Origin of the sequence: Streptomyces sp. NPDC079020 (assembly GCF_044542225.1) — a bacterium.
Classification (GTDB): Bacteria; Actinomycetota; Actinomycetes; order Streptomycetales; family Streptomycetaceae; genus Streptomyces.
This window is the reverse complement of sequence record NZ_JBITUB010000002.1, coordinates 115,344-230,686: the sequence shown is the minus strand read 5'-3', so window position 1 is coordinate 230,686 and position 115,343 is coordinate 115,344. Positions and strand designations below refer to the sequence as shown.

General features: G+C 71.5%; 92 protein-coding genes and 2 pseudogenes (1 of these 94 only partly in view). 50 read left to right on the top strand and 44 right to left on the bottom strand.

The genetic code is table 11. From position 1 onward, the window contains the following. The 3 genes from ACIGJO_RS04995 to ACIGJO_RS04985 all read left to right on the top strand — a co-directional run. Window positions 1–160 carry the 3' portion of a 3-hydroxyacyl-CoA dehydrogenase family protein gene (locus tag ACIGJO_RS04995; RefSeq protein ID WP_399952212.1) on the top strand. The gene continues 689 nt to the left of window position 1, outside the view, so the window shows 160 of its 849 coding nt (coding positions 690–849); its start codon lies beyond the left edge, outside the window; it ends in the stop codon at window positions 158–160. A 225-nt stretch (window positions 161–385) separates the two neighbouring features. Then, the gene (locus ACIGJO_RS04990) at window positions 386–709 is read left to right on the top strand and encodes an STAS domain-containing protein (RefSeq protein ID WP_030117666.1); all 324 of its coding nucleotides are present in this window, start codon (window positions 386–388) and stop codon (window positions 707–709) included. Between the two features lie 212 nt (window positions 710–921). Continuing rightward, window positions 922–3,504, top strand: coding sequence for an ATP-binding protein (locus ACIGJO_RS04985; protein WP_399952209.1), 2,583 nt, complete (start codon window positions 922–924; stop codon window positions 3,502–3,504). Between the two features lie 105 nt (window positions 3,505–3,609). Here ACIGJO_RS04985 and nucS read toward each other — a convergent pair whose 3' ends face one another. Further along, complete coding sequence (gene nucS, locus ACIGJO_RS04980) at window positions 3,610–4,281, bottom strand: endonuclease NucS (protein ID WP_073727256.1); 672 nt, start codon at window positions 4,279–4,281, stop codon at window positions 3,610–3,612. 261 nt (window positions 4,282–4,542) lie between these two features. Between nucS and ACIGJO_RS04975 the strand changes: the two genes are divergently transcribed. Continuing rightward, entirely contained in the window at window positions 4,543–4,935 is a 393-nt protein-coding gene (locus tag ACIGJO_RS04975; RefSeq protein ID WP_148020754.1) for an SCO5389 family protein, read from the top strand. Between the two features lie 228 nt (window positions 4,936–5,163). Here the strand turns inward: ACIGJO_RS04975 and ACIGJO_RS04970 are convergent, their stop codons facing one another. Then, a complete protein-coding gene (locus ACIGJO_RS04970) occupies window positions 5,164–6,204 on the bottom strand; it encodes an LLM class flavin-dependent oxidoreductase (protein ID WP_399952206.1) in 1,041 nt (346 codons plus the stop codon). A gap of 252 nt (window positions 6,205–6,456) precedes the next feature. On the opposite strand from ACIGJO_RS04970, the gene ACIGJO_RS04965 reads away from it, so the two are divergent. Beyond that, window positions 6,457–6,786, top strand: a complete 330-nt coding sequence (locus ACIGJO_RS04965; protein WP_399952203.1) for an ATP/GTP-binding protein — start codon at window positions 6,457–6,459, stop codon at window positions 6,784–6,786. Window positions 6,787–6,847: 61 nt separating this feature from the next. On the opposite strand, the gene ACIGJO_RS04960 is transcribed toward ACIGJO_RS04965, so the two are convergent. The 7 genes from ACIGJO_RS04960 to mce all read right to left on the bottom strand — a co-directional run bounded on the left by ACIGJO_RS04960 (window position 6,848) and on the right by mce (window position 16,584). Next, the gene (locus ACIGJO_RS04960) at window positions 6,848–7,705 is read right to left on the bottom strand and encodes an ABC transporter permease subunit (protein WP_399952200.1); all 858 of its coding nucleotides are present in this window, start codon (window positions 7,703–7,705) and stop codon (window positions 6,848–6,850) included. Next, a complete protein-coding gene (locus ACIGJO_RS04955; RefSeq protein ID WP_399952197.1) occupies window positions 7,702–8,931 on the bottom strand; it encodes an ATP-binding cassette domain-containing protein in 1,230 nt (409 codons plus the stop codon). Before ACIGJO_RS04955 ends, ACIGJO_RS04960 begins: the two co-directional genes overlap by 4 nt. A 158-nt stretch (window positions 8,932–9,089) precedes the next feature. Further along, a complete protein-coding gene (locus tag ACIGJO_RS04950; protein WP_399952195.1) occupies window positions 9,090–9,869 on the bottom strand; it encodes an ABC transporter permease subunit in 780 nt (259 codons plus the stop codon). 5 nt (window positions 9,870–9,874) lie between these two features. Then, window positions 9,875–10,879, bottom strand: a complete 1,005-nt coding sequence (locus tag ACIGJO_RS04945; RefSeq protein ID WP_399952192.1) for an ATP-binding cassette domain-containing protein — start codon at window positions 10,877–10,879, stop codon at window positions 9,875–9,877. An 86-nt stretch (window positions 10,880–10,965) separates the two neighbouring features. Next, window positions 10,966–11,904, bottom strand: a complete 939-nt coding sequence (locus ACIGJO_RS04940) for a cellulose-binding protein (RefSeq protein WP_399952189.1) — start codon at window positions 11,902–11,904, stop codon at window positions 10,966–10,968. A 184-nt stretch (window positions 11,905–12,088) separates the two neighbouring features. Further along, a complete protein-coding gene (scy, locus tag ACIGJO_RS04935; protein ID WP_399952186.1) occupies window positions 12,089–15,952 on the bottom strand; it encodes a polarized growth protein Scy in 3,864 nt (1,287 codons plus the stop codon). 203 nt (window positions 15,953–16,155) lie between these two features. Continuing rightward, on the bottom strand, window positions 16,156–16,584 hold the full coding sequence (gene mce / locus ACIGJO_RS04930; protein WP_266923927.1) for a methylmalonyl-CoA epimerase: 429 nt from the start codon (window positions 16,582–16,584) through the stop codon (window positions 16,156–16,158). Window positions 16,585–16,718: 134 nt separating this feature from the next. On the opposite strand from mce, the gene ACIGJO_RS04925 reads away from it, so the two are divergent. The 4 genes from ACIGJO_RS04925 to ACIGJO_RS04910 all read left to right on the top strand — a co-directional run bounded on the left by ACIGJO_RS04925 (window position 16,719) and on the right by ACIGJO_RS04910 (window position 23,981). Continuing rightward, window positions 16,719–17,921: an acetyl-CoA C-acetyltransferase gene (locus ACIGJO_RS04925; protein WP_399952182.1), complete on the top strand. Its 1,203-nt coding sequence runs from the start codon at window positions 16,719–16,721 to the stop codon at window positions 17,919–17,921. Window positions 17,922–17,998: 77 nt separating this feature from the next. Beyond that, window positions 17,999–18,958, top strand: a complete 960-nt coding sequence (gene meaB, locus ACIGJO_RS04920; protein ID WP_399952179.1) for a methylmalonyl Co-A mutase-associated GTPase MeaB — start codon at window positions 17,999–18,001, stop codon at window positions 18,956–18,958. Window positions 18,959–19,185: 227 nt separating this feature from the next. Beyond that, window positions 19,186–21,711: a PQQ-binding-like beta-propeller repeat protein gene (locus ACIGJO_RS04915; protein ID WP_399952177.1), complete on the top strand. Its 2,526-nt coding sequence runs from the start codon at window positions 19,186–19,188 to the stop codon at window positions 21,709–21,711. Next, complete coding sequence (locus ACIGJO_RS04910) at window positions 21,708–23,981, top strand: protein kinase (RefSeq protein WP_399952175.1); 2,274 nt, start codon at window positions 21,708–21,710, stop codon at window positions 23,979–23,981. The genes ACIGJO_RS04915 and ACIGJO_RS04910 overlap by 4 nt, the downstream gene beginning before the upstream one ends. Window positions 23,982–24,021: 40 nt before the next feature. Here the strand turns inward: ACIGJO_RS04910 and ACIGJO_RS04905 are convergent, their stop codons facing one another. Then, window positions 24,022–24,702, bottom strand: a complete 681-nt coding sequence (locus ACIGJO_RS04905) for a PepSY domain-containing protein (RefSeq protein ID WP_399952172.1) — start codon at window positions 24,700–24,702, stop codon at window positions 24,022–24,024. Between the two features lie 117 nt (window positions 24,703–24,819). Between ACIGJO_RS04905 and ACIGJO_RS04900 the strand changes: the two genes are divergently transcribed. Further along, window positions 24,820–25,482, top strand: coding sequence for a response regulator transcription factor (locus ACIGJO_RS04900; protein WP_399952169.1), 663 nt, complete (start codon window positions 24,820–24,822; stop codon window positions 25,480–25,482). After that, complete coding sequence (locus ACIGJO_RS04895; RefSeq protein WP_399952166.1) at window positions 25,479–26,939, top strand: ATP-binding protein; 1,461 nt, start codon at window positions 25,479–25,481, stop codon at window positions 26,937–26,939. The genes ACIGJO_RS04900 and ACIGJO_RS04895 overlap by 4 nt, the downstream gene beginning before the upstream one ends. A gap of 147 nt (window positions 26,940–27,086) precedes the next feature. Here the strand turns inward: ACIGJO_RS04895 and ACIGJO_RS04890 are convergent, their stop codons facing one another. From ACIGJO_RS04890 to ACIGJO_RS04875, 4 genes are all read right to left on the bottom strand, one after another. Next, entirely contained in the window at window positions 27,087–27,563 is a 477-nt protein-coding gene (locus tag ACIGJO_RS04890) for a MarR family winged helix-turn-helix transcriptional regulator (RefSeq protein WP_266923942.1), read from the bottom strand. Between the two features lie 149 nt (window positions 27,564–27,712). Beyond that, window positions 27,713–28,495, bottom strand: coding sequence for an AIM24 family protein (locus tag ACIGJO_RS04885; protein WP_399952163.1), 783 nt, complete (start codon window positions 28,493–28,495; stop codon window positions 27,713–27,715). After that, window positions 28,492–29,142, bottom strand: a complete 651-nt coding sequence (locus ACIGJO_RS04880) for an AIM24 family protein (protein WP_399952161.1) — start codon at window positions 29,140–29,142, stop codon at window positions 28,492–28,494. The genes ACIGJO_RS04885 and ACIGJO_RS04880 overlap by 4 nt, the downstream gene beginning before the upstream one ends. Beyond that, on the bottom strand, window positions 29,142–29,774 hold the full coding sequence (locus tag ACIGJO_RS04875) for an AIM24 family protein (protein ID WP_399953197.1): 633 nt from the start codon (window positions 29,772–29,774) through the stop codon (window positions 29,142–29,144). The genes ACIGJO_RS04880 and ACIGJO_RS04875 overlap by 1 nt, the downstream gene beginning before the upstream one ends. 234 nt (window positions 29,775–30,008) lie before the next feature. On the opposite strand from ACIGJO_RS04875, the gene ACIGJO_RS04870 reads away from it, so the two are divergent. Then, on the top strand, window positions 30,009–30,359 hold the full coding sequence (locus tag ACIGJO_RS04870) for a DUF3817 domain-containing protein (RefSeq protein ID WP_266923948.1): 351 nt from the start codon (window positions 30,009–30,011) through the stop codon (window positions 30,357–30,359). After that, on the top strand, window positions 30,356–30,649 hold the full coding sequence (locus tag ACIGJO_RS04865) for an MTH1187 family thiamine-binding protein (protein ID WP_018492224.1): 294 nt from the start codon (window positions 30,356–30,358) through the stop codon (window positions 30,647–30,649). The genes ACIGJO_RS04870 and ACIGJO_RS04865 overlap by 4 nt, the downstream gene beginning before the upstream one ends. Window positions 30,650–30,786: 137 nt before the next feature. Here ACIGJO_RS04865 and ACIGJO_RS04860 read toward each other — a convergent pair whose 3' ends face one another. After that, on the bottom strand, window positions 30,787–31,770 hold the full coding sequence (locus ACIGJO_RS04860; RefSeq protein WP_399952157.1) for a DUF5937 family protein: 984 nt from the start codon (window positions 31,768–31,770) through the stop codon (window positions 30,787–30,789). Between the two features lie 75 nt (window positions 31,771–31,845). Here ACIGJO_RS04860 and ACIGJO_RS04855 point away from each other — a divergent pair, with 75 nt between their 5' ends. The 4 genes from ACIGJO_RS04855 (at window position 31,846) to ACIGJO_RS04840 (ending at window position 36,020) form a co-directional block, all read left to right on the top strand. Continuing rightward, window positions 31,846–33,285, top strand: coding sequence for an MFS transporter (locus ACIGJO_RS04855; RefSeq protein WP_399952154.1), 1,440 nt, complete (start codon window positions 31,846–31,848; stop codon window positions 33,283–33,285). A gap of 10 nt (window positions 33,286–33,295) precedes the next feature. Further along, window positions 33,296–33,805: a MarR family winged helix-turn-helix transcriptional regulator gene (locus ACIGJO_RS04850; RefSeq protein ID WP_399952151.1), complete on the top strand. Its 510-nt coding sequence runs from the start codon at window positions 33,296–33,298 to the stop codon at window positions 33,803–33,805. 64 nt (window positions 33,806–33,869) lie between these two features. Next, complete coding sequence (locus tag ACIGJO_RS04845; RefSeq protein WP_399952149.1) at window positions 33,870–34,202, top strand: DUF3817 domain-containing protein; 333 nt, start codon at window positions 33,870–33,872, stop codon at window positions 34,200–34,202. A 117-nt stretch (window positions 34,203–34,319) separates the two neighbouring features. Beyond that, a complete protein-coding gene (locus tag ACIGJO_RS04840; RefSeq protein ID WP_399952146.1) occupies window positions 34,320–36,020 on the top strand; it encodes a methylmalonyl-CoA mutase in 1,701 nt (566 codons plus the stop codon). 135 nt (window positions 36,021–36,155) lie between these two features. Here the strand turns inward: ACIGJO_RS04840 and ACIGJO_RS04835 are convergent, their stop codons facing one another. Beyond that, complete coding sequence (locus tag ACIGJO_RS04835; protein WP_399952143.1) at window positions 36,156–36,785, bottom strand: TetR/AcrR family transcriptional regulator; 630 nt, start codon at window positions 36,783–36,785, stop codon at window positions 36,156–36,158. Window positions 36,786–37,165: 380 nt separating this feature from the next. Here ACIGJO_RS04835 and ACIGJO_RS04830 point away from each other — a divergent pair, with 380 nt between their 5' ends. From ACIGJO_RS04830 to ACIGJO_RS04815, 4 genes are all read left to right on the top strand, one after another. Then, window positions 37,166–38,140, top strand: coding sequence for a tetratricopeptide repeat protein (locus tag ACIGJO_RS04830; RefSeq protein ID WP_399952140.1), 975 nt, complete (start codon window positions 37,166–37,168; stop codon window positions 38,138–38,140). A gap of 599 nt (window positions 38,141–38,739) precedes the next feature. Then, window positions 38,740–39,393 (top strand): DUF6230 family protein, encoded by a 654-nt coding sequence (locus tag ACIGJO_RS04825; protein ID WP_399952137.1) that lies wholly within the window; start codon window positions 38,740–38,742, stop codon window positions 39,391–39,393. A 94-nt stretch (window positions 39,394–39,487) separates the two neighbouring features. Next, window positions 39,488–40,045, top strand: a complete 558-nt coding sequence (locus ACIGJO_RS04820; protein WP_399952134.1) for a DUF6114 domain-containing protein — start codon at window positions 39,488–39,490, stop codon at window positions 40,043–40,045. Next, entirely contained in the window at window positions 40,035–41,339 is a 1,305-nt protein-coding gene (locus ACIGJO_RS04815; protein WP_399952131.1) for a hypothetical protein, read from the top strand. The genes ACIGJO_RS04820 and ACIGJO_RS04815 overlap by 11 nt, the downstream gene beginning before the upstream one ends. A gap of 96 nt (window positions 41,340–41,435) precedes the next feature. On the opposite strand, the gene pyk is transcribed toward ACIGJO_RS04815, so the two are convergent. The 3 genes from pyk to pta form a co-directional block, all read right to left on the bottom strand. Continuing rightward, window positions 41,436–42,866: a pyruvate kinase gene (pyk, locus tag ACIGJO_RS04810; RefSeq protein WP_399952128.1), complete on the bottom strand. Its 1,431-nt coding sequence runs from the start codon at window positions 42,864–42,866 to the stop codon at window positions 41,436–41,438. A gap of 74 nt (window positions 42,867–42,940) precedes the next feature. Further along, the gene (locus ACIGJO_RS04805) at window positions 42,941–44,215 is read right to left on the bottom strand and encodes an acetate kinase (protein ID WP_399952125.1); all 1,275 of its coding nucleotides are present in this window, start codon (window positions 44,213–44,215) and stop codon (window positions 42,941–42,943) included. 5 nt (window positions 44,216–44,220) lie between these two features. Continuing rightward, window positions 44,221–46,293: a phosphate acetyltransferase gene (gene pta, locus ACIGJO_RS04800; protein WP_399952121.1), complete on the bottom strand. Its 2,073-nt coding sequence runs from the start codon at window positions 46,291–46,293 to the stop codon at window positions 44,221–44,223. A 367-nt stretch (window positions 46,294–46,660) separates the two neighbouring features. On the opposite strand from pta, the gene ACIGJO_RS04795 reads away from it, so the two are divergent. Together ACIGJO_RS04795 and ACIGJO_RS04790 are read left to right on the top strand one after the other, a co-directional pair. Continuing rightward, window positions 46,661–47,686 (top strand): ATP-dependent 6-phosphofructokinase, encoded by a 1,026-nt coding sequence (locus ACIGJO_RS04795; protein ID WP_329945973.1) that lies wholly within the window; start codon window positions 46,661–46,663, stop codon window positions 47,684–47,686. 241 nt (window positions 47,687–47,927) lie between these two features. Beyond that, window positions 47,928–49,091: a helix-turn-helix domain-containing protein gene (locus ACIGJO_RS04790; protein WP_399952118.1), complete on the top strand. Its 1,164-nt coding sequence runs from the start codon at window positions 47,928–47,930 to the stop codon at window positions 49,089–49,091. A 101-nt stretch (window positions 49,092–49,192) separates the two neighbouring features. Here ACIGJO_RS04790 and ACIGJO_RS04785 read toward each other — a convergent pair whose 3' ends face one another. From ACIGJO_RS04785 to ACIGJO_RS04760, 6 genes are all read right to left on the bottom strand, one after another. Then, entirely contained in the window at window positions 49,193–49,834 is a 642-nt protein-coding gene (locus ACIGJO_RS04785) for an XRE family transcriptional regulator (RefSeq protein ID WP_399953194.1), read from the bottom strand. Window positions 49,835–50,080: 246 nt separating this feature from the next. Beyond that, on the bottom strand, window positions 50,081–50,908 hold the full coding sequence (locus tag ACIGJO_RS04780; protein ID WP_399952116.1) for a carbohydrate ABC transporter permease: 828 nt from the start codon (window positions 50,906–50,908) through the stop codon (window positions 50,081–50,083). Next, on the bottom strand, window positions 50,908–51,753 hold the full coding sequence (locus ACIGJO_RS04775) for a carbohydrate ABC transporter permease (protein ID WP_399952113.1): 846 nt from the start codon (window positions 51,751–51,753) through the stop codon (window positions 50,908–50,910). Before ACIGJO_RS04775 ends, ACIGJO_RS04780 begins: the two co-directional genes overlap by 1 nt. Window positions 51,754–52,004: 251 nt before the next feature. Next, a complete protein-coding gene (locus ACIGJO_RS04770; RefSeq protein ID WP_399952111.1) occupies window positions 52,005–53,366 on the bottom strand; it encodes an ABC transporter substrate-binding protein in 1,362 nt (453 codons plus the stop codon). 110 nt (window positions 53,367–53,476) lie between these two features. After that, window positions 53,477–54,151 carry a response regulator gene (locus tag ACIGJO_RS04765; RefSeq protein ID WP_399952109.1) on the bottom strand — a complete coding sequence of 225 codons (675 nt, stop codon included), beginning with the start codon at window positions 54,149–54,151 and terminating at the stop codon, window positions 53,477–53,479. Beyond that, the gene (locus tag ACIGJO_RS04760) at window positions 54,148–56,154 is read right to left on the bottom strand and encodes an ATP-binding protein (protein ID WP_399952107.1); all 2,007 of its coding nucleotides are present in this window, start codon (window positions 56,152–56,154) and stop codon (window positions 54,148–54,150) included. The genes ACIGJO_RS04765 and ACIGJO_RS04760 overlap by 4 nt, the downstream gene beginning before the upstream one ends. A 158-nt stretch (window positions 56,155–56,312) precedes the next feature. Between ACIGJO_RS04760 and ACIGJO_RS04755 the strand changes: the two genes are divergently transcribed. From ACIGJO_RS04755 to trxA, 4 genes are all read left to right on the top strand, one after another. Continuing rightward, a complete protein-coding gene (locus ACIGJO_RS04755; protein WP_399952105.1) occupies window positions 56,313–57,674 on the top strand; it encodes a cation:dicarboxylate symporter family transporter in 1,362 nt (453 codons plus the stop codon). Window positions 57,675–57,813: 139 nt separating this feature from the next. After that, a complete protein-coding gene (locus tag ACIGJO_RS04750) occupies window positions 57,814–59,097 on the top strand; it encodes a peptidase (RefSeq protein WP_399952103.1) in 1,284 nt (427 codons plus the stop codon). 136 nt (window positions 59,098–59,233) lie between these two features. Beyond that, window positions 59,234–59,638: a MerR family transcriptional regulator gene (locus ACIGJO_RS04745; protein ID WP_399952101.1), complete on the top strand. Its 405-nt coding sequence runs from the start codon at window positions 59,234–59,236 to the stop codon at window positions 59,636–59,638. A gap of 3 nt (window positions 59,639–59,641) precedes the next feature. After that, a complete protein-coding gene (trxA, locus tag ACIGJO_RS04740; protein WP_399952099.1) occupies window positions 59,642–59,989 on the top strand; it encodes a thioredoxin in 348 nt (115 codons plus the stop codon). 203 nt (window positions 59,990–60,192) lie between these two features. Here the strand turns inward: trxA and glgB are convergent, their stop codons facing one another. The 4 genes from glgB to ACIGJO_RS04720 form a co-directional block, all read right to left on the bottom strand. After that, a complete protein-coding gene (gene glgB, locus ACIGJO_RS04735) occupies window positions 60,193–62,640 on the bottom strand; it encodes a 1,4-alpha-glucan branching enzyme (protein ID WP_399952097.1) in 2,448 nt (815 codons plus the stop codon). Window positions 62,641–62,701: 61 nt separating this feature from the next. Then, entirely contained in the window at window positions 62,702–64,147 is a 1,446-nt protein-coding gene (locus ACIGJO_RS04730; protein WP_399952095.1) for a maltokinase, read from the bottom strand. A gap of 217 nt (window positions 64,148–64,364) precedes the next feature. Continuing rightward, window positions 64,365–66,071 carry a maltose alpha-D-glucosyltransferase gene (gene treS, locus ACIGJO_RS04725; protein WP_399952093.1) on the bottom strand — a complete coding sequence of 569 codons (1,707 nt, stop codon included), beginning with the start codon at window positions 66,069–66,071 and terminating at the stop codon, window positions 64,365–64,367. After that, the gene (locus ACIGJO_RS04720) at window positions 66,068–68,110 is read right to left on the bottom strand and encodes an alpha-1,4-glucan--maltose-1-phosphate maltosyltransferase (protein ID WP_399952091.1); all 2,043 of its coding nucleotides are present in this window, start codon (window positions 68,108–68,110) and stop codon (window positions 66,068–66,070) included. Before ACIGJO_RS04720 ends, treS begins: the two co-directional genes overlap by 4 nt. Before the next feature lie 778 nt (window positions 68,111–68,888). Here ACIGJO_RS04720 and glgP point away from each other — a divergent pair. Both glgP and ACIGJO_RS04710 read left to right on the top strand, forming a co-directional pair. After that, complete coding sequence (gene glgP / locus ACIGJO_RS04715) at window positions 68,889–71,555, top strand: alpha-glucan family phosphorylase (protein WP_399952089.1); 2,667 nt, start codon at window positions 68,889–68,891, stop codon at window positions 71,553–71,555. Between the two features lie 192 nt (window positions 71,556–71,747). Further along, window positions 71,748–72,248: pseudogene (locus ACIGJO_RS04710) on the top strand (hypothetical protein); the annotation flags it as partial. Window positions 72,249–72,372: 124 nt separating this feature from the next. Here the strand turns inward: ACIGJO_RS04710 and ACIGJO_RS04705 are convergent. The 3 genes from ACIGJO_RS04705 to ACIGJO_RS04695 form a co-directional block, all read right to left on the bottom strand. Beyond that, entirely contained in the window at window positions 72,373–74,406 is a 2,034-nt protein-coding gene (locus tag ACIGJO_RS04705) for a M4 family metallopeptidase (RefSeq protein WP_399952087.1), read from the bottom strand. Between the two features lie 493 nt (window positions 74,407–74,899). Further along, on the bottom strand, window positions 74,900–76,852 hold the full coding sequence (locus ACIGJO_RS04700; protein WP_399952084.1) for an ABC transporter ATP-binding protein: 1,953 nt from the start codon (window positions 76,850–76,852) through the stop codon (window positions 74,900–74,902). Further along, entirely contained in the window at window positions 76,849–78,753 is a 1,905-nt protein-coding gene (locus ACIGJO_RS04695) for an ABC transporter ATP-binding protein (RefSeq protein ID WP_399952082.1), read from the bottom strand. The genes ACIGJO_RS04700 and ACIGJO_RS04695 overlap by 4 nt, the downstream gene beginning before the upstream one ends. A 160-nt stretch (window positions 78,754–78,913) precedes the next feature. Here ACIGJO_RS04695 and ACIGJO_RS04690 point away from each other — a divergent pair, with 160 nt between their 5' ends. The 11 genes from ACIGJO_RS04690 to ACIGJO_RS04640 all read left to right on the top strand — a co-directional run bounded on the left by ACIGJO_RS04690 (window position 78,914) and on the right by ACIGJO_RS04640 (window position 90,179). Then, entirely contained in the window at window positions 78,914–79,831 is a 918-nt protein-coding gene (locus tag ACIGJO_RS04690; protein WP_399952080.1) for an ABC transporter ATP-binding protein, read from the top strand. Between the two features lies 1 nt (window position 79,832). Next, complete coding sequence (locus ACIGJO_RS04685) at window positions 79,833–80,645, top strand: ABC transporter permease (RefSeq protein ID WP_399952078.1); 813 nt, start codon at window positions 79,833–79,835, stop codon at window positions 80,643–80,645. Window positions 80,646–80,680: 35 nt separating this feature from the next. Beyond that, on the top strand, window positions 80,681–81,970 hold the full coding sequence (locus tag ACIGJO_RS04680) for a sensor histidine kinase (RefSeq protein WP_399952076.1): 1,290 nt from the start codon (window positions 80,681–80,683) through the stop codon (window positions 81,968–81,970). A gap of 23 nt (window positions 81,971–81,993) precedes the next feature. Then, complete coding sequence (locus ACIGJO_RS04675; protein WP_399952074.1) at window positions 81,994–82,644, top strand: response regulator; 651 nt, start codon at window positions 81,994–81,996, stop codon at window positions 82,642–82,644. Window positions 82,645–83,089: 445 nt separating this feature from the next. Beyond that, complete coding sequence (locus ACIGJO_RS04670) at window positions 83,090–84,316, top strand: Ig-like domain-containing protein (protein WP_399952072.1); 1,227 nt, start codon at window positions 83,090–83,092, stop codon at window positions 84,314–84,316. A gap of 243 nt (window positions 84,317–84,559) precedes the next feature. Continuing rightward, window positions 84,560–85,810 (top strand): Ig-like domain-containing protein, encoded by a 1,251-nt coding sequence (locus ACIGJO_RS04665; RefSeq protein ID WP_399952070.1) that lies wholly within the window; start codon window positions 84,560–84,562, stop codon window positions 85,808–85,810. An 89-nt stretch (window positions 85,811–85,899) separates the two neighbouring features. Beyond that, window positions 85,900–86,667: an enoyl-CoA hydratase/isomerase family protein gene (locus ACIGJO_RS04660; protein ID WP_399952067.1), complete on the top strand. Its 768-nt coding sequence runs from the start codon at window positions 85,900–85,902 to the stop codon at window positions 86,665–86,667. Window positions 86,668–86,917: 250 nt separating this feature from the next. Continuing rightward, a complete protein-coding gene (locus ACIGJO_RS04655) occupies window positions 86,918–87,433 on the top strand; it encodes an ATP-binding protein (protein WP_399952064.1) in 516 nt (171 codons plus the stop codon). Window positions 87,434–87,777: 344 nt separating this feature from the next. After that, window positions 87,778–88,626, top strand: a complete 849-nt coding sequence (locus tag ACIGJO_RS04650; RefSeq protein ID WP_399952061.1) for a polysaccharide deacetylase family protein — start codon at window positions 87,778–87,780, stop codon at window positions 88,624–88,626. Next, the gene (locus tag ACIGJO_RS04645) at window positions 88,626–89,858 is read left to right on the top strand and encodes a beta-propeller fold lactonase family protein (protein ID WP_399952058.1); all 1,233 of its coding nucleotides are present in this window, start codon (window positions 88,626–88,628) and stop codon (window positions 89,856–89,858) included. Before ACIGJO_RS04650 ends, ACIGJO_RS04645 begins: the two co-directional genes overlap by 1 nt. A 105-nt stretch (window positions 89,859–89,963) precedes the next feature. Further along, complete coding sequence (locus tag ACIGJO_RS04640; protein WP_399952055.1) at window positions 89,964–90,179, top strand: EF-hand domain-containing protein; 216 nt, start codon at window positions 89,964–89,966, stop codon at window positions 90,177–90,179. Window positions 90,180–90,264: 85 nt separating this feature from the next. Here the strand turns inward: ACIGJO_RS04640 and ACIGJO_RS04635 are convergent, their stop codons facing one another. Further along, window positions 90,265–91,725, bottom strand: coding sequence for a carboxylesterase/lipase family protein (locus ACIGJO_RS04635; RefSeq protein ID WP_399952052.1), 1,461 nt, complete (start codon window positions 91,723–91,725; stop codon window positions 90,265–90,267). Between the two features lie 157 nt (window positions 91,726–91,882). Continuing rightward, window positions 91,883–93,376, bottom strand: coding sequence for a long-chain fatty acid--CoA ligase (locus ACIGJO_RS04630; RefSeq protein WP_399952050.1), 1,494 nt, complete (start codon window positions 93,374–93,376; stop codon window positions 91,883–91,885). Window positions 93,377–93,539: 163 nt separating this feature from the next. Here ACIGJO_RS04630 and ACIGJO_RS04625 point away from each other — a divergent pair, with 163 nt between their 5' ends. Then, window positions 93,540–94,913 (top strand): PucR family transcriptional regulator, encoded by a 1,374-nt coding sequence (locus tag ACIGJO_RS04625; protein WP_399952048.1) that lies wholly within the window; start codon window positions 93,540–93,542, stop codon window positions 94,911–94,913. Here the strand turns inward: ACIGJO_RS04625 and ACIGJO_RS04620 are convergent. Further along, complete coding sequence (locus ACIGJO_RS04620) at window positions 94,901–97,222, bottom strand: N-acetylmuramoyl-L-alanine amidase (RefSeq protein ID WP_399952045.1); 2,322 nt, start codon at window positions 97,220–97,222, stop codon at window positions 94,901–94,903. The genes ACIGJO_RS04625 and ACIGJO_RS04620 overlap by 13 nt on opposite strands. Window positions 97,223–97,495: 273 nt before the next feature. Continuing rightward, window positions 97,496–98,473, bottom strand: coding sequence for a terpene synthase family protein (locus tag ACIGJO_RS04615; protein ID WP_399952042.1), 978 nt, complete (start codon window positions 98,471–98,473; stop codon window positions 97,496–97,498). Window positions 98,474–99,107: 634 nt separating this feature from the next. Between ACIGJO_RS04615 and ACIGJO_RS04610 the strand changes: the two genes are divergently transcribed. Further along, window positions 99,108–100,217: a 3-deoxy-7-phosphoheptulonate synthase gene (locus ACIGJO_RS04610; protein ID WP_399952039.1), complete on the top strand. Its 1,110-nt coding sequence runs from the start codon at window positions 99,108–99,110 to the stop codon at window positions 100,215–100,217. A 201-nt stretch (window positions 100,218–100,418) separates the two neighbouring features. Here ACIGJO_RS04610 and ACIGJO_RS04605 read toward each other — a convergent pair whose 3' ends face one another. After that, window positions 100,419–101,633 carry a cytochrome P450 gene (locus ACIGJO_RS04605; protein WP_399952037.1) on the bottom strand — a complete coding sequence of 405 codons (1,215 nt, stop codon included), beginning with the start codon at window positions 101,631–101,633 and terminating at the stop codon, window positions 100,419–100,421. 583 nt (window positions 101,634–102,216) lie between these two features. On the opposite strand from ACIGJO_RS04605, the gene ACIGJO_RS04600 reads away from it, so the two are divergent. The 6 genes and pseudogenes from ACIGJO_RS04600 to ACIGJO_RS04575 all read left to right on the top strand — a co-directional run. Next, window positions 102,217–102,933 (top strand): hypothetical protein, encoded by a 717-nt coding sequence (locus ACIGJO_RS04600; protein WP_399952034.1) that lies wholly within the window; start codon window positions 102,217–102,219, stop codon window positions 102,931–102,933. A gap of 36 nt (window positions 102,934–102,969) precedes the next feature. Next, window positions 102,970–104,640 carry an MDR family MFS transporter gene (locus tag ACIGJO_RS04595; RefSeq protein ID WP_399952031.1) on the top strand — a complete coding sequence of 557 codons (1,671 nt, stop codon included), beginning with the start codon at window positions 102,970–102,972 and terminating at the stop codon, window positions 104,638–104,640. Window positions 104,641–104,998: 358 nt separating this feature from the next. Then, window positions 104,999–105,352, top strand: a complete 354-nt coding sequence (locus ACIGJO_RS04590) for a hypothetical protein (RefSeq protein ID WP_399952028.1) — start codon at window positions 104,999–105,001, stop codon at window positions 105,350–105,352. A gap of 126 nt (window positions 105,353–105,478) precedes the next feature. Continuing rightward, window positions 105,479–105,751: a hypothetical protein gene (locus ACIGJO_RS04585; RefSeq protein ID WP_399952025.1), complete on the top strand. Its 273-nt coding sequence runs from the start codon at window positions 105,479–105,481 to the stop codon at window positions 105,749–105,751. Window positions 105,752–105,830: 79 nt separating this feature from the next. Then, window positions 105,831–106,181: an MBL fold metallo-hydrolase gene (locus ACIGJO_RS04580; RefSeq protein WP_399952022.1), complete on the top strand. Its 351-nt coding sequence runs from the start codon at window positions 105,831–105,833 to the stop codon at window positions 106,179–106,181. A gap of 12 nt (window positions 106,182–106,193) precedes the next feature. Further along, a pseudogene (locus ACIGJO_RS04575) lies at window positions 106,194–106,319 on the top strand (MBL fold metallo-hydrolase); the annotation flags it as partial. Between the two features lie 428 nt (window positions 106,320–106,747). Here the strand turns inward: ACIGJO_RS04575 and ACIGJO_RS04570 are convergent. Further along, complete coding sequence (locus ACIGJO_RS04570; RefSeq protein WP_399953265.1) at window positions 106,748–106,870, bottom strand: hypothetical protein; 123 nt, start codon at window positions 106,868–106,870, stop codon at window positions 106,748–106,750. Window positions 106,871–107,351: 481 nt separating this feature from the next. On the opposite strand from ACIGJO_RS04570, the gene ACIGJO_RS04565 reads away from it, so the two are divergent. Both ACIGJO_RS04565 and ACIGJO_RS04560 read left to right on the top strand, forming a co-directional pair. Next, on the top strand, window positions 107,352–107,762 hold the full coding sequence (locus ACIGJO_RS04565) for a hypothetical protein (RefSeq protein WP_399952019.1): 411 nt from the start codon (window positions 107,352–107,354) through the stop codon (window positions 107,760–107,762). Beyond that, the gene (locus tag ACIGJO_RS04560; protein WP_399952017.1) at window positions 107,759–109,915 is read left to right on the top strand and encodes a tetratricopeptide repeat protein; all 2,157 of its coding nucleotides are present in this window, start codon (window positions 107,759–107,761) and stop codon (window positions 109,913–109,915) included. Before ACIGJO_RS04565 ends, ACIGJO_RS04560 begins: the two co-directional genes overlap by 4 nt. Before the next feature lie 22 nt (window positions 109,916–109,937). Here the strand turns inward: ACIGJO_RS04560 and ACIGJO_RS04555 are convergent, their stop codons facing one another. The 6 genes from ACIGJO_RS04555 to gcvH form a co-directional block, all read right to left on the bottom strand. Next, window positions 109,938–110,789 carry a methionyl-tRNA formyltransferase gene (locus ACIGJO_RS04555; protein ID WP_399952014.1) on the bottom strand — a complete coding sequence of 284 codons (852 nt, stop codon included), beginning with the start codon at window positions 110,787–110,789 and terminating at the stop codon, window positions 109,938–109,940. 91 nt (window positions 110,790–110,880) lie between these two features. Next, window positions 110,881–111,498: a DUF6879 family protein gene (locus ACIGJO_RS04550; RefSeq protein WP_399952011.1), complete on the bottom strand. Its 618-nt coding sequence runs from the start codon at window positions 111,496–111,498 to the stop codon at window positions 110,881–110,883. Continuing rightward, complete coding sequence (locus tag ACIGJO_RS04545) at window positions 111,491–111,760, bottom strand: hypothetical protein (protein ID WP_399953191.1); 270 nt, start codon at window positions 111,758–111,760, stop codon at window positions 111,491–111,493. Before ACIGJO_RS04545 ends, ACIGJO_RS04550 begins: the two co-directional genes overlap by 8 nt. A gap of 349 nt (window positions 111,761–112,109) precedes the next feature. Then, the gene (locus tag ACIGJO_RS04540; protein ID WP_399952008.1) at window positions 112,110–113,495 is read right to left on the bottom strand and encodes an L-serine ammonia-lyase; all 1,386 of its coding nucleotides are present in this window, start codon (window positions 113,493–113,495) and stop codon (window positions 112,110–112,112) included. A gap of 154 nt (window positions 113,496–113,649) precedes the next feature. Further along, entirely contained in the window at window positions 113,650–114,909 is a 1,260-nt protein-coding gene (gene glyA / locus ACIGJO_RS04535; RefSeq protein ID WP_399952005.1) for a serine hydroxymethyltransferase, read from the bottom strand. An 18-nt stretch (window positions 114,910–114,927) separates the two neighbouring features. Then, window positions 114,928–115,305: a glycine cleavage system protein GcvH gene (gene gcvH, locus ACIGJO_RS04530; protein ID WP_399952002.1), complete on the bottom strand. Its 378-nt coding sequence runs from the start codon at window positions 115,303–115,305 to the stop codon at window positions 114,928–114,930. Window positions 115,306–115,343 lie beyond the last annotated feature (38 nt).

Genomic DNA, 115,343 nt, shown 5'->3' with positions numbered 1-115,343 from the left:
CACCGCCGACCTGACCGGCGTCGACATCCTGCTGCACGCCACCGGCAACATCTACACCGAGTCGCAGGACGAGAAGTTCGCCGCCCCGGAGCTGATGCGCCGGATGGTCGATGCAGGTGACATCGGCCGCAAGAGCGGGCAGGGCTTCTACACCTACTGACCGTTTTCCGCCCCCGGCCGCCTGATCCGCCGTCAGTCGGGCCGGGGGAGCGGGGAGTCACCTCCCGGCTGCGGTCGGATCTCCGCGGACCGGTATCACCCCTCGGGGTGAATTCGGTATCGGTTCGCTTACAGACGGCAACTTCCCTGTCGTTGTTGCAGTCAGTTGTGGCAGAGACAGAACAGACAGACCTACCTTGCTACGGAGCAATCCCGGGGAGCGCATATGCACATCAGGGGCGACCACGCCGAGCTGGTCGTCGGGGGCCGCCTTGACGTCCGAAGCGCGGCGGACGCCCGTACGGTCCTGCACTCGGCCGTCGACGACGGAGTCGGCGACCTGGTGCTGGACCTGACCGAGCTGGATTCCTGGGACGCCACCGGACTCGGCGTCATCATGGGCGCGCACCGCCGGGCCGGCCGGGCCGGACGGCGTCTGGTGCTGCGCGGCGTACCGCCGCAGATGCAGCGACTGCTGGTGGCCACCCGGCTGCACCGCATTCTGGCCATCGAGGGCGGAATCGCCGCAGACTCCCTGCCGCGTGTGTAGAGGTACCCCAGGGCAGAAGGCGCGCAATCATTGACGGAACGTGACGTCCGGGGCGGCGCGGCACCCCGCCGGTTCGCCGGCACCGTGCGAAGGTCTAGGGTTCGGCCGTCCGCCGATTGACGGAACCCATGGGCGGACACCGGACCAGAAGCGACAGCGGGGCGTGCGGCCGGAGGGACAAACCGCGCGCGACGCGTCTGGGGGACTTGGCGATGGACCCGACGGACCCGACACACCAGGGACCGGAAGAGCACGGGCATGACCGTGGCCGGACCGGGGAGGACGCGGGACACCGAGGGCGGCCCCGCGATCCGCTGCCACCGGCATTGGCACCGGCCCCGCACACGTCCCACCCCACCTCGCGCCACACCCCGCAGACGCCCGCGCAGACCCGGGTGGTCCAGCTCGTCTCGGGCGACCTGCTGCTCACGGTCAACCCGGTCGACGGCAGCGAGGTCGAGCCCTGCCCGCCCGGAGAGCACCCCGCCGCGCCGGTCCGCCGCACCGCCCGCCAGCGCGCCGACCGCGAGCGCGCCATCGCCCCGCCCGTCCCACCGGGCCCGCCCGGCCCGCAGCTGCCGCTGCTGGAGCGGCAGGAGGAACGCGAGCGACTGGTACGCCTGCTGTCGCGCGGCAGGTCCGTACGTCTCACCGGCCCGGCCGGCTCGGGCCGCTCGGCCCTCCTGAGCGCCGTCGCCGCCGACTGCGCGGAGCTGGCCCCCGACGGCGTCGTACGCCTCTGCGGTCACAAGCGCACCACCACGGACCTGCTGTACGGGCTCTTCGACGCGGTGCATCTGGCTCCGCACCACCGTCCGGACCGCCAGGAACTCCTCGGGTTCGTGCGCGGCATCGGTGCCGTCGTCGTCGTGGACGACCTGGAATTCGGCGGCGCCGCGCTGGAGGAACTGCTCGACGCCACCCCGGAGTGCGCCTTCCTGTTCGGCGCCACCCCCGAGGTCCCGGCCCCCGCCGCCGATACGCACCTCGAAGAGGTCGCCCTCACCGGGCTCGGCCGCGGTGCCTCCCTGGACCTGCTGGAGCGGGTCGTCGAACGGCCGCTCACCGACGAGGAGACCAACTGGGCGGGCGACCTCTGGTTCGAGTCCGAGGGCCTGCCGCTGCGCTTCGTCCAGGCGGGCGCGCTGCTGCGCGACCGCGACGGGTCGCCCGCCGACCCCGCGGCCCCCTCCGCGTGGCCACGCCCCGACGACGCGTCCGCCCCGGCTCCGGCACCGCTGCCGAGCCTCGGCGAGGGTGCGGCACCCGCCGTGCTGCTGGCCTCCCGGCTGAGCGGGGCGGCCCGGGACACCCTGCGCTTCGCCGTCGCTCTCGGCGGCGAGGTGCCGCACCAGGCACATCTGCCCGCGCTCGTGGGCGACACCCACGCCGACGCCGCCCTCGGTGAGCTCGCCGGGTGCGGGCTGCTCTCCCCGGCGGGCCCCCGCTACCGGCTGGCCGCCGGGGTCCTCGCCCAGCTGGAGGCGGGCGGCTACGGCGAGGACGCCGCCGCCCACGCCCGCAGCGCCGCCCAGCACTACGCCTGGTGGGCGGGGCACCCCTCGGTGACCGCCGAGCGGGCCGTCACCGAGGCCGACGCCGTCATCGCCGCGATGGCCCGCCTGGTGCCGGGCGACGGGGCGGGACAGGCCGGCGCCGCCGTCCTGCTGGCCCGCAGCGCCTCTCCCGCCTTCGCGGCGGGGATGCACTGGGGAGCCTGGGAGCGAGTCCTCAGGATCGGTCAGGAGGCCGCCAGGATCGCCGGTGAGGTCGCCGAAGAGGCATACTTCCACCACGAGTTGGGCGTCCTCGCGCTCTGCGCCGGAAATCTGGACCGGGCCAGGGCCGAGCTGGAGACGTCGATCGGCATGCGCGGTGCGCTCGCCGACAAGTCCGGGGCGGTGGCCGGACGCCGCGCACTCGCGCTGGTGGCGGACCGCTCCGGCGGCCTCACCCCCGTGGGCAGGACCCTGACGGGCGACGAGGTGCCGGCCGTGCGGCAGGAGGAGCCGGACACACCGGCCGCCGGCATCCCCGTGCTGCCGCTGTTCCCGCAGCAGACACAGGCGCCCGCGACGCAGGTGACCCGGCAGGTCCCGGCGCCCGCGCCCGGTGCCCGAACCGGACGCTCCCTGCGCCGGGGGATCCTGGGCGGAGCACGGCGCAACCTCGTCGCGGTGGGGGCCGGGACCCTGCTGGCCGCCGTGCTCGGCACCGTGGTGACGCTCGGCGCGACATCCGGCAAGGACGAGCCGGCGGGCCGTGACGCCACCACCGAGCAGTCGTCGAACGAGGACGAAGCCGGGGGCGGACTCCCCACGGACGAACCGGCGGACGGCACGGAACCGGCGGACGGGATGCCGGCCGGCAGCGGATCCATGTCCCCGGGCCCGTCGGATCCGGCCACCGCGAGCAGCAGCGGCACCCCGTCGCCCGGGGCGTCCGGACCGGGCGGGACGCCGTCCACGGACGGGCCCGCCGACGGGCAGCCGACCGAGACGCCGACGACCGGCCCGTCCCCGTCGGGGAAGCCGACGGACGGGCCGACCACGCCCCCGACGACGCCGCCGACCACACCGCCCACCACGCCCCCGACGACGCCGCCCACCGACCCGCCGACGGATCCGCCCACCGACCCGCCGACCGACCCGGACACCTCCATGTCGGCGGGCGGCCCGACGACGGCCGGCGTCCTGGACACGGAGCGGGACGCGGTGCCGGACATGGAGCGGGACGGAATGCCGGCCACGGAGCGGGACGGGGCACCGGACGGGGAGCCGGGCGCACCCCTGTAGCCCCGGCCGGATCCGGGAAAAGCCATGGCCGGACGGACCCGTTGAACGGGTCCGTCCGGCCATGGACGCCGGCCCGGGGGCCGGTACGGAGTCAGGCTGCCGGGGTCAGAACAGCCGCAGTTTGTCGTCCTCGATGCCGCGCATCGCGTCGTAGTCCAGGACCACGCAGCCGATGCCGCGGTCCGTCGCCAGGACACGGGCCTGGGGCTTGATCTCCTGGGCGGCGAAGACGCCCCGCACCGGTGCGAGATGGGGGTCGCGGTTCAGCAGCTCCAGGTAGCGGGTCAGCTGCTCCACGCCGTCGATGTCGCCGCGGCGCTTGAGCTCCACGGCCACCGTCGCGCCGTCCGCGTCCCGGCACAGGATGTCGACGGGACCGATCGCGGTGGGGTACTCACGGCGGATCAGGGTGTGTCCCTCGCCCAGGATCTCGATCCGGTCGGCGAGCAGTTCCTGGAGGTGTGCCTCCACCCCGTCCTTGATGAGACCCGGGTCGACGCCCAGCTCGTGGGACGAGTCATGGAGGATTTCCTCCATGGTGATGATGAGTTTCTCGCCCGCTTTGTTCACCACGGTCCAGACGCCTTCGCTGTCGTCGGCGCCCTCCTTGAGGGTGCACGGCGGCGACATCCAGTTGAGGGGTTTGTACGCCCGGTCGTCGGCGTGGATCGACACGCTGCCGTCCGCCTTCACCAGGATCAGACGCGGGGCGGAGGGCAGGTGGGCTGTGAGCCGGCCCGCATAGTCGACGGAGCAACGGGCGATGACGAGACGCATGGTCGGAACGCTACTCGACGACCGGGGCTCCACGCGATTCACCGCCTTCGCACCCGTCGCCGCTCTTGACATCCGCGAGCGGGCTTGCCCCTCTATGTGCCTCTTGGTTATTGGCCGGTTGTGTTCCCAATCTCCTGGTGCGGCCCGGACCGCGCGCTTACCGTGTAATCAGGAGGTCGCCGTCCGTGAACGCTGCGTCGCCGTCCTCCTTCCATGCCCGTAAGGCCCCGGCCTTCCGTCGGGGTCGCGAGAGGAGAACCCATGTCGCTCGACGTCTCACCGGCGCTGTTGGAACAGGCCGAGCGAGGCGAGGTCGACGAAGCCGACTTCGTCGACTGCGTCCGGACCTCCCTGCCCTACGCATGGGAGATGATCAGCTCTCTGGTGGCCCAGCTGAAGGTCGACGGCGGACAGTTCGCCGACAACCAGACGCCGCCGCCGAACGAGCAGGCACGTGGTCAGCTGCTGCGTGCGCTCGCGAGTGATGCGATACGCGGCGCGCTTCAGCGGCACTTCGGGGTGCGTCTGGCATTCCAGAACTGCCACCGGGTCGCGGTGTTCCCGCTGGATGCCTCGGTTGACGACCGGCTGGCCAAATTCACCTCGGTGAGGGGCCAGTTGCTCAACCAGTCGCCCGAACTACGGGACTGCTGAACGCTTCCGCTGCCGTCCCGGGCCGCGGGAGGTGCAACTGGCTCCGGGGCGGCAGCTCCCGTACCACCAGCACCACCAGCACTACCGGCACCACCAGCACCACCAGCACCATCAGACCCTCAGCACCACGAGTACCTCAGCACTCTCAGCACCCACCAGCACCTCAGCACCACCGAACGCTCACCGCACCGACCAGCACATGCCACTCTCGTGTCCGTCATGTGCCCCTCATGCCAGCAGCGGCAGCACCTCGGTGCCCAGCCGCCGTACGTTCTCCTCGGTCGCCGCGAGGTCGCCCGACCCCTCGACGAGGAGCGCGAAGCGCGTGATGCCGGTCCGTTCGGCCGTCTCCGCGAGCCGGTCGGCCGCCGCCCCGGGCGGACCCACCGGGTGCAGCCCGCAGAGCAGCTCCGTGTACGCGACGGGGTCCCGCATCACGCGGTGCCTGTCGTCGACCGTCACATGGGCGCCGAGCCCCTGACGCAGCCAGCCGGGCATGGCCTTCACCAGCGTCTCCGTGGCATCGACGGGATCGTCGGCGATCTGGGCCACCCCGGCGGACACATGGCCCGTCCCCGCCACGACGTCCGGCGGATGACCGGCCTCCCGGGCGGCCGTGCGCCACAGGGCGACCATCTCCGTCTTCTCCTCGTCGCCGCAGTGCATGCCGAGCAGCATCGGAAGCGCCTTCCGCGCGGCCAGCCGTACGCTCTTCGGCGAGGTGCACGCGACGATCACCTCGGGCCCCGGCGAGCCCCCCGGACCCTCGGCCGGCAGCTCGTCGGCCCGGGGCACCACCGCCACCTCGCGGAAGCCGAACCGCTCCCCGCGCCCCGCCACGCGCGGCTCCCGCAGCCAGTCGAGCAGCAGCTCCAGCGATTCGGGGAAGCCCCGCTCGTACGCCTCCAGGCCGCCTCCGAACACCTCCAGGTCCACCCACGGGCCGCCCCGGCCCACTCCGAGCGTGAAGCGCCCGCCGCTGGTGAGGTGCAGCAGGGCGGCCTGTTCGCCGAGCGCCACCGGATGGTGGTTGGGCAGCACGCTCACCGCCGTGCCCACGCGGATCCTGCGGGTGCGGCCGAGCAGCAGCGCGGCCAGGGTGACGGCGGACGGGCATACCCCGTACGGCACGAAATGATGTTCCGCCAGCCAGACGGAATCGAGTCCGGACTCCTCCGCGACCTCGGTGGACCGGACAGCCCGGTGCAGGGCTTCCCCCTGCCCCTGTCCCGGAAACTGGGCTGCCAGTACGAACGTTCCCACGCGCATCGCTATTGCCTCCTTGCGGCCCGACGCGGTTCTCCCCTGTCGGCAACAACGTCCGACACGTGCCAAAGGCACGGTCCACGCAGAAGTTGTTGCGATTTTCCGCTAACTCACCCCGTTGCCGGACGTCGCCGCGCGCCGTGCCCGGCGTCTGCCCGGCGCCGACGGCTCGCAAGGGTGTCCGCGCGCCCACCGGGGATCACGGGACACCCTTTAGGCTGGACGGACCTGTCCGTTCAGCCCGTGAGGTGTCCCGTGTCCCCGCGCCGCAACCGCCCCCGAGGCGGCGAGAGTCCCACCGACAGCGCGAGCACGCCGGGGACGCGGTACGGCGGGGGCGGGGGCGGCGAGAGCTGGCAGGGCGAGGAGTGGTCGGTGCGCCCGGTGAGCGGTGCGAGCGCGCAGGGCAAGCGGTACCGCTGCCCCGGCTGCGACCAGGAGATCCCGTCCGGGGTCCCGCACCTCGTCGCCTGGCCCGAGTTCGGCGGCATCGAGGACCGCAGGCACTGGCACAAGGCCTGCTGGAACGCGAAGGACCGCCGCACCACACGGGTGCAGCGGTCCAGGAACGCTCCTCGCTACTGAACGGGCACGCTCCTCGCCACCGAAACACGGGCGCCGGCGCGGCCGGGCCCGGTCCGCGGCGTCAGACGTCGCGCCGGTCGAGCGAGACGAAGGCCCCGGCCAGGGCCACGGCCGCCGCGCCCATGATGATCCACAGCGGTTCCCAGCCGGAGGGTCCCGAGTTGCTGATCGCGGAGCCGTAGAGCGCCCCGAGCTGGTTGGGGATCGAGTACTCGAACAGGGCGCGCTGGAGGCCGGCCAGGCTCTCCGAGAACATGAACATCGCCAGCACGAGCGGCAGCAGCACCAACGCGATCATGATCGTGATGGCTCCCGCGGAGTGCCGGATGATCGCGCCGAGTCCCAGCGAGAGCAGTCCGAGCGTCGCGATGTAGAGCCCCACGCCCACGGTGGCGCGCAGCCAGTCGGTGCCCGAGCCGGCCGCGCCGTCCAGGATCGCCGTCTGGAGTCCGGCGACGACCGTGGCCATGACCGCGGTGATGACGAACGTCAGCAGGAAGAAGACGGTCGCCTTCGCGGTCAGCACCCGTCCCCGGCTCGGGCAGGCGGTCAGCGTCGTGCGGATCATTCCGGTGCCGTACTCGGAGGAGATGGTCAGCACGCCGAGGGTGATCACGCAGATGGAGCCGAGGAGCACCCCGAAGAAGCCGAGGCTGAGCACCGGCTCGTTGCTCAGGTTCGCGTCGGTCGCCGCGACGGCGAACGCGGACAGCAGCCCGATCGCGAGCATGAGCACGATCATCACGCCGAGCGTCCACATGGTGGAGCGCACGGAACGGATCTTCGTCCACTCGGAGGTGATGGCGTCGCCGAGGGTGGGCGCCCGGACCGGGATGGGCGAGGCGTAACCGCCGCCCGGGGCGGGCCAGACCCCCTGCGGCTGCTGCTGGGGGGCCTGCGGGGTGGCCGGCGTCGTCATCGGGGGTCCTCGCTGGTCGTGGGCCCGGTCGGGGCTTCGGTGGATACGGGCGCGGGCCCGGCGGGTGCGGGCGGCGCCACGGGCGGCACCGGGGGCGCGGGCACCGGACCCGCCGGGGCGCCGGACGCGTACGGGTTCTGGCCGGGCGGCGGCGGGGCGTACCAGCCCTGCTGCGGCGCCTCGGGCACCTGCGGGTGCCCCGGGCCGGGCTGGGCCCCGTAACCGGCCCCGTAGCCCGGCTGGGCCCCGTGGACGGCGTCGTGAGGTCCCTGGCCCGGCAGCGGAATCTGAAGACCCGCCTTGGCGTCCACCGTCGACCGGTAGTCCACGGCGCTCTGCGTCATCCGCATGTACGCCTCCTCCAGCGAGGCCTGGTGCGGCGAGAGCTCCCACAGCCGGACGTCCGAGGCATGCGCCAGATCGCTGATCCGGGGCAGCTGGAGACCCGTGACCCGCAGGGCCCCGTCCGGCTCCGGCAGGACCTGGCCGCCCGCCTCGGTGAGCGTGGCGGTCAGCTTCTCGCGCTGCTCGGGCACGTTCTCCGGGACCCGTACCCGGGCGAAGTCGGCGGAGTTCGCGGAGATGAAGTCGGTGACGCTCATGTCGGCGAGCAGCTGGCCGCGCCCGATCACGATCAGATGGTCGGCGGTGAGGGCCATCTCGCTCATCAGATGGCTGGAGACGAAGACCGTGCGCCCCTCGGCGGCCAGCATCTTCATCAGATTGCGGACCCAGAGGATGCCCTCGGGGTCGAGGCCGTTGACCGGCTCGTCGAAGAGCAGCACCTGCGGGTCGCCCAGGAGCGCCGCCGCGATGCCCAGCCGCTGTCCCATACCGAGCGAGAAGCCGCTGGAACGCCGCTTGGCCACGTCCTGGAGCCCGACGACACCGAGCACCTCGTCGACCCGGGCGGCCGGGATGCCGGCCAGCTGCGCCAGCGAGAGCAGGTGATTGCGTGCACTGCGCCCGCCGTGCACCGCCTTCGCGTCCAGGAGCGCGCCCACCTGGCGCGGCGCGTTCGGCAGATCGCGGAAGGCGTGGCCGCCGATCGTCACACGGCCCGAGGTCGGCCGGTCGAGGCCGAGCATCATCCGCATGGTGGTGGACTTGCCCGACCCATTGGGACCGAGGAACCCGGTGACGGCCCCCGGCCGCACCTGGAACGAAAGGTTGTACACGGCCGTCTTCGCGCCGTAGCGCTTGGTCAGGCCGACTGCCTCGATCATTCTCCAGCCCCATCGACTTATCTGTCGTCGGGGCACGGGCTGCCTGGCCGCACGCCCCCGTAAGAGTTAGGAGGATAACCAGGGCTTGACGGTTCCAGCCAAGTTCTGACCCCGAAGGGGCCATTCCAGGATCGCTTCCGAGCCGTTCTTGACGGTCCTTATGCGTCCCGTTTCTTCAGCAACACGTACCCGCCGAGCACCGCCGCCACCACCCACGCGATCATGATTCCGAGTCCGCCCCAGGGGCCGTACGGCGCCGGATCGCTGTTCATCGCGTCCGGGAGCACCTGCATGATCTTGGAGCCCGCCTGATCGGGGAAGTAGCGGGCCACACTCTTGGCACCCGGCACCGCCGACAGGATCTGCGAGACGAGGAAGAAGAACGGCATCAGGATGCCGAGCGACAGCATGGAGCTGCGCAGCATCGCCGCCACTCCCATGGAGAAGATCGCGATCAGCCCCATGTAGATGCCGCCGCCGAAGACCGCCCGCAGTACGTTGTCCGCGCCGATGTCCGTGCGGTGGTCGCCGAGCAGGGCCTGGCCCAGGAAGAACGAGATGAAACCGGTCGCGAGTCCGACGGCCAGGGCCAGGACCCCGGCCACCGCGATCTTGCTGAAGAGGAACGTGCCGCGCTGGGGCACCGCCGCCAGCGAGGTGCGGATCATGCCGGAGCTGTATTCCGTGCCGACCACCAGCACGCCGAAGACGACCATCGCGAGCTGGCCGAGGATCATGCCCGAGAAGCTGACGAAGGTCGGGTCGAAGGTGGCGCGCTCCACATCGGAGAGATTGTCGAACTGGGCGTTCATCACCGCGCAGAGCGCCGCGCCCATCGCGACCGTGACGCCGAACGCGCAGATCAGCGTCCAGGTGGTCGAGGAGACCGTGCGGATCTTGGTCCATTCCGCATTCAGGACCGCGGGTACCGATGCCATCGTCGTCACGCCCCCCTGCCGTCGCGGGAAGCGCCCTGGCCGCCCCGCTGGTTCCAATGCTCGCCCCAGCCCGCACCCACCGGAGGCGGCGGCGCCCCGTCCCGTTCGGAGTGCGCGTGGTACTCCACGGAGCCCGCGGTCATCTGCATGAACGCTTCCTCCAGCGAGGCCCGCTGGGAACTCAGCTCGTGCAGGACGATCTGATGGCGTGCGGCGAGCTCACCGAGTGCCTCGCTGGTGGCGCCGTCGATCTCCAGGGTGCCGTTCCCCGACTCGACCGCGACGAAGCCCTCCGCGTGCAGCACGTCCCGCAGGCGCTCCTGCTGCGGGGAGCGCAGCCGTACATAACTGCGCGAGTTCTCGTGGATGAAGTCGGCCATCGAGGTGTCGGCGAGCAGCCGGCCCTGGCCGATCACGATCAAATGGTCGGCGGTCAACGCCATTTCGCTCATCAGATGCGAGGAGACGAAGATCGTCCGGCCCTCGGACGCGAGAGACTTCATCAGATTGCGGATCCAGTGAATACCCTCCGGGTCCAGACCGTTGACGGGTTCGTCGAACATCAGGATCTCGGGATCACCGAGCAGTGCGGACGCGATACCGAGCCGCTGGCCCATACCGAGGGAGAAGCCCTTGGACTTCTTCCTCGCGACCGCGCTCAGCCCGACCGTGTCGAGAACCTCCGCGACCCGGCTCTCGGGGATGCGATTGCTCTGCGCGAGACACAGCAGATTGTTGTACGCGCTGCGACCGCCGTGCATCGACTTGGCGTCGAGCAGCGCTCCGATGTACTTCAGCGGTTCTTCCAGCTCGCGGTAGTGCTTGCCGTCGATGCGCACCGATCCGCTGGTGGGGTTGTCGAGATCGAGCATCATCCGCATCGTCGTGGACTTGCCCGCCCCGTTCGGGCCCAGGAAGCCGGTCACCATCCCCGGTCGGACCTGGCAGGACAACTGGTCGACGGCGACCTTGTCGCCGAATCGCTTGGTGAGTCCGTCGAGCTCGATCATGCGATCACGCTAGAACGGCCGCGCGCCCGGCGCCACCACAAGGGCGGAACCGGGCGCGCAACGGGGTGCGGCTGCCGTACCTGGGGTCAGCGGCCCTGCTGAGCCGGCACACCACGGGTGGCAGGCTCGTCGTCCACCGGGGAACCGGCGGCGGCCACCGCGGCACCCGTCAGCGTCGCCAGCATCTCGCGGACGTTGGTCAGCTGCGCGTTGATCGAGTCGCGGCGGTTGGTGAGCGCCGCCAGCTCGCGCTCCGATTCGCTGCGGATCCGGTCGGCCTTGGCGTTCGCGTCGGCCACGATGTCCTCGGCCTGGCGCTGCGCGGTCTCCACCGTCTGACGGGCCCGGCGCTCGGCGTCCGTACGGAGCTTCTCGGCCTCCAGACGGAGCTGCTCGGCGCGGTGCTCGATCTCGGCCAGACGCTTCTCGGCCTTGGCCTGACGGGACGCGAGGTCGCGCTCCGACTGCTCGCGGCGCTTGGCGAGGTTCGTCTCGAAGTCCGCCGCCGCCTGGGCCGCCTTGGCGCGGGTCTCCTCGAAGAGGGCGTCCGCCTCCTCGCGCTTGGACTGGGCGTCCTTCTGCGCCTCGGTGCGCAGCGTGGTCGCCTCGCCCTTGGCCTTCTCGACGATGCGAACGCCCTCGTCCTCGGCCTTCGCCTTGCGCTCGGCGGCGAACGACTCGGCGTCGTTGCGCACCTGCTGGGCGGCCGACTCGGCCAGCTCGCGGTGCTGCTCGGCGGCGCGGCGGGCCTCCTCACGCAGGTCCTTCGCCTCCTCCTCGGCGAGGCGGAGAATCTTCTCGACGCGCGCACCGAGCCCGGCGTACGACGGCTCGGCGTCGCTGACCTGGGCCTGGGCGTTCTGCGTTTCGAGGTGGAGCTCCTCGATGCGCTTTTCCAGAGAGGTGATTCGGGCCAGAGCACTGTCACGGTCGGCGACGAGCTTGGTGATGCGGTCGTCCACCTGACCGCGGTCGTAGCCACGTCGCACGAGCTCGAAGCCGAAGGGAGAGGAAGGGTCGCTCATGGGTTTCCTGTCGAATGAGACCGGTGAGGTGATAGGGGGAATCCTAGGGGCCTAAGCGGCGTGTCAGCGTGCAGATGCCGGTTTGATCTGGAGAATGACACCCCTTTTGAGTGGCTGACCCCCGGAGCGCTTGCCGCTCCAAGGATTGAATGTCCATGACGAAACACGGGACATGACGGACCGGCTACCCCTCGGAGGACTTGCCGCCGGACCGGCTGCCCGCCGACGCCGTGGCCTTGGCGCCTCCCGGGGAGCCGCCGTTGGCCGGCTTCCCGCCCCCTGCCGGAGCCTCGAAGGACTCCAACGCTTCGAGTACGTCCTGCACACGGGAGATCTCCGTATTGATGTCCGCGCGCCTGCGCACCAGCACGTCCAGCTCCCGCCGGCCCTCGTCGACCATCTGCTTCGACTCCGACTCGGCGTCGGCGCGCAGCTTCTCGGCCTGGCGGACCAGCTCGGACTTCTTGGCCTCGGCCTCCTTCAGGAGCGACTCGGCACGCTTCACCGCGGCGATCCGGACCTTGCTGGCCTCCGAATCGGCGTCCGCCAGCAGCTCCTTGGCCTTCGACTCGGCCTCGTCGCGCTGTTCGGTCGCCGCCTTCATCAGGTTGTCGACGCGCTCGCCGGCGGTCTTCATCTGCTCCGAGGTCTCCCGGCGGGCCCGCTCGTGCAGCTCCTCGATCTCGCTCTCCAGCCGGGTCCGCAGCTCCTCGGCCCGGTCCCGGATCGCGGTGGCGTCGCGCCGCGCGCCGACCAGCAGTTCGTCCGCGTCCGTACGCGCCCGCTCCACCAGGGTGTTGCCCTCGACCGTCGCCTCGGAGGTGATCCGCACGGCCTCCTTGCGGGCCACGCCGACCATCGTGTCGGCCTGCGCCTCGGCCTCGGTGGCGGAACGGAGTGCTTCCTCCTGGGCCTTGCCCACGAGCTGGTCGGCCTGCTCGGCCGCGTCCGCGCGCCGCTTCGCCGCGGCCTCGCGCGCCTCGTCGAGCACCCGGTCCGCCTCCTGGCGGGCCTCGGCGCGCATCTGCTCGGCCGCCGACTCCGCCTCGGCGCGCAGCTGTGCGGACTCCTCGCGGGTACGGGCCGCGTGCTCCTGCGCCGCGCCGACGGTCTCCGTCGCCTCCGCGCGCAGCCGTTCCGCCTCGTCGGCGGCCTCCTCGACGAGCCGGTCGGCCTTGGCGGCCGCTTCCGTGCGGCGCCGTTCGGCCTCGGCGGTGGCCTCGCCGACGAGCTGGTTGCCCGCGTCGGTGGCCTCGGTGCGGATCCGCTCGCTCTCGGCCGTCGACTCGCCGATGAGCCGGTCGGACTGGGCCGCCGCCTCCGAACGGATGCGGTTGGCGTCCTGACGGGCCTCGGCACGGGCGCGCGAGGCGTCCTGCTCGGCGGAGGCGAGCGCGTCGGACGCCTCGGTACGGACCCGCTGGCTGTACTCCGAGGTGTCGGCGCGCAGCCGCTCCGACTCGGCGATCGCCTCGGAGACCGTACGCTCGGCCAGCGTCTTCGCGGCCTCGGACTCCTCGGCCGCCACCCGGCGTACGCGATTGGCGTCCTCGGTGGCCCGCTCGCGCTCGGCGTAGGCGTCCGCGCGGACGCGGTCCGCCTCCTCCTGCGCCTCGGTCCTGGTCCGGTCCGCGGAGTGCTCGGCGGTGGAGCGCAGCCCGGCGATCTCCTCCTCGGCCTGCTCCTGGAGACCGGCGACGGAGTCCCGTACCTGCTGGGCCGTCTGCTCGGCCGCGGCGACCAGCTCGGTCGCCCGGGAGTCCGCCTCCGCGGCGAGCCGCTGGGCCTCGGCCTGGGCCTCCTCGACCCGCTTGCGGGCGGAGGCGAGCAGTTCCTCGCTCTGCTCGCGGGCCCGGACGCGCTCCTGCTCGGCCTCGGTGCGGGCCGCTCCCAGGGTCTCCTCGGCCTCCCGGCGACGCCGGTTGGCCTCCTCCTGGGCGGCCGACAGCGCCTCGGCGGCCTCGGCGGCGACCCGCTCCGCGGCAGCGGCGGCCTCGGCCCGCACCCGGTCGGCGCTCTCCTGCGCCTCGGACTTGAGCCGCTCCGCCTCCGCCGCCGCCTCGCCGCGCAGCCGTACGGCGACGTTCTCGCCCTCCGCACGGGCCTGTGAGGCGTCGGCCGCGGCCTCGTCACGCAGCCGCTCGGACTCCGTCTCGGCCTGCTCCTGGAGCGTACGCAGCCGCTCGGCGGCCTCGGTGCGCAGCCGCTCGGACTCCTCGTTCGTCTCGCGGCGGACGCGCTCCGCCTCGGTACGGGCCTCGCTCAGCGCCTCCTCGGCGGTGGCGAGCCGGGCCTCGGCCTCGGTGCGCAGCCGGGCCAGCTCCTCGGCGGCCTCGGCCTGCCGGGCGGCGACCGCGCGCCCGGTCTCCGCCCGCAGCTCCGACGCCGCCTGTTCGGCCGCCGCGGTGAGGGACTCGGCCTGCTCCTCGGCCTCGGACCGGAGCTTGTCCGCCTCGGCCCGGGTGCGCTCCAGCGTCTCCTCGGCCTGCTTGCGCAGGGTCGCGGCGCGCTCGGCCGCCTCGGTGCGGACCCGCTCGCTCTCGGTGCCCGCGGAGGTCCGCAGCTCATCGGCGTCCGACCTGGCCTTGGTCAGCAGCTCCTCGGCGGTGCGGGCACCCTCCTCCAGCTGCTGGACGGCCTCCCGGCGGGCCTCGCCGCGGATCCGCTCGCCCTCGGCGACGGCCTCGGAGCGCAGCTGCTCCGCCTCGCCGCGCAGCCTGCGGGCCTCCTCCTGGAGCTCGACCGTCTTGGCCCGGTACTCCTTGGTGTCGTCCTTGGCCGCGCCCTTGAGCTGGTCGGCCTGTTCGGCGGCCTCGCCGCGCAGCCGGTCGGCCTCGGCCTCGGCCTCGCGGCGGATCCGGTCGGCCTCCTCGCTCGCCGCTCCGGTGGTGGACTTCGCGTCCTCGGACGCCTTCGTCAGCACCTCCTCGGCGGTCCGGGCCGCCTTGGCGAGCTGGGCCGCGGTGTCCTCGGCGGCCGTGGTGCGCGCCTTCTCGGACGCCTCGGCGACCATCCGCTCGGCCTCGGCGCGGGCGTCGGCGAGGGCCTGCTCGGCCTCCTCCTTGAGCGCCTCGGCGCTCTTGGTGGCCTCACCGACCAGCCGGGCGATCTCGGACTTGGCCGTACGGGTGCGCTGCTCGTTCTGCGACTCGGCTCCGGCCAGCCGCTTGACCGCGGCCTCCTTCGCCTCGGAGAGGATCTTCTCGGCCTCCAGCCGGGCTTCGCGCAGCTGGGTCCCGGCCTCCTGGAGACGCTGTTCGGCCGTCCGGTTCAACTCGGCGGTCTGCTGCCTGGTCTGCTCGGTCTCGGCGGTCGTCGAGGTGCGCAGCTGCTCGGCGTGGCCGGCGGTCTCCTGCGCCTGCGCCGAGGCCGTGGTCACCAGACGCTCGGCCTCCCTGCGGGCGCGCAGCAGGAGCGTCTCGGCCTCGGACCGGGCCGACTCGGACTCCGCGCCGAGGCGCCGGCGGGTCTCGTCGGCGAGCCGGGTCGCCTCGTTGCGCGCCGCCGTCAGGGCCTGCTCGGCCTCGGCGCGGGACTCGTCGAGGAGACGGCGGGCCTGGGACTCGGTGCGGGCCCGGAGCTGCTCGGCCCAGGCGACGTTCTCGTTGACGTGGGACTCGACGGTCTGGCGGCGTTCGGCCAGCTCCTGGTCGAGCCGCTGCCTGCGCTGGACGGCTTCCGTGTGCAACTCGGCCTGGAGTCTGGCCTGGTGCTCGGCGTGTTCCTGAAGGATCCGCTGGGTCTGCGCGCGGGCGTCACGGAGCTCCCGCTCGGCGTCGCTGCGCAGCTGGTCCGCCTGGACCTGGGCGTTGCGGAGCATCTGCTCGGCCTGGTAGCCGAGATCCGCGCTGTCGTACGCGGGACGGGTCGCGAGATTGCGCCGGGCCTCGTGCAGCTTGGCACGCAAGACCTCGACCTGGTAACCGAGGTCCTCGGCGTGCTGGACGGCCTTCTCCCGGTCGGTCTTCAGCCGGTCCATCTCGGCTTCGAACCGCGAGAGATGGTCGTCTTCAGCTCGGTGGCTCTCCTGGCGTTCGTAGCCCCGCACTGCGCGGTCCCATCCTTCCCCGAGCTCTCAACGTCGTTCGAGCAGGGGAGACCCCAACCCTGGTCGCAACGCTCCAAACGAGCACCGTTCGCCGGCGAACGGTCCCCCGGGGAATGGTGACAGACAAACGAAGGAGACGCGGCGCGGCCCCGACCCGGCCCCGGCCCGGAACCGCCCACTCTACCGGCCCAGGTATGAGGAGGTCAGTGCTCCGTCCGGGACGTGACCAGTTCGGTGAGCACCCCGTGGCAGTCCTTCGGGTGCAGAAACGTGATCCGGGACCCCATCGACCCCGTCCTGGGCTCGTCGTACAGCACCCTGACACCCTTCTCGCGGATGTCCGCGGCGTCCTGGTCCACGTCCGCGGTCCCGAAGGCGATGTGGTGGACGCCCTCCCCGTTCTTCGCCAGCCACTTGCCCACGGCCGAGTCCTCCCGGGTCGGCTCCAGCAGCTGGAGGTAGGAGGCTCCGCCGTCCGAGGTCCCGTTGATCCGGAGCATGGCCTCCCGGACGCCCTGCTCCTCGTTGATCTCGGAGTGGTACACCTCGAACCCGTACGTGGCCCGGTAGAACTCCACCGTCGTGTCCAGGTCGAAGCAGGCGATCCCGATGTGGTCGATTCGCGTCAGCATGGAACCAGTGCAGCGCCCCGGACATGGTTACGCAACGTGCGCGCCATCACACCCGTTGCCGGATGACGGGCGGGGTACCGCTCAGTACATTCGAGTAAACCCTCGTTCACATACAACCCCAAGGGGCCGTGCCCATGTCAGGAACGACCGGTACCACCACCTCAGTGATCGTCGCGGGCGCCCGCACGCCCATGGGCCGACTCCTCGGCTCCCTGAAGAGCTTCTCCGGGGCCGACCTCGGCGGCATCGCCATCAAGGCCGCGCTGGACCGGGCCGGCATCGGCGGCGACCAGGTCGAGTACGTGATCATGGGTCAGGTGCTCCAGGCCGGTGCGGGGCAGATCCCGGCCCGCCAGGCCGCGGTCAAGGCCGGCATCCCGATGAGCGTCCCCGCGCTCACCGTCAACAAGGTGTGCCTGTCCGGGCTCGACGCCATCGCGCTGGCCGACCAGCTCATCCGCGCCGGGGAGTTCGACGTCGTCGTCGCCGGCGGCCAGGAGTCGATGACCAACGCCCCGCACCTGCTGCCGAAGTCCCGCGAGGGCTACAAGTACGGCGCGATCGAGATGCTCGACTCCATGGCGTACGACGGTCTGACCGACGCCTACGAGAACATCCCGATGGGCGAGTCCACCGAGAAGCACAACACCCGCCTCGGCCTGGACCGTGTCGCCCAGGACGAGATCGGCGCCCAGTCCCACCAGCGGGCCGCCGCCGCCCAGAAGAACGGCATCTTCGAGGCCGAGATCACCCCCGTCGAGATCCCGCAGCGCAAGGGCGACCCCGTCCTGTTCGCCAAGGACGAGGGCATCCGCGCCGAGACGACCGTCGAGTCCCTCGCCCGGCTGCGCCCCGCCTTCGCCAAGGACGGCACCATCACCGCGGGCACCTCCTCGCAGATCTCCGACGGCGCCGCCGCGGTCGTCGTCATGAGCCGGGCCAAGGCCGAGGAGCTGGGCCTGGACTGGATCGCCGAGATCGGCGCCCACGGCAATGTGGCGGGCCCGGACAACTCGCTCCAGTCGCAGCCCTCCAACGCCATCCGGCACGCGCTGAAGAAGGACGGCCTGACCGTCGAGGACCTCGACCTGATCGAGATCAACGAGGCGTTCGCGGCCGTCGCCGTCCAGTCGATGAAGGACCTCGGGGTCACCTCGGACAAGGTCAACGTCAACGGCGGCGCCATCGCGCTCGGTCACCCCATCGGGATGTCCGGCGCCCGCGTGGTGCTGCACCTGGCCCTGGAGCTGAAGCGGCGCGGCGGCGGCACCGGCGCGGCGGCGCTGTGCGGCGGCGGCGGTCAGGGCGACGCGCTGATCATCCGCGTTCCCCGGTAGATCCCGGCGTATCCCGATGGGGACGCCTTCCGGCAAGGAACACTCCTAACCCCGAGAACGAAGTGAACGGAGCGGTGATGGTGGACGTCCCCACCCTGGTCGAGCAGGCGCGCCAGGGCAGGCCGCGGGCGGTGGCCCGGCTGATCTCGCTGGTGGAGGGGGCGTCGCCGCAGCTTCGGGAGGTGATGGCGGCGCTGGCCCCGCTCGCGGGCCGGGCCTACGTCGTCGGGCTCACCGGTTCGCCGGGCGTGGGCAAGTCCACCTCGACCTCGGCGCTGGTCTCCGCCTACCGCCGGGCGGGCAAGCGGGTGGGGGTACTGGCCGTCGACCCGTCCTCGCCGTTCTCCGGGGGCGCGCTCCTGGGCGACCGGGTCCGGATGTCGGACCACGCCTCCGACCCGGGCGTCTACATCCGCTCCATGGCCACCCGCGGCCACCTGGGCGGCCTGGCCTGGTCGGCACCGCAGGCGATCCGGGTGCTGGACGCGGCGGGCTGCGACGTGATCCTCGTCGAGACGGTGGGCGTGGGCCAGTCGGAGGTGGAGATCGCCTCCCAGGCCGACACCTCGGTCGTGCTCCTCGCCCCGGGCATGGGCGACGGCATCCAGGCGGCGAAGGCCGGAATCCTGGAGATCGGTGATGTGTACGTCGTCAACAAGGCCGACCGGGACGGGGCGGACGCCACCGCCCGCGAGCTCAACCACATGCTGGGCCTCGGGGAGGCGCGGGGCCCCGGCGACTGGCGGCCGCCGATCATCAAGACGGTCGCCGCCCGCGGCGAGGGCATCGACGAGGTCGTCGAGGCCCTGGAGAAGCACCGGGCATGGATGGACGAACACGGCGTACTGACCGCGCGGCGCACCGCGCGGGCGGCCCGCGAGGTCGAGACCATCGCCGTCACCGCCCTGCGCGAACGGATCGCCGACCTGCACGGCGACCGGCGCCTGGACGCCCTCGCGGACAGGATCGTGGCGGGCCGCCTCGACCCGTACGCGGCGGCCGACGAACTGGTGGCGGGACTCACCGGCGCGTCCTGACGGCTCCCCGGGGCGGCGTGCGGACCGCCCCGGGAACCGCCGGGCGGCCCGCCCCCGTCCGGACCGGCAACGGTGAAACGTGATTGACGGGCCGTCAGTCCCGGGGCGGGGCGTGCCGTTCGCCGTGGCGGGGAAGCCTGCCGGTCGGACGGCGCGCGTGGCAGGATGCCACGGGACGCGCGCGGGGCCGCGAGCGCCAGCCGTGCGCACCAGGGGGGAAGCGACGCATGCCGGGGCCGCTGCGGGAGGACTCGCCGAGACGGATCGGGCCGTACGCGATACGGGCCAGACTCGGCGCGGGAGGCATGGGCGAGGTCTATCTCGGGGTACGCGACGAGGAGACCGGCGAAGCAGCCCGCGGGACGGACGCGCCGGGCGGTGCCGAACCCGTCGCCGTCAAGACCGTCCGCCGCGACGTGGCCGGTGACCCCGGCTTCCGTACCCGCTTCCGCCGCGAGATCACCCTCGCCCGCTCCGTCACCGGCCCCCATCTCGCCCCGCTGCTCGACGGCGACGCCGACGCGGAGGTGCCCTGGCTGGCCACCGGCTATGTGGCGGGCCCGACCCTGTCGGCCGCGGTGCGCCGCGCGGGGGCGCTCGGCGAGGAAGAGGTGCGGATGCTCGGCGCCGGGCTCGCCCGCGCGCTGGCGGCCGTGCACGCGGCGGGCGTGGTGCACCGCGATGTGAAGCCGGGCAATGTGATGCTCGCGGCGGACGGTCCGCGGCTCATCGACTTCGGGATCGCCCGGGACACCGGCGCCACGGCGCTCACCACCACCAGCCGCATGGTCGGCAGCCCCGCCTTCATGTCTCCGGAACATGTCGCCGGCGGCGGACGCGTCACGTTCGCGTCCGACATCTTCTGCCTCGCCTCCGTGCTCTGCTACGCCGCCACCGGACGCGATCCCTTCGGTGACGGGCCCGTGGCCGCGGTGCTCTACCGGATCAAGTACGTCGAGGCCGACCTCGACGGCGTACCGCCCGCCCTGCGCGGCGTGCTCGCGGACTGTCTCGTCGCCGGGCCGGAGGACCGCCCCACCGCCGCCCGGCTCGCCGCGCGCCTCGCCCCGGACGCGGCCGTGGGCTGGCCCGGACCGGTGGCGGAGCACATCGCCGAGTACCAACGCGAACTGGCCGGGCTCCGGGCGCTGGACGGGCCCCTGCTCCCGCCGTACACACCGACGCGGGCCGCCACCGGCAGCAGGACGCCCGCCGATCAACTGCCCACCCAGGGACCGGGACTGCCCCGGGACCGGAGCGCGGACCAGGACCAGGACCCGCGGCAGCCCCCCGGCCCGGCCGCCTCCCGGACCCCGCTGCCCTCCTGGGGCCGGTACGCGCGCGCCGCGGTCGTCGCACTGGTCCTGGCCGGCGCCGTCACCGGCGGGCTGCTGGCGCTGCGCGACGGGGAGCCGGGCGGGAGCGGCGGACCGGAGGGCTCCGGAGGCGGACCCGCCCAGGTGCTCGCCGGGATCGACGCCCAGGGCGGTCCCGACGGCTCCGGCACCGTCCCCTACGGCCGTGAGGTCCGCCCCACCGGCTGGAAGCCGTGGCGGAGCAAGCTCTCCGCCGCCCCGCTGGGCTGCGCGGCGGGCCGCCACGCCGTGGTCTGCCGCCGCACCGACGGATCGTACGAGGCGCTGTCGGCCGCCGACGGGAAGAAGCTGTGGGACTACGCGTCCGAGGAGGAGGGCAACGCACCGGGCGCCCGGGTCGCCCCGACCGGACAGTTCTTCATGCCCGGCGGCTCCACGAGGCCGGCCATCCACGGCGACACCGTCTTCCTGGCCACCGGGAACCGGCTGCTCGCGCTGGACTCCCGTACGGGCGAGACCCGTTGGGAGAGCCGGGCCGGTGGGGCGTACTGGCTGGACAGCACTCCGGTGGTGGCGGACGGGCTGGTGTTCGCCGACATCGGCGACACCCCGTACGGCGCGCAGGTCGCCGCCTTCGACATCCGTACCGGCGAGGAGAAGTGGCGCAAGCCCCTCGTCGGCGACGACATCTCCAAGGCGGAGTGGTACGACTACTGGCCGCTGGCCACCGAGGACGGGGTGCTCTACATCCTCGGCCAGGGCGGGGTGCGTGCGCTGCGGACGAAGGACGGCGAGGAACTGGGCCGGGCCACCGACGAGAACGCGTCCCGGTGCCGGGACGCGCTCGTGCGGCCGCCGCTCGTCTACTGCTCGGTCTACACCCACACCATGGACGAGGAGGGCATCGCGGCGTACCGGCTCCGGGCACCCTCGCTCAAACTGACCGGAGAGGTTCCCGTCACGCCCGGACTGGTCACCGACGCCCGGCTGGGGGCTGTCGACGACGACGTCATGGTCCTGCTGCGCGGCAGCGTGCCCTGGGAGGACGACGGGACCGCGCCGGAGATCGTCGTGGCCCCGCGCGACGGCGGCACCCCGCTCGGCCGCTACCCCCTGGACAAGGACGCGGGCAACGGCCGGCGTAATCCGGTCTCCACCCCGGTGATCGTCGCCGGCACCCTCGTCTGGGCGGACACCACCACGCTCTACAGCGTCCCGCTGAACGGCGCCTCCACGCCGGGCAAGCCGCGCAGGACCCCGCTCAAGGGCGCACCCGGCCCCTCGGTCCCGCCCGAGTACGACGAGCTCGACTGGGGCGTCCAGTTCGACCAGGAGCTGCTGCCCCCGGAGATCCTGCCGGTCGGCGGTGCCGTGTACGTCCTGTACGACCAGGGCACCGCCCTGTCCGTCCCGCTGCCGGGACCGGCCGCGTCGTGATCGAACCGCTCGCCCCCGGCGCACGTACCCGGGTCGGCCCGTACCGGCTGCTCGGCCTGCTCGGCGCGGGCGGGATGGGCGAGGTGTTCCTCGCCCGGCCCGGCACACAGGCGACCGCGCCGGGTGACGATCCGCTCGCCGGGCTCGTCGCGCTGAAGACCGTGCGCGAAGGGCTCGACCTCGACGACGGGTTCCGGGTCCGCTTCCGCCGGGAGATCGCGGCCGCCGGCGCCGTCCGCAGCCCGCACTCGGCCGCGCTGGTCGGCGGGGACGCGACCGGGGCGCTGCCCTGGCTCGCCACCGAGTACGTCCCCGGCCCCTCGCTCGCCGAGGCCGTCTTCCGTACCGGGCCGCTGCCCGAACCGGTGGTACGCGCGGTGGGTTCGGGTCTGGCCCGCGCACTGGCCGACATGCACGGGGTACGGGTGCTGCACCGCGACCTGAAGCCCGGCAATGTGCTGCTCGCCGCCGACGGGCCCAAGGTCATCGACTTCGGGATCGCGCAGGCCTTCGAGGCCACGCAGCTGACCCGGACCGGTGTGGTGGTCGGCACTCCCGGCTACATCTCGCCCGAGCACGTCAACGGTTCGCAGGCGCTGGTGCCGGCCTCGGACGTGTTCTGCCTGGGCGCCGTGCTCGCGTACGCCGCGTCGGGGCGCGGCCCGTACGACGACCCGGACGTGGCCGCCGTCATCTTCCGCATCGCCCATGGGGAGCCCGAACTCGGCGGTGTGCCGGAGCGGTTGCGCCCGGTGATCGAACGCTGCCTGAGCCCGCGGGCCGAGGACCGGCCGACCCCGCAGGAGCTGGCGTGGCTGCTGCGGCCGGGGGAGTACCCGGACCCGTTCCCGTGGCACGACGCGGTGCGCGGGACGTTCGCCGCGCACGCGGCGGAGGCGCGCGAGTGCGCGCGCTCGGCCGCCGCGGAGCCCCCGCCCGCCGCGACGCCCGTCCCCGTAGCGCCCGTTGTCCTGCCGCCCGCGCCACTCGCGCCGTCCGTCCCCGCCGATGCGGCGCGGCCCCGGCGGCGCGGGCTGTGGACCGCGGTGGCCGTCGTCGCCGTGACGCTGTGCGCGGTGCTCGGTGCCGTCCTGCTGCCGGGGCTGCTGGACGGCGGGAAGAAGGGGAACGGAGCCGGTGGCGGCGGCCGGCCCGGGGCGTCCGCCGCCTCGCCGTCCGCCCGGCCGGACTCCGCCACGGTCGTGCCGGGCGCGGACGCGGGCCGGACCGACGACTTCGGGGAGCGGGGCGCCGACCGCGCGGTCCGGCCCGCGGGCTGGAAGCCGTGGACCGCGCGGAAGGGCACCGGCGAGTACGGCTGTGCGCTGTCCGGGGCCACGCTGGTCTGTTCCGGTGAGCGCGGGGTGACCGCGCTGGACGCGGCGACCGGTGCCCAGCGGTGGAACGTCCCTGAGAAGACCCCGGTGGTGGCGGGCACGGCCGGCCGCTCGATCGCGGCGGTCGCCGACGGCACGGTGTACGCCTTCCTGCCGGAGGCGCTGGTCGGCCTCCGTCTCACCGACGGCAGGGAGGTGTGGCGCAGACCGATGCGGAAGGGCTACCTGGGCACCGGGTCCGTGTACGCGGACGGGGTGGTCCACTATGTCTCGCAGATCCGGGGCGGCTCCACGGGCCGGCTGGTCGCGCAGCAGGTGACGGGCACGGAACGGCCGGAGAAGTGGAGCGTGGAGTACCACGATTTCCAGTTCACCCTGCTGGCCGCCGAGGGACGGGTGGTGGCGGTCGGGTCGGACATCGAGGTCTTCGACGCGGACACCGGCGAGCGGCGGCCGGGGGTCGTCCAGGGCGATCTCCCGTGCGGTGAAGCCGTGCTGCGGAAGGCCGAGCTGCTCTGTCCGGGCGAGGACGGCATCACCGTGATCGACATGGCCGCTCCCGCCCGGCGCAGGACCCTGGCCCCGTCGATGACCGACGTGTACAAACCCGCCGTCTCCCGGGACGGCACGGTCGTGGTCTCCGCGCCGGGGGAGACGCGTGCGTTCCGCCTCTCCGACGGCGAGGAGCTCTGGCAGCACGTCTCCGACATGGCGCTCGCGGGCCGTACGTCGGTCTCGGGCGACACGGCCCTCGTCACCGACGGGTATGTGGTGGACGGCTTCGAGCTGGCGGGCAGCGGCAGCATCGGGACGGCGCAGCGCAAGGTCCTGAACGGCCCGCGCGGTGACGGTTCCCGCCTCATCGCCTCGGGGGACGTGCTGTACCTGTCCTTCGACAACGACGGGACGGTCCTGTCCGGCTTCACGCCCTGAACCCCGGACGGCCGGGGTCCGGGGCGTTCCGGGCGTCCGGTCAGCTGTCGTCGCGGTCGTCCCTGTCGTCCCCGCGGCCGTCGTCGCCGTCGTCGTCCCGGTCCACCGTGACCTTGCCGCTCTTCGCGTCGACGTGCAGCTCGTGGTGCCTGCCGTCCTTGCCGGTGATGTCGATGTCCCAGCGCAGGACCCCGCCCCGGCCGTTGTCGTCATCGTCGTCGTCCAGCTCGACGGAGGTCACGCTGCCCGGCGCGGTCCTCAGCGCGGACTGGACCGCGGAGTCCAGCGGGACGGAGGCCGACCGGGGCGCGTGCCGGTCGCGGTCGTCGTTGTCGTCGTCGCGGTCGGTGAGCACCGTGCTGTTGCGGGCGTCGACGGTCACGTCGTGCCAGACCTTGTCGGCGCCGAACACATCCAGCTCCCAGACGTCGCGGTCGTCCTCGTCACCGTCGTCGTCCAGCTCGGCCTCGGTCACCGTGCCGGGGACGCTCTTCAGCGCGGCGGCGATCGCCTCGTCCAGGGAGACCCGGCGCTCGTCCTGCGGCGCGGCCTGGGCGCCGTCCTCCCCGGTGGTGATCGTCTTCGGAGCCGTACCGCCGCTCGTGCCCGTGCTCCCGCTGCCGCGGCCGTTGTCGTCGTCCGCGAAGGCCATGGTGGCGGCCGCTCCGCCGCCGATGAGCACGGCCGCGGTGACGGCGGCGATGGTGATGTTGCGCTTCATGAGGTTCCTCCCCGAGGGATGGGCCGGTTCGACGTGACCCACACTGCCGGGGCGATGCTGAACGCAGCCTGAAGCTACCTGAAGCCGTCTTCAGCTCCGGTTTGCGACCCTGTGCACATGCGCCTGTTGATCGTGGAGGACGAGAAGCGACTCGCGGTGTCCCTGGCCGGGGGACTGACCGCCGAGGGCTTTGCCGTGGATGTCGTGCACGACGGCCTCGAAGGCCTGCACCGGGCGGCCGAAGGTGTGTACGACCTCGTCGTCCTCGACATCATGCTGCCCGGCATGAACGGCTACCGGGTCTGCGCGGCCCTGCGCGCCGCGGGCCACGATGTGCCGATCCTGATGCTCACGGCGAAGGACGGGGAGTACGACGAGGCGGAAGGGCTGGACACCGGCGCCGACGACTACCTGACCAAGCCGTTCAGCTACGTCGTGCTGGTCGCCCGGGTCCGCGCGCTGCTGCGCCGCCGGGGCACCGGCGGCGCCTCGCCCGTGCTGACCGTCGGCGCCCTGCGGATGGACACCGCCGCCCGGCGGGTGCACCGGGGGCAGGACGAGATCGCGCTGACCGCCAAGGAGTTCGCCGTACTGGAGCAGCTGGCGCTGCGGGCGGGCCAGGTGGTGAGCAAGGCGGACATCCTGGAGCACGTCTGGGACTTCGCCTACGACGGCGACCCGAACATCGTCGAGGTCTACATCAGCGCCCTGCGGCGCAAGCTCGGCGCCGCGTCCATCCGTACGGTGCGCGGCGCCGGCTACCGGCTGGAGACGCTGTGAGATCCGTACGGGCCAGGGCCGCGCTCGGCGCCACCCTGGTCGTCGCCCTCGCGCTGATCGGCGCCGGGCTCGCCGTCCTCATGGTGCTGCGCGCCAACCTGACCGACCAGGCGGGCCTCCAGGCGGAGGTGACCGCCCGCGAGGTGGCCGGGCAGCTCGCCCTCGGCACGGCGTACGACGCGCTGGACCTGGAGGACGAGGAGGACCACCCGGTCCAGGTGACCGACGAGGACGGCCGGGTGGTGGCCGTCTCCAAGGACCTGGAGGCGATCTCGGGGACGGGCACCGACGTCGTCCGCCCGGCACCCTCGGGCCCGGCCGGCACTTCCGGCGATGACGACGACGATGACGGCGGCGAGGACGGGGACGACGACAGCGGCCGCCCGGCCCGCGGCGAGGTGTCCTCCGACGACCCCGACTTCAGCAACGGCACCGCCACCGTCGACGGCCACGCCGCCGACTACCGCTTCGCCGCCGTCGAGGCGACCACCTCCGCCGGGGTGACCCTGACCGTGCACGCGGGCGCCCCGCTCGCGACCGAACAGGAGGCCGTGGGCACCGTGCGCGGCGCCATGCTGACGGGCCTGCCCGTGCTGCTGGTCGTCGTCGCCGGGGTGACCTGGCTGGTGACCCGCAGGGCGCTGCGGCCGGTCGAGGGCATCCGCCGGGAGCTGGCCGCGATCACCGCGTCCGAGGACCTCGGCCGCCGGGTGCCGGAGCCCGACTCCCGCGACGAGATCGCCCGGCTGGCCCGGACGACCAACGAGACCCTGACCGTGCTGGAGACGTCCGTGGACCGGCAGCGGCGCTTCGTCGCGGACGCCTCGCACGAGCTGCGCAGCCCGATCGCCTCGCTGCGCACCCAGCTGGAGGTGGGCGCCGCCCACCCGGAGCTGCTGGATGTGCCGGGCGCGGTCGCGGACACCGTACGGCTCCAGGTCCTGGCGGCGGATCTGCTGCTGCTGGCCCGGCTGGACGCGGGGGAGAAGCCGGGGCGCACACCGCTGGACCTGGGCGCGCTGGTGCGCGAGGAGGTCTCCCAGCGCGTCGGCGACCGGATCCCGGTGACGGTCTCGGTGCCGGAGGAGGGCGCGTACGGGGTGATCGGTTCGCGCGGTCAGCTGGCGCGGGTGATCGGCAACCTGCTGGACAACGCCGAGCGCCACGCACAGGGGCTGGTCGCCGTCTCGGTGAGCGGTGCCGGCGCGGGTGCGGGTGGCGGGGTGAGCGTCGAGGTGCGTGACGACGGGGCGGGTGTCCCGGAGGACGAGCGGGAGCGGATCTTCGAGCGGTTCGTGCGTCTCGACGACGCCCGCAGCAGGGACGACGGCGGGGCGGGTCTCGGCCTCGCCATCGCCCGGGACGTCGCGGCCCGCCACGGCGGAACACTGACGGTGCACCGGGCGGCGGAGGGCGGCGCGCTCTTCCGGCTGCGGCTGCCCGCCGCTGGTTCGTGACGTGGTCCCCTGCGGCGGGACCCGTGACGAGGTCGCGCGGAGAGGTCCCCGCGACGAGGTGCCCCGCGACGAGGTGCCCCGCGGCGAGGTCCCCCGCGGCGACGGTGCGTATGCCGCCCTGCCCCGCCGCCCCGCCCCGTCCGGGTGCTACGCCTTTCCGCGCCGTCCGCGCAGATGCTCCGCGACCGGTGCCAGCGCCGCGTGGAGGTCCGCCAGGGCCTCGGGGGACAGCAGGTCCATGAAGTGCTTGCGCACCGAGGCCACATGGTGCGGCGCGACCTTCTGCATGGTCTCGGCGCCGAGCGCGGTCAGTACGGCGTACAGCCCGCGGCGGTCCGACTCGCAGTTCGTGCGGCGGACCAGACCCGCGGTTTCCATGCGGGTGATCTGGTGCGAGAGCCGGCTCTTGGACTGCAGCGTGGCCGCGGCGAGATCACTCATCCGCATGCGCTGGTCCTCCGACTCGGAGAGATTGACCAGGATCTCGTAATCGTTGTTGGTCAGGCCGAACGGCTGGAGATCCTTCTCCAGCTGATGCATCAGCAGCCTGCTGACGTCCAGGTGAGTGCGCCAGGCGCACTGCTCCGCGTCGTTCAGCCAGCGCGTGGCCGTCTCGGTCTCCATATATGGATTCTACCTAAGAAGTTGAAAGCCGGACGAAAATAAGGGATGTGATGCCCGGCACCGCCGGGCATCAGGGCCGGGACCGTACCCGGAGGCCGTGTCCGGGCGCCGGTCGCAGTCGTTCGACGTCACACTCCGCAGACTACCGCTCACAAACCGAAGCGCCGCTGGAGGTCCCCCAGCTGGCCGGGCAGACGGGGGGTGGACCCGGGTTGACCGGAGCCACCCGGACCACCCGCGCCACCGGGCACCCCCGCCTGCTGCGGAGCCGCCCCCACGGCCCGCTCGGGCATCAGCGCCTCGGTCGACTGGAGCAGTACCGTGCCCGCCCCGACGAACTCGAACTGGTGCTCCTCGCCCGACGCGCCGCCGATTCCGGTCAGTGACCGCAGCCCGCCCATGATCCCCGACATATAGCCGTGGTCGTAGTGGTGGCAGGGCGAGGGGCAGTCGGCCCAGCCCACCAGTGCCTGCGGATCGACCCGCAGCGGCGGCTCCATGAAGACCACCGGGCCGTTGGACGCCGCCACGAACTTCCCCGTACCGATCAGGGTCACGAAGCCCGGCACGATCGACTGCTTCAGCGCCAGCGTCGGCTGGTAGGCCAGCAGATTGCCGGAGCGGATCGTCAGGTTGCCGTTCTCCAGGTCGTAGGAGTTCACATCGAAGGCCCGGTCCGCGAGCAGCATCTTCCCGCTGCCCTCGGCCACCACCCAGTCGCTCGCGTGCAGGGGGGAGTGGAAGCTCGTACGGATCAGCCGCTCGAAGCGGCCGTGCCCGATTCCGTTGAACTCGATCCGCCCGTAGTAGGCGATCATCTTCCCCTTCTGGAGGAACCACTGACTCCCTTTGAGTTCCACACAGAAGGTGTACGCGTTGACGTTGTCGTCCGACGGCAGCGTCATCGGGTCGAGGACCACGGGCGTGCTCACAGTTTCTCCTCCGACGCCTGGACGTACACCGCGCCACTGCCGCTGAGCTCCAGCTGGAACGCCTCGCCGGAGCCGCGCCCCACCATGTCGCGCCAGCCGAGCGCGGTGGAGAGCTTGTTCCGCACGTCCCCGTGGTGGGCGACGTAGGCCTGTGGATCCACATGCACCTCCCGGCCCGGCACGATCGGCAGCTCGATCACCCCGCCGTGCGCCATCACCGCGACCGCGCCGTGTCCCTTCAGCGTGGTGGTGAACAGCCCCTGCCCGGTGACCTGGCCGCGCACCATGCCCATCACCCCGCCCTGCGAACCCATGAACATCGTGCCCTGGTCGAGGGTGCCGTCGAAGGCGAGCAGCCGGTCGGCCTCCACGTACAGGGTGTCCCCCTCCAGGCTGATCACCTGGATGTGATGGCCGCCGTGGCCGAACATCACGGTGCCGTTGCCCTCGACCGTCATCAGGGGGGTCGCCTCGCCGGCCACCCGGCGGCCGATCATCGAGGAGATCCCGCCGCGGCCGCCCTGGAGGTTCGGGGTGAACGAGACCTCGCCCCGGTAGGCGAGCATCGCGCCCCGCTGGCTGTACAGCTTCCGGCCGGGAACCACCGTGGCCTCGACCATCTTCGAGTTGATCTCACGGAACGGCATCAGACATCGCCCCCGACGGTGTTCCGCTCGCTCGGCTGTACGTAGACGAGTCCGTCGCCCTCGAAGCGGATCTGGAACGCCTCGCCGGAGCCCTCGCCCATCAGCGTGCGGAAGTTCACCCCGGACTGGAGGTGCTGCTGGAGGCTGCCCTGATGGGCGATGTAGGCGCCCGGGTCGACCATGAGCGGGTACTGCGGTGTCACCCGCAGCAGGACGGCCGAGCCGTCCGACACGATCGCCGCCTGGCCGGTGCCCTCCACCGTGGTGGTGAACAGTCCGGTGCCGCTCGCCCCGCCGCGCAGCCCGGTGAAGGTGGTCCCGGTGCGCAGTCCGGCATCGGTGGCGAGCAGATTGCTCGCCTCGACGTACAGCTTGTCGCCGTGCAGCGAGACCAGGCTGATCTCGCTCGCCCGGTCGGCGAAGTAGCAGGTGCCCTGCCCCTTCACCTCCATCACGGTCATCTGCTCGCCGGTCAGCCGCCGGGTGACCATGCCCCGGACGCCCTCACCGCCGCCGGACATCTTCTTGAACGCCATCCGGCCGTCGTACGCGACCATCGAGCCGTTCTTCGCCTTGACGGCATCGCCCGTCAGATCGACGGCGAGCGTCTTGCTCCCCTGGAGCCGGAACATTGCCACGGTCCGAAGGTAGCCGCAGGGGCGGCGGACGGACCAGTGCCCCGGATCGCGAACCGCCCCTGAAAGGACCCTGATGTGCGGCGACGGGTGATCCGGACGCGGGGCGGCGGGTGACCTGGCACACGGACGGGCCCCCGGGGCCGGGAACGCGGGGCGGCGATGCCACAATGGGCAACGCTTGTGCCTGCGTTCACAAGCCGTCACGACCCTCCCACCGAAGGTGCCCCCGTGGACATCAAGACCGCTACCGCCCTGCACCGGCTGCGCCTCATCTCGATTCCCGAGGCGCTGTCCTTCCCGGCCCTGATCCTCTTCGGCTCCATCCTCAGCCGCGTCTCGGACATCGACTTCCTGATGATGCCGCTCGGCATCCTGCACGGTGTGCTCTTCGTGATCTACGCCGTGCTGCTGCTCGACGTATGGGCCAAGACCAAGTGGCCGCTGAAGCGCGTCGCCCTGTTCTTCGTGCTGTCGCTGCTCCCGTTCGGCGGGCTCTACGGCGACAAGCTCCTCAAGCGGTACGAGGCCGACGGCGCCATCGCCGCCCGCGCCCGCCGCGAAGGGGTGGTCAGCGCGTGATCGTCGCCTTCTCGGTCTCCCCGCTGGGCGTCGGCGAGGACGTCGGTGAGTACGTCGCCGATGCCGTACGGGTCGTCCGCGAGTCCGGACTGCCCAATCGCACGGACGCCATGTTCACCTCCGTCGAAGGTGAGTGGGACGAAGTCATGGACGTCGTCAAGCGGGCCGTCGCCGCCGTCGAGGCCCGTGCCGGACGCGTCTCCCTGGTGCTGAAGGCCGACATCCGCCCGGGTGTCACCGACGGTCTGACCTCCAAGGTGGAGACGGTCGAGCGCTATCTGGCGCCCTGACGCCCGCCCCCGGAGCAGCCCTCCGCGTTCACCCGACGAGCCCCCGGTGCCACACGGCCGGGGGCTTCGCGCGTCATGCGCCCACCGCCGCGCGCTCACTGTCATGCGGTCTCCGCCGCCCGCTCACCATCACCCGCTCAGGCCGACGCCGCCAGCGCGATCCCGAGCGGGGTGCGCTCGTAGAGCACCTGGTGCCCGTACCGCCGCGAGACCAGCAGCCCCGCCCCGCGCAGCACCGACAGATGCGCCGATACGGAGGAGGGGGCCAGCGCGAGGCGGTGGGCCAGCGCGGTCGTCCCGGCCGGCTCGTCCAGCGCGCACAGCACCTCGGCCCGCGCGCGGCCCAGCAGCCGGGCGAGGGCGTCGGGCGTCCGGTCGCCGGCCTCGCTCCACAGCCCGCCGATCCCGCGCGCCGGATAGATCACCGCCGGCAGCCAGGGCTCCTCGTACCCCCCGACCACCTCCGGCCAGACGAAGGCGCTCGGCATCAGGACGAGCCCCTGCCCGCCGAGGACCCGGGCGTGGTGCCCCCGGGTCCCGACGATGGTGAGCGTGGACTTCGTCCAGCGCAGCTGCGGACTCACCTCGCTCAGCAGCCGCTCGAAGCCGACCTCCGCCAGACGCCGCGAGTGGTAGGCGATATCGGCCTCCAGCAGGGCGCGCAGCCGCGGCCAGTGCGGCTCGACCAGGGTCCGCCACGCCCGCTCCAGCAGATCGGCCAGCTCCTGGACGGTCCGTGCGGGATCGGCCAGCATCCGCTGCCCGGCGGCCGAGGCCAGGCCGCCGGGCCGGTCCGCCAGGGCCAGCGCCATGTCCGCCCGCGCGACCTCCGGATCGACCGACCGGACCCCCGCGATCTCCTCCTCGAACGAGGCGAGGGGGCCGAGCGGCGGTGGGCAGATGAAGTCCGGGTTGTGGCCGCCGTCCGGCATGAGCCGCCACAGCGGTGAGAGGTCCAGTGCCGCGGCCTCCTCGCGGATCCGCCGCAGCCACGGCAGGTGGTAACCGTGGCGGTAGGCGCGGTCCAGGGTGCGCACCGCCTCCTGGGTCTCCCAGAGCGGCGAGAGCGCGAAGCGGCAGCGCACCAGATCCGCCTCGTCGAAGTGCAGCTGGAAGGGCATACCGGGGCCTCGCGAAGATTCGGTGTCAGCCGAAAGTCTAACGACGGCCGCCGCCGCCGGGACAGGCTCGCCCCCATGCCGAGCGATACCGACACCCCGGCGGGCACACCCCGCGACCAGCCCGCCCCCGAGGTACCGCCCACGGCTGCGCCCCCGGAGCGCGCCGCCCACTCCGACCCGGGCCCCGCGGCGCCGCTCCGGGAGGCCCCCGGTCCGGCCCCCGCCCTTCCCGCCGCCGCCCCCGGCCCCGGTCCCACCGCCCCGGCACCCGGACGCGGCTACCGGTCCGTGTTCGCCGTGCGGGAGTTCCGGGCCGTCTTCGCCGCACACCTCCTCTCGCTCCTCGGCGTCACCGTCAGCGAGCTCGCCCTCACCGTGCTCGTCTACAACCTCACCGGCTCGCCCCTGCTCAGCGCCCTCACCTTCGCGCTCGGCTTTCTCCCGTACCTCGTGGGCGGCACCCTCTTCGCCGGGGTCGCCGACCGCTACCCGGCCCGCCGGGTCCTCGTCACCTGCGACCTGATCTGCGCCGCCTGCGTCGCCGTGATGGTCCTGCCCGGCACTCCCGTGGCAGGGCTGCTGGCCCTGCGCTGTCTGGTCGCCGCGGTGGCGCCCGTGTTCACCGGGACCCGGATGGCCGCCCTCACCGACGTCCTCGGCGACGGGGACCTCTTCGTGCTGGGCCGCTCGCTGCTGCGGATCGTCTCGCAGAGCGCGGCCCTCATCGGCTTCGGCGCGGGCGGACTCCTGCTCGCCGTGGTGTCCCCGCGCGGGGCGATCACGATCACCGTCGGTACGTTCCTCTGTTCGGCGCTGCTGCTCCGCTTCGGCACCCGCCACCGGCCCGCCCGGAGCGGCGGGGGCGGCGCGCTGCTCAAGGAGTCGCTGGCCGGGGCCCGTACCGTGCTCGGCGACCGCAGGATCCGGGCACTGATGCTGCTCTTCTGGGTGCCCGCCCTGTTCGTCGTCGCCCCGGAGGCCCTCGCCGCCCCGTACGCGGACGCGATCGGCGCGGGACCGGCCGCCCTCGGACTGATGATGTGCGCGATGGCGGTCGGACACATCGGGGCCGAGCTGTACGTGGGGGCCGCGCTCGGCCCCCGTACCCGGTCCAGGATCGTGCTGCCGGCCGCCGCGGCCGGGCTGCTGCCGCTGCTCGTGTACGCGGTCCGCCCCGGCATGGTCCTGACCGTGGCGGCCCTCGCGCTGGCCGGGGCGGGCTCGGCGTACATCATCGGGCTCGACCAGTGGTTCGTCGACGCCGTCCCGCCGGAACTGCGCGGCCGGGCCATGACCCTGCTCACCGCCGGCCTGATGACGGGCCAGGGCATCGGCATGGCACTGGCAGGGCTGGCCGCCGAGTTCTTCCCCGTGCACCAGGTGGTGACCGGGGCCGGGATCATCGGCACCGTGTGCACGCTCCTGCTGGTCGCCGAGGTCCGCGCAACCGCCCCCGCACCGGTCCCCGGTACCGAAGGGCGAGACACTGCTGACCGGCATATGACCAGTCGGTAAGGTCGGTGCCGTGCCGAAGCCGCTCAGCCTTCCCTTCGATCCCATCGCCCGTGCCGAAGAGCTCTGGCACCAGCGCTGGGGACCCATGCCCGCGATGGGGGCGATCACCTCGATCATGCGGGCCCAGCAGATCCTGCTCGCCGAGGTCGACGCGGTCGTCAGGCCGTACGGGCTGACCTTCGCCCGGTACGAGGCGCTGGTGCTGCTCACCTTCTCCAAGGCGGGCGAGCTGCCGATGTCCAAGATCGGCGAGCGGCTGATGGTGCACCCCACCTCCGTGACCAACACCGTGGACCGGCTGGTGAAGTCCGGGCTGGTCGGCAAGCGCCCCAACCCGAACGACGGGCGGGGCACCCTCGCCTCCATCACCCCCAAGGGCCGTGAGGTGGTCGAGAAGGCCACCCGGGACCTGGTGGCGATGGACTTCGGACTCGGGGCCTACGACTCCGAGGAGTGCGCCGAGATCTTCGCCATGCTGCGCCCGTTGCGGGTCGCCGCACACGATTTCGAGGAGCAGTAGTCCAGGCGCGCTGCGGGACGGGGCGCTGCAAGATCGCCCCGGCGGTCCGGCTACGCTCGATGCCATGAAACGCAGCGTGCTGACCCGCTATCGGGTGATGGCATACGTCACCGCCGTCATGTTGTTGATCCTCTGCTTGTGCATGGTCTTCAAGTACGGATTCGACACCGGTGAGGGCGTCACCCTCGTGGTCTCGCAGATCCATGGCGTGCTCTACATCATCTACCTGATCTTCGCCTTCGATCTCGGCTCCAAGGCGAAGTGGCCGGTCGGAAAACTGCTCTGGGTGCTGGTCTCCGGCACGATCCCGACGGCGGCGTTCTTCGTGGAACGCAACGTCGTCCGCGAGGTCGAGCCGCTGATCACGGACAGCTCCCCGGTGACCGCGAAGGCCTGACCGGCGCCCGTCACCGGCACCGGCCCGCACCACCCGCACCACCCCGGACCGCCCTGTGCGAAAGCACCGGGCGGTTTGCCATCGACATTTACTAGGACGTCCTAGTAAATTCGAGGTATGGACGCTGACGCGATCGAGGAAGGCCGCCGCCGCTGGCAGGCCCGTTACGACAAGGCCCGCAAGCGCGACGCGGACTTCACCACCCTCTCCGGGGACCCGGTGGAGCCCGTGTACGGGCCCCGTCCCGGTGACACGTACGAGGGATTCGAGCGGATCGGCTGGCCCGGCGAGTACCCCTTCACCCGGGGACTCCACCCGACCGGCTACCGGGGCCGCACCTGGACCATCCGCCAGTTCGCCGGCTTCGGCAACGCCGAGCAGACCAATGAGCGCTACAAGACGATCCTGGCCAACGGCGGCGGCGGACTCAGCGTCGCCTTCGACATGCCGACGCTCATGGGCCGCGACTCCGACGACCCCCGCGCGCTCGGCGAGGTCGGGCACTGCGGCGTCGCCATCGACTCCGCCGCCGACATGGAGGTCCTCTTCAAGGACATCCCGCTCGGCGATGTCACCACCTCGATGACGATCAGCGGCCCCGCCGTCCCCGTCTTCTGCATGTACCTGGTCGCCGCCGAGCGCCAGGGCGTCGACCCGGGTGTGCTCAACGGCACGCTCCAGACCGACATCTTCAAGGAGTACATCGCGCAGAAGGAGTGGCTCTTCCAGCCCGAGCCCCATCTGCGCCTCATCGGCGACCTGATGGAGCACTGCGCCCGCGACATCCCCGCCTACAAGCCGCTCTCCGTCTCCGGCTACCACATCCGCGAGGCCGGGGCGACGGCCGCGCAGGAGCTGGCGTACACCCTGGCCGACGGCTTCGGATACGTGGAGCTCGGCCTCTCCCGCGGGCTCGACGTCGACACCTTCGCCCCCGGGCTCTCCTTCTTCTTCGACGCGCACCTCGACTTCTTCGAGGAGATCGCCAAGTTCCGTGCCGCGCGCCGGATCTGGGCCCGCTGGATGAAGGAGACGTACGGCGCGAAGACCGACAAGGCGCAGTGGCTGCGCTTCCACACCCAGACGGCCGGGGTCTCCCTCACCGCCCAGCAGCCGTACAACAACGTCGTGCGCACCGCCGTCGAGGCGCTCTCCGCCGTCCTCGGCGGCACCAACTCGCTGCACACCAACGCCCTCGACGAGACCCTCGCCCTCCCCTCCGAGCAGGCGGCCGAGATCGCCCTGCGCACCCAGCAGGTGCTGATGGAGGAGACCGGCGTCGCCAATGTCGCCGACCCGCTGGGCGGTTCCTGGTACGTCGAGCAGCTCACCGACCGGATCGAGGCCGACGCCGAGAAGATCTTCGACCGGATCAAGGAGCGCGGCACCCGGGCCCACCCGGACGGACAGCACCCGATCGGGCCGATCACCTCCGGCATCCTGCGCGGCATCGAGGACGGCTGGTTCACCGGGGAGATCGCCGAGTCCGCCTTCCAGTACCAGCAGTCGCTGGAGAAGGGCGACAAGCGGGTCGTCGGCGTCAACGTCCACCACGGCTCCGTCACCGGCGACCTGGAGATCCTCCGCGTCAGCCACGAGGTCGAGCGCGAGCAGGTGCGCCAGCTCGGCGGCCGCAAGGGCGCCCGCGACGACGCGGCGGTGAGCGCCGCGCTGGACGCGATGCTGGCCGCCGCCCGTGACGGCTCGAACATGATCGCGCCGATGCTGGACGCCGTACGCGCCGAGGCGACGCTCGGCGAGATCTGCGGGGTCCTGCGCGAGGAGTGGGGCACCTACACGGAGCCGCCGGGCTTCTGAGACCGCCGGCCGTCGTACGGGGGCGGGGCCGGGCCGTCCGGGACCGCCCCCGCCCCGCGTGTGTCACCGCCCCGCGTGCGCCCCTGCCCTGCGTGTGTCACCGCCCCGCGTGCGCCCCCGCGCCAGGCCCGGCCGCTACCAGGTCTGAGCGCCGGCCAGTCCCAGCAGCAGCAGCGAGGTGAAGCTGTCCGCCCACTCGGCGTCCACCGGCTCGGCGCTCACCAGCGTCCGGTGCACCACGGCGCCCGCGATCACGTCGAAGATCAGGTCCGCGTTGCGGGCGGCGGAGGCGGCGTCGTTCTCGTAACTCAGCTCGCCGCGCGCCTGTGCGCGCTCCCGCCCGAGGATCACGAGCCGCTTCTGCCGGTCGACGATCGTCGATCTGATGCGCTCGCGCAGCAGCTCGTCCCGGGTCGACTCGGCTACCACCGCCATCAGCGCGGTCCTGGTCTCGGGCCGCTCCAGCAGCGCCGCGAACTGGAGCACCACGCCCCGCACATCGGCCGCGAGGCTGCCCCGGTCCGGGAGTTCCAGCTCGTCGAAGAGGACCGCCACCGCGTCCACGACCAGTTCGTTCTTGCCCGCCCAGCGCCGGTAGAGGGTCGTCTTGGCGACCCCCGCCCGGCTCGCCACATCACCCATCGTCAGTTTCGACCAGCCGAGGTCGACCAGGGACTCGCGTGTCGCCTCAAGGATCGCGGCATCGGCCGCGGTACTGCGCGGGCGTCCTGTTCGTGGGGGTTCGGGGTCGCCGTGGCTGAGCATGCGGTGACCATACCGGTGAGTAGGGGAAAGGGGCCGGGCCCGGTACCCGTGAGACAGATCACCGATACCTCCTGTCCGGGAGGGGCACCCGGCAGTTACGCTACGGGTCGTAGCGTAAGGAAGGCGGTCCCGCCGTCCGCGCGCCACGAACGAGCGACAGCCACAGGCACCGGGTGGGGACCCGGCCGCCGCACCGGGCCTTTCAGGGGCCCACCGGGTCTTCAGGGGCCCAACCGGGCCCGACAAGGCCCGACCGGGGTCTTCTCTGGGCCCCGGGCACCGCGTCCGTCCGTCCGCCCCGCACTCCGGCCGGGGCGGCCGAGCGGACCGGTTCACGTATCGCTTTCCGGAACGGTGTGCTCAGGGGGGAGGATGTACGTATGCAGCCTAGGAACATGTCCATGAGCGGCGTCGTCGACCTCGCCGCTGTCAAGGCGGCCGGCGAGGCCAAGGTGAAGGCGGAGCAGGCCCGCGCGGAGGCCGCCCGCAAGGGGGGCACCGGCGCCGTGGCGCCCGCGGCCCTGGTGATCGATGTCGATGAGGCCGGCTTCGAAAGCGATGTCCTCCAGCGTTCGGCCGAGGTCCCGGTCGTCATCGACTTCTGGGCCGAGTGGTGTGAGCCGTGCAAACAGCTGGGTCCGCTCCTGGAGCGCCTGGCCGTCGAGTACAACGGCCGCTTCCTGCTGGCCAAGGTCGACGTCGACGCCAACCAGATGCTGATGCAGCAGTTCGGGATCCAGGGCATCCCCGCGGTCTTCGCCGTGGTCGCCGGGCAGGCCCTCCCGCTCTTCCAGGGCGCGGCCCCCGAGGCCCAGATCCGCGAGACCCTGGACCAGCTGATCCAGGTCGGCGAGGAGCGGTTCGGTCTCACCGGGATCGCCGTCGACCCGAACGCGGCCGAGGCCGGCGAGGGGGAGCCGGCCGAGGCGCCCGTGGGGCCGTACGACGCGCTGCTGGAGGCGGCCGCGCAGGCGCTGGACGCCAATGACTTCGGCGGCGCGGTCCAGGCGTACAAGAACGTCCTCGTCGACGACCCGGGCAACCCGGAGGCCAAGCTCGGCCTCGCGCAGGCCGAACTGCTGGCCCGCGTCCAGGACATGGACCCGCAGCAGGTGCGCAAGGACGCCGCCGACGACCCGTCCGACGTGGCGGCCCAGATCGCCGCCGCGGACCTGGATCTGGTCGGCGGCCATGTCGAGGACGCCTTCGGCCGGCTCGTCGAGGCGGTCCGCCGGAACTTCGGCGACGACCGGGACGCGGCGCGGGTGCGGCTGCTGGAGCTCTTCGAGGTGATCGGCCCGGAGGACCCGCGGGTCAGCACCGCGCGGACCGCGCTGGCGCGGGTCTTGTTCTGATGTGACAACACGGCCGCGGTACCCGTCGGGTACCGCGGCCTTTTTCGCTCCCGGACGATAAGAGACGCCTCCGCTTTACCAAATCTTGATAAAAGTACGTGCTGTTACTCGCAGTAAATCGGACTCAGTGTTCTGTCCGGTTCGGTACCCGATTCCCACCATTCATTCGCCCCTTTCGTGACACCCTGTGTGGCCGCGCGATGGCCATGGGTCGCGCCTCGGCCATCGGGCCGTTACCAGCCAGTAACGAACCCCCTTGTGCCCCGGCCGCGAATGCACCACGATCGGCCACGCTCGGTCCAATACCTGCGTCCCGGTCTCCAGCCGGTGATGGAGGGCCTGTTGGGTCCCCACCGGGTCGGCCGGCGGCTGTGACGCCGGCTGCGGACAGGGGGGTTCCTGCTGACCGGCAGGGCCTGTCCGACCGGCCGCGCGGAACGCGCGGCCAGTGGTTGTCGCTCGGGGGTGATCGCCGGTGAATCGGATGCGGTACGCGCCTCCGGTACGGGCGCTCTCCTTCCCGAGGACGTAGCACTTCTCCCATCCCAGGACGGGCACGATGCTCATCCGGAGATGTACGTCCGAGAAGGAGGAAATTTATGAGTTCCCAGGTTCGTGGTGGGACGAGATGGAAGCGTTTCGCTCTGGTCATGGTGCCGAGCGTCGTCGCGACCGCGGCTGTGGGTGTCGGCCTCGCGCAGGGCGCGCTCGCCGCGTCGTTCAGCGTGTCCGGCCAGAGCTTCAAGGTCAGTACGGACAGGCTCGTCGGTGAGAACTTCGTCCAGTACGGCAGCGTCGCTGTCGGCAAGGACCTCGAGGGCAAGGCGGCGGCGCACCCCGTCGCGGTGTCGGGCTTCAGCAAGGCCACGATCACCAACATGTGTCAGTCGGTGGTCACGCCGAACCTGCCCTTCGGTCTCGGCAGCGTCAGCCTGGAGCTGAACGCCGGTACGAACCCGAAGAAGCCGGTCAAGGCGACCAACCTGTATCTCGACATCTCGCAGCTCGACGCTGACGCGTACTTCGAGAAGATCGACATCGGGGTGGCGGCGGGTTCCCTCAAGGACCCGAACAACCCGGAGAGCATCGGCATCCAGCCCGGTACTCAGGCCAACCCCAACGGCTTCGCGCAGCGGGCCGACAAGGCTGTCCTGACCGGTGTCGAGCAGACGGCCTGGGCGACCACGGCCGGCACCTTCAAGCTCAGCAACCTGAGCCTGAAGCTGCACAAGGGCGTCAAGGAGTGCTTCTAGCACTCGCCCGGGTGGCCGGAACGCTCCCTGCGGGCCTCCGGCCGCCCACCCTTTCTCTTCTCACAGCAGTACCGGTTCCAGGGAGCTGTTTTCCATGAGCCCCGAGTCCACAGGGCAGAACGAGCACTACCTCACCGTCTTCCGGCGGGGATTCCGTACCTGGCGGGGTAACCGGCCGTTCTGGGCGGGTCTGTTCACCATGGTGGGCGGTGTACCCATCGCCTACTTCCCGTACGCCAACATGCACCTCGGCAATATGACGCTGGCGATGTCCACCACCGCCGGCGCCGGATCCCTCATCATCGGGATCCTGCTGATCACGCTGGGCATGACGATGTGGTTCCACCACATCGTCCGGGTGTTCGCCGGCGTCGCCGCGATCCTGCTGGCGCTGATCTCCATACCGGTCGCCAACATCGGCGGATTCCTGATCGGTTTCCTCTTCTCCCTGCTGGGCGGAGCGCTGTCCATCTCCTGGGCTCCCGGCGAGCCGGCGAAGGACGGGGACGCACCCGGCAAGGACGCCGCCGCGAGCGGGGCGTTCGAGGCGCAGCGGCAGGAGGAAGCCTTCCACGGCGCGGCCGTTCCCCAGCAGCAGGGCGGGTACGACACATCGGCCGAGGCCGATGGCGGGAGGCATCATGCGGGGTGACGACGGACAGCGGACCGACTCCGCCACGGGCGGGGAACTCCGCGAGCGAAGAGGACCGCGTCACGCGGCCCCCAAGAAGTCGCTGCTGACCAAACTGCACATGCCCAGCGGCAAGAAGGCGTTCGCGCTCGCCGCGATGCCCACGGCGGTCTTCGTCGGCATGGGCCTGACGCCCAAGCTGGCACTGGCCGACGACCACACGGACATCCCGTTCGCCCCCGGCCCGTGCGTGACCCGGTCCGACGAGCCGAGCGAGTCCGAGTCGCCGAAGGCCACGCCGTCCCCGTCGGCCACGTCCACGGACGGGGCGGGCAAGGGCGAGGAGCCGGGCGAGGAGCCGGGCGAGGAGCCGGGCAAGGACGGCACCACGGCCCCGAAGCCCTCGGCCAGTTCACCGGCGGACGGGAGCCCGGCGGGCGACACGGCGAAGGAGAAGTCCGCCGCGACCGCCGCCCCGACACCGACGCCGACCCCCACCAGGTCGAAGAACCCGCTCGACCCGCTCGGTGTCGGCGACGCTCTCCGGGACCTCTTCGACGGCCCGGACGAGGAGACGGCGAGCCCGTCCCCGAGCGCCACCACCGAGGCCCCGAAGCCGTCGGAGTCCGCCACCGGGAAGCCCGCCGACCCGGCCGGGGACCAGGTGAAGGACGGGGCGAAGGGCACGGCCGACAAGACCGCGGACGCCATCCGTGACGCGGCGGACCGGGCGGGCAAGGACGTCGAGGAACTCGACGAGGACGTCAAGGGACTCGACCCCAAGAAGGACGAGGACATCCCGGACGGCGCCAAGCCGCGCTTCCCGTGCCCCACCGCCGACCCCGACGCGCTCGCCGCGGCCGACCTGGAGCAGGGCCTGCCGCTGCTCCCGACCGACCCGTGGATCCTGGAATCGTCGCTCCTCACGCTCAACGGCCTCGACTACAAGGGCATCGTCGAGGTGCGGAAGGCGGACGGCAGCATCAAGAAGGTGCTGAAGTTCACCGCGAGCTCGATCGACATCAAGGACCTCCACCAGCTGACGACCGGCCCGGTGCCCGGCACCACGGGCCACGTCAAGTCCCGTCCGGGGTCCACGTCGACGATCCGCGACGGCACGGTGACGATGTACACGGAGGAGCTGAAGGGCAACCTCTTCGGCCTCATCCCGATCACGTTCAACCCGCAGACCCCGCCGCCGCTGAACGTCCCCTTCGCCTTCTTCACCAAGGTGAAGGTGGTTCAGGCCGGCCAGTTCGGCGGCTCGCTCACGGTGCCGGGTCTGGAGAACTTCTACACCGGCGGCAACGGCTGACACCCCACCGGACCGTACGGGAGCCGCGCGACGGCTGTGGCCCGCACCCCTGGACGACGGGGTGCGGGCCACAGCCGGCTGTCACGCGGACAGGGATCAGTCGCGCTCGCCGCCGCCCAGGTGGTGGACCCGGACCATGTTGGTGGTGCCGGGGATGCCGGGGGGCGAGCCGGCCGTGATGACCATCGTGTCGCCGTCGTTGTAGCGGTTCAGCTTCAGCATCTCCGCGTCGACCAGCTCGACCATGGCGTCGGTGTTGTCCACGTGCGGCACGACATGGGCCTCGACGCCCCAGCTCAGCGAGAGCTGGTTGCGGGTGGACTCGTCCGTGGTGAAGGCCAGGATCGGCTGCGCGACGCGGTAGCGCGAGAGACGGCGGGCCGTGTCACCGGACTTGGTGAAGGCGACCAGGGCCTTGCCGTCCAGGAAGTCCGCGATCTCGCACGCCGCGCGGGCCACCGAACCGCCCTGGGTACGGGGCTTCTTGCCCGGGACCAGCGGCTGGAGGCCCTTGGACAGCAGCTCCTCCTCGGCGGCGACGACGATCTTCGACATCGTCTTCACCGTCTCGATGGGGTACGCGCCGACGGACGACTCCGCGGAGAGCATGACCGCGTCCGCGCCGTCCAGGATGGCGTTGGCGACGTCGGACGCCTCGGCGCGGGTCGGCCGCGAGTTGGTGATCATCGACTCCATCATCTGGGTCGCCACGATCACCGGCTTGGCGTTGCGGCGGCACAGCTCGACGAGGCGCTTCTGCACCATCGGGACCTTTTCGAGCGGATACTCGACGGCCAGGTCACCGCGGGCCACCATCACACCGTCGAACGCCATGACGACGCCCTCCATGTGCTCGACGGCCTGCGGCTTCTCCACCTTGGCGATGACGGGGACCCGGCGGCCCTCCTCGTCCATCACCTTGTGGACGTCCTTGACGTCCTCGGCGTCCCGCACGAAGGAGAGCGCCACCAGGTCGCAGCCCATCCGCAGGGCGAAGCGCAGGTCCTCGACGTCCTTCTCGGACAGGGCCGGGACGTTCACCGCCGCGCCGGGCAGGTTGATGCCCTTGTGGTCGGAGATGACACCGCCCTCGATGACGATGGTCCTGACCCGGGGGCCCTCGACCGCGACCACCTTGAGCTCGACGTTGCCGTCGTTGATGAGGATCGGGTCGCCCTTGGCGACGTCGCCGGGCAGGCCCTTGTAGGTCGTGCCGCAGATCGACTTGTCGCCGGGGACGTCCTCGGAGGTGATGATGAACTCGTCCCCGCGGACCAGCTCCACGGGACCCTCGGCGAACTTCGCCAGGCGGATCTTCGGGCCCTGGAGGTCGGCGAGCACGCCCACCGCGCGGCCGGTCTCGGCGGCGGCCCTGCGGACCCGGTCGTAACGGCCCTGGTGCTCTTCATGGGTGCCGTGGCTGAAGTTGAAACGGGCCACGCTCATGCCGGCCTCGATCAGAGCGACGAGCTGCTCATGGGAGTCGACGGCGGGACCGAGGGTGCAGACGATTTTGGAACGGCGCATGAGGCGGATCCTATCGGTTTGTTTAGCTGCGGAATATTCCGTCTGGTGGAAGATACAAAGGGGCGCGGGGGTGCTCAGTTGTCGACCTGTCCGACGCCGTCCGGTCCGATGAGGGCGAAGGTCTGGTTCGCGATCTCCAGCTCCTCGTCCGTCGGCACCACGGCGACCGCCACCCGTGCGTAGTCCGGCGAGATCAGCCGGGGTTCGGCGGACCGTACGGCGTTCAGATCGGCGTCCACCGCCAGGCCGAGCTCCGCGAGCGGGGCGATGGCGGCCTCCCGTACCGGGGCCGAGTTCTCCCCGACCCCCGCCGTGAACACCACCGCGTCCACCCGGCCCAGGACCGCCGTATAGGCGCCGATGTACTTCTTCAGACGGTGGATGTAGATGTCGAAGGCCAGCGCGGCCCGTTCGTCGCCCTCGTCGACCCGGCGGCGGATCTCCCGCATGTCGTTGTCGCCGCACAGCCCGACCAGGCCGCTCCTCTTGTTCAGCAGCACATCGATGTCGTCCGCCGACATGCCCGCCACCCGCTTGAGGTGGAAGGTGACGGCCGGATCGATGTCCCCGGAACGCGTACCCATCACCAGCCCCTCCAAGGGGGTCAGCCCCATGGAGGTCTCCACGCACCGCCCGCCCGCCACCGCGGAGGCCGAGGCGCCGTTGCCCAGGTGCAGCACGATGAGGTTGAGGTCCTCCGGCGGGCGGCCCAGCAGCTGTGCCGTCCTGCGCGAGACATACGCGTGCGACGTGCCGTGGAAGCCGTAGCGGCGGATACGGTGCGCGTCGGCGGTCTCCACGTCGATCGCGTACCGCGCCGCGTGCTCCGGCATCGTCGTGTGGAACGCCGTGTCGAAGACCGCCACCTGCGGCAGATCGGGGCGCAGCGCACGCGCCGTACGGATGCCGGTGATGTTCGCCGGGTTGTGCAGCGGCGCCACCGGCACCAGCCGTTCGATCTCGGTGAGCACCTCGTCGGTGATCACCGTCGGCTCGGTGAACCGCAGCCCGCCGTGCACCACCCGGTGGCCGATCGCCGCGAGTTCGGGGGAGTCCAGGCCGAGCCCGTCCGCCGCCAGCTCCTCGGCCGCCGCCTTCAGGGCCGCCTCGTGGTCGGGGATCCGGCCGGCGCGCTCGCGGGGCTCCGCGCCGCCCCCGTTCAGCGGGGTGTGCACCAGGCGGGAGCTCTCCTCGCCGATCCGCTCGACCAGGCCGACCGCGAGCCGGGAGTGGTCGCGCATGTCGAGGAGCTGGTACTTCACCGACGAGGAGCCGGAGTTGAGGACGAGTACGCGATGGGGTTCCACAGGGGCCGGACCTTCGTCGGTGGGGGTGGTCGTAGGGGACATGGCGTTCACTCCTCGCCCTGCGCCTGGATCGCCGTGATGGCCACCGTGTTGACGATGTCCTGGACGAGCGCGCCGCGCGACAGGTCGTTGACCGGCTTGCGCAGGCCCTGGAGCACCGGGCCGACGGCCACCGCGCCCGCCGAGCGCTGCACGGCCTTGTAGGTGTTGTTGCCGGTGTTCAGGTCCGGGAAGATCAGTACGGTCGCCTGGCCCGCCACCTCGGAGCCGGGCATCTTCGTCGCCGCCACGGACGGTTCGACCGCCGCGTCGTACTGGATCGGGCCCTCGACGTTCAGGTCCGGCCGGGAGGCCCGTACCCGCTCCGTCGCCTCCCGCACTTTGTCGACGTCCGCCCCGGAGCCCGAGGTGCCCGTCGAGTACGACAGCATCGCGATCCGGGGCGTCACCCCGAACCGCGCGGCGGTCGCCGCCGACTGCACGGCGATGTCCGCGAGCTGCTCCGCGTCCGGGTCGGGATTGACCGCGCAGTCGCCGTACACGAGCACCTTGTCGGCCAGGCACATGAAGAAGACGGAGGAGACGATCGAGGCGTCCGGCTTCGTCTTGATGATCTCGAAGGCCGGGCGGATCGTCGCCGCGGTGGAGTGCACCGAACCGGAGACCATCCCGTCGGCCAGACCCTCCTGCACCATCAGGGTGCCGAAGTAGTTCACATCGGCGACGACGTCGTACGCCAGCTCCACCGTCACCCCGCGGTGCGCGCGCAGCGCCGCGTACCGTTCCGCGAAGCTCTGGCGCAGTTCCGAGGTCTGCGGGTCGATGAGCTGTGTCCCGGCGAGATCGATGCCGAGGTCCGCGGCCTTCTTGCGGATCACGTCGACATCGCCGAGGAGGGTCAGCTCGCAGACGTCGCGGCGCAGCAGCACATCGGTGGCGCGCAGTACGCGCTCCTCGGTGCCCTCGGGCAGCACCACCCGGCGCCGGTCCGCGCGGGCCTGCTCCAGCAGCTCGTGCTCGAACATCATCGGTGTCACCCGGCCGCTGCGGGCCACCGAGATCCGGTCCAGCAGCCCGGCGGTGTCCACATGCCGCTCGAAGAGGCCGAGCGCGGTCTCCGCCTTCCGGGGGGTGGCCGCGTTCAACTTTCCTTCCAGCGCGAAGAGTTTCCCGGCCGTCGGGAACGAGCCGTCGGCCACCGAGACGACCGGGGTGCCCGGTGCGAGCCGTGCGGCCAGCGTGAGTATCTCCTCGCCGGGCTGCTCGTCCAGGGTCAGCAGTACGCCCGCGATGGGCGGGGTGCCCGCGCTGTGCGCGGCCAGCGAGCCCACCACCAGGTCCGCCCGGTCCCCGGGGGTGACGACCAGGCAGCCCGGGGTCAGCGCGTTCAGCAGATTCGGCAGCATCGCGCCGCCGAAGACGAAGTCCAGCGCGTCCCTGGCCAGGCCCGCGTCGTCGCCGAGCAGCACCGTGCCGTCCAGCGCGGCGGAGATCTGGGCGACGGTGGGCGCCGAGAGCGCCGGATCGTCCGGGAGCACCGAGACCGGGACGGGCAGCCGGGCCGCGAGCCGTTCGGCGATGATCTCGCGGTCCTCGGACGCGACCCGGTTCACCACCATCGACAGGACGTCGCAGCCGAGCCCGGCGTACGCGCGGTAGGCGTTGCGGGTCTCCGAGCGTACGGACTCCGCGGTCTGCCCCTTGCCCCCGACCACCGCGATCACCGAGGCGCCGAACTCGTTGGCCAGGCGTGCGTTGAGCGCCAGTTCGTCGGGCAGCTGGGTGGCGGCGAAGTCGCTGCCGAGGACCAGCACCACCTCGTACTCCCGGGCCACCCGGTGGAATCCCTCGACGAGCCGGGAGACCAGTTCGTCGGTACCCTGTTCCGCCTGGATCGCCGCGGCCTCGTGGTAGTCCAGGCCGTAGACGTCGGCGGGGAGCTGGGAGAGCCGGTAGCGGGCCCGCAGCAGCTCGAAGAGCGGGTCGGGACCGTCATGGACCAGCGGACGGAAGACCCCGACCCGGTCCACCTGACGCGTCAGAAGCTCCATGACTCCCAGCTCGACGACCTGACGGCCGTCTCCCCGGTCGATCCCGGTCACGTACACGCTGCGCGCCACGCGTGCTCTCCCGTCCTTATTGGGCAGATTTGGCTGGCATTGCCTCTTGACGATACCTGCGCGGGCGACTACGCCGCCCGCCGGAGTGACCCATTCTCGGGGCCCGGAGCGGGGTCCGGGCCGAGGGGTGCTCGAAGGTCGGGTCCGAAGTCCCGCGCCGCCCGGACACAAGGTCCCGGGGCGGTGGGACGTCCGGCCCCGGCCGGACCGGTCCTTCGCCCCCGGTTGTCCCGTTGCGCGCCCGCTGGAGTAGCCGAAAGCGCGGGGTCCGGACCCGGCGTGGGACAATCGTCACGGCTCACGGTACGGGGGATTCATCGGCTGGCCCCCGAACAGCGCGGCACTAGCGAGCAGGAGACACAGCACGATGCGCATCGGAATTCTCACCGCAGGCGGCGACTGCCCAGGCCTGAACGCAGTGATCCGGTCGGTCGTGCACCGCGCCGTCGTGGGTCACGGCGATGAAGTCATCGGATTCGAGGACGGGTTCAAGGGACTGCTCGACGGCCACTTCCGCCCGCTCGACCTCAACGCGGTCAGCGGCATCCTGGCCCGCGGCGGCACCATCCTCGGATCGGCCCGGCTGGAGCGCGACCGGCTGCGCGAAGCCGCCGAGAACTGCGACGAGCTGAGCCGCCGTTACGGCATCGACGCGCTCATCCCGATCGGCGGCGAGGGCACGCTCACCGCGGCCCGGATGTTGTCCGACGCGGGCATGCCGGTCGTCGGCGTACCGAAGACCATCGACAACGACATCTCCGCCACCGACCGCACCTTCGGCTTCGACACCGCGGTGGGCGTCGCCACCGAGGCCATAGACCGGCTCAAGACCACCGCCGAATCGCACCAGCGGGTCATGGTCGTCGAGGTGATGGGCCGGCACGCGGGCTGGATCGCGCTGGAGTCCGGAATGGCGGGCGGTGCGCACGGCATCTGCCTGCCCGAGCGGCCCTTCCAGGTCGACGATCTGGTCAAGATGGTCGAGGAGCGCTTCGCCCGCGGCAAGAAGTTCGCCGTCATCTGCGTCGCCGAGGGCGCGCACCCGGCCGAGGGCTCCATGCCGTACGCCAAGGGCGAGATCGACCAGTACGGCCATGAGCGTTTCCAGGGCATCGGCAACCGCCTCGCCGTCGAGCTGGAGTCCCGGCTCGGCAAGGAGGCCCGGCCGGTCATTCTCGGCCATGTCCAGCGCGGCGGCACGCCGACCGCGTACGACCGGGTGCTCGCGACCCGGTTCGGCTGGAACGCGGTCGAGGCCGCGCACCGCGGCGAATTCGGCCGGATGACGGCCTTGCGTGGAAACGCGATCGAGATGGTGCCGCTCGCCGACGCGGTCACCCGGCTGAAGACGGTGCCCGCGGACCGGATGTACGAGGCCGAGTCGGTCTTCTGACCGATTCCGCGCCCGTGCTCCGGCCCGGGGCAGCACCAGCGGCCCTGACTGTCCCCCCGTGGACGGTCAGGGCCGCTCACCGTTCCCCCGCCGGTATGTGCCGCAATCCACTCTTGAGCCCACGACCCGGATCAACAAGGCTTGGCCTTGTCCCGGACATGTCCCAACTCTGTCCGAGAGCCAGGTCAGATGAGGTCCGGTGGCTTCGGCGCGGACCCGTGCAGGGGAGAGGACACAGGGCATGGTCGTCGAGGGCAGGATTCCGGATCCACGGGGAGCGCGGGGCCCGGCCGAGTTCGTGGCGCTGCTGCGCGCGCTGAAGGACGCGTCGGGGCTGACCTTCCGGGAGCTGGCCGACCGCGCCGAGGCGGTCGGCGACGTCCTGCCCCGCTCCACGATCGCGAACATGCTGAGCCGCGCGACGATACCCAGGGAGGAGCTGCTCACCGCCTTCGTCCGCGCCTGCGGCTGCGCCCCCGAGGAGACCGAACGCTGGCTTGCGGCGCGCAAGGAGATCGTGGTGCCGGGGGCGCCCTTCGCCCCGGAGACAGCCGCGGGCGCGCGGGCCGACGCGGGCACGCGGGAGCATGCGGGCGCGCCGGAACATGCGGGCGCGGCGGACAGCGCGGGCGCGGTGGAACATGCGGGCGCGGCGGACTCCTTGCGCGCCGCGGATCCCGCGGGCGCCGCCGCGGAGGCGACGGACCCTGTGGACGTGGTGGCCTCGCCCGAGCCGGGCGCGTCCGCACCGGCACCCGTCTCCACACCCGCACCCGCACCCGCACCCGTCTCCGCACCCGTCTCCGCACACCTCTCCGCACCCGCACCCGTGCCCACTGATCGCCGTCGACGCCGGAGACGGACGGCCCTCGTGGCCACCGCCGGCGTCGCGGTGCTCGCCGCCGCGACGGTGAGCGTCGTCCTTCTCGTCAAGGACGGGGAGAAGGTGCCCCCGCTCAGCGCTCCTGCCCCGGGTCCGGTGAAGATCCGGGCCGTGCACTCCGGGATCTGCCTCGCCGAGCGGGACAACCGCAGTGGCCGTCTCTACCAGGTGCCGTGCGCCTCGGCGTCCGTCCCCGGGTTCGCCCTGAGGCCGATGGGCGACAGCGTCTGGCGGCTGGAGACCGATCACCCCGACTACGGGCCCGGTTGCACCGGCGTCTGGGACGGCGGGACGGAGATCGGCGCCGCGCTGCAGGACCAGGAGTGCGGCAAACGCGGGGAGGCGGAGGCGTTCTGGGTGGAACCCGTCGGCGACCCCGTACGCGGCTACCGCCTGCGCCCCACGCACACCGGCCTCTGCGCCGGGATCGACGACGCGGTCGAGGACCGGGGCGCGCAGGCGGTGCAGCTGAGCTGCGAGGGGCGCAACGACGGGCTGCTGTTCTCCTTCGACCCGGCCTGACGGGGCGGCCGACGGCCGGCGGGCCGGGGCCCAGCGCCCGGGGCCCGCACGATCGGGTGCCGGGCCCGGGACCACACGCCGGTTCGGGCCCGCGGAACCGATCAGATCCCGGAGCGGCGCTGCACGCCCGCCGTCCGCCAGAACTGGTCGACGACCCGCGCCAGGAACGCGCGCCCCGCGTCCCCCGTGGCTCCCGACCGTTCCTCACCGGTACTGCTCCAGCTCAGCGTCGACACCATCAGCGACCGGTAGTCGGCGTGCAGCTGTTCCAGCACGTCCTGGACCAGGCGACGGTCCAGCGGGACGAGTTTGGACACCGGGCGCACATACGCCTGCCAGCGCGTCGTCAGAGCGCTGCGCAGCAGCGCCGCCAGCTCCTCGTCGCGGCCCGCCGCCGTGAGGAACTGCGCCGCCGACAGGTCCAGCGCCTCGCGCAGCGCGGCGGACTGCCGCTCGTTGCCCCGCCAGCGGCCCGACTCCTCCATCCGCAGATACGCCGACGCGTTCATCCCGAGCTGTCGGGCCAGGTCGTCGACCGAGAGGTCCCGGGCCATCCGGTGCTCCCGCAACGTGGAGGCCGCGGCCAGCAGTTCGCCCGGTGCGCACCACAGCACCCCGGCGAGCGCCGTGAGTTCCCGCTCGGTCGGCGTCGCCGCCCCGCGCTCCCAGGCGATCACCGTCTCGGCGCTGACGCGGAGCCCGTACTGCGCGGCGAGACCGTAGGCGACATGACCGGGTGCCATTCCCAGAGCCTCGCGGAGTCGGCGCGCGGCGGGGGAGCTGAAGGGCGGGGTGGGGTGCACGGCCCCACCGTAGAAGTCGGGAACGGGCCTGGCTACGGTACGTTCCGCCCAGAACGTGCTTCGTGGGAACCTCCTAGGACGAACCGGGCCTGTTCGGGCCCCCCGCGACCCTCATCAGCACCGTCACCCCGGTGGCCCCGGTAGTACCCGTTACCCCGGCGGCCACCGTCACCCCGGCGGCCACCGTCACCCCTTGACCGCGCCGCCCAGTGCGAACCCGCCGCCCAGTCTGCGCGAGATCAGGAAGTACAGGAGCAGCACGGGGGTGGAGTACAGGATCGAGAACGCTGCCAGCTGCCCGTAGATCACCGAGCCGTGGTTGCCGAAGAACGTGAAGACCGAGACGGACGCGGGCAGCTGCTCGGGAGAGAGCAGCAGCATGAAGGGGACGAAGAAGTTCCCCCAGAGCATGATGAAGGTGTAGATCGTCACCACCCCCACGCCCGGCCCCATCAGCGGGAGCACCACCCGCCACAGGGCCTGGGGCACGGATGCCCCGTCGGTCCAGGCCGCCTCCTCCAGGACCTTCGGTACGCCGTCCATGAAGTTCTTCATCAGCCAGATGGCGAACGGCAGTTGGGACGTGGCGAGGAACAGCGCCGTGCCGTGCATCGTGTCGATCAGGTCCACCTGGACGAAGAGCCCGTACACCGGGACCATGATCGCGGTGATCGGCAGACACGTCGTGAACAGGACGGCCAGCAGGAACGGCCGGTTGAAGCGGGAGCGGTGGCGGGAGAGCGGATACGCCGCGAGCACCGCGCACACCACTGTCAGCAGGGTCGCACCGCCGCACAGCAGCAGGCTGTTGAGCATCGGTGTGAAGGTGATCTCGTCGGTGAGCACCGCCTCGAAGTTGGCCGTCGTCGGCGATCGCGGGGGTCTCACCCGCAGGTTCGCCCCGCTGTCCAGCGAGGCGAACAGCAGCCACAGCAGCGGCAGCGCGAAGGACGCGCCCACCAGCAGCAGCGCCCCGTCGGCCGCGAGCCGGGCCCGGGTACGGCGGGCCGTCATCACACCTCCACCTTCATCAGCCGCAGATAGACGACGGAGAACAGCGCGCCGACCAGGAGCAGCAGCAGGGCGACCGCCGTCCCGTAACCGATCAGGCTGTTCACGAACGCCTGGTCGTACATGAACACCGGGAGGGTCTGGCTGCGATTGCCCGGCCCGCCCCGGGTCATAGCCCAGATCAGCCCGAAGACGGACAGCGTGGAGAGGGTGTTCAGCATCAGATTCGTGCCGATGGAACGGCGGATCATCGGCAGCGTGACATGCCACAGCCTGCGCGGCCCGCTCGCCCCGTCGACCGCGGCGGCCTCCCTGATCTCCTGCGGGATCTCGGAGAGCGCCGCCGAGTAGATCAGCATCGAGAACGCCGTGCCGCGCCACACGTTCGCGAAGGAAACGGCCAGGATGGGCAGCGTGAACAGCCAGTTCTGGGACGGCAGATGGAGCCAGCCCAGAATCATGTTCAGGGTGCCCTCGCGGCGGAAGAAGGCGTACAGCAGGAACGCCGCCACGATCTCCGGCAGCACCCAGGACGCGATGACGAGCGCGCCCGTCGCTGTACGGACGGGACGGGACGCGGCCCGCATCAGTCCCGCCAGTGCCAGGCCGAGGCTGTTCTGGCCGACGATCGAGGACAGGAAGGTGAAGACGAGGGTGAGCAGGACGGCGTTGCGGAAGCCGTCGTCGGCGAACGCCCGGCGGAAGTTGTCGAAGCCGACGAAGGAGGAGCCGGACGCACCGGTCAGCCGGGTGTCGGTGAACGCGATCCACACGCAATAGCCGATGGGTCCGGCGAGGAAGAGCAGCAGCAGTGCCGTGGCGGGGGCGAGGGGCAGCCACCGCACCACCCGCCGGTGTCCGTCGGGGCCTTGTGTGCCCGGCTGCCGCTCCCGTCGGGGGAGCGCGCCGTCCGTCGTGCCGCCGGTCCCGGCCCGGTGTCCGTCGGGGCCTTGTGTGCCCGGCTGCCGCTCCCGTCGGGGGAGCGCGCCGTCCGTCGTGCCGCCGGTCCCGGTCCGGTGTCCGTCGGGGCCTTGTGTGCCTGGACGCCGCTTCCGTCGGGGGAGCGCGCCGTCCGCCGTGCCGCCTATCCCGGTCCCGGTCACCCGCCGACGACCGCGTCGCCGACGATCGTCCTCAGCTGCTCGTCGTACTCCTTCGCCGCCGACCCGGGCGAGCCGTCCCCCGTCGTCACCTTCTCCATCGCCTCGCCGATCGCCGTCGACACCTGCGGATAGGCGGGCAGTGCCGGACGGTAGTGGGTGTGGCCGACCAGCGCGGTGAAGAACGTGATGCCCGGCATGGACCTCAGATACTCCGGGTCCCGGGCCACGTCCTCCCGGACGGCGATCTGCGCACCCACCACATCCCACCTGACCGCGTTCTCGGCCGTCTGCAGCGTCTTGATGAACTCCCAGGCCAGGTCGGGGTTCTTCGCCTTCCGCGGGATGGCCCAGGCCCAGCCGCCGGACATCGACACCCTCCCGGGCGCCCGGCCGTGCTGCGTCGGCATCGGGGCCTGGCCGAGCGCCGTCTCCCACTCGGGCCACGCCCTCGGCCCGCCGTTGATCCAGTTCTGCCCCATCCAGGAGCCGTCCAGCGAGATCGCGAGCTTCCCCTCGGGGAACCACTCGGTGGCCACCTTGGTGCCGATGTTCGGGTCCAGGGCGTCCGAGGGGTCCGGGCCGAGCTTCTCCCCGTACACCGTCTCCACGAAGGCGAGCGCGTCCTTGAAGCCCTGGCTGCCCGCCACCCACTTCTTGGCCGTCGCATCGTAGAGGGGGTCCGCGCCCGTCCCGTACAGCAGCATCTCGAAGCCCTGCATCACCGCCGCCTCGCCCGGCCCCTTTCCCGTGTACACGTTCAGCGGGATGACGCCGGGGACCTTCTTCTTCACGGTGCGTGCGGCGTCCAGGACCTCCTCCCAGTTCTTCGGCTGCCAGTCGGCCGGCAGCCCCGCCCTCGCGAAGATCTCCTTGTTGAACCAGAGGGCGCGGGTGTCGGTGCCGTCGGGGATGCCGTACGTCCGGCCGTCCTCCGCCCTGGCCGCGGTCTTCGCCGTGTCCACGAACCGGTCCCAGCTGTCCCACTTCGCCAGATACGGATCCAGGGGCCGCAGATACCCCGCCTCGATGTCGGAGCTGATCCGGAACGTGTCCTCGTAGACCAGGTCCGGGGCCGTCCTCGGCGAGCGCATCATCTGCTGCGCCTTGGTGGCGTAGTCGTTGTCCGGCGCCTGGATCGGCACCAACTCGACCTTCTTGCCGGGGTGTTCCTTCTCGAACTGCTCCTTCACGGAGCGGAAGTGCTCGTCCTTGAAGCGGATCTTGTTGTCCGTGGAGCGGTTGTACGCGACCTTCACGGTGTCCGGGTCACGGCCGGAGCCGGAGGAACAGGCGGTGAGCGAACCGGCGGCGAGCACGATGGCTGCGGCGGCGAGGATCAGCGGGGCGGTGGGGCGCACGGGCACGACCTCCTCATGGCCACGAGGGCTGACCGCGACCGTAGGTCCGGCCCGTCGAAGAGGTCAATGCCCGTGCGGCAAGCGCTTGTTGTGCCCCGGGGCCCGTTGGGTCAGCGCCCCTGCGCCAGCCACCGGTAGTGCAGTTCCGGGCGCCCCACCTGTCCGTAGTGCGGGCGCCGTGCGGCGCTGCCCACCGTCACCAGATGCTCCAGGTAACGGCGCGCGGTGATCCGTGAGATCCCCAGCTCCTCCCCGGTGGCGGCGGCCGTCACCCCGACCGGGGCCGCCCGCAGCACCCGGGTCACCGCCTCCAGCGTCGGACCGCTCAGGCCCTTGGGGAGCGCGGCCGGATGCGCGACGCGCAGCGCCCCCAGCGCCCGGTCGACCTCTTCCTGCCCGCTGGCCTCCCCGGCCGCCGCGCGGAACTCCGCGTACCGCACCAGCCGGTCGCGCAGGGTGGGGTACGTGAACGGCTTCAGCACGTACTGCACCACCCCGAGCGACACACCCTCGCGGACCACCGCGAGATCACGCGCCGACGTCACGGCGATCACATCGGCACCATGACCGGCGGCCCGCAGGGCCCGCAGCAGCTGGAGCCCGTGCCCGTCGGGCAGATACAGATCCAGCAGCAGCAGATCCACCGGCGTACGCTCCAGCGCGCGCACCGCCTCCGCCCGCGTGTGCGCCACCGCCGCCACCTCGAAGCCCGGGACCCGCTCCACGTACAGCTGATGGGCGTCGGCGGCCACCGGATCGTCCTCCACGACCAGTACCCGGATCACGGGCCGACCTCCTTCGTGTCACGTGCGTTGTCGCCGGGGCTCCGCGTACGGCCGCCGAGCGGCAGCCGCACCGTGAACCGTGCCCCGCCGTCCGGGCCCCGGTCCAGCTCGACCGTGCCGCCGTTGCGGTGCGCGGCCTGCCGCACCAGCGCGAGCCCGAGCCCACGCCCGGCGCCGCGCGTCGACCAGCCCCGCCGGAACACCTCGGCCGCGTCGTCCGGGCCGATGCCCGCCCCGGTGTCGGCCACACGCAGCAGGAGCAGACCGTCGACGGCGCGGGCGGTCACGGTGACCCGGGCACGTGAGGAGGCCCGCGGGGCGGGTACGGGAGCGGGAGCCCGGGTCGGCGCTGGGACATGGCCGGTTCCCGATCCGTTACCGGTTCCCGGTCCGGCACCGTGCTCCGGTCCGGCACCGTGCTCCGGTCCGGCACCGTGCTCCGGTCCGGCACCGTGCTCTGGTTCGATACCGGCCCCTGGTCCCGCACCGTGCTCCGGCCCGGAACCGGCCCCCGGTCCCGCACCGTGCTCCGGCCCGGAACCGGCCCCTGGTCCCGCACCGTGCTCCGGCCCGGAACCGGCTCCCGGTCCGGCACCGACCCCCGCCCCTGGTCCCGCACCGTGTCCCGGTTCCGCGGCGCAGTCCGGGGCCGGGCGCTTCTCCGGTTCTCCGCTCGCCGCCTCCGAGGCCGCGTCCACCGCGTTGTCGATCAGATTGCCCAGGATCGTCACCAGATCGCGCTGCGCCGGGCGGGCCGGCAGCGCTCCGTCGTCGATCAGGCTGTCGTCCGCCAGCACCAGCTCCACACCCCGCTCGTGCGCCTGCGAGGCCTTGCCCAGGAGCAGCGCGGCCAGCACCGGTTCCGCGACGGCGCCCACGACCCGGTCGGTCAGCTCCTGCGCCAGCTCCAGCTCCGCCGTCGCGAAGCCCACCGCCTCGTCCACCCGGCCCAGCTCGATCAGCGACACGACCGTGTGCAGCCGGTTCGCCGCCTCGTGCGCCTGGGAGCGCAGCGCCTGGGTGAAACCGCGCTCCGAGTCCAGCTCGCCCGACAGCGCCTGCAACTCGGTGTGGTCCCGCAGCGTCACCACCGTGCCGCGCTGTTCCCCGCCCACCACCGGACGGGTGTTGACCACGATCAACCGGTCCGCCGTCAGATGGAGTTCGTCGACACGTGGTTCGGAGGCCAGCAGGGCCCCGGTCAGCGGGGCCGGCAGCGCCAGTTCGGCGACCGTCCGCCCGACCGCGCCCGGCGCGAGCCCCAGCAGCTCCCGGCCCGCGTCGTTGATCAACGCGATCCGGCGCCGCCCGTCCAGCATCAGCAGCCCCTCGCGCACCGCGTGCAGCGTGGCCTGGTGGTAGTCGTGGAGGCGGCTCAGCTCGGTGGCGTTCATGCCGTGGGTGTGCCGCCGCAGCCGGGCGTTGATCACATAGGTGCCGAGCCCGCCGAGCGCCAGGGCCCCGCCCGCCGCGAGCCCCAGCGCGCCCAGCTGGTCCCGTACCTGGGTGGAGACCCGCTCCACCGTAATGCCCGCGCTGACCAGTCCGGTGATCCCGCCGCCGTCCCGGACCGGGGTCACCACCCGGATCGAGGGGCCGAGCGTGCCGGTGTACGTCTCCGTGAACGTCTCGCCGCGCAGCGCCTGCTCGGTGTGGCCCAGGAAGGTGTCGCCGATCAGCCCGGAGTCCGGGTGGGTCCAGCGCACGCCCTTCGGGTCCATGATCGTGACGAAGGCGATCCCGGTCTCCTCGCGCACCTGTTCCGCGTACGGCTGGAGCGCGGCGGACGGGTCCGGGGTGCGGATGGCCTCCCGTACGGAGGGAGAACCGGCCACCGCCAGTGCGGCCGCCCGCACCTGCCGTGCGGCTGTCTCCTCGGCCTGCGCGCTGCCGGAGGCATACGCGAAGACCGCGCACCCGGCGACCACGGCGGCCACCAGCACGACCTGCATGGCGAAGAGCTGGCCGGCCAGGCTGCGGGGGCGGGTACGGGGAAGGCGCATGGCACCCAGTCTGCCTGCCCCGGCCGGCCGCTCATCGGGTGGCCGGAAAGCGGCTGTGAACGATATGAACGCAACGGTGACCGGGGTCACAGGGAGGTGGATAGTCACCGGAGCCCCCAGGGACGGGGTGCGCCCACGACCGAGCCGAGGAGGCCCCCGTGGCAGTGTCAGCCGCACAGCGGGACCGAACCCATTATCTGTACATCGCCGTGATCGGTGCCGTGGTTCTCGGCATTCTCGTGGGCTTCGTGGCCCCCGGGGTCGCCGTGGAGCTGAAGCCGATCGGGACCGGCTTCGTGAACCTGATCAAGATGATGATCTCGCCCATCATCTTCTGCACGATCGTGCTGGGCGTCGGCTCGGTCCGCAAGGCCGCCAAGGTCGGTGCCGTCGGAGGGCTCGCGCTCGGTTACTTCCTGGTCATGTCGACGGTCGCTCTCGCGATCGGCCTGGTCGTCGGCAACATCCTGGAGCCCGGCTCGGGCCTCCACCTCACCGAGGCGGCCCGCGCGGCGGGCGAGAAGCAGGCGGCGGGAGCGAGCGAGTCGACCGTCGACTTCCTGCTCGGCATCATCCCGACCACCATGGTCTCCGCCTTCACCGCGGGTGAAGTGCTCCAGACGCTGTTGGTCGCGCTCCTCGCGGGCTTCGCGCTCCAGGCCATGGGGCCCGCCGGCGAACCGGTCCTGCGCGGCATCGGCCACATCCAGCGCCTCGTCTTCCGCATCCTCGCCATGATCATGTGGGCGGCGCCCGTCGGCGCCTTCGGTGCCATGGCGGCAGTGGTGGGCGAGACCGGTCTGGACGCGCTGAAGTCCCTCGCGATCATCATGATCGGCTTCTACGTCACCTGCGCGCTGTTCGTCTTCGTGGTGCTCGGCACGATCCTGAGGCTGGTCGCCGGGGTCAACCTGATCTCGCTGCTGAAGTACCTGGGACGAGAGTTCCTGCTGATCCTTTCCACCTCGTCCTCCGAGTCGGCGCTTCCCCGGCTGATCGCGAAGATGGAGCACCTCGGCGTCAGCAAGCCCGTCGTCGGCATCACGGTGCCGACCGGCTACTCCTTCAACCTCGACGGCACCGCGATCTACCTCACGATGTCCTCCCTCTTCATCGCCAACGCGATGGGGGACCCGCTGAGCGCGGGCGAGCAGATCTCGCTCCTGGTCTTCATGGTGATCGCCTCGAAGGGCGCTGCGGGCGTCACGGGCGCCGGTCTCGCCACCCTCGCGGGCGGCCTCCAGTCGCACCGCCCCGACCTGGTCGACGGCGTCGGCCTGATCGTCGGTATCGACCGCTTCATGAGCGAGGCCCGCGCCCTGACGAACTTCGCGGGCAACGCGGTCGCCACGGTCCTGGTCGGCACCTGGACCAAGGAGATCGACAAGGACCGCGTCGAGCAGGTCCTCGCCGGGCGGGTCCCGTTCGACGAGAGGACGCTCGTCGACGACCACGCCCCGGCGGCGACGGCGGACGTCCCGGAGCAGCGCGGGGACGACAAGCTGCCGGCGAAGGTCTGACACTCCGGACACCGGCGCACCCGCCCCGGCGCACCCGCCCCGGCGGGCGCGCCGGGGCGGCGGTACAACCCCTGGGGGAGGGCAGCTGTCTTCCGTACAGCAACGAGATCCGACCACGCGTCACACACAGGGGACCCGTATGAACCAGACCCGTACCGGCCGCCGCATGCTGCGCGGGGGAGCCCATGTCCTCGCCGCCGTCGCCCTGACCGGGCTGGGCGCCACACCGGCGCTCGCCGATGAGGACGAGCCCGACATCGGGATCGGGAACCTCGCCCGGATCACCGGAGCCGAGCCCGGCGGCGGCTTCGGCATGCCGTTCTCGGTGCTGAACAAGGGGACCGAGGAGGTGGCGAAGGTCTGGGTCTCCTACGCCGTTTCGCCGGGGCTCCGCCCCGCCGACTCGTACTCCAACTGCGAGTACGGGACCACCTACTCCCACGACGAGAACCCGGACTCGCACTACGCGGTCTGCGCGATCGACCAGCCGCTGAAGCCCGGTGTCGTCTATGCCCCCGAGCGGCCGGTCGGGCTCAAGGCACTGGACAGCGCGATGTACGACGATGTCTACATGACGGTGACCGGCACCGAGCCGGACCCCTCCGGCGACGGTGGCTCCGACCCCGTACCGGGCACGGGCGCCCCGCTGAAGCTGGTGGAGAAGGGCCCGGCCGACGAGGCCGACCGCGAGAAGCACCCCGAGCGGTACGCCGTCACCGACGTCACCTCCGACAACACCGCCGACTACGCGCTGACCGGGGAGAAGCTCACCGGCAAGGTGGGTGACAAGGTCACGGCCGACGTGAAGTTCATCAACAAGGGACCGGCCTGGGTCTACCTCGAACAGGGCCAGGGGGCCGCGACCGTCGACATCCGGATACCGGCCGGGACGTCGGTGGTGAAGCCGGACGGCTTCTGCCACAAGGTGACCACGTCGCACTACCGGTGCGGGACCTCGCAGTCCTGGGTCGACGAGAACACCGGCGAGACGTACTCCTTCGTGCTCCGGATCGACAAGGCCGTGGACAACGCGGTGGGCAAGGTGACGTTCACCGGGAAGGCCCGGCCCTTCGACCGCAACCCGGCCAATGACACCGCCGAGATCGTGATCGATGCCGGTTCGGGCGGTACGGGCGGCTCCTCGTCCACCGGCGGTTCGTCCGGCTCCTCGTCCACCGGAGGCGCCACCGGCAGCACGGGCGGCTCGTCCGGTTCCTCCTCCACCGGCGGTTCCACCAGCAGCACCGGCGGCTCCTCCACCGGCAGCACCGGCAGCACCGGCTCGCAGACGACGGCGGGCGGCGACCTGGCGGCGACCGGGGCCACCTCCACCGGGCCGCTGATCGGCGCGGCGGCAGCGGCGCTGGTCGCCGGCGGCGGGATCCTCTACGCGGTGCGCAGGCGCCCGGCGGCACAGAGATAGGGAGCGGCGCCCCGGCTCCGGGGACACGCCGCGGCCGGTACGGGAACCACTTCCGTACCGGCCGCTCGCATGCTCACGGAGAGTCAGCGGATCCGGTGCTTGCCTTGACGTCGGCGTCAAGGATTACGTTCATGTCATGCGAATCGGTGAGCTGGCCGAGCGGGCCGGGACGACGACACGGACTCTCCGCTACTACGAGTCACGCGGACTGCTCCGCGCGCGGCGTGCGGTGAACGGCTACCGCACCTACGACGAGGGCGACCTGCGGATGCTCCGGCAGATCCGGACCCTCCAGGACTTCGGGTTCGATCTGGAGGAGACCCGCCCGTTCGTCGAGTGCCTGCGCGCCGGGCACCCGGCCGGTGACGCCTGCCCCGCCTCGCTCGCCGTCTACCGGCGCAAGCTCGACGAACTCGACGCGCTGATCGAACAGTTGCGGACGGTCCGCGGCGAAGTCGGCGCACAGCTCGCACGGGCAGAGCTCGAAGCGTCCGCCGAACTGCCCGGCGGTCCGGAACCACGTTGTGAATGGGGAGGATGACAGATGATCCACGCAGAAGGTGTCGCCGAGGTCACCGATGAGACCTTCGGCCGAGAGGTTCTGGCGGCCACGGACCGCCCCGTCCTGGTGCAGTTCACCGCCGACTGGTGCGGCCCCTGCCGCCAGATCGCCCCGGTCCTGAGCCAGATCGCCCAGGAGGACGCCGACCGCCTCAAGGTCGTCCAGCTCGACGTCGACCACAACCCGGGCATCACCGCGCGGTACGGAGTCCTGTCGATGCCGACCCTGATGGTGTTCCGCGCGGGCGAACCGGTGAAGTCGATGGTGGGTGCCCGCCCGAAGCGGCGACTGCTCCAGGAGCTGGAGGACGTGTTCGAGCTCCGGGTCTGACCGGCCGGCCACCGTACCGGCTCCCCCGGCAGGAGCCACCACAGCTGCTCCCCGGACGAGCAGCTGTGGTCGGCGGCGCCGGCGGGCCGTGTGTCCGGGGTGTCCGCGGTCCGGTGGGTCAGGCGGGGCGGGGTGTCCGGCGGTCCGGTGGGGCAGGCGGGGCGGTGGGGCAGGCGGTCCGGTAGGCCAGGCGGTCCGGTGGGTCAGGCGGGGCGGAACCATACCGTCGCCAGCGGCGGCAGCGTCACCGTGACGCTGGCCCGTCTGCCGTGCGCGGCCACCGCCTCCGGCTTCACCGGTTCCTCGTTGCGCACACCGCCCCCGCCGTAGCGGACCGCGTCCGTGTTCAGTACCTCCACCCAGGCGTCCGGCGCCTCGGGGACGCCGAGGCGGTAGTCGTGCCGTACGGCGGGGGAGAAGTGGGAGACCGCGAGCAGCGGTGAGCCGTCCGCGTCGAACCGCAGGAACGCGAACACGTTGTCCTCGGACGCGCCGCCGTCCACCCAGCTGAAGCCCTCCGGCACCGTGTCGCACTGCCAGAGGGCGGGCAGCGCGCCGTAGACCGCGTTCAGGTCGCCGACCAGGGTGCGTACGCCACGGTGGTCGGCCGACGCCCCGTACGACGGGTCGAGCAGCCACCAGTCCGGGCCGTGGCCCTCGGACCACTCGGCTCCCTGGGCGAACTCCTGCCCCATGAAGAGGAGTTGCTTTCCGGGGTGCGCCCACATGAAGCCCAGGTAGGCCCGGTGGTTGGCCCGCTGCTGCCACCAGTCGCCCGGCATCTTGCTGACCAGCGAGCGCTTTCCGTGCACCACCTCGTCGTGCGAGATCGGCAGGACGTAGTTCTCGCTGTAGGCGTACACCATGGAGAACGTCATCTCCCCGTGGTGGTACTTGCGGTGCACCGGCTCCTTCTCCACGTAGCCGAGCGAGTCGTGCATCCAGCCCATGTTCCACTTCAGCCCGAAGCCGAGACCGCCGAAGCCGCCGGGGCCCGCATGGTGCGTGGCGCGGGTGACACCGTCCCAGGCGGTGGACTCCTCGGCGATGGTGACGACCCCGGGGTTGCGCCGGTACACGGTCGCGTTCATCTCCTGGAGGAAGGCGACGGCGTCCAGATTCTCCCGGCCGCCGCGCTCGTTCGGCGACCACTCGCCGTCCTCGCGGGAGTAGTCGAGATAAAGCATCGAGGCGACGGCGTCCACCCGCAGCCCGTCGATGTGGAACTCCTCGCACCAGTAAGTGGCGTTGGAGACCAGGAAGTTGCGCACCTCCTTGCGCCCGAAGTCGAACTCCAGCGTTCCCCAGTCCGGATGCGCGGCCCGTGCGGGGTCCGAGTGCTCGTACAGCGCGCGCCCGTCGAACTCCGCCAGTGCCCAGTCGTCGCGCGGGAAGTGCGCGGGCACCCAGTCGGCGATCACGCCGATGCCCGCCCCGTGCAGCGCGTCCACCAGGAACCGGAAGTCGTCCGGCGTCCCCAGGCGCGAGGTCGGCGCGAAGAATCCCGTGACCTGATAGCCCCAGGAGCCGCCGAAGGGGTGCTCGGAGACCGGCATCAGCTCCACATGCGTGAAGCCCAGGTCCTTGACGTAGGAAGGCAGCTGGTCGGCGAGCTGACGATACGTCAGGCCCGGTCGCCAGGACGGCAGATGAACCTCGTAGACCGAGAACGGTGCCTCGTGCACCGGGCGGTCGCCCCGGTGCGCCATCCACTCGGCGTCCTGCCACTGGTGGTGCGAGGCAGTGACCACCGAGGCGTTGGCGGGCGGCACCTCGGCGTGCCGGGCCATCGGGTCGGCCCGCAGGGTGTGCGTACCATCGGGGCGGCAGATGTCGAACTTGTACAGGGCGCCCTCACCGACGGCGGGCAGGAACAGCTCCCACACCCCCGTGGAGCCGAGCGAACGCATCGGGAAGCCCGTGCCGTCCCAGTAGTTGAAGTCGCCGCTCACCCGCACCCCGCGAGCGTTCGGCGCCCACAGGGTGAACCGGGTCCCCGTGACTCCCTGGTGCTCCATGGGCCGGGCGCCGAGCGCCGTCCACAGCTCCTCGTGCCGTCCCTCGCCGATCAGATGCAGATCGAGATCACCGAGCGCGGGCAGGAAGCGGTACGGGTCCTGCGCCTCGGTCTCGTTGTCCTCGTAGGTCACGTGGAGCCGGTAGTCGGGCACCGCGGGCATCGGCAGGATCCCGGAGAAGAAGCCGTCCCCGTCCTCGTGCAGTTCGGCCCGCAGGCCCTTGCCGAGCACCGTGACCGCTCGGGCGAACGGGCGCAGCACCCGCAGGACCACCCCGCTCCGGGTCAGATGCGCCCCGAGCAGATCGTGCGGCGCGTGGTGCTCACCGGCCAGCAGCCGGGCCCGTTCCCCGCCGTCCAGGGGCGGGGCCGGCCGGACACCCGCCCCGCCCCCACCGCGTCGGGGCCGGGGCGGGGCGGCGGTGGGTGCGGGCCGCCGAACGGACGCGGCCTCGACGGCCTCGGTGAACTCGACGGCCTGAACGGGCGCGACCTCGATGCCCTCGACGGCCTGAACGGGCTCGGCGGGCTCGGCGGCCCGGGCGAACTCGACGACGGCTTCGACGGCGGCCTCGACCGACTCGGCGGGCTTGCGCGAACGGGACGGCTTGCGGGACGGCTTGCGGGCGGTCACGGGGGACTGCCTCCTTGGAGGGTGTCGGGGAACCAGGGGCGTGGAGGGGGGCCAGGGCGGTTCAGGCCGTGGGAGCCGTGGCCAGACGGTGGATGGCGGCCATCGGGACCGGCAGCCAGCCGGGGCGGTGCCGGGCCTCGTACAGCACCTCGTACACCGCCTTGTCGGTCTCATGGGCGCGCAGCAGCTCCGGTTCGCTGCGCGGATCGGCGCCCGAGGCCTCCGCGTAGCCCTCGCAGTACGCGGCACGGCAGCGGGCCGCCCACTCCGCGTTCCAGGGGTGGTGCGAGCGGGCCGCGTAGTCGAAGGAACGGAGCATGCCCGCGACATCGCGTACCGGTGGCTGCGGGCGGCGGCGCTCCGGGAGGGGGCGGGACGGCTCGCCCTCGAAGTCGATCAGTGACCAGAAACCGTCGTCGGCCCGGAGCGTCTGGCCGAGGTGCAGATCGCCGTGGATCCGCTGGGCGGCCCAGTTGCGGCCCTGGTGCCCGAGGGCCGTGACGGCGTCGAACGAGGTGTGCAGCCCGGGGACGTACGGCACGAGGTCCGGCACCGCCTGCGCCGCCGCCTCCAGTCGTCGCTTCATCCGGGCGACGAGGTGCGTGGTCTGCGGGCCCTGCAGCGAGGGAGTCGGCAGGGCGGTGGCGAGCGCGGTGTGCACCTCGGCCGTGGCCCGGCCCAGCGCCCGCGCCTCGGGAACGAAGTCGCGGCCTTCGGCCAGCGCGGCCAGGGCCAGCTGCCAGCCGTCCCGGGCGCCGCGCAGAAAGGGCTGGAGCACCCCCAGGGTGAGGGGTTCGCGAGTGGCGGCCTCGAACCACGCGACCGGGGCCGGCACCCGGCCGCACCCCTCGCGGGTCAGCGCGAGCGGCAGCTCCAGGTCGGGGTTGGTGCCGGGGAAGACCCGCCGGAAGATCTTGAGGATGTACGCGTCGCCGTAGACGAGCGAGGAGTTGGACTGCTCGGTGTCCAGCACCCGCGGGGCGAGCCCGGCCGGGACCGGGGCGGTCCGCTCGAAGCGGAGGGGGCCGAGGGAACCGGGTCGGCGGAATCGTTCCAGCAGCAGGCCGGTCAGGCGTGGGTCGTGCAGTCCGTCGTACACGGTGCGGCCGGCCAGCGGCCCCTGCGTCACCCCGCCGATCAGCGCGGACGCGAGCCGTGGAGGCAGCGATTGTCTTACGCCGAGCAGGAGTTGGTAGCAGTCGTCGGCGGGGCGGGCGGACAGGGACGGCTGCTGGACCTGGACGAGCAGATGGATCAGACCGGGGCCGGTGCCGTCCACCGGCAGCATCTCGGTCGCCGACACGAGGGAGAAGCCGGTGACCGGCGCTCCCTTGCCGGCGAACCACCGCTGCCGGGGCAGCCATTCATGGAGCAGGGGGGCGAGGGACGGCAGCAGTGCTCCGTCCGCCGGAGCGCCCGGCCTCGGACCGTGCTTCGTCGTGCTGTTTCGCGCGCTCTTCCTCGTGCTCTTCGCCAGGGCGACGTGAGTGGATGCAGCCTCCGACATGGCATCGCGTCCTTTCCCCGGGCACACCACAGGATGCGAAGAGTGTCCAGGATTGCGGCAATGCCTGTCCGGCTGTGCGGGACGTGTCGGGTGAGGATGATCCGTACGGACTCGGACGGATGAGCAATGAATGGTCCGGATAAGTCCGGAAGAGCAGGATATGGGGTGGAGTGCCCCGTGCGGGATGGTGGAAACCGCGGCGCACGGGGCGGCGGCGTCAGGCCGCCGGGGCGTCCTTGCGCAGCCGGAACCAGTAGAAGCCGTGTCCGGCGAGTGTCAGCAGGTAGGGCCACTGGCCGACGGCGGGGAAGCGGACCCCGCCGATCAGCTCCACCGGATGACGCTCGGTGAACGACCGCAGGTCCAGCTCCGTGGGCTGGGCGAAGCGCGAGAAGTTGTGGACGCACAGCACGAGGTCGTCCTTGTACTCCCGCGTGAACGCCAGTACCGCCGGGTTCGACGAGGGCAGTTCGCTGTACGAGCCGAGGCCGAAGGCCGGATTCTGCTTACGGATCTCGATCATGCGCCGCGTCCAGTGCAGCAGTGAGGACGGCGAGGCCATCGACGCCTCGACATTGGTGACCTGGTAGCCGTAGACGGGGTCCATGATCGTGGGGAGGTAGAGCCGTCCGGGATCGCTGGAGGAGAACCCGGCGTTCCGGTCGGGCGTCCACTGCATCGGCGTCCGGACCGCGTCCCGGTCGCCCAGCCAGATGTTGTCGCCCATCCCGATCTCGTCCCCGTAGTAGAGGATCGGGGACCCGGGCAGCGACAGCAGCAGAGCGGTGAACAGCTCGATCTGGTTGCGGTCGTTGTCCAGGAGGGGCGCGAGCCGCCGCCGGATGCCGATGTTGGCGCGCATCCGCGGGTCCTTGGCGTACTCCGCGTACATGTAGTCGCGTTCTTCGTCCGTGACCATTTCGAGCGTCAGCTCGTCGTGGTTGCGCAGGAAGATGCCCCACTGGCAGTTCTTCGGGATCGCCGGGGTCTTCGCCAGGATTTCCGAGACCGGGTAGCGGCTCTCGCGCCGTACGGCCATGAAGATCCGCGGCATCACCGGGAAATGGAACGCCATGTGGCACTCGTCGCCGCCGGCCGAGTAGTCGCCGAAGTAGTCGACGACGTCCTCGGGCCACTGGTTGGCCTCGGCGAGCAGCACGGTGTCCGGGTAGTTGGCGTCGATCTCCTTGCGGACCCGCTTGAGGAACCCGTGGGTCTCGGGGAGGTTCTCGCAGTTGGTGCCCTCGCGCTGGTAGAGGTAGGGCACGGCGTCGACGCGGAACCCGTCGATGCCGAGGTCCAGCCAGAAGCGCAGCGCGGAGATGATCTCCTCCTGCACCGCCGGGTTCTCGTAGTTGAGATCGGGCTGGTGGGAGAAGAAGCGGTGCCAGTAGTACTGCTTGCGCACCGGGTCGAAGGTCCAGTTGGACGTCTCGGTGTCGACGAAGATGATCCGGGCGTCCTGGAACTGTTTGTCGTCGTCGGCCCAGACGTAGTAGTCGCCGTACGGGCCGTCGGGATCGCTGCGGGACTGCTGGAACCAGTCGTGCTGATCGCTCGTGTGGTTCATGACGAAGTCGATGATCACGCGCATGCCGCGCTGGTGCGCGGCGTCCGCGAACTCCACGAAGTCGGCGAGGTCGCCGAACTCCGGCAGCACGGCGGTGTAGTCGGACACGTCGTAGCCGCCGTCGCGCAGCGGGGACTTGAAGAACGGCGGCAGCCAGAGGCAGTCGACGCCCAGCCACTGGAGATAGTCCAGCTTGGCGGTGATGCCCTTGAGGTCGCCGATGCCGTCGCCGTTGGAGTCCTGGAAGGACCGGACGAGTACCTCGTAGAAGACGGCGCGCTTGAACCAGTCGGGATCGCGGTCCTTGGCGGGAGTGTCCTCGAACGTGTCGTGGACGGGCTCGTTGACGATCATGGTGTGGGTGACCCTCCGGTCGGCGGGGACGGTCGCAGGACGACGATGTGCGCGGGCGTGATGCCCGGCTTCAGACGCACATAGAAGGTCCTGCCCCAGTGGTAGGTGTCGCCGGTGAGCTCATCGCGCACCGGTACGGTCTCGTGCCGGTCGAGGCAGAGCTCCGGCATGTCCAACGAGACCGTGGCCTCCTGGGTGTGGTGCGGATCGAGGTTCACCACGACCAGGACGATGTCCGGGCCGGAGCGCTTGCTGTACGCGATCAGCGCCTCGTTGCCGGTGTCGTGGAAATGCACGTCGCGCAGCTGCTGGAGCGCGGGGTGGCGGCGCCGGATCCGGTTGAGCGAGGTGATCAGCGGCGCCAGCGAACGGCCCTCGCGCTCGGCCGACTCCCATTCCCTCGGCTTGAGTTGGTACTTCTCCGAGTGCAGGTACTCCTCGCTCCCGGGCCCGGCCGCGGTGTTCTCGCACAGTTCGAAGCCCGCGTACACCCCCCAGGACGGGGCCAGCGTGGCGGCGAGCACCGCGCGGGCCTCGAAGGCCGGGCGGCCGCCGTCCTGGAGGTAGCCGGGCAGGATGTCCGGGGTGTTCACGAAGAAGTTGGGCCGCATGTACGAGGCGGTCTCGCCGGCCAGCTCGGTGACGTACTCCGTGAGCTCCCGCTTGGTGTTGCGCCAGGTGAAGTACGTGTAGGACTGCTGGAACCCGATCGCGCCGAGCGTCCGCATCATCGCGGGGCGGGTGAACGCCTCGGCCAGGAAGATCACATCGGGGTCGGTGCCGTTGATCCCGGCGATCACCTTCTCCCAGAAGACCACCGGTTTGGTGTGCGGATTGTCGACGCGGAAGATCCGTACGCCGTGGTCCATCCAGAACCGCAGGATGCGCACCGTCTCGGCGACGAGACCGTGCAGATCCCTGTCGAAGGCGATCGGATAGATGTCCTGGTACTTCTTCGGCGGATTCTCGGCGTACGCGATGCTGCCGTCCGGCCGGTGGTGGAACCACTCGGGGTGTTCCTTCACCCAGGGGTGGTCGGGGGAGCACTGGAGCGCGAAGTCCAGCGCGATCTCCATCCGCAGCGTGCGGGCCGTCCCGACGAAGTGGTCGAAGTCCTCCAGCGTGCCCAGCTCCGGGTGGACGGCGTCGTGACCGCCGTCGGCCGAACCGATCGCCCACGGCACCCCGGGGTCGTCGGGGCCGGGGGAGAGGGAGTTGTCGCGGCCCTTGCGATGGGTGGTGCCGATGGGATGGACCGGCGGGAGGTACACGACGTCGAAGCCCATGGCGGCGACGGCGGGCAGCCGCTCGGCGGCCGTCCGGAAGGTGCCGCTGACGAGGCGGGTGGGGGCGGGGGCCCGCCGGGCGGCCCTGCCCCGGGCCTTCCTCCCCGGCGGTTCGCACGGCTCCGCCCTGGCACCCTCGGAGCGCGGGAACAGCTCGTACCAGGAGCCGTACAGGGCCCGTCGGCGCTCCACCGTCACCGGCAGCGGGCGGGAGCGGGTGACCAGTTCGCGCAGGGGATGACGGGCGAGCGCCGCGTCCGCCTCCGGGGTCAGCGCCGCGGCCAGCCGCGACGCGGCCGGGCGGGCCGTGTCGCGCAGCGCGTCGGCCGCGGCCAGCACCGCCTCGCGCCCGTCCCGTTTCGGTACGCCGGCGGCGGCCCGCTCGTACAGCGCGGCGCCCTCCGCCAGCACCAGGGCCGTGTCGATGCCCGCGGGGATCTTGATGGCGGCGGCGCGGCGCCAGGTGGTGACCGGATCGCTCCAGGCCTCGACCGTATACGTCCAGCGGCCCTCGGTGCCGGGTGTGACCTCGGCGCCCCAGCGGTCCGTACCCGGGGCCAGCTCACGCATCGGTGTCCATGGGCCGGTGCGTCCGTTCGGATCGCGCAGCACGGCGTTGGCGGCGACCGCGTCATGACCCTCGCGGAAGACGGTGGCGGTGACCTCGAAGGTCTCGCCGACCACGGCCTTCGCCGGCCGTCTGCCGCAGTCGAGACGAGGACGGACGTCCAGGACGGGAATTCGACCGATCATGGAATCACCTGGGGGCTGGGCGTGCACGGGGTGCGGCACGGACGCGGAGGACCGACCGCGCATGTCGCGATGATGGGGATCTGTCCTTTTTAGCCGCTCTGCTGTCGGGTGATGGGCTGTGGGCATGGCCGCTCCTGTCCGCGTTCACTCCAATGGCAGTCGAATGGATGGGTCGCGGGTGTTCGCACGCGGATGACGTGCGCGAAGGACGTGTGGGGGTCCCGGGCGGTCCGCGTACCGGGGAAGCCCTCCCCGAGCCTCGGGGAGGCCGTCCGGCGCTCCCGCCGGCTGCCCGGTCGTGGCCGGGCTCCGGCGCGCGCCCCGGTGGGCGTACGGGGCCGGGGCGCCTCCACGGGTTTCCGGGTGCCCGTTCTGCGGCGCCACCCGGCAGCCTTCCCTGTGACGCGAGGGTCCACAAGGCCGTGCACGGGGGAGAAACCGGCCAAACCCCCAGGTGAACGGTGAGGCGGAACGAGGCCCGCGGGGACAGGGGGGCGTCCGGGGGAGGAGCGGGGGCGGTGCCCTGGCTGTTGTCGCGCGCCCGCCAGCCGCTACGGGACAGCCGTTGGGGACGGTCGTCGAGGGTGACGGAGCCCTGAGCCGTCCGCGCCGTGGCCGCCGGTCGCCGTGGCCGCCGGTCGCCGTGGCCGACGGTCGCCGCGGCCGACGGTCGTCGGGGGTGACGGTCGCCGTGGCCGACGGTCGTCGAGGGTGACGGAGCGGCGCACACCGTGGTGCGTCCCCTCGGATCCCCGCGTCCCCTGTAAAGGTGGACGACGTGAAGGCCATCCGTCGATTCACCGTGCGTCCCGTCCTCCCCGAACCCCTGCGACCCCTCCATGACCTCGCCCGCAATCTGCGCTGGTCCTGGCACCACGAGACCCGTGAGCTCTTCCGGTCCGCCGATCCCGAAGGCCGGCGGCCGGCGGACGCCGACCCCGTATGCCTGCTCGGCGCCCTGTCCGCGGGGCGGCTCGCCGAGCTGGCCCGGGACGAGGAGTTCCTGACCCGGCTCGCCGGGGCGTCCGAGAACCTCCGGCAGTATCTGGAGGACCCCCGGTGGTACCAGAACCGGCAGGCCGAGGGCGCTGAACTGCCCGCCTCCATCGCCTACTTCTCCCCCGAGTTCGGGGTGACGGCCGCACTGCCGCAGTACTCCGGCGGGCTCGGCATCCTGGCGGGCGACCACCTCAAGGCCGCCAGCGACCTCGGCGTACCGCTCATCGGGGTCGGCCTGCTCTACCGGCACGGCTACTTCCGCCAGACCCTCTCCCGCGACGGCTGGCAGCAGGAGCACTATCCGGTCCTCGACCCCAACGAACTCCCGCTCGACCTGCTCAGGGAGGCCGACGGCACACCCGCCCGGGTGGTGCTCGCCCTGCCCGGCGGACGCAGTCTGCACGCCTGCGTCCGGCACGCCCGGGTCGGCCGCGTGCCCCTGCTGCTCCTCGACTCCGACGTCGAGGAGAACGCGCCGGGCGAGCGCGATGTCACCGACCGGCTGTACGGCGGTGGCAGCGACCACCGGCTGCTCCAGGAGATGCTGCTCGGCATCGGCGGAGTGCGCGCCGTGCGCACCTACTGCCGGCTCACCGGGACCCCGGACCCCGAGGTGTTCCACACCAATGAGGGGCACGCCGGATTCCTCGGTCTGGAACGGATCCGCGAACTCTCCGGGGACGGCCTCGGCTTCGACGCGGCGCTGGAGACGGTCCGGGCCGGCACCGTCTTCACCACGCACACCCCGGTCCCCGCCGGGATGGACCGGTTCGACCCGCAGCTGATCGCCCGCCACTTCGGCGAGGGCGGCGAACTGCCGGGCGTCGGCGTCGAACGGATCCTGCGGCTCGGCCGGGAGACCCACCCCGGCGACGGCGAGCCGGACCTGTTCAACATGGCGGTCATGGGGCTGCGGCTCGCCCAGCGCGCCAACGGGGTCTCCACCCTGCACGGGGCCGTCAGCCGGGAGATGTTCTCCGGCCTCTGGCCCGGCTTCGACCCCGCGGAGGTGCCGATCACCTCGGTGACCAACGGGGTCCACGCCCCGACCTGGGTCGCCCCGGAAGTCCTCCGGCTCGGCGCCCGGCACTTCGGCACCGACCGGGCGCAGGACGCCCTGACCGGCGGCGAAGTGGCCGGCGCGCGCCGCTCCGGCACTCCCCGGCGGTGGAGCGCCGTGAGCGCCGTCCCCGACCGGGAGATCTGGGACCTGCGCCGGACGCTGCGCGAACAGCTGGTGACCGAGGTGCGCAAACGGCTCTACGCCTCCTGGCGCAGACGCGGCGCCGGCACGGCCGAACTCGGCTGGATCGACGGTGTCCTGGACCCGGACGTCCTCACGATCGGCTTCGCCCGCCGCGTCCCCTCGTACAAACGGCTCACGCTGATGCTGCGCGACCGCGACCGGCTGCGGGCGCTGCTCCTGCACCCGGACCGGCCGGTCCAGATCGTCGTCGCGGGCAAGGCGCACCCGGCCGACGACGGCGGGAAGCGGCTGGTCCAGGAGCTGGTGCGGTTCGCGGACGACCCGCAGGTGCGCCACCGCATCGTCTTCCTGCCCGACTACGGCATGGCGATGGCGCAGAAGCTCTACCCGGGCTGCGACGTCTGGCTCAACAACCCGCTGCGCCCGCTGGAGGCGTGCGGCACCAGCGGGATGAAGGCGGCGCTGAACGGCTGCCTCAACCTCTCGGTGCGCGACGGCTGGTGGGACGAGTGGTTCGAGCCGGACTTCGGCTGGGCCATCCCGACCGCCGACGGTTCGGCCGTCGACGAGGACCGGCGCGACGAGCTGGAGGCCAACGCGCTGTACGAACTGATCGAGAACCGGGTCGCGCCCCGCTTCTACGACCGCGACGGCGAGGGGCTGCCCGAGCGCTGGGTCGAGATGGTCCGCCGCACCCTGGTCACACTGGGCCCCAAGGTGCTCGCCGGGCGCATGGTGCGTGAGTATGTGGAGCGGCTGTACGCCCCAGCCGCACGGGCCGGGCGGGCTCTGGGGCCGGAGACGGCCCGGGGGCTCGCGGACTGGAAGGCCCGCGTCCGGGCCGCCTGGCCGAAGGTGTCCGTCGACCACGTGGAGGCCGTGACCGGCACCGCCGCGGCCGGTCCGGCGGAGCTGGGGTCCACCCTGGCGCTCCGGGTCCGCGTCGCGCTCGGCGGTCTCGACCCGGACGACGTGGAGGTGCAGGCGGTCGCCGGGCGGGTCGATTCCGGGGACGCGATCGCGGACGCCCAGGTCTTCCCGCTGAAACCGGCGGGCGGCCATGACCTGGAGGACCGGCTGCTGTACGAGGGGCCGCTGGCCCTGGACCGTACGGGACCGTACGGCTACACCGTGCGCGTTCTGCCGGCCCACCCGCTGCTGGCCTCCAGCGCCGAACTCGGCCTCGTCGCGCTGCCGACGGACGCGACGGGGGAGGGCGGGGGAGTGCTGATGCGATGAGGGGGCCGCCCCGGTGGGCCCCGGCGCGCCCGGTGCCGGCGTACGGCGCCGGGCCCGTCGCGCCGCCGGTCCACTGATCCGGTGCGCTGATCCGGTCCGCCGGGTCCGCCGGGTCCGCCGGGTGCGCGGGGTGCGCGGGTCCCGGGTCCGGTCCCGGGTCTCCATGTCCCCGGTTCGTGTTCGGGGTTCGCGTTCCGCGGGCGGGTTCCCGCGTACATCTATGTGACCGCGGACGGCTCGCTGCCCAGGACCGCGCCGGGGAGCGGGCTGGACACCCGGGAGAAGGTCATCAGGTACTGGCAGGGGCAGTCGACCTTCATGGACGGAATGTCCCAGGAGACCCGCCGCGACCTCACCCACACCGGCTACGGGCTCTCCGCGATCTCGCACATCGCCGAGACGAGCCGTATCCAGGGGCAGGACCTCTACCCGGAGATCGCCGACCGGCTCCGCCACGCGCTGGGGCTGCACGCCAGGTACCAGCCGGGGGCGGCCGTGCCCGCCACGCTGTGCGGCGGGACGCTCAAGGACAGGCTCGGCCCCGTCACCGAGGTCGGCCTCAACGCGCCGCACCACCGCATGGGTTACGGCATGACGAACACCCAGCGGCTCACCGAGCAGCAGCGGCCCGCCGGCGCCAGCAATCTCTTCGTGGCCTGGGAGACCCTGACACACGCGGACAACCCGGCCTGATCCGGGGGACGGCCGGCGCGAACGCCGGAACGGCCCGGGAGGACGAAATCCTCCCGGGCCGTTCCTGTGGGGCTGTGCGTGCGACCTGTGTGTGCGATCGGAGGCGTCCGGCCTCCGCCCGCGACTAGAAGGTCAGCTTGAAGCTGTTGATGCGTCCGGTGTCCTGCGAGGCGATGTCCTGGACCTTGAGCTTCCAGGTGCCGTTCGCCACCTCGGACGAGGCGTTGACCGTGAAGGTCTCCACCACGTTGTCCGCGGAGTCGCCGGAGGAGGAGTTCTTCAGGCGGTACGCGGTTCCGTCCGGGGCGACCAGGTCGACGACCAGGTCACCGCGCCAGGTGTGGCTGATGTCCACGCCGACCTTGAGGGCGCTCGGGGCGTTGCCCGTACGGCCGGTGACGTTGACCGAGCTGGTGACGGCGGCGCCGTTGTCCGGGATGGCGACCGCGGTGGTGTTCTCGAAGACCACACCGCCCGGGTCGGTACCGCCGGGACGCGCGCCGACGTTGATGCCGGCCCAGGCGTGGGCCACGGCGGCGTACTCCGGGCTGGTGGCGCCGTACAGCTCACTGGCCACGGCGAGCGTGCCGGTGCGGGCGGCGGCGTAGTTCGTCGTGGAGGTGAACTTGGTGGTGAGCGCCTTGAACCAGATCTGCAGGGCCTTGTCCCGGCCGATGCCGGTCACCGGCAGACCGTCGGAGGTCGGGGAGTCGTAGTTGACTCCGTTGACCGTCTTGGCGCCGCTGCCCTCGGAGAGCAGGTAGAACCAGTGGTTCGCCGGGCCCGAGGAGTAGTGGACGTCGACGTTGCCGATACCGGAGTACCAGGCGTCCTTGGACGCGCCGTCCTTGCTCGGCTTGTCCATGTAGCGCAGCGGGGTGCCGTCGCCGTTGATGTCGATCTTCTCGCCGACGAGGTAGTCGCCCGGGTCCTGGGCGGTGTTGGAGTAGAACTCCACACCCGCGGCGAAGATGTCGGAGGTGGCCTCGTTCAGACCGCCGGACTCACCGCTGTAGACCAGGTTGGCCGTGGCGGCGGTAACGCCGTGCGTCATCTCGTGGGCGGCCACGTCGAGCGAGGTCAGCGGTGCGGCGTTGCCGCTGCCGTCCCCGTACGTCATGCAGAAGCAGCTGTCCTGCCAGAACGCGTTGACGTAGTTGTTGCCGTAGTGGACGCGGGAGTACGCGCCGACACCGTCACCGCGGATACCGGTGCGGCCGTGCACGTTCTTGTAGTAGTCCCAGGTCTCGGCGGCGCCGTAGTGGGCGTCGGCCCCGGCGGTCTCGACGTTCTGCGGGGTGCCGTCGCCCCAGATGTCGTCGGAGCCGGAGAACAGCGTTCCGGTGCCGGACGAACCGTGGTTCAGGTTGTACGTCTTGGTGTTGCCGCGGGTGGTGTCCGTCAGGGTGTACGACGGCGCGGTGCCCAGCGTGACCTGACCGCTGTACTGGGTGTTGCCGGTGCCGTTCTCGACGCCCTGCCACTCGTACAGCTTGGCGCCGGTGGAGGCGTCGGTCACCACGTGCAGCTCGTTCGGGGTGCCGTCGTGCTGGAGACCGCCGACGACGGTCTCGTACGCCAGCTGCGGGGTGCCGCCGGCCAGCCAGACGACCTTGCGCGGGGCCTTGCTCGCCTCGGTCTGCTTCGAGCCCTCGGCCTTCGCCGCGCCGAGTGCCTGCTTCTCGGCTGCGGCCGGGGCCACGTCGGCCGAGAGGCCGACGGCCTTCAGCTGGGCGGTGGTCGCCCGCGACGCCTTGGTGATGCCCTCGGTCTTCCCGGCCTTGGTCTGCTGGACGACCAGGTCGCCGCCGAGGACGGGCAGCCCGGCGAGGGTGCGCTCGTAGCGGGTGTGCGTGGTGCCGTCCTGGTCCTGCACGACATCGCGGACGACGAGCTTCTCCTGGGACCCGAGTCCGAGCTCCTTGGCGGTGGCCGCCCTGGTGGAGTTGGCCTCGCTGATCAGCTCGGCGCGCTGGGCGGGCGAGAGCTTCGCGGGGAGCGAACCGGGGTCGGCCTTGGAGGCCGCCGCCGGGACGGCGCCGGGGGCGCTGCCGGGTGTGGCGGTCGCGGTGCCGGACTGGACACCGACGGCGAGGAGGGCTGCTGCGGCTATCAGAGCGCCGGTCGCGGTGGCACGACGGCTGGGCGTGGATCTCACGCGGACTCCTTCTGCGAGGGGGGTACCGGCGGCGCTGGTGGCCGTCCGGACAGTGCAGGCGGTGCGCAGAACGGGGGAAGAGTGTCAGCAGATGGCTACTCGTGTCAGGACCGCGTCAAAAAGTTGGCCGGAATTCGTTCGTTGCCGGAAAGGTCATGTTCGTTAAGCGGACGTTTCGTCGATCATCACCGCAATGACACCTGGGGGCCCTGGCGGCCCGTATTCACAGCGTGCGCACAGGATCGGCCGCCAGGCATCGTGTTCGAACAGCGAACGGGGAAGCAGCTTCTGACCACGTATTGAGACCGAGCGCCGCTCTGGCGCGTTCCGGCCACCGCTTGCGTGCCGCTCGTGCGCTGCCCGTGCGCCGTGCGCGAGTGCGGGAGCGGTCCCGGACGGACCGTCACCCGGGCATGACGAAGCCGGTGCCGCCCGTTCGGCGGCACCGGCTTCGTCACGCCCCCGGCGTCGGGGACCCCGGAGAGGGGCGCCGTCAGGCCAGGCTGTCCCGCCACGCGCGGTGCAGTCCGGCGAACCGGCCCGTTCCGCCGATCAGTTCGGCGGGAGCGCCGTCCTCCACGATGCGGCCGTGCTCCATCACCAGCACCCGGTCCGCGATTTCCACGGTCGACAGCCGGTGCGCGATCACCACCGCCGTGCGGCCGTGCAGCACCGTGTCCATGGCCCGCTGCACCGCCCGCTCACCGGGGACGTCCAGCGAACTGGTCGCCTCGTCGAGGATCAGTACCGCCGGGTCGGCCAGCAGGGCCCGCGCGAACGCGACCAACTGGCGTTGACCGGCGGAGATCCGGCCGCCCCGCTTGCGTACGTCCGTGTCGTAGCCCTCGGGGAGGCCGGCGATGAACTCGTGCGCCCCGATGGCCCTGGCCGCCCGCTCGATGTCCTCGGGTGTCGCGTCCGGGCGGCCGATCGCGATGTTCTCGGCGACCGTGCCGGAGAACAGGAACGCCTCCTGGGTCACCATCACCACCCCCTTGCGCAGCCCGGCGGTGTCGAGGTCGCGCAGGTCGACGCCGTCCAGCAGGACCCGGCCGTCGGTCGGATCGTAGAACCGGGCCAGCAGCTTGGCGAGCGTCGACTTCCCGGCCCCCGTCGAACCGACCACGGCCACGGTCTGCCCGGCCGGGATGCTCAGGCCGAAGCGGGGCAGGACCTCGCCGCCCGTGCGGTAGCCGAAGCTCACCCCGTCGAACGTCACCTCGCGGCCCGGGTGTTCGCCGCTCCGGGCGGGCAGCTCCTGGGGATCGGCCGTCTCCGGGACGGTGGGCGTCTGTGCCAGCAGCCCGGCGATCTTGTCCAGGGACGCGGCGGCCGACTGGTAGGAGTTGAGGAACATCCCGAGCCGGTCGATCGGGTCGTACAGCCGCCGCAGATACAGCACCGCCGCGGCCAGCACCCCCAGCGCCAGCGTGCCGGAGGCCACCCGGTAGGCACCCCACAGCACCATCCCCGCCACCGCCGTGTTGGCGACCAGCCGGGAGCCGACGACATAGCGGGCCATCTCCAGCAGCGCGTCCCCGTTCGTCCGCTCGTGGCGGTGGTTGAGCGTGTCGAACGCCGCGTCGTTGGTCCGCTCCCGGCGGAAGGCCTGGACCGGGCGGATGCCGTTCATCGTCTCCGCGAACTTCACGATGACCGCGGCGATCGCCGTGGACCGGGCCGCGAAGACCCGGCCCGCCCGTCGCCGGTACAGCTGCACCAGCAGATACAGCGGTACGAAGGAGAACACCGCGATCGCCCCGATGCCCAGGTCCAGCCAGAGCAGCACCACCGAGATGGAGACGAACGACAGGACCACACCGATCAGTTCCTGCAGCCCCTCACCCAGGAGTTCGCGCAGTGACTCCACGTCCGTGGTGGAGCGCGAGATCAGCCGGCCCGAGGTGTAGCGCTCGTGGAAGTCCACGCTGAGGGCCTGGGCGTGGCGGAAGATCCGCCCGCGCAGATCGAGCAGGACGTCCTGGTTGATCCGTGCGGCGGCCCTGATGAACGCGTACTGGAGGACTCCCGCGCCGACGGAGCAGAGCCCGTAGCCGACGGCCACCGCGATCAGCGGCCCGTAGTCGTGGTCCCGGAAGGCCGGAACACCGCGGTCGATGGCGTACGCGACCAGCAGCGGGCCCGCCTGCACGGCGGCCTGCTGCAGGAGCAGGAACAGGGCGGCGACGACGACCCGCCCGCGCATCGGGGCGAGCAGCGAGGCCAGCAGCGCCCGGGTCGCCCCGCGCGGCGCGGGCAGGGCGTCCCGGTCGAACGAGTCCCCGGAGTCCGGATCCCCGGAGTCCGGGGACTCGGGGTCCCGGGAGCCCGCGGAACCCTTGGTGTCCTTGGTGTCCTTGGTGTCCTCGGCGGCCCCGGGACGCGGCGCGGCGTCGCGCGCCAGGTCGTCGTCCGCGGGTGCGGAGTCGTCGGCGGTGGTCGTCATCGCGTACTGCCCTCCTTCGCGGGGGTGAGCTCGGCGCCCGACATCAGCCAGGCGTACTCGGCGTTGCCGCGCAGCAGTTCCTGGTGGGTGCCGACCGCGCTGATCCGGCCCTCGGAGAGCAGAGCCACCCGGTCCGCGAGCATCACGGTGGACGGCCGGTGGGCGACCACCACGGCGGTCGTGTGTTCCAGCACGCGCCGCAGCGCCGCCTCCACCAGGGTCTCCGTGTGCACGTCCAGGGCCGAGAGCGGGTCGTCGAGCACCAGGAAGCGGGGCTTGCCGACCACCGCCCGGGCCAGCGCGAGACGCTGCCGCTGGCCGCCGGAGAGGCTGAGCCCCTGCTCGCCGACCTGGGTGTCGAGGCCGTGCGGCAGGTCGTACACGAAGTCGGCCTGTGCGACCGCGAGTGCCCGCCGCAGCTCCTCCTCACCGGCCCCCTCGGCGCCCATCAGCACGTTCTCGCCGACGGTCGCCGAGAAGAGCGTGGGCTCCTCGAACGCCACCGACACCAGTTCGCGCAGCCGGGGCCGCTCCATCGCGGCGATGTCCTCGCCGTCCAGGGTGATCCGCCCGGCGGTCAGCTCGTGCAGCCGCGGGACCAGCGCGGTGAGCGTGGTCTTCCCGGAACCGGTGGCACCCACCAGGGCCATCGTCTCGCCGGGCCGGATGTGCAGATCGATCCGCGTCAGTACGGGTACGGAGCCGGGGGCGGCGTCGGGGTAGCGGAACTCGACGCCCTCGAAGGCCAGTCCGCCCCGGTCACGGTCACGGTCACGGTCAGGGTCAGGGTCGCCGGTCCCGGACCGGGCGGGCTGAGGGGCGGAGGCGAGGGAGTGCGAGGGGGAGAGGGAATGCGGGGTCGCGGGGCCGGTGCCCGGTGCGGACGTGACCGCCTCCTTTGTATCGAGCTCCTCCGCCACGTCCATGACCTCGAAATACCGCTCGGTCGCGGTCGCCGACTCCTGACTGATCGCCAGCAGGAAGCCGATCGACTCCACCGGCCAGCGCAGCGCGAGGGCCGTCGACAGGAACGCGACGAGTGTGCCCGCCGACAGGTCCCCGTCGGCCACCTGGACCGTACCGAGCACCAGCGCGGCACCGATCGCCAGCTCGGGGATGGCGGTGATGAGGGCCCAGATACCGGCGAGCAGCCTGGCCTTGCCCAGCTCCGTGGCGCGCAGCCGCCGCGAGAGCTCACGGAAGGCCAGCGCCTGGCTGCGGTGCCGGCCGAAGCCCTTGATGATGCGGATGCCCAGGACGCTCTCCTCGACGACCGTCGTGAGGTCCCCGACCTGGTCCTGGGCCCGGCGCGCGACCACCGCGTACTTCGTCTCGAAGAGCGAGCACACGATCATCAACGGGACCGCCGGTGCCAGCAGCACCAGACCGAGCGACCAGTCCTGGGCGAACAGAATGAGGAAACCGACCACGATCGTGGTGGCGTTGACCAGCAGGAAGGTCAGCGGAAACGCCAGGAACAACCGCAGCAGCATCAGATCCGTGGTTCCGCGCGACAGCAACTGCCCCGAGGGCCACCGGTCGTGGAAGGCCACCGGCAGCCGCTGCAGATGCCGGTAGAGGGCGGCGCGCATCGACGCCTCCACCCCGGCCAGCGGCCGGGCCACCAGCCATCGGCGCAGCCCGAACAGCAGCGCCTCCACGATGCCCAGCAGCAGGAGGTACAGCGCGCCGAGCCAGACACCGCCCGGGTCGCGGTCCGCGACCGGGCCGTCCACCATCCACTTCAGCACGAGGGGGATCGCCAGCCCCAGACAGGAGGCGAGGATCGCCACGACAGCGGCGCTGACCAGGCGGAACCGGACGGGGCGGACATAGGGCCACAGGCGCAGGAGGGAGCGCACGGCGGACCGTTCCGTGTGCTCTGCAGGTTTTTCGGGCATCAGGGCCGACCCTACGTTTCACCACCGGCATCGGTCCTGTGGATTTCCGACCGATGTCGCCGGCCCGGAGGTCGTAGCCCGGCATCAACCGATCGGCCGATGCCGGTTCGAGCGATCCGGCCGATACCGCCGGACCCCGCCCGCCGGAATCCTTGTGGTCATGGCGATCATCGAAGTGAACGGACTGCACAAGGCGTACGGGGGGCGGCCCGTGGTCGACGGAGTCAGCTTCCGCGTCGACGAGGGGGAGATCTTCGGGATCCTCGGTCCCAACGGCGCGGGCAAGACCACCACCGTCGAGTGCGTGGAGGGGCTGCGCGTCCCCGACGCCGGTACGGTCCGGGTCGCCGGGTTCGACCCCGTCGCCGACCACGACCGGGTGACCGGGCTCCTCGGCGCCCAGCTCCAGGAGAGCGAACTCCAGGCCAAGCTCACCGTGCGCGAAGCGCTGGAGCTCTACAGCGCGTTCTACCCGGCCCCCGCCGACTGGCGGCCCCTCGTCGGGCGGCTCGGCCTGGAGGACCGGCTCACCACCCGCTTCGGGAAGCTCTCCGGCGGCCAGAAGCAGCGGCTGTTCATCGCGCTCGCCCTGATCGGCGACCCCCGGGTCGTCGTCCTCGACGAGCTGACCACCGGTCTGGACCCGCGGGCCCGGCGCGACACCTGGAAGCTCATCGAGGACATCCGCGACAGCGGGGTGACCGTTCTGCTCGTCACCCACTTCATGGAGGAGGCCCAGCGCCTCTGCGACCGGATCGCGGTCATCGACCAGGGCCGCGTCGTCGCTCTGGACACCCCGTCAGGACTCGTCCGGCAGGCCGCCGGTTCCACCGTCGTCTCCTTCGTCCCCACCCGCGCGTTCACCGGCCCGGAGCTCGCGGACCTCGCCGCGCTGTGCGGCGTCGCGTCCGTGACGCCCCCGGACGGTGACGGCACCGTCGTCCTCCACGCCACCGACGAGACCGTCACCCCGCTCCTGGCGCTGCTGGCCGGGCTCGGCATCACCGCCCGCCGGCTGCGGGTCACCGAAACCACCCTCGACGAAGCCTTCCTCGACCTCACCGGACAGGACGCCTGAGATGGCCACCGCGCCCACCACCCGGAACACCCCGGCCCCCGCTCCCGCCGCCCCCGGGACCCCCGCCCGGAGCCGCGGATCCGTACGTGCTGTCCTGAGGGCCGAGACCCGGCTGTTCCTCCGCGAACCGGGCGGCCTCTTCTGGACCCTGGCCTTCCCCTCCGCCCTCCTGGTGGTCCTCGGCTTCGTCCCGCCCTTCATGGAAGCGCAGGACGACCTGGGAGGACGCCGCGTCATCGACCTGTACGTCCCGGTCTCCGTGCTGCTCGCCATGATCATGGCCGGGATCCAGACCATGCCCCCGGTGCTCACCACCTACCGCGAACGCGGCATCCTGCGCCGGATGTCGACCACTCCGGTGCGGCCGTCCGCCCTGCTCACCGCCCAGATCGTGCTGCACGGAGCGGCCGCGCTCGGCTCGGCCGCCCTGGTCCTCGCCGTCGGCCGCCTCGCCTACGGCGTCCGGCTGCCCGCACAACTCGCCGGATACACGCTGGCGCTGCTCCTCGCCGTCGCCGGTGTGCTGGCCCTCGGCGCCACGATCAGCGCCCTGTCCCGCACGACGAAGGCGGCCGGCGCGGTCGGGTCGGTCTCCTACCTCGTGATGATGTTCACCGCCGGGGTGTGGCTGCCGGTCCAGACGATGCCCGGCACCCTGCGCCGCACCGTGGAGTTCACCCCGCTCGGCGCCGCCTCCCAGGCCCTGGACCAGGCGGTCTCCGGTCAGTGGCCGAGCTGGGCCCACCTCGGCACCGTCGCCCTGTGGACCGTTGTGCTGGGCTTCACGGCGAGCCGTGTCTTCCGGTGGGAGTAGTGACGGGTACCGGGCGCCCGGGGGAGACTGCGCGCATGACGCAGGCGCTCCGTACCCCGAGCATGCCCGGAGCAGGCGGCCCGAACCGGGCCGACCAGCGCTGGGAGCAGTTCTACGGCTACGGTTCCTACGCCATTCTCACCCTCGCCACCCTCGTCGCGGCCGTCGTGGCCGGCCTGATCATGACCCGTACCGAGATGTACGTGGCCGGGGCGCTGGTCGCGGCGGCGTACGCCCTCCAGTTCTGGTGGGGCCGTGTCCGCCCGCGCACCGCACCTGGCGCCCCGGCCGGTCAGGTCTACTACGCCCTGCGCACCGTTCTTGCCTTCGCGCTGAGCTGGCTCAACCCCTTCTTCTCCATCTACGCGGGCCTCGGCTACTTCGACGTCGAACCCCTGCTCCCCAGGCGTCTGCTCCGCATCGGGCTGTTCGCCACGGCGGTCACCATGGCCGGTTCGGAGAGCGGGGGGCTGCCGCCCGCCTCCCTGATGAACTGGGTCGCCTTCGGGGCGCTGTTCGTCCTCAACGCCTCGCTGGTCGAGTTCTTCAGCAACGTCGGGGCCAAGGAGGCGGAGAAGGCCCGGATCCAGGCCGAGACCATCGCCGAACTGGAGCGCACCAACCTCCGGCTGGAGGCGGCCATGGCCGAGAACGCGGCCCTGCACGCCCAGCTCCTCGTCCAGGCCCGAGAGGCCGGGGTCGACGACGAACGCCGCAGGCTCGCCGCCGAGATCCACGACACCCTCGCCCAGGGCCTCACCGGCATCATCGCCCAGCTCCAGGTCGTCACCTCCCTCGCGGAGAGCGAACCGGAAACCGCCCGCGCCCATCTCGACCGGGCGCTCGGGCTCGCCCGGCACAGCCTCGGCGAGGCCCGGCGCTCGGTCCACAACCTGGCCCCCGTCGCCCTCGACCACGACGACCTGGTGGGCGCGCTGAAGGGGATGGTGGCCGACTGGGGCCGGCAGCACCGGACGCGGGCCGACTTCACCGTGACCGGCACTGTCGAGCCGGTCCACGACGAGATCGCCGCCACCCTGGTGCGCATCGCGGGCGAGGCCCTCGCCAACGCCGGACGGCACGCGGGGGCGGGCCGGGTGGGCGTCACCCTGTCCTTCATGGACGACGAACTCGCCCTGGACGTCCGGGACGACGGCCGCGGCTTCGACCCGGACGCCGTGCCCCCGGCCGGCCGCACCGGCGGGTTCGGCCTCGGCGGTATGCGGGCGCGCGCCGAACGGGTCGCCGGTTCGGTCGACGTGGAGTCCGCTCCGGGCCGGGGCACGGCGGTGTCCGCGCGGCTGCCCCTGGTCCGCCAGGGGTGATCACGCGTACCGTTCGGCCTGCCATGACTGAGGAATCCGCACGCGTCATCACACTCATCGTCGTCGACGACCACCCCGTCGTACGGGACGGTCTGCGCGGCATGTTCGCGTCGGCCCCGGGCTTCCGGGTCCTGGGAGAGGCCGCGGACGGGCCCGAGGGTGTCGCCCTGGCCGTCCGCCTGGACCCCGATGTCGTCCTGATGGACCTGCGGATGCCGGGCGGCGGCGGGGTCGCGGCCATCGCCGAGCTGACCCGGCGCGGCACCCGCTCCAGGGTCCTCGTCCTCACGACGTACGACACCGACTCCGACACGCTGCCCGCGATCGAGGCGGGCGCCACCGGCTATCTGCTCAAGGACGCCCCGCGCGAGGAGCTGTTCGCCGCCGTCCGGGCCGCCGCCGACGGCCGCAGCGTCCTGTCGCCCGCCGTCGCCTCCCGGCTGATGACCCGGGTCCGCACCCCCGCCGCCCCCGTCGACGACTGCCTCTCGGCCCGGGAGCGCGAGGTGCTGGCCCTGGTGGCGCGCGGCACCACCAACCGGGAGATCGCCGCCGAACTGTTCATCAGCGAGGCGACCGTGAAGACCCATCTGACCCATGTCTTCGCCAAGCTCGGCGCCAAGGACCGGGCCGCGGCCGTCGCCGTGGGCTACGACCGGGGCATCCTCGGCTGACCGCCCGCCTCACGCCCGTCACCCCGAGCCGTCGCGGACGGCCGGTCCCCGCCGGGTCCGCGAGACCGGGACCGGCGTACGTGCCCCGATGCTCCGGCGGGATGCCGGGATGCCGGGATGCCGGGATGCCGGGGTGCCGGGGTGCGGTCTGGTGAATCCGCGTACGCGCGCTCGTGGACGACGGAGTCCCGGTCGTCGCGCAGGGCGTCGGCGACGGGCCGGTGGGGCCGGTCGCGCACATGGCCGTAAGACCTCGGCCGGAAGGGTGAAGCAGCCGTCCACCGTGCGGGCGTACGGATCGAGGAGCGGCTCCGCCGCGTTCCGGCGGACCCCGGTCCCGGGGCCGACATCCCTCCTGTTCCTCCCGGTGATGACGGGGACGGCCCCTGGGGCGTCGGCCCGGCGCTCACGTTTCCCCCGACCGGCCATGGTCGTTGGGGGAGGCGTGAACCACGAAGCGAAGAGAGCACGGGCGGGTTCGGCCGCCGTGCTGACATGGGCAGGACTACTCACCGTGCTGGCCGTACTGACCGGCTGCACCGACGGAACACCGGCCGTCCTCAACGGCAAGCCGCGTACGCCGGACGATCCGATCCGGATCGTTCCCGCGGACGGTGCCGAGGATGTCGGGGCGGACACCCGGATCCAGGTGACCGTCCCCGACGGGCACCTGGAGAGCGTGCAGGTGCGGCGGATCGAGGACGCGCAGCGGGACGAGGTGGCGGGACGGATCTCCCGGGACGGGCTGTCCTGGGCTCCCGAGCCCGGCGCGGTCCGGATCGGGCCGGCCGCGAAGTACAGCGTCGACGCGGTGGCCGTGGACGGCGAGGGGCGCCGCTCGGCCCGCCACACCACCTTCACCACCGGAATCCCCGAACATCGCTTCATCGGCTACTTCAAGCCGGAGAACCGGTCCACCGTCGGGACCGGGATGATCGTCTCCTTCTCGTTCAACCGGCCGATCACGAACCGGGCCGCCGTCGAGAAGGCCATCAGGATCACCGCCGAACCTGCGGTGGAGGTCGTGGGCCACTGGTTCGGCAAGGACCGTCTCGACTTCCGCCCCGCCCGCTACTGGAAGCCCGGCACCGAGGTCACCGTGGACGTGGGGCTGCGCGATGTGCAGGGTGCCCGTGGTGTGTACGGCAGCCAGGACAAGAAGATCGCCTTCACGGTGGGCCGGTCCCAGGTGTCCCTGGTGGACGCGGAGGAGCACACCATGGAGGTACGCCGCGACGGGGAGCTGATCAGCACCGTCCCGATCTCCGCGGGCGCCGAGAAGACGACCACGTACAACGGGAAGATGGTGGTCACCGAGATGCACGAGGTGACCCGGATGAACGGTGACACGGTCGGCTTCGGCGGTGAGTACGACATCAAGGACGTGCCGCACGCCATCCGGCTCACCGAGTCGGGCACCTTCCTGCACGGCAACTACTGGGCGTCGCACGACACGTTCGGCGAGGTCAACACCAGTCACGGCTGTGTGGGGCTGCGCGATGTGAAGGGCGGCAGCGGCGACACCCCGGCGGGCTGGTTCTTCGACCGGACGCTCGTCGGGGATGTGGTCGAGGTGGTCAACTCCCGTGACAAGAAGGTCGCTCCGGACAACGGTCTCGGCGGCTGGAACGTCGACTGGAAGCGGTGGAAGGCGGGCTCGGCCCTGCGCTGATCCCGGGGCGGTACGACGTCGGCTCCGGCCCGCTCCGGAGCCGGCGTCCCGGTCCCGCCCGCCCGCGGAACCCGGTACCCCGCGCCACCTGCGCAGGTCCCGGACGGGTTGGGACCGAATGGTGACATCCGACGCACAGACCTCCCACTCCCGGTGTGATTATCTTGCGCAATGCGTGCATGAACAGCGCGCGGGGGTGCGGGCCATGGCTGGGGCCAGGCCGTGCGAGGGGAGACGACCACATTGAACGGGCAGCCGATATCGGGGGCATCGGCCGGGGCGGGCAGGGGACGGCGCGGGCGCGGGGGCCCGGGACTCCTGGCTCTGGTACTGGGTGCGCTGCTGTTGCTGGTGACGGCTTGCGGCGGCGGGGACACCGCAGGGGGCAAGGGCGGCGCGGGCGACGGCGGGAAGGCCGGGGACACCAGCGCCTCGCAGGCGGTGGTGACCGTCGCGCCGAAGGACGGCGCCGAGTCCGTGGCGACCAGCGGAGCGCTGAAGGTCGCGGCCGAAGAGGGCAAGCTGACCACGGTGAAGGTGGCCGACCCGAAGGGCAACGCGGTCGAGGGCAAGATCGCCGCCGACGGTGCCAGCTGGACGCCGGAGCGGCATCTGGCCGCCGCCACCAAGTACACGGTGCACGCGGTGGCCAAGGACGAGAAGGGCCGTGAGTCGGCCAAGGACACCTCGTTCACCACGCTGGTCCCGCAGAACACCTTCATCGGGCAGTACACGCCGGAGAGCGGTTCGACCGTCGGCGTCGGGATGCCGGTGTCGATCCACTTCACCCGGGGCATCACGGACCCGGACGCCGTGGAGAACGCGATCAAGGTGACATCGGAGCCGGCCGTCGAGATCGCCGGCCACTGGTTCGGCAACGACCGCCTCGACTTCCGCCCGGAGAACTACTGGGCCGCGGGCACCAAGGTGACCGTGGAACTCAACCTCGACGGTGTCGAGGGACGGCCGGGGGTCTACGGCAAGCAGTCCAGGACGGTGAAGTTCACCATCGGCCGCAGCCAGGTCTCCACGGTCGACGCGAGCACGCACCGGATGAAGGTGGTCCGGGACGGCAAGGAGATCAAGGACATCCCGATCTCCGCGGGCGCCCCGGCGACGACCACGTACAACGGGCAGATGGTCATCAGCGAGAAGCTCAAGGTGACCCGGATGAACGGTGACACGGTCGGCTTCGGCGGTGAGTACGACATCAAGGACGTGCCGCACGCGATGCGCCTGTCCACGTCCGGCACCTTCCTCCACGGGAACTACTGGGGCAGCTCGGGCATCTTCGGCACGACCAACACCAGCCACGGCTGTGTCGGTCTGCGTGATGTGCGCGGCGGCTACGACGGCCAGACCCCGGCCGCCTGGTTCTTCAACAGGTCGCTCATCGGTGACGTGGTGATCGTGAAGAACTCCAAGGACAAGACGATCGCTCCGGACAACGGCCTCAACGGCTGGAACATGGACTGGTCGGAGTGGACCGAGTAGGTCCGCCGCGGACGGAGAAGTGAAGGGGCCCGGTGCTGTGACCAACAGCACCGGGCCCCTTGTCGTTAGCGTTGGTTAACCTGCTTCCCATGACGGTAACCCTCGAAGTACGCGACAACGTCGGCACGATCCGGCTGGACCGGCCGCCGATGAACGCCCTGGACATCGCCGTCCAGGACCGGCTGCGCGAGCTGGCGGACGAGGTGACCCGGCGCGACGACGTGCGCGCCGTGATCCTCTACGGCGGTGAGAAGGTGTTCGCGGCGGGTGCGGACATCAAGGAGATGCAGCAGATGGACCACACCGCGATGATCGTGCGGTCCAAGGCGCTCCAGGACTCCTTCACCGCCGTCGCCCGCATCCCCAAGCCCGTCGTCGCCGCGGTGACCGGCTACGCGCTCGGCGGCGGCTGCGAACTGGCGCTCTGCGCCGACTTCCGGGTCGCGGCGGACAACGCCAAGCTCGGCCAGCCCGAGATCCTGCTCGGGCTGATCCCGGGGGCCGGGGGGACGCAGCGGCTGGCCCGGCTGGTCGGTCCGTCCAAGGCCAAGGACCTCATCTTCACCGGCCGGCAGGTGAAGGCCGACGAGGCGCTGGCGATGGGCCTGGTCGACCGCGTGGTGCCCGCCGCCGAGGTGTACGAGCAGGCGCACGCGTGGGCCGCCCGGCTGGCGAAGGGGCCCGCGCTGGCCCTGCGCGCCGCCAAGGAGGCGGTGGACGGCGGGCTGGAGACCGACATCGACACCGGGCTCACGATCGAGCGGAACTGGTTCGCCGGTCTGTTCGCCACGGAGGACCGCGAGCGCGGCATGCGCAGTTTCGTGGAGGAGGGTCCGGGCAAGGCCCGGTTCCTCTGACCGAACGTCAGTTGGGTTGATTTTGACGGCGGTTCATCCGTGCGGGCGGATTATGCGGGCCTTAAGGCAACCTTAAGGCCCGCGTGCGCTCCGGCGCGGCAATCCCCGATCGGGGGAGCGTCCCCGCAGGTCGGCCGGGCCGATGGGGCGGACTTCATGCCTGTGGCATATGTCAAACCACCTCCCTGGAATTGGCCGTTCCGGGGGGCGGATTCCCCCGGAACGGCCCCGGGGGGCGGATTGTGCGGCCATGATGGTGGACATGGCGGGCCTGGAGGGTGTGGAACAGCCGCGACCGCGCAGCGGCGCGACAGCGGCACGGTTGACGTCGACGATCGACGACGAACAGGCGTTCAAGGTACTGGAGTTGTTCGGAAATCCGACCGAGGGCGAGGTCCGGCTCCCGTCCCGTCCGGAATCCGCGGCCACCGCGCGGCGGCTGACTTCCTGTGTGGTGCTCCGGCAGTGGGCGCTCTCCCCGCAGACCGCCGAGTTCGCCGTGCTGCTCGTCTCCGAGCTCGTCGGCAACGCGGTGCGGCACACGGGCGCCCGGGTCTTCGGGCTGCGGATGCTGCGCCGCCGCGGCTGGATCCGGATCGAGGTGCGCGACCCCTCGCGCGGGCTGCCCTGTCTGATGCCCGTCCGTGAGATGGACGTCAGCGGGCGCGGGCTGTTCCTCGTCGACAAGCTCTCCGACCGCTGGGGGGCGGATCTGCTGCCGCGCGGCAAGACCACCTGGTTCGAGATGCGGATCGCCGACCGCTGACACGCGTGACGCGCCGAAGCCCCCGGTCGGCCGTGGTGCGGCGCTGCGGGGGCTTCTGCGGGAGGCCGTGAGCTGGGGGGTGTGTTCACGGCCGCTTGTGACGACCGTGCCCGGGTCAATGGGGGTCGTGTCACCGACTATGGCAGACGGGCGACCCCGGTGCCAAAGTTGCATTTCCCTGCATTCTTTCCCAAAACGGACAGGCGGCGGGTGAATCGTAGGTGTGTTGAGTCACTCGCCTGGTATTCGGTGAATTCTTATGGCATTCGATGGATATTTCATAGATCATCCATGGGATCGGTCAATCGTTAAATATCGGGCATGGCGCCTCTACTGTGTCGGCCATGAACGGTCGCGAACCAGAGATGTGCCGCCGCGGCGCCCTGCGCGCGGGCGCCGGGGCGCTCACGGCCGGCGCTCTCCTGGCGGGCTGTGCGGAAGGCCGGGGCACCACGCCCGCCGCCGCCGACGACCCCCACGCCGCGTCCGCCGCCGGGTCCCACGCCGCCTCACCTTCCGCCTCCCCGGCGAGGAACGCGCGCGACCCCGCACCCGCCCATGCCCCGGCCCCCGCCCCACGCCGCTTCCCGGGGCAGCCGGTCCAGGTGGAGAACGGCCCCCGGTCCCGGCCCCGCGTCGCCCTCACCTTCCACGGGCAGGGCGACCCCGCCGTCGCCGGAGCCGTACTCGCCGAGGCCGAACGGGCCGGGGCCCGCCTCACCGTGCTCGCCGTCGGCAGCTGGCTCGACGAACACCCCGGCATGGCCCGCCGGATCCTCGACGGGGGCCACGACCTCGGCAACCACACCCAGCGCCACCTCGACATCAACACGATGAGCGAGAACGAGGCGTACGCGGAGATCACCGCCTGCGCCCAGCGGCTGCGCCGGCTCACCGGGTCCATCGGCACCTGGTTCCGGCCCTCGCGCGCCCGGTACGCCACCCCGCTCGTCCAGCGGCTCGCCCGCCGGGCCGGATACCCGCACGTCCTCTCGTACGACGTGGACTCCCTCGACTTCACCTCGCCCGGCGTCGCGGCCGTCACCCGCAAGGTCGCCGGGGAGATCCGCAACGGATCCGTGGTGAGCCTGCACTTCGGCTACGCGGACACCGCCGCCGCGCTGCCCCTTCTCCTCGCCGAAATCAACCGGCGCCGACTGCGCGCGGTGACGACCACGGAGCTGCTGACCTGATGCTTCCCACCACGCGCACCGCCGCCCCCACGCGCACCGCCGCGGCTGCCCCCCGGCCCTCCGCCCGCACCGCCCTGCTGCTCGGGGGCGTTCTGGTGGCCGCGCTCGCCGCCTGCGGCGGTCCCGCGGACCAGGACCGTCCCCGGGCCCGGAACACCGAGGCCGCCGCACCCGCGAAACCGGTCCGTGCCGCCACCCCGCCCGCACTGCCCGGAATGCCGCCGGTGCTCGACCCGAAGGACATCTACGCGGCCGACCGGCCGGGCAGGCTGGCCCCGGCGGTCCGGAAGTTCCCGCCCCGCGTGTACGTCCCCAACACCAGCTCCAACACGGTGTCGGTGATCGACCCGAAGACGTACAAGGTGATCGAGACCATCCCCGTCGGCAACCAGCCGCAGCACGTGGTGCCGTCCTGGGACATGAAGACACTCTGGGTCAACAACGACCTCGGCGACAGCCTCACCGCCATCGACCCGGCCACCGGGAGGACCGGCCGGACCGTCGAGGTCTCCGACCCGTACAACCTCTACTTCACCCCGAACGGCAAGTACGCCGTCGTCATGGCCTCCATGGACCGCGAGCTGGTCTTCCGCGACCCGCGGACCATGGACCGGGTCAAGACGGTCCCGGTGACCTGCGCGGGCGTCAATCACGCCGACTTCTCGGCGGACGGCAGGTACTTCATCGTCTCGTGCGAGTTCTCCGGCGAACTCCTCAAGGTCGACACGGAGCGGATGAAGGTCGTCGGTCAGCGGAAGCTGCCGCGGGCGGGCGCGATGCCGCAGGACGTCAAGCTCTCCCCGGACGGGAAGACCTTCTACATCGCCGACATGATGGCGCACGGCATGTGGGTGCTGGACGGGGAGAAGTTCACCGCCCCGAAGCTGTTGCCCACCGGCAAGGGCTGCCACGGTCTCTACGTCAGCCGCGACTCCCGGGAGATGTACATCTCCAACCGGGGCGAGGGCTCCGTGTCCGTCTTCGACTTCGCGCGGAACCGGCTGACCAAGAAGTGGCACCTGCCGGACGGCGGCAGCCCCGACATGGGCGGTGTGTCCGCCGACGGCAAGGTGCTGTGGCTGTCGGGCCGCTACGACGCCGAGGTGTACGCGATCGACACCGGCAGCGGCAAGCAGCTCGCCCGGATCCCGGTCGGCAGCGGGCCGCACGGACTCGCCGTGTACCCGCAGCCGGGCCGCTACTCGCTGGGCCACACGGGCATCTTCCGCTGATCCGGCCGCGGCGCCCCGGGCCGCCCCGCGAAGTCCCGCCGCACGGGGCGCGGCGGCGGCCCGATAATCTGACCCCGACAGTCGGCATGACGAAGGGGCGGAACAGTGGCGGACATCGAGTCGGCGCGCAAGGCATTCGAGCGGTTCGACCAGAACGGCGACGGCCTGATAACGGCGGCCGAGTACAAGAGCGTGATGGCGCAGCTGGGCGACCCCTATGTCACCGAGACGGTGGCACAGGCGGTCATCAACTCCCATGACGCCAACGGTGACGGACGGCTCACCTTCGACGAGTTCTGGGCGGCCCAGAACAAGGCGTGACCGCCGGGGGACCCCCGGCCCCGACCGGCCGGGGTCCGTCGCCGTCCACGCACCCCGGGCCGCCCGGGACCTCACGGGACAGCCTTCAGCGCGGCCAGCCGCTCAGCTCGTCGTCGCGCGGGGCCAGGACCACCGCGGGCGCACCGGGGCCGAAGCCCATGACCGGGCGGGTCGCGTCCCAGGACGGCCACCCGGGATCGCCCGTGGCGGCGAACCGTACCCACGCCGCGTGCATCGCGTCCGCCAGCTCCTGCGGGGCGTCCGGGCCGGTCAGGGCCACGGTGTCGGGGTGGGCGAGGGTGTCGAAGACGAAGCCGATCTCCAGCGCGTGGCAGGCTCCGAGACCCTGTACGGGGGAGGGCCAGCCGAACTCGAAGAGATACGTCGCCCCGGAGGCGTCCGCGCGGGCGTCGGCCAGCCGGTTCAGCGGCACCCGCAGCAGCAGGTCCGTGGCGAGCGCGCCCAGCAGCTCACCCGGCGTGGCATCCGGACGGTTGGCCCGGTAGGTGCGCGCGGTGGCGGCGGGCACCTTGAACTTCAGCAGGGCGAGCCGGAGCTTGAGCCTCCCCAGCTTCTCGATCAGACCACTGGGGACGAACCAGAGCCGGTACTCCTCGGCGGTCGTCCCCATCAGCAGATCGACATCACGGGACATGCCGTCCCGCAGCGCCTCGGCGGGGTCGCGCGGCAGCAGATCGCCGTCCACCACGATCTGGAAGGAATTCCCGCCGGTCAGCGGTGATCCGCCGCTCGTCACCGCGGTCTGCGCGGCGAGCAGCTCCGCCGGGTCCACGGCTGCCAGCGCGGCGGCCGTCGCCGGGACGCCGAGCCGTTTCGCGATCAGCTCCGTCGTACCGCGCCCGGCCTCCACGGAGAGCGCGGTGGGCGCCCCGCTCTGGAGCACCGCCCGCCGGAACAGCCCCGCCGCCCGGGGCGCGGCCAGCAGCGCCCCGATGCTTATCGCGCCCGCCGACTCACCGGCCACCGTCACCCGGTGCGGATCGCCGCCGAACGCCGCGATATTGTCCCGCACCCACTCCAGGGCCGCGATCTGGTCCAGCAGCCCCCGGTTGGCGGGCGCGTCCGGGAACACCCCGAAGCCCTCGATGCCCAGGCGGTAGTTGACCGAGACGAGGACCACCCCGTCCCGGGCGAAGGCGGCCCCGTCGTACACCGGCACCGCGCTGGAGCCGTGCAGCAGCGAACCGCCGTGGATCCACACGATCACGGGCAGCCCGGCCGGCTCCGTCGACGGAGTCCACACATTGAGGTTCAGCCAGTCCTCGCCCGGCACCTCCGGGTCCGGCAGCAGCCGGTCCAGCGGCGGGGAGTAGGGGCGCTTGGGGGCCGTCGGGCCGTAGGCCACCGTCTCCCGGACGCCCTGCCACGGCTCCGGCGGCTCCGGGGCCCGGAACCGGAGCGCGCCCACCGGCGGCGCCGCGTACGGAATGCCCCGGAAGACCGCCACACCGTGTTCCACCGTGCCGCGCACGGTGCCGTGGGCGGTGTCCGCCCGCGGGGGTATCTCCACCTTGGTCTCGGACATGGTGTGCATCAGCCCTTTCGCGGTTCGACGGCCGAGGTGCCGTGCGGATGAGGGGTGGACCGGTGATCCGATACGTACCCGTTCCGGCGCCGCGGCTGTCGTAGCGGGTACGGCCGGGCCCGGGACGGGGCGGCGGTCAGGACCTGGCGGCCGGTCCTCAGGACGCGGTGGCGGTCAGGGCCCGCTTGAGCACCTTGCCGGTCGGGCCGAGCGGCAGCCGCTCGGTGAACCGGACGATCCGCGGGTACTTGTGCCGCCCGAGCCGCTCCTTGGACCAGGCGATCAGCTCGTCCCCGGTGACCGGTGCCGCGTCCGGCCGTACCACCACGACCGCGCAGATCTCCTCGCCCCGCTCCTCGTCCGGCACCCCGATCACCGCGACCTCGCTGACCGCCGGATGCCGTACCAGGACCTCCTCGACCTCGCGCGGGTAGATGTTGAACCCGCCCCGGATGACCAGGTCCTTCTTGCGGTCCACGATGCGCAGGAAACCGTCCTCGTCCCGCACCCCCAGGTCCCCGGTGCGGAACCAGCCGTCCACGATCGCCGCGGCCGTCGCCTCCGGGTCGTTCAGATAACCAGCGAACACACAGTGCCCGCGCACCACGACCTCACCGGTCTCCCCGTCCGCCAGCAGCCGCACCTCGTCGTCCACCGCGGCGTCCGCGATCCCGATCTCCACCCCCCACACCGGATGCCCGACCGTACCGGGCCGCCGGCCCAGCTCCGGCTGGTTGAACGTCGCGGCCGGGGAGGTCTCCGTCAGTCCGTACCCCTCCAGTACCTGCGTCGAGAACGCCGCCTCGAACCGCTCCAGCACCGCCACCGGGAGCGCCGCGCCGCCCGACACGGCCGCCCGCAGGGTCGGCCCGGCCGCCGCCTCCTCGCTCTGCGCCGCCGCCTCGACCAGGGCGTGGTACATCGTCGGTACGCCCATGAAGACGCTCACGCTCTCCGCCGCCAGCGCGCTCAGCGCCCCGGCACCGGTGAAGCGCGGCATCAGCACGAGCGTCGCGCCGGCCCGTATCGTCGCGTTCATCGCGCAGGTCTGGCCGTAGCTGTGGAACAGGGGAAGGCAGCCCAGCACCACATCGTCCGGGCCGAGACCGAGCAGGTCCGTGGTGATCACGGACGCGTTCATCACGATGTTGAGATGGGTCAGCAGGGCCCCCTTGGGGCGGCCCGTCGTCCCGCTGGTGTAGAGGATCACGGCGACGTCCTCGGCCCCGGCGGGTTCGACGGCGGTCAGCGGCTCACCGTCCGGAGCCCCGTCCAGCGCCCGTACGCCCGCCATCGAGGCGGCCTGTTCGGCCAGCGGCCACAGCGGTCCCGCACTGATCAGCGCCACCGCACCGCTGTGCCGCAGCACGTACGCCACCTCGTCCGCGACGAGCAGCGCGTGCACCGGGACCACCGTCGCCCCGGCGGCCAGCGCCCCGTAGTACGCGTACAGGAAGTCCGCGGAGTTCGGCAGCAGCACCGCCACCCGGTCGCCCGGCCGCACCCCGGAGGCCCGCAGCGCCCCCGCGCAGCGCAGCGACCGCTCCCACAGCTGCGCGTAGGTGAGCCGTACCTCGCCGTCCACCACGGCGGTACGGGCCGGATACCGGCGGGCGGACTCGCCCAGGACAGAGGCGACGGTGAGAGACATGGCACGCTCCGGGAAACACGGCGTCAACACGGCTGATGCCCCCCAGAATCGGTCGTCGCCGTATCTCCGCACAATGTGCAGGTGCCCACCATCCACCCCGCTCACCTGGGCAGCGGCACCCGCAGCCGTGCGCCCGTCGCGGCATTCGCCTAATCTCGCTGTCATGGCGTCTGCACAACACCCCCGGAGCGCCCGGAGCCCGCAGGACCTGCGGCCCGGAGGCGGCGAGGACATCGGACTGCGGCGCACCCTCGCCACCGCCCTGCTGCCGGGGCTCGACGAGCTGACCCACCGGGTCGTCGACGACATCCACGCGCACAGCGGTACGTACGCCGCGCGGAACCCCGTCAGCCGCGAGGACCTGTGGCGCATCTGCCGCGACAACCTGGTCTGCGCGCTGGAGGACTTCGGCGGACTGCCGCCCACCGGCGGCGACCTCGAACACGCGGCCCGCGAGACCGGACGCCGCAGGGCCGAGCAGAACCTCCCGCTGGACACCGTGCTCCAGGCCTACCGGCGCGGCGGCCGGGTGATGTGGCAGGTCATGGCCGAGTACCTGCGCGCGGGCACCGGCCGCACACCGGGAAATCCGGAGGAGCCGGACACCGGACACGGGGGGCCGGGACACCGGGAGGCCGCCCAGGTGGACCGCCGTGATCTGGAGCTCGATGTGGCGGGTGCCGTCTGGGAGACCATCGACCGGTACTCCCTGGTCATGGCCGAGTCGTACCGGCTGACCCAGCTGGAGATGCAGGGCCGCCAGGACACCCGGCGCGTCGCACTCTTCGAGGCGCTGCTGGACGGGCGCGGCTCCGACCCGGCCGTCGCCTCGGCGGCCGCCGCCGCACTCGGTGTACCCCTGCACGACCGGTATGTGATCGTGGTCGCCGCCCAGGACCCGGCCGCCCCGCCCAATCCGGCACCGGTGCTCGACGAGCACGGCCTCTGGTCGTTCTGGCGGCCGCGCTCGGGGAGGTACGCGGGCATCGTGCGGCTGGCCGCGGGGGAGTCGGGCATGCTGCTGGAGCTGCTGCGCGAGCGGACCGGGGCGACCGCCGGGGTGTCCCCGGAGTTCGAACGGCTGGACGGGGCCGGCCGCGCCCTGCGGCTGGCCGAGCAGACGCTGCGTACGCTGCCCGCCAAGAGCGGCCGTGCGGCGGCGTTCGACGACCGGCTGACCGAGGTCCTGCTCGCCGGGCGCCACGAGATCGCCGACCGGATCGTCGCCCGGTACCTCGGCCCCGTCCTGGACACCGCGGCCGAACGCGAGGCCCTGCTCGGCACGCTGCGCGTCTGGCTGGACAACGGCTGTTCGGCGGCGCGGGCCGCCGAACTCCTCTACTGCCACCGCAACACGGTCCTCAACCGGATCGGCCGGGTCGCCGAACTCACCGGCAGATCCGCCGAGTCGGGTGAGGACCGGCTGGGGTGGGCACTGGCCCTGCGGGCCCTGCCGCTGTCGGGCACCGGCGGTGAACCGGCGCCCGACGACGGCTACTGGGAGGCATCCGCCCCGGGAGACGCCTACTTGAGGTAGACGAGCCCGTCCGTGGTGAGGGCCGGCCGGCCCTTCGTGCCGACCACCACGATCTTGACGGTGTGCTTGCCGCTGGAGGCCCAGGACTTGGTCCAGATCGCCTCGCGGTACTTGGTGGTGGAGGACCTGAGGTCCACCGTGGCCGCCTTGACGCCGTCCACGTAGACGTACGCCTGGCCGGAGGTCGAGGCCCGGGAGACCACCCAGGCGGCCGAGCGGCCGGTGAACGTCCAGGTCAGGCTGGCGTTCTTGGTGCTGCTCGCATACGACCTGCCGCCGAGATAGCTGGACGAGGACTTCGTCGACCAGGTACCGGACTTGCTTGCCGCGGACTCCTGGAGGATCACCGGAGTGCCGGTGACCGAGGCGGCCGCGGTGTTGCCGGCGCGGTCGTACGCCGTCATCCTCCAGGCGGTCGCCACGGCGGGCTTCGCCGTGTGCGAGGCGCTCGTCGTGGTCGGGCCGTAGGTCTTCGCGGTGGGGGCGGTGAGCCTGACCTCCTTGAGGGAGGCCGCGTCGGTGGCCTTCCACTTCAGTGTCAGCGGGACGGACGTGGTGCTCACCGTGCCCTTGCGCAGGGACAGGTTCGGCTTGGTGGAGAAGGCCGGCGCCGTACGGTCGGCGACCACGGTCGCGACGGCCGAGAGGCTGGTGCTCCCCGACTGGTGGGTGGCGCGGATCTGGACCCGGTGGCTGCCGGCGGCGAGTGCGGCCCCGGCGGAGACGACGTTGCCCTGGGTGGTGGCCACGGCCTTGCCGTCGACCAGGAGCTCGTACTTCGTGATGAAGGCGGCGGGAGTGGCCGCCTTCCAGCCGACGGTGATGTTCGACTTGGTGTAGTACGTGCCGCCGAAGGCGCTCGCCCCGGTCACCGACGTGACGGCGAGACCGGTGACGGGTCCGGCGGCGAGACCGCGGACGGCGGAGAGCTGTCCGTAGAGCTTCGTGCCGGGGCACTGGGTGTTGAAGCCGTCCCGGTGACCGGAGATCTGTTTGAAGGTGTAGGTGGACCCGGCGGTGAACTTGGTACCGGCGAAGTTGCCGCCCGCCGCGCCCGCCGTCAGCGTCGTCGAACCGGCCGGGTTCCCGCCGTACTGCCCGAGCTTCCAGGCGGCGATCCGGGCGACCGAGGCGGTCGCGGCGCTCGCGGCGCTCGTGTCGGTGTACATGCCGATCACGGCGATACCGGCGGTGTCGCGGTTGAAGCCGTAGGTGTGCGCGCCCTGGACCGGCCGGTCCACGCCGCCCTTACGGCCTTCGAAGATCTTTCCGCACTTGTCGACCAGGAAGTTGTAGCCGAGGTCCTTCCAGCCGTTCGACTTCACATGGAAGGCGTGCAGACCGCGCACGATGGCGGCCGAGTCGGCGCAGGAGTAGCTGTTGGTCTGCGCGGTGTGGTGGACGAACAGGGCCTTGACCTTGTTCATGTAGTCCGGCTGCTCGCTGTTGAGCGACTCGACCGCGCCCCAGCCGGCCCGGGAGGTGATCGGCGGCTGCGGGACCGTGGACTGCGGGGCGGGCGGCAGCGTCGCCGTCGGCTCGGCGGTCACGGACGGCGCTGTGGTCGGCGGCGCGGACGGCGTCTCGGACGTCGGGTCCGGTTCCGGTTCGGCACTGGGGGTTTCGGGGTCCTGGGCCGTCGCGGAGGGATCCGGAGCGGCCGTGGTCTCCGCCGGATCGGGCGACGGCGGGGTGACGGGCGGGTCCGTCGGCTCCTCGGTGGCCGCGGGGTCCCCGGTGGGCTCGGCCGGCACGAGGTCGGCGGCCACATAGGCGGCGGGTCCGGCGGCGGTGTACGCGGCCGGGGCCGAGCCCTTCCCGGGATCCACGGTGTCCAGCCGCAGGCCCGCGGGGAGCCCTGCCGACACGCCGTTCCCGGCGCTGACGCGTACCTCGACGCCGTTGGACGGGCCGACCCAGCGGGGTTCGGTGGTGCCCCGTACGCCGGGGCGGCCGGTCTCGGTACGCCCGTCGATCTCCGTGTCGAGCGGCATCCAGCCGGTCCACCGGCCCGTGACGGAGGACCGGGTACGTGCCTCGACCTCACCCGTCACCTTGGCGGCCGGGTCGGTCCAGGTGACGCCGAGCAGGCTGAACGGTTCCGCGTCGCGCTGCCGCAGGGAGGCGGAGCCGCCGTCCGCGGACACCTTCAGCGCGGTCTTGCGCACATCGACCTGTGCGGGACCGGACTTGGCGTCGGCATCCTCGCCCGAGGGGGATGTGCCGGTCACCCCCTGGAAGACCAGGACACCCGCCACGGCTGCCGTGGTGACGGCGGCCGTGGCCCATATTCTTCGCTTTGCACTCACGTGATTCCCCGGGGACGTTGGTGGACGGAACTGCGTTCCGGCAGGTCATGCGCTGTCTGGGGGAACAGCGGCTCGATCGGCCCGGCCGACGACGACCTGCGGATGTATACGCTTCAACAGTCTTCCATGCGATCATCTCTGATCTGTCCCGCCCTGTCCCACCCTGTCAGGACTCGGTCCCATCACGGTTGGGCAGGACCCGGGGTCCCCTCGGCGGGGACTGCCCGGGTCCTGTGCGCGGCATCCGCTTCCGCGGTTTCCGGAACGGCCCGCTCAGGCGGCGAAGTACTGCGACAGCGAGTTCCGTTCGTCCAGCTCCACCAGATCGGGACGGGTGTACCGCTCGGCGCGGGCGTGGTAGTCGAAGTCGCCCCGCACGAGCCCCCGGTAGTCGTGCACGCAGCGTTCCAGGGCGGCCCGGGTGGGCCCGCCGATACCCGCCGCGGCGATCTCCTCGGTCAGCTCCCGCTCCGCCCGCCGCACCCGCTCGGCGATCCGGGCCAGCTGGATCCCGGCCTCGTCCACCGCCTCCTGGAGGGTGGATCCTCGGTCCCGCTGGATGAGCCGCACGGCGTTGTGCTCGTAACCGAGCGCGGCCTCCTTCTCGAACGAGCAGATGTCATTGCAGAGTCCGGAATGATCGGTCACCGCATCACGAAGGGCGATATAGGCGGGCAGACTGCGGGCGGAATCGGGAAGGTCGATGCCCGCGGTGATCTCGTGCAGATCCAAGAACGGCTGCATGGCCACCGAATCCCGGCGGTGCTTCACGAAGTCGGCCCGGCTCGGCACCTGTCCGGCCGCCCGCTCGACGGCCTCGGCGTAGTACGTCCACAGCCAGGCGACGGTGTCCCGCCGGAACTGCCGTACCCAGTGCGGCGACCGGTCCCGGCAGGTCCGCTCGCGCAACTCCTCCAGGGCGCGCTCCATGGGGCCGCGCGGCGAAGCGCCGTCGAGCACGGCGACCAGCCGGGCGATCGCCTCCTCGCACACGCGGGGGTCACGCCCCGCCGGTCCGTCGTCGAACTCGTCGTCCACCAGGAACGCCCAGAACAGCCACTGACAGAAGAGATCGAGATGGCGCTGGGAAGCCGTGGGGAATATCAGCGAGATCCAGAGCTCGGGACGTGTCCGGAGCATCTTCTTGCGGGCCGGCGGCGCCAGGAAAAGATCATGGGATTCCGCCCACTCCCAGGCGGCCTTTCTGGTCTCCTCCATTCCCGGATTGCACCCTGTGCTCTTGAACGGCATATGAAACGTCGGTAAGGCGATCTGGCTCATTGGTGCCCCTCGTCGAAACGGAACGGGTGAACGATGCGAGCGGGAATATCACGTGATCGCGCATGGGGCCGACTCGCTGAGCGGCGGTGCGCCGGGCGCCCTCCGGTCGTGGCCAAAGGGTCACCGTGCGAGGTGGGGCGGTCATTGCTTTCCTCTTTCCTTCGCCGGGGCCGGGGGTATCGGAGCCGTGTTCAGCGTGTCGGTGGGGGCGACCGCTTCACCATGCGTGAGCCACAGTCAACCCCTTGTAAGTGATTGTGGGAACCCTATTTGTGACCGAAATTGCTTGATCGTCGCGAACGTCTGAGCGGCAATGAGCAGTTGGCGACCCCCCCCGGGAGAGCCGGCGAAGCCCGGGACGGATGGGCGCCGGCTCGTGTTATGGTCCTCCGCATGTCTACGTTGTTCGGGTGGTATCCGCGCTTTACGCCGGCTCCGGGTGGAGCCGGTGGTCACATGCGCTGATCACCGACCGAACACCCGGAGCCAGCAGGGCAGAGACGTTCGTCTCTGCCTTTTCGTCGTTGAGGCGGCTGGTAGCGGGTGATGCGGACGTAGCACCGCGGGACCGGGACCCTGCCTCGGCACAGAGACAGGATCACCCATGACCACGCCCACGACGGGCCACCCCCGCACCGACGCGCCGCGCACCAACGACCTGCGCGTCACCGGTTTCCAGCCCCTGATCGCCCCATCCGCCCTGCTCGCGGACCTGCCGCTGGGCCCTGCCCGCGCCGCGCTGGTCCAGGACAGCCGCCGCGCCGTCCGGGACGTGCTCGCCGGGGAGGACGACCGCCTGCTGGTCGTCGTCGGCCCGTGCTCCGTCCATGACCCCGCGGCCGCCCGGGAGTACGCGCGGCGTCTCGCCGCCGCCGTCGCCCCGCTCGCCGAGGACCTCTGCGTGGTGATGCGGGTGTACTTCGAGAAGCCCCGCACGACGCTCGGGTGGAAGGGCCTCATCAACGACCCCCACCTGGACGGGACGCACGATGTCCAGCACGGGCTGCGGACCGCCCGCCAGGTGCTGCTCGATGTGCTCGACACCGGCCTGCCGGTGGGCTGCGAGTTCCTGGAGCCGAACAGCCCGCAGTACATCTCGGACGCGGTGACCTGGGGCGCGATCGGCGCGCGCACCCCGGAGAGCCAGGTGCACCGCCAGCTGGCCTCGGGCCTGTCGATGCCCGTGGGCTTCAAGAACGCGACCGACGGCGTCGTGCAGCCCGCTGTTGACGGATGCCGGGCCGCCGCGGGCGAGCACGTCTTCTTCGGCCTCGACGAACAGGGCTGCGGCTCCATCGTCTCCACGAGCGGCAACCCCGACTGCCACATCATCCTGCGCGGCGGTCGCGGCGGCCCCAACTACGGCCCAGAGGACGTCCGCGAGGCCCTCGCGGTGCTGGCCGGAGCGGGGATGGGCGAACGTCTGGTCATCGACGCCAGCCATGCCAACAGCGGCAAGGACCACCACCGGCAGGCGGAGGTCGTCGTCGAGATCGCGGAGCGGATCGCGGGGGGCGAGGAGGGGATCGTCGGGCTGATGGTGGAGAGCTTCCTGCGGGAGGGTCGTCAGGAGCCGGGTCCCCTCGACACCCTGACGTACGGGCAGAGCGTGACCGACGCCTGTGTCGGATGGGAGCGGACCGAGGCGCTGCTGGGCGAGTTGGCGTCGGCGGTGCGCGGACGCCGTGCGGCGCGCCGGGATTCCGCGGCGTAAGGGCTGTCCCGTAGTCCCTGGCGGGCGCACGACGACAGCTACGGCACCTCGCCGCGTTGTCGGAACGCCCGCATACATCCAGTATGCGGGCGTCCCTCCGCCTTGCGATGCACCGCATCCGACGCCGCGCGCTGATCCGCCAGGGACTACGGGACAGCCCTTAGCCCCCGCCCTCCGGATCGCGCCCGGTCCGCCGGGCGGTCACAGGACGACGGGCAGTGTCCGGAACCCGTTGGAGATGAACGACTCCAGGGGCACCAGGTCCTGCGGCCTCCCGGCGAGCGCCAGACCGGGGAACCGCTCGAAGAGGGCCGGCAGGGCGATGCGTGCTTCGAGGCGGGCCAGGGGCGCGCCGACACACATGTGCACACCGTGCCCGAACGCCAGATGCCCCTGCGCGGGCCGGGTGATGTCGAACGAGCCGGCGTCCGCCCCGTGCTGTCCGGGGTCCCGGCCCGCCGCGGCGTAGGCGGGGAGGATCGCCTCGCCCCGGCGGATCGTGCGGCCGTCGGGGAGCGGGATGTCGTCCACGGCGAAGCGCAGCGGCAGACTGGCCACGCTCGGTGCCCAGCGCAGGGTCTCCTCGACGACATCGCTCCACGAAGCCTCGCCCGCGAGGACGAGCCGGAGCTGCTCGGGGTGGGTGAGGAGCGCGTGCACCGCGTTGCCGATGAGGTTCACGGTGGTCTCGAACCCGGCGGAGATCACGAGCCACAGCGTGTGCATCAGCTCCTCCTCGCTCAGCCGGGTGCCGCCCTCGTCCCGGGCGGAGATGAGGACGCTGGTCATGTCGTCGCCGGGGTCGGGGCGCTTGAGCGCGACCAGTTCGCGCAGGACCTCCTGTATCTCCCGCCAGGTGAACGCGGCCTCCTCCGGGCCGATGTCGGTGTCGAAGATGCGGGCGATGACCGCCGCGGTACGGGGCCGCAGCCCTTCGGGGATCCCGAAGAGCCGGCACATGACCTGCATCGGCAGCGGGTGCGCGTACCGGGCACGCAGATCCACCGTCCGGCCGGGCGGCTCGGCGGCCATGGAGTCGAGCAGCCGCCCGGCCACCTTCTCGATGTCACCGGCCAGTTCCTCGGTGCGGCGGGCGGTGAACGCCGGGGCGACGAGCTTGCGCAGCCGCCGGTGGTCCTCCCCGTACGCCGTGAACATGTTGACCACGCCGAGCCAGGTGTGCAGCCAGGAATCGGGGGTGACCTCGCCGCGCTGCCAGGTGGGCCAGTGCGCGCGGGGGTCCTTGCTCACCCGGTCGTCGGTGAGAAGCCGCTTGATCAGCGAGTGATGGCTGACGGCCCAGGCGGTGACCCCGCCGGGCAGGGTCACGGGAGTCGCGGGTCCGGCCGCGCGGAGCCGTGCGCCCTCGCCGGGAATGTCGCTCCCGGCCGGGTCGATGGCGAAGGGCACGTCCACGGTAAGGCTCCTGTACTGGTCGTGGGGGGACCGGGGATGGAGTAACGGGCGAAACGGTGACGGACGCCCGCCGGTAACAGGCCGTCCATGATCAGGCTACTGACCGGCCGCCCTCCGATCCGCGATCGCGGGCGCATTGAGCACGATGGAAGACGTGTTCCCCTTGTCCCGCCGGAGAGGTAGGGCAGGGCGTCGCGCCTGGCCGGCGGGTGTCCGGAGAGTGCCGGAGGTCCGGCCCGCGGACATCGGGGCCGATCGGCGGGTATCGGCCACTTGCCCCCTTCGGCGGCCCGGTGATCGCCGCGGAGCCGTCGGCGGGCCGCCGGGGATATCCAGCCGAACTCGCGTTACGCCCGGACCACGACGGTGCTGATGCCGCGACACGGACCGGCCGTCCGGGCGGGGCCCGTACCCGCCCGTGCCGTTCGAGAGGGCTTCGAGGAAGGCCCCAGCACGGCCCGGGATCCTGCCCGGTGATGCCTCGCGCACGTGAGACCGAACCGTGACTTGACCTCAAGTTTGGTTGAGGTGGCCCAGTGGAGACCGGCTACCGGCCACGGCCGGCCAACCGGAGGAGAGCGCTATGACGACTGAACACACCGACCGCGACCAGGTGGACTTCTGGTTCGACCCCCTGTGCGGCTGGACTTGGCTCGCGTACCAGTGGTTACGCCAGGTGGAGAGTGTGCGTGGGGTGTCGGTGCGCCTTCGTCCCACCGGGCTCGCGCTGATGCGCGCACGGACCGGACAGGTGGAGGTGAACCCCGAGTACCACGAGCTCGCGCAGGGCCCGGCGCGGGTGATCGCGGCGGCTCACGCCGTGCACGGCGACGAGATCCTGGCACCGCTCTACGACGCGGTCGGTTCGCGCCTGCACGCCCCGGGCGGGGTCCTGGAGGGCACCTTCGGGCGGGCGCGCGATCTGTCGCCCGAGGACCGCAGGCTGGTCCAGCTGGAGGTGCTGGGGAGGGCCGAAGGGGCGGTCGCCGCCGCACTCACCGAGGTGGGGCTGTCACCGGACCTGACGGAACAGATGCGCTCCACGGAGTGGGACGGGGCCCTGAGCGCGTCCCATGCCGCGATACCGCTCGACGGCCGGCGGATCGAGCTCATCGGTGTTCCGGTGATCTCCGTCAACGGCGGCAACGGCTGGTTCGGTCCCGTGTTCAGCGCGATTCCCGCGGGGGAACGGGCGGGGCGGCTGTGGGACGGCTTCCGGCTGGTCGCGGCCGAGGGGCTGGTCGGCGAGATGAAGGTCGTCGGGGACCGTACGGTGCCGCAGCCGCAGCTGGTGTTCTGACCGTCATGGCTCGATCCGAGAAGGGATGTACCAGCCATGGCTGAGTCAGTCGCGGCACATGAGGACCCGAAGTACCCCGAGCTCAGTCAGCGCACCATCACCCTGGTGGTGACGGGGCTCCTGCTCGCGGTCTTCATGTCCGCACTCGACGGCATGATCATGGCCACCGCGATGCGGACGGTCGCCGACCACCTGCACGGGCAGACCCTGCAGGCCTGGGCCACCACCGGCTATCTGATCACCGCGACCATTTCCCTGCCGCTCTACGGAAAACTCTCCGACATCTTCGGCCGCAAGCGGCTGTACATGATCGCCATCGTGCTCTTCCTGCTGGGCTCGCTGTTCTGCGCGATGGCCCAGTCGATGTACGAACTCGCCCTGTACCGCGGCATCCAGGGGCTGGGCGGCGGTGGGCTGGGCTCGGTCGCCCTGGCCGTGCTGGCCGACATGCTGCCGCCGGAGCGGCGGGTGCGCTACCAGGCGAACTTCGGGGCGGTCTTCGGGATCGCCAGCGTCCTGGGCCCGGCCGTGGGCGGGCTGTTCGCGGGCCTGGACCACTTCCTGGGCATCGCGGGATGGCGCTGGATCTTCCTCATCAACCTGCCGATCGGTCTGATCACGCTGGCCGTCGTCGGGAAGCTGTTCACGTTCAGGAACGTCCGGATCCCCCAGCGCGTGGACTACTGGGGGGCCACCGCGCTGGTCGTCGGGCTGGTGCCGCTGCTGCTGGTCGCCGAGCAGGGCAAGCAGTGGGGCTGGACGTCGCCGCTCTCGCTGGGGCTGTTCGTCCTGGGCGCGGCCGGCCTGGCGTGGTTCCTGCTCGTGGAGCGCAGGATGGGCGACGAGGCGCTGATACCGCCCCGGCTCTTCCGCAACAGCGCGTTCACACGGGTCAACGTGGTGAACTTCATCGGCGGTATCGGCGCCTTCACCTCCATGACGTTCCTGCCGCTCTACCTCCAGATCGTGCAGGGCCTGTCGCCCACCACCGCCGGCCTGCTGCTGCTTCCGCAGTCGCTGGCGACCACCGTGGGAGCCAAGTTCGCCGGCCCCATCGTCGCCAGGACCGGGCGCTACAAGTTCATGCTGGCCGGCGGACTGGCCATGCTCAGCGCTACCTACCTGGTCCTGAGCACGGTCGGGGTGGACACCTCGCTGTGGGTCATGGGCGCGCTGGCCGTCGCGATGGGCCTGGGGCTCGGCATCTTCATGCAGACGGTCCTCACGGCCCTGCAGAACAGTGTTCCCCCGCAGGACATGGGGGTGGCCAGCGGGCTGTACAGCTTCTCGCGGCAGCTCGGCGCGATCTCCGGTACGGCCGTCTTCCTCTCGGTCATGTTCGGTATCGCCGCCGGCCGGATCATCGACTCCTTCGCCTCGGTACGGAACACGCCCGAACTGCAGGCCGCGATGAACGACCCGGAGGTGCTGTCCAGCGCGACGGACCGGAAGGTGCTCACCGGGCTGCTCCACGGCACCGAGGGCATCGACCTCGACAACACGGCGGTGCTCGACACCCTCGACCCGCGCGTCGCGCGCCCGATCCTGGAGGGCATGGGGAGCAGCATCAAGACGGTCTTCCTCGTCCTGGGCGGTCTCGGCCTCCTCGCGGTACTCGTCTCGCTCACGATCAGGGAGAAGGCCGGGTCCAAGGCGTCGGAGGAGCAGAGCGACGGGGCCGGGGAACGGCTCGCCGCCGCGGAGTGAGAGCCACCGGGTGAGACCCCCGCGGCCGCAGCCGGGATCACCCGCACGAGCGCCCCACCGGACCCGGGCGGATTCCGGGGATCGTCGCAACACGTGATCACTGACGTGTGGTGGCGAGCAGTGTATGCAGGCGCTCGGCCGGGAAACCCCAGCCGAGCGTTCCGAGTGGGCCGTTGTCGAGTTCGGCGACAGCAGCGTCCAGCTCCTGGCGGCTGCACCCGGCCGACGAGTCTCCAGTTCCTCAACCACGAGCTCACGTTGAAAACAGGTCAACCTCATACAGGGCGCTTGACGGGGTGCGGAGCTCGGGCGCTACTTGTCGGTGCTCACTGCATAAATGCCGATCAAAGGGGTCTCAATGGGAAAGATCATGCGATCGAGGCTGACTGTCACGCTGGCGGTTGCCGCCGTGGTCGGCCTTGCCCTTCCGGGAGTTGCCGGTGCGGCGGATGGCTCGACCCAGCTCAGGTCCAACACGGCCTGTAACGACGGCAAGGCGACAGCATCGGAAAACGTGGCCATCCGCACCAGTACCAGTACCAGTGCCGCTCTGGTGACCACTGCCCTGAAGGGGCAGACGTGGGCCTGTGGTGCAAATAGCGTCATCCTGGGCGGCCGGTATACCGCTTGCGGGACATCGAACGGCAACGGTTGGTTCTACGTCTACAACGACAACTACGCGGGCTATACCGCGTCAGGTTGTTGGGGGTGACGCTACCCGCGTGACACCTCGGCTTCCGACTCTCCCGGATCTTGAAGTCCATCGCACCCCCTGGGCTGGGGTGTTGCGACGACCACTAGAACGCAAGCCGGTCCGGTGGGGCGCTCGTGCGGGTGGGTGACCAGGATTCGGCCGGGTCGCGGCTCAGACGGCACAGCCCCGCGGCTGCTGAACGCGGACGGACAGCCCTCCGACACCGGGGGCTGGCAGTTCGAGACGCACCCGCTGGAGGGCGGCTGCACGCTGAGCGCCGCCATCGGCCCTTCGGCCTTCGCGCCCACCGGGATCCCGCGTGCGGCGGAAATGGTCGATCAGCGGATCATGCGGGCCGTCGTGCGCGGACCGCTCGACGCGCAGACCGGCCGTATCGAAACGGGGAGAGAACCATGACCAGTCCTGCCACGTCCACCGCGTGACTCCAGGAGGTCGCCGAGGACATCTACGCCTACGTCCGGCCGGACGGCGGCTGGTGCCTCAACAACGCGGGCCTCATCACCGCGGGGGCAGCCCCGCGCTCATCGACACCGCGGCCACCGAGGCACGTGCCCTCGCCCTGCGCGCGGCGGTCGCCGACGTCACCCCGCACGATCCCCGCTACGTCATCAACACCCACCCGCACGGCGATCACACCTTCGGCAACCGCTTCTTCGCGGACAAGGCAGTGATCACCGCCCACGAGGCGATCCGCGCCGAGATGGACCTGGCCGGACTGCACCTGACCGGCCTGTGGCCCGGAGTCTGCTGGGGCGACCTCTCGGTGGAGCTGCCCGCCCTCACCTTCCGCGAGCCGATCACCGATCACCCTCCACCTCGGCGGTGACGGGCGGAGCTGATGCACCTGGGCACCGCCCACACCACCAACGACACCGTGGTCTGGCTGCCGGACCAGCGCGTCCTGTTCACCGGCGACGTGGTGATGTCGGGAGCCACACCGTTCTGCCTCACCGGCTCCGTCGCCGGGTCGATCTCCGTCATCGAGCGGCTGCGCGCCCTCTCGCCCCGCATCGTGGTCCCGGCCACGGCCCGGTCGGCGGCCCCGAACTCCTCGACGCCACGGAGTCCTAGCTGCGCCACGTCCAGCGTCTGGCCGCCGACGGCATCGCCGCGGGACTCTCCCCGCTCGCCATCGCACGCGAGGCGGACCCGACCCCGTTCGCCCACCTCCTGGACAGCGAACGCCTGGTACCCAACCTGCACCGAGCCTGCGCCGAGGCCAACGGCGCGGCGCCGGGCCACCCCCTGGACATCGGGGAACTGTTCTCCGAGATGGTCGACTTCCACGGCAGCCTGCCCCACTGCGCGGCCTGATCCCCCCACCCCAGCACCGGCCACCGAGGGGGCCCCGACCGTGCCGCGGGCATGCAGCCGCAGGTCAGGGCCCCACCCTCAGCACTCGACGATGTTCACCGCGAGCCCGCCGCGGGCCGTCTCCCTGTACTTCACGCTCAAGTGGGTACCCAAGCCGGTCAGATCCCTGACCTGGAACTCGTACTCAGCTTCGACGTCCACGTGGTGTTCAGGGACTTCTCAGGGAAAACAGTCGGCCGCTGGTCCTGCGCGAGCCGCGCGTCCGTGGCGGCGACGCCGTGCATACCGGCCCCCGGCATCAGCTCGCTCCGCCACCGACCCGCGTAACCGCCCACTGCGCCAAATGATCCGAGTGCCATGGCTATCAGGTGTGGATCTCCCCGAAGGAGTGAGCCTGATGAGTACGACGACCGGTCACCTGGTCGAGACCGTGGGCGACCTGTTCCGCATCCCTCGCCCGTGCCACCTACCGACTATGCCGAGCGCCCTCATCCCGGCAAGTGAGCTGAGCGTTTCCGGTTGCACCGTCCTGAGCAGACACGGGGGTACGCCGACGACGGGGAACGACAGGTCCGTGGCAGTGAGCCGACGACGGCACGAAACGTCGCCGAAAGTCCGGTGTACTGCCACGGCGTCGGCTCCCTAGAGTTGTCACCCGGGCCGGATCGAGGGAGGACGAAGGATGGACGCGGAGATCACCCTTTTGGCAGGCACCGCTGGGACGGCGATCGCGACGCTGCTGGCGACCGACACCTGGAACGGCGTGCGGAACGGCGTGATCACACTGTGGCGACGTGTCCGGCCGGACCACGAGGAGCAAGTCGCCGCCCAGCTCGACACATCACGCCGGGACCTCCTGGGCGCGCAGAGCGATGGTGACGAGGAGACCGAGCGGGAGATCGCCGCGGAGTGGCAGGGCCGCATTCGCCGCCTTCTCGTCGCTCACCCCGAGCTGATTGCGGAACTACGCTCCCTGATGACCGAACTCGACCCCGGCGCACCCGCTGCCCCGGCTGTCACACAACGTGCGACCGCCTCCGGCAACTCACGCGTGTACCAGGCCGGCCGCGACATGAACGTCGGCCAGCGGTGACCGGCCGCAGCGACGGACGGGCCACTGACCAGGGGCGCGTCTACCAGGCTTCCGGCGACCAGCACATCATCGAGCACCATCATCACGGCGCTGCCTGGACCGGCCCGGACTCGGTGCGGCACCCGCCCATCGGCCGAGCACCGGCGATCCTGAGGGATCGCGGCGAACTCGTCGGACGCCTGAAAGAGGCGGTATCCGAGGACGCTGGAGGCGCCGTGTTCGTCCTGCACGGCCTGGGAGGATGTGGAAAGACGGCCGTGGCGTGCGCACTCTTCGCACACGCCACCCGGGAACGCGGACGCCTGGGCCTGTGGGTCAACGCCTCCGATCAGGCATCCCTGCGGTCCGGGATGCTTGCTGTGGCCGCCGACCGCGGCGCCGGCGACGGTGAGCTGATGGCCGCGCGCAACGGTTTACGTGCGGCCGCGGACTTGGTCTGGGACCACCTCGACCGGTCGGACGTGCCATGGCTACTGGTGCTGGACAACGCCGATGACCCAGCGGTGCTGCGGGACGGCGGATGGCTGCGCACCAGCCCGCGCGGAACCGTCCTCGTGACCACGCGGCAGGCAGCCGGCCACTGGTGGCCCGCCGCCGAGCTCCTGTACGTGGATGTCCTGCCTCGCGAGGATGCGGCTCAGGTCCTGCGCGATCTCGCCCCAGGAACGGGTTCCACCGAGGACGCGGCCGCCATCGCCGACAGCCTCGGCCGCCTGCCGCTCGCCCTGACTCTGGCCGGCGGTTTCCTGGCTCACCAAGTGATCGACCCCTGGACGATGGAGGAGTACGGGCGTCGCCTGCACGAGCGCCCGGACCCCATCGAGCTGATCGACCAGGGAGCCACCGATGCGGGCAACGACTCGCGTCACCTGGTCAGCGGAACGTGGCAGCTTTCGCTGAACTCCCTGGCCAGGCAGAATCTGCCCGAGGCGGTCACTCTGCTGCGCCTTCTGGCCTGTTGGTCGAACGACCCACTGCCCCTGTCGCTGCTGGCCAACGTCCGGATCGACCTGCCCCTGCCCGCAGACCGGGTGGAACTGGCGCTTCGTGGGCTGCTTGACCACTCGCTCACCGAACTCGTTCCCGGCGACATCCGTTGCCTGCGCACGCACGGAGTGCTGCTGGACAGCGTCGCACGAGCCACCCCGGCCGGCGAACGCGACCGACTCACCTCCGCGGCGGCCGGACTTCTGCTGCGTTCCCTACCCGCGTCACCGGAACGCGGCTTGCGAGACGACCTGCTCACCCCCCTCGCCCCACATGTCCTGGCGCTGCTCCGCCGCGTCATCAAGTGGCCCGAGATCACGAACGGCACAGCTGAGTCCGCGGCCACCTGTGCCCTGCGCCTGGTGACGGCCCAACATCGCTCCGGCGATTACGCATCAGCGCTGGCCACGGCCCAACAGGCGACGGCTCTCGCGCGACGACGACTAGGAAACGATCACCTCCTTGTGCTGCGCCTGCGGCAGCGGATCGGGAAGGCGACCGATCGTCTCGGGCGCCTTGAGGAGGCGGCGACTCTCCACCGCGGGCTGCTCGACGACCTCGAACGGGTCTGTGGCCCCGAAGCACCCGACACCCTGACCGCCTGCATCCACCTGTCCCGCCCGCTGGTCTGGCTCGGTCAACTGACGGAAGCCCTGCAGTTGATGCACCGTACGGTCGCCGGGCGAACCGCGGTGCTGGGCCCATGGCATCCGCTGACGCTGGAGGCGAGGGCGTGTCTGCTCGAACTGCCTCCTGGACCTGAACTGGACCGCGAGGCGCTGACAGGAACGGATTTGGTTGCCGACTGCTGCCGTGAGCTGGGCCCCGACCACCCGATCACACTGTCGGCCGAACTCAACTGCGCCGGAGCGCTGCTCAACACCGGAAGGCACTCCGAAGCACTGCTGTCGGCCCGCCGTGCACTGGCAGCACACGAGCATCGGTTCGGAACCGGCTACCCCATCACGCTGGCGGCACGAAGCCTGCTCAGCAGCGTTCTGCACGCGGTCGGCGAGGATCGGGAAGCAATTGAACAGGCGGAGGTTGTCAGGGAATGGCGCGAGCGGGTACTCGGTCCGGAGCACCCGTGGACGACGGTGATCCGGGACAAGCTGGGGCGGTATCGGCGTTCCCTGGCGGAGGCAACGTCACGAGACGCGATCTGACACACGGCGGTTCGATGCCGCTTCAGGATTCGGAGTCCGTCACCGGTACGGACTCCGTGATCCACACGGGTCCGTCTCCGCACATCACCTTGATTCCGTTCGCCGGCTGTAACGACGTGCGCAGAACTCGCAGCCGACGGTCAGTCACCCTGGCCACCGGGCCGGATCTTCCCGAACTGCCGAACCTGATGGCGCGCACCTGGTTGTGGATCTCTTCCCTCGGGGTGCTCCAGTCGATCTGCGAGAACTCGGGTTCCATCCACCCGGCGTAGGTGGCCGACCCTTCGTCCTGCGGTGTACCGGGGAAACCGCTCATGGCCTGCGAGAGCGCGAGGGGCAGAAGGCGCTCGATGTATCGGTCGACCTCTTCCCACAACAACCGGGGGGCGACATCGTCGCCCAACGCGATCCCGGCCTCCTGAGCCAGGATCCCGCCGGAGTCGAATTCGCCGTTCATCCAGTGGATACTGACGCCGATTTCCTTATCGCCGTTCCTGATTGCCCAATTGACCGGAATGGGGCCTCGATATTTCGGCAGCATCGACGTGTGCACGTTGATGGCACCCAAAGTTGTCGCCCGCAATACGGGCGATGGCAGCTTCCAGGGAAATCCATAGCAGACGATAAGATCGGCGCGATACCCGGCGACGATATGCGGCAACATGCTTTTCCGGCCCGGAATCAGCAGATCCATCCCGTTCGGCAGTGCATCAACTATCTCGCCCACGGCATCGCCCGCACCGCGGCGTGTCGGCTCGCCCGGCCGCAGCGATCGTGCATGCAGGTAAGCGACGGGCGTGTGCCCGGCCCGCACGCACACGCTGTGCAGGAGGGCGAATCCCTGTGCGGAGTACGAAATCAGGATGACGCGCATATGTAGCCCTTGTGGTGTGACCAGGACTTGGTTCGAAATTCTCTGCCTCAATCCCCGAATCTCCACCGGGATCCGGTGTGATTGCTCGGGCCTATTCCTCAGTCACGGCCGGGGGAGGCATTCGGGTGACCTGGCGGCTGAAGAAGTCGTCCAATGGCTCGCCGGACCGGTGCATCTCCTGGATCGCCTGTCGGCATCGGGAGATATCGCGCGGGTCGTCGAAGCGGATACCGCCGGCGAGTTTACCGTCGTCGTCATAGAGCACCTCGTACATGACTGATGAGCCGAGGACGACGATCTCCGGAAGCGGGCGCTGTGTTTCGTACGGGCGGATGCCGTCCCCGCTCAGGACTCTCGTGTCCTCCCCGTATTGGGCCTTCAGGTGCAGCAGGTGGAGTTCCCACTGGAGGTACGGAGAGATGGGCTCCTCCACACAGCGGACACGGTGGAGAGCGAACCCGCTTCCGGCGATTCGCCGGAAGTACTCCTCGTAGTGCCCCCGCTGTCCCTCGAGCAACGCCAGGGACTCGTCCCAGTGACCCTTGTGGAAGGCCTCCCAGCTCTCCACTCCGGGCTCCCGGAAGCTCTGCTGACGTTCGAGTTTCCAGAACCCCTCGGAGCCGGAGCGCCAGAAATGGCGACCGAAATCCTCGGAGTAGTCGTCAAGTCCGAGGCGCTGGCCGGGGCCGTCGGCCTGGGGGCTAAGCATCGGGAAGGTCTGCCTTCGCCGCCGCGGCTGTCCTGCGGGGGATGACGACGATTCGTTCGTCCGGGGCGACGACGAGCCCCGGGGGAAGGCTCGGCAGGTAGGACTCAGTGAGGTCGCGGCCAACGACGGCGATGTCCCCGTTCTCCAGCTCCCAGACGTCCGGGCATCCCTGCTCGCCGCCCGTGGTTCCGAGCTCGGCGGGGGATTTACCCAGGCGGCGCACCAGTGGCGAAGAGGGATCGGCTTCCCAGCCCCGAATCATCACGGTTCTCCATTCAGTCCCCCCGAAGGTAACCGAGATCACACCTGGTGCAATGTCAGGCAGTGACTTCCAGCCATCCGAAGGCAACGGACCATCCCCCTGCATCGACATGAGAGCCGGGCGGATCACGGCGAAGCCGTTCACCGTGACCCACGCACGTCACAGGGCCACTCCCGCATCTCGTAGGAGCCCCGATAGCGGTGGGTGAGGCCCGGCTTCTCGACGAGATGGCCGCGGAACTGGAGGCCGGTGCGGGTCAGGGCGTGCAGACGGTCCTGGTCCGGCGCGTGAGCGGGGAAGGCCCTGACAGCGCTGAAAGAACGAAAAGCACTGGTCAGGGCCCATCCGCCTAGCACTCGATGATGTTCACCGCGAGCCCGCCCCGCGCCGTCTCCTTGTACTTGACGCTCATGTCGGCGCCCGTCTCCTTCATGGTCTTGATGACCTTGTCGAGGGAGACCTTGTGGCTGCCGTCGCCGCGCAGCGCCATCTTCGCCGCGGTGACCGCCTTGACGGCCGCCATGCCGTTGCGCTCGATGCACGGGATCTGGACCAGGCCGCCGACCGGGTCGCAGGTCAGGCCGAGGTTGTGTTCCATGCCGATCTCGGCGGCGTTCTCGACCTGCTCGGGGGAGCCGCCGAGGACCTCGGCCAGCGCGCCCGCGGCCATGGAGCAGGCGGAGCCGACCTCGCCCTGGCAGCCGACCTCGGCGCCGGAGATGGAGGCGTTCTCCTTGAAGAGCATGCCGATGGCTCCGGCGGCGAGCAGGAAGCGGACGACGCTGTCCTCCTTCTCGGCCTCGGTGCAGCCGCCGGCCGCGAAGTTCATGTAGTAGTGCAGGACGGCGGGGATGATGCCCGCGGCGCCGTTGGTGGGGGCCGTGACGACGCGGCCGCCCGCCGCGTTCTCCTCGTTGACCGCCATCGCGTAGAGGGTGATCCACTCCATCGCGTGGGCCTGCGGGTCGCCCTCGGCGCGCAGCTGGCGGGCGGAGTTCGCGGCGCGGCGGCGGACCTTCAGGCCGCCGGGGAGGATGCCCTCGCGGGACATGCCGCGCGAGACACAGGCCTGCATGACGCGCCAGATGTCCAGCAGACCCGAGCGGATCTCGTCCTCGGTGCGCCAGGCCTTCTCGTTCTCCAGCATCAGCGAGGAGATGGACAGGCCGGTTTCGCCGGAGAGCCGCAGCAGCTCGTCGCCGGTGCGGAAGGGGTGCCGGAGGGCGGTGTCGTCCGGGACGATCGGGTTCTCACCCTGGACCGCGTCCTCGTCCACGACGAAGCCGCCGCCGACGGAGTAGTAGGTCTTCTCCAGGAGCGGGGCGCCCTCGTGGTCGTAGGCGAAGATCGTCATGCCGTTGGCGTGGTACGGCAGGGCCTTGCGGCGGTGCAGGATCAGCTGCTCGTCGGCGTCGAAGGGGATCTCGTGCGCCCCGAGCAGGTTGATCCGGCCGGTGGCGCGGATCTGCTCGACGCGGGCGTCGGCGGACTCCACGTCGACGGTGCGCGGCGATTCGCCCTCCAGGCCGAGCAGGACCGCCTTGGGCGTGCCGTGGCCGTGGCCGGTCGCGCCGAGCGAACCGTACAGCTCGGCGCGTATCGAGGCGGTGTGGGCCAGCAGGCCCTCGTTCTTCAGTCGGCGCGCGAACATCCGGGCGGCGCGCATCGGTCCCACCGTGTGGGAGCTGGACGGGCCGATGCCGACCGAGAACAGGTCGAAGACCGAGATGGCCACGGGATGACTCCTAAGGGTGGGAAGACGCCGTTGTCTGCCGGGTGGTGCGGTACGGGCCGGGGTCGGCCCGAAGAGCGAGGACAAGGGTGGGGGCACCGCGCTCACTGTCCAGTGTGCGCGGTGCCCCGCCCGAAACGTGCGAACTGCTTCCGGACTACTTCAGACCGGGGTACAGCGGGAACTTCTCCGCAAGTGCCGTGACGCGGGCCTTCAGGCCGGCGGCGTCGTACGACGGCTTCAGCGCGGCGGCGATGATCTCCGCGACCTCGGTGAAGTCCTCGTTCCGGAAACCGCGGGTCGCCAGGGCCGGGGTGCCGATCCGCAGACCCGAGGTGACCATCGGCGGCCGCGGGTCGTTCGGGACGGCGTTCCGGTTGACCGTGATGCCGACCTCGTGGAGGCGGTCCTCGGCCTGCTGGCCGTCCAGCTCGGAGTCGCGCAGGTCGACGAGGACCAGGTGCACGTCCGTGCCGCCGGACAGGACGGAGACGCCGGCCTCGGTGACGTCCGGCTGCACCAGACGCTCGGCGAGGATGCGGGCGCCGTCCAGGGTGCGCTGCTGGCGCTCCTTGAACTCCTCGGTCGCCGCGACCTTGAACGAGACCGCCTTGGCCGCGATCACGTGCTCCAGCGGGCCACCCTGCTGACCGGGGAAGACCGCCGAGTTGATCTTCTTGGCGAGCTCCTGCGTCGACAGGATGACGCCACCGCGCGGACCGCCGAGGGTCTTGTGCGTGGTGGTCGTGACGACATGGGCGTGCGGCACCGGGTTGGGGTGCAGACCCGCGGCCACCAGGCCCGCGAAGTGCGCCATGTCGACCATCAGGTACGCGCCGACCTCGTCCGCGATGCGGCGGAAGGCGGCGAAGTCGAGCTGGCGCGGGTAGGCGGACCAGCCCGCGACGATCAGCTTCGGCTTGGTCTCCTTGGCCAGGCGCTCGACCTCGGCCATGTCCACGGTGCCGGTGTCGTCGACGTGGTACGGGACCACGTTGTAGAGCTTGCCGGAGAAGTTGATCTTCATGCCGTGGGTCAGGTGACCGCCGTGGGCCAGGTTCAGGCCCATGATCGTGTCGCCCGGCTTCAGCAGCGCGAACATCGCGGCGGCGTTCGCCTGCGCACCGGAGTGCGGCTGGACGTTCGCGGCCTCGGCGCCGAACAGGGCCTTGACCCGGTCGATCGCGATCTGCTCGACCACGTCGACGTGCTCACAGCCGCCGTAGTAGCGGCGGCCGGGGTAGCCCTCGGCGTACTTGTTGGTGAGGACGGAGCCCTGGGCCTCCATGACGGCGACCGGAGCGAAGTTCTCCGAGGCGATCATTTCGAGGGTGGACTGCTGACGGCGGAGCTCGGCGTCGACAGCTGCGGCGACGTCCGGGTCCAGCTCGTGGAGGGAGGAGTTGAGAAGCGACATCAGGGGATCCCTAGGGTCTCAGTTGCCGGAGAACGCGGTGTATTCGTCGGCGGAGAGCAGGTCGTCCGGCTCCTCCGCCACCCGTACCTTGAACAGCCAGCCGCCCTCGAACGGAGCGGAGTTCACCAGCGACGGGTCGTCCACGACGTCCTGGTTCGCCGCGACGACCTCACCCGTGATGGGGGAGTACAGATCGCTGACCGACTTGGTCGACTCCAGCTCGCCGCAGGTCTCGCCCGCGGTCACCGTTTCGCCGGCCTCGGGGAGCTGCGCGTAGACGACGTCACCGAGCGCGTTGGCCGCGTACTCGGTGATACCGATCGTGGCCACACCGTCCTCGACGGCCGACAGCCACTCGTGCTCCTTGCTGTACCGCAGCTGCTGGGGGTTGCTCATGACCTGAATTCTCCTGTACGCGGGGGAGTGCTGATGAA

What these genes read in the sequence shown, in the direction of transcription:
- meaB (WP_399952179.1), top strand. Translation starts at nt 17,999, where the DNA reads ATGGTGGACGTCCCCACCCTGGTCGAGCAGGCGCGCCAGGGCAGGCCG.
- ACIGJO_RS04830 (WP_399952140.1), top strand. Translation starts at nt 37,166, where the DNA reads ATGCAGCCTAGGAACATGTCCATGAGCGGCGTCGTCGACCTCGCCGCT.
- ACIGJO_RS04600 (WP_399952034.1), top strand. Translation starts at nt 102,217, where the DNA reads ATGACGACTGAACACACCGACCGCGACCAGGTGGACTTCTGGTTCGAC.
- treS (WP_399952093.1), bottom strand. Translation starts at nt 66,071, where the DNA reads ATGATCGTCAACGAGCCCGTCCACGACACGTTCGAGGACACTCCCGCC.
- ACIGJO_RS04925 (WP_399952182.1), top strand. Translation starts at nt 16,719, where the DNA reads ATGTCAGGAACGACCGGTACCACCACCTCAGTGATCGTCGCGGGCGCC.
- ACIGJO_RS04720 (WP_399952091.1), bottom strand. Translation starts at nt 68,110, where the DNA reads ATGATCGGTCGAATTCCCGTCCTGGACGTCCGTCCTCGTCTCGACTGC.
- ACIGJO_RS04825 (WP_399952137.1), top strand. Translation starts at nt 38,740, where the DNA reads ATGAGTTCCCAGGTTCGTGGTGGGACGAGATGGAAGCGTTTCGCTCTG.
- ACIGJO_RS04565 (WP_399952019.1), top strand. Translation starts at nt 107,352, where the DNA reads ATGGACGCGGAGATCACCCTTTTGGCAGGCACCGCTGGGACGGCGATC.
- ACIGJO_RS04675 (WP_399952074.1), top strand. Translation starts at nt 81,994, where the DNA reads ATGACTGAGGAATCCGCACGCGTCATCACACTCATCGTCGTCGACGAC.
- ACIGJO_RS04835 (WP_399952143.1), bottom strand. Translation starts at nt 36,785, where the DNA reads ATGCTCAGCCACGGCGACCCCGAACCCCCACGAACAGGACGCCCGCGC.
- glyA (WP_399952005.1), bottom strand. Translation starts at nt 114,909, where the DNA reads ATGTCGCTTCTCAACTCCTCCCTCCACGAGCTGGACCCGGACGTCGCC.
- ACIGJO_RS04655 (WP_399952064.1), top strand. Translation starts at nt 86,918, where the DNA reads ATGATGGTGGACATGGCGGGCCTGGAGGGTGTGGAACAGCCGCGACCG.
- ACIGJO_RS04880 (WP_399952161.1), bottom strand. Translation starts at nt 29,142, where the DNA reads ATGCCGTTCCGTGAGATCAACTCGAAGATGGTCGAGGCCACGGTGGTT.
- ACIGJO_RS04985 (WP_399952209.1), top strand. Translation starts at nt 922, where the DNA reads ATGGACCCGACGGACCCGACACACCAGGGACCGGAAGAGCACGGGCAT.
- ACIGJO_RS04790 (WP_399952118.1), top strand. Translation starts at nt 47,928, where the DNA reads ATGGTCGTCGAGGGCAGGATTCCGGATCCACGGGGAGCGCGGGGCCCG.
- ACIGJO_RS04695 (WP_399952082.1), bottom strand. Translation starts at nt 78,753, where the DNA reads ATGCCCGAAAAACCTGCAGAGCACACGGAACGGTCCGCCGTGCGCTCC.
- ACIGJO_RS04820 (WP_399952134.1), top strand. Translation starts at nt 39,488, where the DNA reads ATGAGCCCCGAGTCCACAGGGCAGAACGAGCACTACCTCACCGTCTTC.
- ACIGJO_RS04730 (WP_399952095.1), bottom strand. Translation starts at nt 64,147, where the DNA reads ATGTCGGAGGCTGCATCCACTCACGTCGCCCTGGCGAAGAGCACGAGG.
- ACIGJO_RS04700 (WP_399952084.1), bottom strand. Translation starts at nt 76,852, where the DNA reads ATGACGACCACCGCCGACGACTCCGCACCCGCGGACGACGACCTGGCG.
- ACIGJO_RS04610 (WP_399952039.1), top strand. Translation starts at nt 99,108, where the DNA reads ATGACCACGCCCACGACGGGCCACCCCCGCACCGACGCGCCGCGCACC.
- ACIGJO_RS04890 (WP_266923942.1), bottom strand. Translation starts at nt 27,563, where the DNA reads ATGGAGACCGAGACGGCCACGCGCTGGCTGAACGACGCGGAGCAGTGC.
- ACIGJO_RS04940 (WP_399952189.1), bottom strand. Translation starts at nt 11,904, where the DNA reads ATGAGCGACCCTTCCTCTCCCTTCGGCTTCGAGCTCGTGCGACGTGGC.
- ACIGJO_RS04990 (WP_030117666.1), top strand. Translation starts at nt 386, where the DNA reads ATGCACATCAGGGGCGACCACGCCGAGCTGGTCGTCGGGGGCCGCCTT.
- ACIGJO_RS04905 (WP_399952172.1), bottom strand. Translation starts at nt 24,702, where the DNA reads ATGAAGCGCAACATCACCATCGCCGCCGTCACCGCGGCCGTGCTCATC.
- ACIGJO_RS04590 (WP_399952028.1), top strand. Translation starts at nt 104,999, where the DNA reads ATGGGAAAGATCATGCGATCGAGGCTGACTGTCACGCTGGCGGTTGCC.
- ACIGJO_RS04680 (WP_399952076.1), top strand. Translation starts at nt 80,681, where the DNA reads ATGACGCAGGCGCTCCGTACCCCGAGCATGCCCGGAGCAGGCGGCCCG.
- ACIGJO_RS04685 (WP_399952078.1), top strand. Translation starts at nt 79,833, where the DNA reads ATGGCCACCGCGCCCACCACCCGGAACACCCCGGCCCCCGCTCCCGCC.
- ACIGJO_RS04555 (WP_399952014.1), bottom strand. Translation starts at nt 110,789, where the DNA reads ATGCGCGTCATCCTGATTTCGTACTCCGCACAGGGATTCGCCCTCCTG.
- ACIGJO_RS04785 (WP_399953194.1), bottom strand. Translation starts at nt 49,834, where the DNA reads ATGGCACCCGGTCATGTCGCCTACGGTCTCGCCGCGCAGTACGGGCTC.
- ACIGJO_RS04595 (WP_399952031.1), top strand. Translation starts at nt 102,970, where the DNA reads ATGGCTGAGTCAGTCGCGGCACATGAGGACCCGAAGTACCCCGAGCTC.
- ACIGJO_RS04860 (WP_399952157.1), bottom strand. Translation starts at nt 31,770, where the DNA reads ATGCCCTTCCAGCTGCACTTCGACGAGGCGGATCTGGTGCGCTGCCGC.
- nucS (WP_073727256.1), bottom strand. Translation starts at nt 4,281, where the DNA reads ATGCGTCTCGTCATCGCCCGTTGCTCCGTCGACTATGCGGGCCGGCTC.
- trxA (WP_399952099.1), top strand. Translation starts at nt 59,642, where the DNA reads ATGATCCACGCAGAAGGTGTCGCCGAGGTCACCGATGAGACCTTCGGC.
- ACIGJO_RS04635 (WP_399952052.1), bottom strand. Translation starts at nt 91,725, where the DNA reads ATGTCCGAGACCAAGGTGGAGATACCCCCGCGGGCGGACACCGCCCAC.
- ACIGJO_RS04660 (WP_399952067.1), top strand. Translation starts at nt 85,900, where the DNA reads ATGACGGTAACCCTCGAAGTACGCGACAACGTCGGCACGATCCGGCTG.
- ACIGJO_RS04855 (WP_399952154.1), top strand. Translation starts at nt 31,846, where the DNA reads ATGCCGAGCGATACCGACACCCCGGCGGGCACACCCCGCGACCAGCCC.
- ACIGJO_RS04615 (WP_399952042.1), bottom strand. Translation starts at nt 98,473, where the DNA reads ATGCCGTTCAAGAGCACAGGGTGCAATCCGGGAATGGAGGAGACCAGA.
- ACIGJO_RS04900 (WP_399952169.1), top strand. Translation starts at nt 24,820, where the DNA reads ATGCGCCTGTTGATCGTGGAGGACGAGAAGCGACTCGCGGTGTCCCTG.
- ACIGJO_RS04750 (WP_399952103.1), top strand. Translation starts at nt 57,814, where the DNA reads ATGAACCAGACCCGTACCGGCCGCCGCATGCTGCGCGGGGGAGCCCAT.
- ACIGJO_RS04805 (WP_399952125.1), bottom strand. Translation starts at nt 44,215, where the DNA reads ATGTCCCCTACGACCACCCCCACCGACGAAGGTCCGGCCCCTGTGGAA.
- ACIGJO_RS04630 (WP_399952050.1), bottom strand. Translation starts at nt 93,376, where the DNA reads ATGTCTCTCACCGTCGCCTCTGTCCTGGGCGAGTCCGCCCGCCGGTAT.
- mce (WP_266923927.1), bottom strand. Translation starts at nt 16,584, where the DNA reads ATGCTGACGCGAATCGACCACATCGGGATCGCCTGCTTCGACCTGGAC.
- ACIGJO_RS04550 (WP_399952011.1), bottom strand. Translation starts at nt 111,498, where the DNA reads ATGCTTAGCCCCCAGGCCGACGGCCCCGGCCAGCGCCTCGGACTTGAC.
- ACIGJO_RS04780 (WP_399952116.1), bottom strand. Translation starts at nt 50,908, where the DNA reads ATGACGGCCCGCCGTACCCGGGCCCGGCTCGCGGCCGACGGGGCGCTG.
- ACIGJO_RS04975 (WP_148020754.1), top strand. Translation starts at nt 4,543, where the DNA reads ATGTCGCTCGACGTCTCACCGGCGCTGTTGGAACAGGCCGAGCGAGGC.
- ACIGJO_RS04945 (WP_399952192.1), bottom strand. Translation starts at nt 10,879, where the DNA reads ATGATCGAGCTCGACGGACTCACCAAGCGATTCGGCGACAAGGTCGCC.
- pyk (WP_399952128.1), bottom strand. Translation starts at nt 42,866, where the DNA reads ATGCGCCGTTCCAAAATCGTCTGCACCCTCGGTCCCGCCGTCGACTCC.
- ACIGJO_RS04915 (WP_399952177.1), top strand. Translation starts at nt 19,186, where the DNA reads ATGCCGGGGCCGCTGCGGGAGGACTCGCCGAGACGGATCGGGCCGTAC.
- ACIGJO_RS04795 (WP_329945973.1), top strand. Translation starts at nt 46,661, where the DNA reads ATGCGCATCGGAATTCTCACCGCAGGCGGCGACTGCCCAGGCCTGAAC.
- ACIGJO_RS04625 (WP_399952048.1), top strand. Translation starts at nt 93,540, where the DNA reads ATGGCGTCTGCACAACACCCCCGGAGCGCCCGGAGCCCGCAGGACCTG.
- ACIGJO_RS04545 (WP_399953191.1), bottom strand. Translation starts at nt 111,760, where the DNA reads ATGATTCGGGGCTGGGAAGCCGATCCCTCTTCGCCACTGGTGCGCCGC.
- ACIGJO_RS04960 (WP_399952200.1), bottom strand. Translation starts at nt 7,705, where the DNA reads ATGACGACGCCGGCCACCCCGCAGGCCCCCCAGCAGCAGCCGCAGGGG.
- ACIGJO_RS04760 (WP_399952107.1), bottom strand. Translation starts at nt 56,154, where the DNA reads ATGCGCCTTCCCCGTACCCGCCCCCGCAGCCTGGCCGGCCAGCTCTTC.
- gcvH (WP_399952002.1), bottom strand. Translation starts at nt 115,305, where the DNA reads ATGAGCAACCCCCAGCAGCTGCGGTACAGCAAGGAGCACGAGTGGCTG.
- ACIGJO_RS04955 (WP_399952197.1), bottom strand. Translation starts at nt 8,931, where the DNA reads ATGATCGAGGCAGTCGGCCTGACCAAGCGCTACGGCGCGAAGACGGCC.
- ACIGJO_RS04950 (WP_399952195.1), bottom strand. Translation starts at nt 9,869, where the DNA reads ATGGCATCGGTACCCGCGGTCCTGAATGCGGAATGGACCAAGATCCGC.
- ACIGJO_RS04645 (WP_399952058.1), top strand. Translation starts at nt 88,626, where the DNA reads ATGCTTCCCACCACGCGCACCGCCGCCCCCACGCGCACCGCCGCGGCT.
- ACIGJO_RS04875 (WP_399953197.1), bottom strand. Translation starts at nt 29,774, where the DNA reads ATGTTCCGGCTCCAGGGGAGCAAGACGCTCGCCGTCGATCTGACGGGC.
- ACIGJO_RS04840 (WP_399952146.1), top strand. Translation starts at nt 34,320, where the DNA reads ATGGACGCTGACGCGATCGAGGAAGGCCGCCGCCGCTGGCAGGCCCGT.
- ACIGJO_RS04745 (WP_399952101.1), top strand. Translation starts at nt 59,234, where the DNA reads ATGCGAATCGGTGAGCTGGCCGAGCGGGCCGGGACGACGACACGGACT.
- ACIGJO_RS04845 (WP_399952149.1), top strand. Translation starts at nt 33,870, where the DNA reads ATGAAACGCAGCGTGCTGACCCGCTATCGGGTGATGGCATACGTCACC.
- ACIGJO_RS04690 (WP_399952080.1), top strand. Translation starts at nt 78,914, where the DNA reads ATGGCGATCATCGAAGTGAACGGACTGCACAAGGCGTACGGGGGGCGG.
- ACIGJO_RS04815 (WP_399952131.1), top strand. Translation starts at nt 40,035, where the DNA reads ATGCGGGGTGACGACGGACAGCGGACCGACTCCGCCACGGGCGGGGAA.
- ACIGJO_RS04650 (WP_399952061.1), top strand. Translation starts at nt 87,778, where the DNA reads ATGAACGGTCGCGAACCAGAGATGTGCCGCCGCGGCGCCCTGCGCGCG.
- ACIGJO_RS04970 (WP_399952206.1), bottom strand. Translation starts at nt 6,204, where the DNA reads ATGCGCGTGGGAACGTTCGTACTGGCAGCCCAGTTTCCGGGACAGGGG.